Genomic DNA, 115,343 nt, shown 5'->3' on the forward strand with positions numbered 1-115,343 from the left:
CTGTACCAACTGCAGTTGCCCCCATATTTACTTCATATAAATGTTGACGCGATTGTTGAATTCGTTTCATATCACGTTCAAGTACGCGAGAGTATGCTTTAAACTCTTGTCCAAGACGAATTGGCACCGCATCTTGTAAATGTGTACGACCCATTTTAATAACATGGTCAAACTGTTCTGCTTTTAATTCAAATACATCATGCATATAACCCATCGTTTGTAATAAGCCTTCTAGTGCATTTAACGTTGCGATATGAATCGCCGTTGGGAATGCATCATTTGTTGATTGGGCCATATTTACATGGCTATTTGGACTAATATAATGATAGTCTCCCTTTTCCATTCCTAATAATTCAAGAGCACGATTGGCAATGACTTCATTTGCGTTCATATTCATTGAAGTACCTGCTCCGCCTTGGATTGGATCTACGATGAAATGATCATGCCATTTTCCATCAAGAATTTCTTGAGCAGCTTCTGCGATCGCGCCGCCCTTGTTCAATTCCAATCTTCCTACATCTGTATTCGCAAGCGCTGCTGCTTTTTTTACAATTGCGAACGCTCTAATTAAACTTTCATGAATTTTATACCCTGTAATCGGGAAATTTTCAACAGCGCGTAAAGTCTGAATTCCGTAATATGCCTCAATAGGTAATTCCTTTCCTCCCAAAAAATCATTCTCCACTCGCACGTTCTTGTTTGTCATTGCCATTTTAATTTCTCCCCCATATTAAATGTAAAACCTAAATAAATCATATGAAGTCATTACCAATCCTTATCAGATTTTATTGTTAAATCGTAGGCTAAAGGCTCTTCAATAATTTTTTTAATCTCTTCTAATTTATTAGTTTTCCCAAGCGCCCACATCAATTTTGCTATGATTGCTTCCGTATTCATATCTCCAGACAATATTACTTGATGTTGTGCCACTTTCCGTCCTACTTCATAGAGAAGTATGTCTTCTCCTTCTTCCAGGCATTGAGTAGTAATCACTACAGCAATCCCCATTTCAGTCAACTCTTGAATTTTCGAAAGCAAGTTCCTTCCTTCAAAAGGTAATCCACCGTTACCAAAACTTTCAATAATAATCCCTTTATACAAATCTTTTAAACAATCAAATATCTCTGGTTTTGTACCTGGATACAATTTCATAAGAAAAACATCCGTACATAAATTAGTATTTATTGAAAGTTCATTATGGGAGGACGTTGGCTTCCAATGATATTTCACTTCATCTTCATTTACCTCAGCAACATATGGATAATTCACACTTTCAAATGCATCATAACTTTTTGTTCGCATTTTAACTGCTCTCGTCCCAATAATCACCCTACTATCAAAAACAATAAACACACCGCCAACATCCTCACAGGCAAATCTAAGAGCATCAGCTACATTTTTCTTTGCGTCTGTCTTTTTAAAACTAATAGGTACTTGTGAACCTGTTAAAACAACTGGTTTTCTTAAACCTTGAAGCATATAAGATAACGCGGAAGATGTATAAGCTAACGTATCCGTTCCATGTGTAATCACAAACCCGTCATAGTCATCATAGTGATTAAAAACAGCATTAGCTATTTCTTTCCAGTGCTCAGGTTGCATATTGGTACTATCAATATTCATTAAGATTTTGCAATCTATTTCTAAGTTTCGAGAAGACTTCGAAAAATAATTCAATAATTCCTCAGCGGACAATCCTGGAACAAGCCCCTCATTCCCCTCCACAGATGCAATTGTCCCACCAGTTGCAAGTAATAAAATTTTCTTCATACACAACCCCTCCATAAAATAAACAACGATATATCGTTCGCGTAATGCGTATTTATATTTATCATTATAGAACTTAATTTGAATTAATCAAGATTTTGTATTCAATACGCGTACTTTTTTTCTATTCTTGATTCTTTTTCTATGTTATAATTAATTTAATAAAATTAGATGGGGTATGAGACGAATGCTGGAACGTTTATCTAAATTAAGAAAAAATCAAAAATGGTCCTTACAAGAGACAGCAGATCGACTTGGGATTGCGAAAAGCACCTATGCTGGTTATGAAAATGGTTATAGATTACCTTCATTACAATCTTTATCTAAAATAGCCGATTTATTTGATACATCTGTAGATTATATATTAGGTCGAATTGAACATTCACATCAAAACAAAGATGTAATTGATATTACAAGACTCCTAAACGATTCAGATTCAACACTTTTAATAGATGGAGAAGCACTGTCAACAGAAGAGATAATAGATTTTATTGCTTTTGTGAGAAGTAAACGAGAACTAAGTTCCAAGAGAATAGAAAATATTGAACCAACATGTAAAAGTTAATTCAATAAAAAACGAAGACACTGCACTCTTTAAACTTAGAAATACTTAGACAATTAATTTGTAAACGGTTTATATAATGAATTCTTAGCAGCTGGCCTCATTTGGGGACTTATACTTGGAAACAATCCCATTGGTTATATGATTCAATTATTTTTCATCATTTGTGTAGTGGTAGTAGCTATTTTCGGAGGTTTCACATCCAATAAATCAATTATCATGAAACAAGGACTTCTCGCTATTTTAGCGTTGCTTGCCCTTTTATCTGTCATATAGAACTAAAGCTTTTCAATAAAGGAACTCACTTTTGAAGAATACGCCATTCTTTCTGTAGATTTATAAAAAAGAATGGCGTTTTTGTATGTCTATTTCTGTATCGAAAGAATTTGAAAGTATAACAGAATTCAAACAAGACTTAGCAAAGTATATAAAGTACTATAATCATGAAAGAATCAAGGAAAAATAAAAGGAAATGAATCCAGTATTATACTAGGCTCATTCCCTAGAGGCTACTTAATAAACCGACCTTTCTAACTTTCGGGGGCACAGTCTAGTTGAAGTGCTACAAGCAACGAATTTACTACTTTAAAAGTGTTTAACCTTGAAGTACTTAATTCTTTTTTCCAGACAAAGCATACATTATATCTTGATGCTTTATTGTCCTCTTATAATTATGTGGTATCGGGAATTTGTTTCGGTGTTCTTTTATTATAATTACTGTAAGTGATAAAGCTACAGGTATAAAAAATATTAACAAAACATCTTAATGTTTATGAAATTCTTTGTTAATAGTTTCTCTTCTCCCTAATCTCCTGCGAGACTATATTTTTTATTAAAATTTCCCATATCTTATTTGATTTATTCTGTAACACCAGATTGGGTTACTTTTACATCAGCAGTTACACGAAAACGTAAATGTTTATAGGATTCTTCCCATTCTTGACTGTTCCATTTTCTTACGTGAGTTCTACCAAGCTTTCTAAGTCCTATAGGATCTGTGTCTTTTTTAATAAATCTCTTTATCAATGTAGTTGCTTTTTTTTCTATTTCTTTTCCCATAATTTTTTCTAATTTTTTTATTTCTTTAGGATTATCTAGATTTTTTGTTTTTGTAAATTCTTGAATTTCAGCTTTAACTTGAATATGAGCATTTACGAATGGATGCTTACTATTCCCCTCCATCTTATATTTTGTTCTAGCTTTTATATTCTCTATCGTGGCATAAGTGTTTGAAGAACCAGGTAGTTTGAATTGGTATGTACCTTGTTTAAAATTATCTGTCAACAATTTAAATACAAATAAATCTTTAGGGTTCACTTTATCAACCATTTTACATCTTTTAAAAAGTGCTATTCCATTTAACTCCAACACATTCCCTTTTTTAGATATCATCGGTAAATAGGAATCTCTCGCATCATCATCAAGTTGATTTAAAAACATAAAAAAGTTTGTTTTTGGTTGCGTCCCATTGTTCATATTTTGCTCCAGTAAAGAGGATAGATAAGAAGCAATTTCTTTTTCTTTAGAATAGTTCCCCTTTAATAGTGATTCCCCTTTTACATTTGTAATTGCTAAATAAATTGCATTTCCTACACTAGGATTTCGGTTCAAAGTCTCTAAAATTTCCTGCATTCCCTTTTCAATTATTTTTTCATTAAATATAATAACACGCAATTGACCCAACTCTAGAGGTCCAGAAGATTTTTCGGATGCTCTTGCAAGAACTTCTCTACCAGTCTGGCCTGATGCTGAATAGATTTTTGTTTCACCTTCCCCACCTCCTTTATAAGCTGAAATCGCAAAGGTTCCTTTTAGCTTACCTTCTGCTTCGGTATCATATGCCGCAACCTGAACTAAGTCAATGTCATCCACAATTTTCGTTTTAGCACAACCTATTAAGAAGACACTTAATATAAGGAAAAGTATCCATCGCTTCATGTTTATCTCCTTAACTTTATTTTGGCCGTTTGAATTAGCCATAGTACAGGTAGGTATACATATATATATACAAAGCCAATTTGACCTGTCCAAGTATTTAATAAGTTAATTTTATTACGGTTATTCAAGAAAAATGACAAAATAAAGATGAATAGGATGATAACTGGCAAAACATATTTTTGCTTTATTCCCAGTGCCTCTTTTATACCACGACTTACTCCCCATAATGTAAAGGAAACATTGGGTAATATAAAAAAAGCCCAAACAGAAACAATAATGTATTCAAACCGCTCTATAAAGGGAAATTGTATAATTTTAATCATGCTTAAATATGCCCATATCGCGTTCGCAAGTTGCTTTTCACTAAAAAATGCAAGAGTTAAAATCATAAGGTATGTGTAGACAATAGTCGTTACTAAATTTGCATAGTGCGCATATTTTTGAGACGTTCTTGCCTTTTTAATAAATGGATAGTACAACAATAACATTTCGAATCCAAAAAAACTAAACATATTTCCTTTCATTCCTTTCATAATTTCTAGGAATGAATGCTGTGCAATTGGAAATAAATTCCGGAAATCTGCATACTGCAAAGGATAAAAAAATGTGAAGATTAGAATGCTTGGGATAACGATTCCAAAGAAGCCGATTCCGGCAACTACACGAAATCCTCCAGTAACAATGTAATAACATAGACCCAAAAAAGCCCCCGCTATAACCCAAGATGAAATTGAAGGAAACATCCAAACATGTACTACTTCGATATAAGTATGTAGTGTTGTTGCACCTAACAATACAATATAGGATAAAAAAATGAAGTTGAGCAATCCACCAATCCATTTTCCAAGTACGTTTTGATTGATTGCAATGATGTCTCCATTACCCTGATTTAAAATCTGATATATGATCCAAATCATAACATTAACAGATATTCCAAAAAGTAGCGTGCTAATCCACGCATCATTTCCAACTAATTTTGCACTAATCCTTTCAAAACCAAGCATACCAACTCCCATCTGTATAGTAATAATTAAAAAAAATACCATATATGGAGAGACTTGATACTCAATTGGGATCTGTTTCATAATGCTCCTCCCTGTTAAATTCAATCATCGAAATCATTTCTTGATAGTATTTTATTTTTCTCTACCTCTTCTGGATTAAAGCGAAAACGCTGTTTAGACCTTGAAAAAATAGGACGTCGAAACATCGCTGAGATCGGCATACGTATAATACTGTCTTTCCAATCTGTAGGGCGTGTAGGATAAAAAGGAAACAAATAAGGACGTCTTAATGATTCTGTACGTAATAAGCGTGCTAAAAGCAAAGAGCTTGTTAAAACAATTCCTAATAAGCCCAATAGGTGTGCAGATATTATAAAAGGAAAACGAATTACTCGAATTGTATTACCAATACGATATATTGGTGCTGTAAATGAACTAAGAGCTGAAAGTGCAACAATGATAATAAGTACGTTACTTGTAAGACTTGCTTCTACCGATGCTTGTCCAATCACAATACCACCTACTATACCGACAGTTAAACCCACTTTAGTTGGTAAACGTGCCCCCGCTTCTCTCAGTAATTCAATTGTTATTTCTAAAAAAAGTGCTTCAATTAATGGAGGAAAAGGTACTTTACTTCTCGATATGATTAACGTTTCAAGAAGTTCTTTTGGGATAAGCTCGTAATGATATGTTAAGATCGAGACATATAATGGAGTCGTTAAGACAGAAAATATAAAAGCAAAAAGCCTTAATAGACGAAAAAAAGAGGCTATAATCCAAGGCATGGTGTAATCTTCTGTCGTAGAAAAAAAATCAATTAATGTTGTTGGAAGAGTGATGGCATAAGGCGAGCCATCTACAAAAAGTGCAATTTTCCCTTCTGCTAATACAGCTGCCACACGGTCCGGACGTTCTGTATTCAAAAATTGAGGGAATATAGAATTCGGGTTGTCTGCAATTAACTGCATCAAATAAGTACTATCTAAAACATGGTCTGTTTTTATTTGACTTACCCTTTTTATAATTTCTTGTAGATTTTGATCATTTACAATTCCCTCAATAAATACAATCGCAACAGTTGTGTTAGAGAGAGATCCTACTTTCAATTCTTTCATTTGTAAATACGGTGTTGGAAGCTTTCTACGTACTAAATTTAAATTCACATCTAAATCTTCGACAAATGCGATTTGCGGACCCACAATATTGTATTCAATTTCAGCTTTTGTAATATCCCTTTTTTCTTTCTTTGACACATTTACTAACAAACAATTTAATTTATCTGTATCGTACTGAATAAGTATATAGCCATTTAAAATACTATCCTGAATATCTTCAATTTGATTTGTTATTTTTGAATTCTCAAAAGGTAAGACAGAGTGAATATCTTGTAACGAATTGAAGCTCTTCTCTTTTATATAAGTCAAAACCTCTTCATGAAATATATTTACATCGATTAAGGTTCTAAAATATGAAATGACTATAGAGGAATTATTAGAAGCAATTTCCAACGTTATAAAATCTTTAGATTTTTTTAGTAATTGCATTAAATCCTGTAAAGATTTTATAGAGTTATCAGGTATTTTTCCATACGGTTTCAATTGATAATACCTTCCTTTCAGAAAGAAGTTACATATAGTTTTTAAGAAATTTCTATTTTAAAAATCAGGCATAGTGATATATAGATATATCCATCGAATTAGCAATAACCTCTTTGAAAATAACTTAACCAAAATTAGTTAAAAAATGTATTAAAAGTAAAAATAAGAATTTTTTTAAAACATAGTTACGATATTAAAAACATCCTTTCTTTTGGTTCTAAAGAAAGGATGTTTTTATAACATGCTTTTTGGAAGGTTTTAATTTAATCCTAATTATATTTTTTATAAATTCTAAAAGTACATTCTTTATTTTTGGTATAACATACAGAAATTATTTTTTGAACAGTAGACAGCTGCAGAAGCTAAGTTAAAGTGTCGATTAATTCCCTCCAAGCTTAATAAAATCCCTGTTATGATTTCTAAACTGACTTCGCAGTTAAGTAAGAGATTTGTTGATTAACCATACACACGAAGATAGAAAATGATGCCTATGATACTTGCATTTTCGTTTTATTCACCAGCTTCTATAATCAATTGATTAAGTGTATCGGGAGACGTATATGGATATAACTCTTCGACATATACAAACAATCTTGTTTTGGAAGTATTACATGATTTGTATGATATTGTAACAAGACTTGTATCGTTTCCTGCTTCTCCATGTCTTATTACGTTTGTCATTTCCTCTTGTAAACAACGATAGAAAGTTCTATTCAGTTTTTGTTTAATAGCATTACATTTTGTATGGTTTCTTAAAAAATTTCAATAAAAGAACATATTAATTTTGAAGTGTACAAATAGGGAGAGTGACTTCAACTGTAGTTCCCTTATTCACTTCACTCTCAATAAATACCTTTCCCTGATGTGTTTCAATGATTTTATAACAGATCATTAACCCTAAGCCAATCCCCTCTTCTTTAATACTATAAAAAGGTTCTCCGAGGTATGGTATACGTTCTTTTGGAATCCCACACCCTTGATCGATAAAACGAATACTTAATTGATTATTATCAAGTATATTTAATTGAATGAGAATTTCTCCTCCCATCGGCATAGATTCAATTGCATTTTTCAATATATTAACAAATACTTGCTTTAATTGATTTCCTTCACATGAAATCAATGGAATACCAGGGTTAAGATCGATTCTAATTTTTATATTATTCATCATTGCTTGAGGTTGTAGTAGCATTAAAACTTGATCCATTAGCACACTAATATCATTAGGTTTTATTTTTACCACCTGTGGTTTGGCTACCGCCATAAATTCAGTTGTAATACTCTCTATACGCTCAATCTCTGATGATACTATATTTATATAACCTTGATTATTTTCATTTTCCGTTGATTTTAGTAATTGCATGAACCCTTTCATTGCAGTTAATGGATTATTAATCTCATGAGCCATTACAGTCGCTAATTGTCCTACAACAGCAAGTTTTTCAGATTTTCGTAATAATTCTTCTGTTTTTAGCCGTTCAGTGATATCACGAGAAATACTTAGGAAAACTTTTTTCCCATTTAAGTTAAAAACACGAACACTAAACTCAGTTGTTATTACTTTTCCTGTTGGAAAAACATATTCATCTTGCAAAGTGAAGGAAGTTTGTCCCTTTTTAATTTTTTCTAATAGCCTTACGATCATTTGAGAATCTTGTGGTACTATATTTGAAAATGATAATGAGAGCAACTCTTCTCTACTATATCCAAATCTTCTACACCCAACAGGGTTTACCTCAATAAATCGACTTGGAGCATTATCTTCATTCAGCTCTACTACATATACCGCATCAGTTGCTTGTTCGATTAGTGCACGGTACTTCATTTCACTATCTCTTAATTGCTGGTGTAATCGATGTCGTTCTCTTTCTGCTTGTTTTCTTTCAGAGATGTCTCTACATATTGCTGATAAAGCTATCACATTTCCTCTTACATCTAGTATAGGAGAAACTGTCAGACTGACATCAAGAAGACTCCCATCGCTCCTTTGTCTAACAGTTTCTAATCTAGTAACCACAGATTCACCCGTTAGAATTTTCTGAATATTTTTAAGCGATTCTTCCATTAAAAAATCTGGTACACAAGGTAATCTCTTACCTATGATTTCTTGTGATGACCACCCAAATATCTTTTCATAAGCTTTATTCGCTTGTAAAATATGCCCTTCTCGATCAGAAATGGTAATAGCATCTAGATTGTGCTTTATAAATGATTCCAATAATTCTTTGGTAGCGCTTAATTCTGATTCTACCTTTTTCCTTTCGGTTATATCAACTGTAGAACCAACAACTTCAATAACTTGTCCATTTCGTTTAATCGGCCTAAGCGCAATAAGAATAATAGTTTTATCATTTGGCCAAGGTAATTCAAATATAATTTCTTTTCCTTCCCATGCCTGAAGATAGTACTTCATCAATTGTGGAACTAAATGTGGAGGAACAATAGAAGCATCAATAGTACGTAAGCTTTTTCCTACCACCTGTTCAGAATAAAATCCGTTTTGATAATAAAACTGTCCATCACATAAAGTGTGTATAAAGTGCTTACCTACTTTTTTAAATTTAAAAATTCCTCCTTGAAGCTCATGTACGGTATCTGCAAGTTCTTGCTTCGATTTTTTTAATTCTCGATTCATTTTAGATAAGTCCTGTGTTAAATAATACAATCTCTGGTAGGCTTCCATAAGAAATAGCCCAATTAAAAGTCCTAATGCTATATATAATAAGCCTCCTGTGTAAAGTAATGTAGTATTAAATAATACGCCAACTAACCACTTTATTCCAATAAAAACAGAAAAATATAACGATGCACTTTTAAAAGGATGTAGTTTTTTAAAATAAGTTTTAAAGGTAGAAAATAGAATCCCCATACCTAAATAAGCAATCACAGGAGGTTCCCAGTACCCTCCAGTGTAAAAGATACGCATTACAATTATGCTAATTAACGTAATCCAACCAGCAATACGACCAAAGTAAATAAAAGATAGAATAAGAGGAACAACTCGAAGATCGTAGGAAAATCCCATGTATGGAAAAGAAAAGAACATTAACGTAACTGCAATAATCCCTCCATAGAGCTTTTCGAAATGTCGACTAGAATTAATTGTAAACACTTGAATAAATATTGCTGCGCTAACTAATAAAGAAAAAATAGAAAGGTTGATGAAATAATCTTTAATAATCATGTAATGTCCCTCCTTGCATTAAGTGTATTCGACAAAAAAGCTAAAAATCCTACAAATTGTATAAACAGTTCAAATGCATAAATTTTAAACTAGGATAAAATCTAGAAAAATAAATAAGGGGCACAGCAGATGAGATATTTTAATGAAAAATAGTTCAAAAAAGATAATAGTAACCGTTGACTACTATTATCTTTTTTCTTTAAGTTATCGTAATATGTCTGAAACTCTAAGGGACATGGTATGTCATTTCATCAAACAATGATTATATACTGAGTCATGAATATAGAAATTTCAGCAGTCATTTTTGAAAAATAACATAAAAAACAAAACTATCTATGAAAATGGAAAAAAACTATATAAATGTCAACTAATCTATGTACAAAAACGTTCACTTAATTTTGCATAAAATCACTCCACTTAGGAAGCTAAGTAGTTCTTCAAGGTCGATAAGAACACCTGTAGATGCTTCAGGATAACTACATAATTGTATGAGTAATGTACTTGAAACCTTTCGGTAAAACCATACACATAATACAACTAACTCCTTGGATTCAATATTTACTTTTTCGCTGAACAAATTCTTTTTCTTGAGCAAAATATTCTAGGATATAAGGAGATTTTTCAATTAACTTGGTGTCTAGTTTATTCTCCAGCTCCAATTACTTCGTTACTTTCAGATTCAGTTCATTATATTTTGTACTTTGTCTTTATACACAACATATTCTTTACCATCCACTACTGCTACTACCGCAAATTCATCATTTGGATTGAATGAAAGCCAATCAGCCCACATGTTAGTATTAGCCCCTCCACTCCACATATTATGAACAGTGTTTTTAGTTAAATTCATAACTTTATAAGACGCATTTGGCGCATTTGTTCCAGTCTTTATTTCAAAAGTGTATGCGTTATGAATTTTTTTATAAAAGTAGAAAACGTTTGATGGACGAAGCTGATTCAAAAAATCCTGTTCTTTTTTCTCTGCAATTTTTATCCCTTCTTGCAAAGTGACAACATCTGTTTTTAATGTTTTCCAACTGTTTTTCGCTGCATTCAAGCTAGGGGTTAAGAATTTATATTTATTTTGATCAGCTTTTTGATCAGCTTTATCAATATGTCCCAGTACACCCGAATATTGAGAATCTAAATCCTCCCATTGCGTAGACATATAAGTAAGAGCAGTGATAGCACTATCAAGCATACTATGCATATCACTAATATTATGAAATGCAACTCCAACTACACGATTCAATGTTATTTTATAATCTACAGTCTGACGCAATTTTGCTAATTCAGGTTCTAGCCAACCTAACTTACCTCTTGCATCACCTATCATTATGCCACCAGCAATCAAGGTTGGAATAAAGGGGATTTTCACCATGTCTAACCCCTTAGATTCTATGTCTTTCTGATATTTTACTTGTCCTAAAAGGTCCTCTAGACGCTTTTGGTCAGCCTCCACATCAGCACCTTGGTTTTTTAAAATCGATTGCAATGTCTCTTTATGACTTCCAAATGTTCTAACATCTTCTCCAATAGCATTTTTTAATTGAATTAATTCTTCTATTAATGCTTTTGCAGACTTTTGATTTTGTTGAATTCCTCCCTGTAAATCTGTAATCCCTTTTTTTAAAGTATCTCCATTTCCAGTATTGATCGCCTCTACTAATGTTTCATAATAATTTTCAAATTTTGTATCGTATTCTATAATGCCTGTCAATGTATCAAAAAGCTGTTTTTTTACTTGTGTATTCCATGTAACAGCATGTGCTCTTGCATTCTTTTGATCTTGTACAATTTTACTAGGTAAATCTGCATTTCCATTAATAGTTATTCCTTCAAAACTCACATCTGGATTATTAATTAGCAAATAAGAATATTCATTCATAGCTTTTGCAAATAAACCAGCATCTTGCAAAGCTTTTTTCATCTGTTCTTCATTTGCTGAAAGAGACATATTTTCAGTGTTCGTTTGTTCAATTTCAATTGCAAAAGTTTCTAGTGGTATGACTGCATAAGTAGTTGTTATAGTTAAAAACGCTGATACAGCGAGTAGTTTATTAGGGATTTTTTTCATCATTTCGTTTTCCTCCTATATAAGGTATGGTTTCAAGTTCTAATCTTATTAAAAAGCGATGTCTTTCAAAATGAGTTCTACATCTTTTATCAGTATCGTTTGAACTTTCTTTAGCAGCCTTCAAATCATTAAGTATTAAAGAAAATGTATATAATCTGCTTCAAATTAACCGATTCTGTTGCAAATTTTAAAAAAGCAATTAAACTACAAGGTTATTTTTTATTCGAATCATACTTATATATAATTGAAAGGCGAAGTCTTTAATGAGACTCCGCCTTTCTGTTATATAAGGATTTATTAATTATTACTTTTCTGTTTAACAGTGTAATCATAGACTTTCTATGTTTTAGTTCACTTTACAACAGAATTAATATTTCCCTATTTTTGTGGAGTAACAGTTTCCACTTTTAATTCCTTTATTCCTTCTTTTAATGTAACAGCATCTGTTCGTAATGTTTTCCAACTGTCTTTCGCTGCATTTAAATTAGGTTTTAAGAATTTAAATTTATTTTGATCGGCTTTTTGAGCTGCATTCTCAATATGCCCTAGAACGCCCGAATATTGAGAATCTAAATCATGCCACTGCGTGGACATATAAGTAAGAGCGTTAATAGCATCATCAAGCGCCTTGTGCATTTCATTAATATTACTGTAAGCAACTCCAACTACACGATTTAAGGTTACTTTATAATCCACGGTCTGACGTAATTCTGCTAATAAAGGCTCTAACTTACCTAAATTATCCCTTGCTACTCCCACTATGATACCGCCAATTATTGGTAGACCCAAAATAGCGCCCTTCATTACATTAAACCCATCAGATTCTAATTGTTTATAATAGTTTACTGATCCTAATACTTCTTCTAGACGCTTTTGATCGGCATCAACATCTGCACCTTGATTTTTTAAAATTGACTGCAAGAGCTCTTTATTACTTCCAAATGCTCTAACATCGTGTCCAATAGAGTCTCTTAATTTAGTTAATTCTTCTATTAGTTGTTGTGCATACTTTTGATTTTGTTGAATTTCACCTCGTAAATCTGTAATCCCTTCTTTTAAAGTTTCTCCATCTCCTGTATTAATCGCCTCTATCATTGTTTCATAATAATTATCAAATGTTGTATCGTATTCAACAATACCATTCAATGTATCTAAAAGCTGTTTTTTTACTTTCGTATCCCAAGTAACGGCATGTGCCCTTGCATTCTTTTGATCTTGTACGATTCTACCAGGTAAATCTACATACCCATTAATGGTAATTCCCTCAAAATTCACATCAGGATTCTTAATTAACATATAAGAATAGGCATTCATAGATTTTGCAAATAATCCAGCCTTTTGCAAGGTCTCTTTCATTCTCACTTCATTTGCAGAAAGTGCTGTATCTTCATTGTTCGTTTGTTCAATTTCACTTGCAAAAGTTGTTACTGGTGAAACTACATTAGCAGTTGTAATAGTTAATAACGTCGATACAGCGAGTAATTTGTAAGGGATTTTTTTTATCATTTCATTTTCCTCCAATTTAGGTTTTAAATTTCAGTTCTACTCCTGTTTAAAAGCAATATCTTTTGAAATGAATTCTGCATCTTTATGAATATCATTCCAACTTTCTTTAGCGGCTTTTAAATCATCTGGTATTAAAGAGAATTTGTGGTCTTGCATAGAATCGATATTATCCAATAAATCTGTATAATTTGCACCCATTGTATTCCATTGCTTTTGAATATTTGTTAGAGACAATATCGCTTGATCTACAGTCTGATATAAATATGCCAATGTTTCTTTCGCGTTAGTAAGCGAAAGAACTGCTTGATTAGCACGATCTGCTTTCATACTTAATTCTCCGATTTTGTTAGAAATTTCATTATAGGAGTCCATATGCTTAGATGCTGTGACACCAGCCGCTGTTCCTAGACCGATACCAGCTGCACCAAGAGCCGAGAGTCCACCAACAACAGCCGGTGTTGCTGTACCGCCAGTTACAACAATAACTACCGCTCCTCCAATAGCTGCAATAACTAAAATAGCTGCTCCCAATCCACCACCAATTGACCATGCTAATACATCATCAAAATGTTTTTTCTGAGTAGAACGAAGTTGCTCAATTTCAGCTTGAAGTTGTGGAATCGTTGCCTGTTGACCTGCTAATATTGCAGTTAATCCACCTTTCCCATCTGGACCACCAACATTATTTTTAAAATCTGTAGAATTTTGATATAGTTTCCCTTTGAAGTCTTGTAGCATCTTAATCACATCTGTAACTTCTTTTGAATTTGTATTGATTGTAGTAATTAAATCATTTATACCCTCTTTTAGACCTGCCTTATCTTTCTTTTGTACAGTTTCTACTAATGTGTCGTAATAATTTTGAAATTGTTCATCGTAATTTACAATATTACGAGCAGTTTTTTGAATCTGTGGCTTCGCTGTATCTAACCAGTAATTCGCATTGATTCGTGACAGCTCTTGATTAAGGTGAATATTTTTGAGCAACTCTCCCCCCTCTGACCCTAAATCGATATTAGATAAATTTACATTTGGTTGCTTAATCATTGTTTTTGCATATAAATCCATTACTAGAATATGAGACCCTGTTTCAGCCAATGCTTTCTTCAGTCCTTCGGGGCCTAATGCATAATTGCCTACTTTTTGTTCTTGAGCGGTCGTTTCTTGTGCAAATGCATGAATAGTGTTACCGGTAGTAGCAGTTATAACAGTTGCTAATGTAGCTAAAGTTAGTACTTTGAATGGAAATTTTTTCATGACTATTCTCCTTCTTTCGCTAAATGCTTATAATCTTTATGAATTCCCAAAAAACGCAATATTAAAATTTATATACTTGTTCTTCAAGGTAACTTATTACATTTTTTAATTGTCTTAATGTATCTTTTTGAGACTGCTCGTTAGTTGTATCAACATTAGTAGATAATTTTGTAATGCTATTTTTTATTAGATTTAAATCTTCTTTATAGCGCTTTAGTAGATCAAGTTCTACATCTACTTGATTTGCAAACGTATGCAAATCATTTTGTGTAAGAAGAAGCATTGATTTTTGTAAATCAGCTATTGATAATTTCGTTGTTAAATCATATATTTTTTGATTTTGTTTCTCTAAATCATCTAAATATGCTCGCTGTTCTGCTGTTAATTTATTTACTTCAGCAAAAACGCCAAATGTTTTCTTAATCTTTTCGGTATCAATGGCTTTCATCAGGTCATACTCTTGTGTTTTTGCTGCGGCTGCGGCTGCTATTTCACCTTGTTTGCTTTTCTCAATTGCTTCACGAGCTGCTTTTTTTGCTGATTCAATCTCTAGAGCAGTTTTACCTTGTTCTGTCGCTTCTTGCGCCGCTTTTTTCTCCGCTTCTAGAATAGAGTTGTTAATTTCTTTTCCTTTGTTATACGCTGCCACCCCTGCTTGAGCAGCCGGTTCAATAATTTCTTTTGAAAGACTATAAACTTCTTTGAATATAGCAAATCCCTGCTCATTTAAAGCTCCTGGTATTAATGCAATTTGTTGTAAATCATTTTGAATTGCTTTTTTGGTATTTAATATTTCATTTTTTAACTGATCTATTTTTCCTGTTCCATCTGTACTTAGTATGCCTTGCGCAGTTGCCACATCAGTATCAAAATCTTTTAATTTTTTATCAAGCTGTAATTTAAGATCTGTTAATTCATTGATTTGTCGTTGCGCATTTTCTTGATTCGTCATAGCCATTTCTTGAAGTACTTCAAGTCTATCCGAAAACCCTTCTCTATCTTCTTTATTGTCTACAAACAATTTTAATGTCGGGTAATAACTATTAAATTTTGTTACAAATCCTTTACTTTTTGAATTTAATAGAATTAACTGTGGATAGAGTTCCGATGACCATTCCTTCATATCTTGTTTGATTAGGAATTGATTGGTATTTAAAGCTGGCACTTCCTCTAGCTGTACATTAGGACTCATTAAAGATTGATCAATATACGTTTGGACTAATTTAGAATGTGCACCTAATTTTCGTAATGATGAAGAAATATCCATGTTTTCTTGTTGAGTTTCTGCTTGAACGATTGGTGTTGCAAGAGTATTGATAGGAATAGTTGCTCCAGTTACAATGGATGTTATTAAAAATCCTGTCATTATTTTAGTTTTCATTCCGTACACTCCTTTACCATTGTTTTTATAACTTAATTCATATAACTTGTACGACCGCTCTCTTTGTAAACTGGATAAGAAGGAGAAATCTTTCAGATACGTTAATATCGTTGTTTTTTACTTCTAATAGGATGTAAGGATTTTATTTATCTCTCATTTCGATACTCTATTTTTTTAAATATAAATAACAAAAATTTATTAACTATATTTGAATCAGGCACCTTATGAGTAGTAAATTATTAATTCTTTCCTAAAGTTGCGGTTTAACTTACAGAATCGTGAGGATCAATAAACCAATGCTTACAGTTAATCTTGTCATAACATTGTTTAATTTCAATTTGATAATATCCCTCTTAGTTTTGTCAGCAAACTCCTTACTAGACAACAAAAGGTGAAATTATACTGTACATTGCTTATACTTTTATTGCGGAATAACTTCACTTTTGTTATGCAGAAACTTAGAACACGTTTATTACCAATTTGATTCTTGACCTCTCGTAAACAAAAAGACTATTCAGAAAAACATTTCCAACATAATGTTACTTACAACTTCACTATAATTCCTATTAGCGTAACCTTCTCCTTTCTGTCTGGTCATACCAGTTATGTTGTTCATTAAAACATTAAATTTTTAATGCGTAAATAGAAAAATTTTGTCGATTAAGCTCGATAATTCACTGTTAAATAAAAATATGTCCCGAAAAAAATTATATAAATATAGTTATTCGTAAATTTCATTTCTGTAATTGGAATGATTACAAATTAATGTGTATACGGTTAAAAATAACTATTTTAGCTCAACCAAGAAATTTTATTTTAGAAAAAATACTTATAGAATAATATAATAGGTCTTTTTATACTTTTTTACCTTTATTTACTTATGTATAATTGCATAAAATGTAGATATATTTAGTAATATATGTTATATTGTTGATTTTTCACAAAAAAATCCTAATATCATTATTAATAAATATCTAATATGAAGATATTAGTCTATAAACTTATCTTCGTTATAAACATAGGTTTTAAATTACAAAAAAGCTGCAAAGCTTCCTTGGAACACTTTGCAGCCTTCTGTATTTTTATTCCCTTTTGCAAAATAACGGTTAGTGTATTTTTTCAAATTAACAATATGGTACAAAGATTTCCATTGAGCTTTTGCTCACATATGTGTTTATAAAGTCTTCAAGAGCTATTTGTTTGAGCTGACATCAGACTAGTTTATCTGATTCAGAACTATACCGATAAAGTGCAACTTTAATCAGTGGGGGTTTTGTTCATCCCCACTGATTATTAGCCCACACCAATCGGGCTTTTACGGGCAGCCCGCCCCCCACCTAACTTCTTTGCTTTCGCTGAATTTTTAGATGGAGATCTTACTGCCCGGCAAATAGCGGGATAAATTCAGCACATGATTGTTATTAAAAAAATAGATATACTTTGTTTCTCCATTATTTTTCTAACTCCTAAAAATTGAAACTGTTCCGCTAACAAGATAATATCTGGTTAATCTTATACGTCTATTTGAATACAAGTTCTTTTTCTAGACAAATCACAAACTCTTCCTAGAGTAATAAGTCCAGTATTTTCATCTTTTGGGATACTTACACCCATGTTTAAGTCTTTACATTGGAGACAGCAAATAACAAGCTTATATTATTGTATATTTTTCACGGTACTGCCTAGGAGTCATGCTAGTGATTTTTTTGAAAACTCTTATAAAATAACTTTGGTCATTAAAGTTAAGCCAAGCACAGATATCTGATAACGAATAAGTAGTGAGGGTTAATAATTTCTTTGCTTCTTCCACTCGTTCCCTTTGAATATATTCGCTTAAAGTAATTCCCATTTCTTTTTTAAATAGTTTAGACAGATAAGTAGGCGTAATTTCTAAATGATTAGCAAGTTCATTCAGAGATATTCCATCGTAAACATTTTTATTAATATGTTTTATACATGTAGTAACCGCGTAAGAATACTTTTTTGCATTGTATTCTTTCACACGATCTGCAAAGGTACGTAAAGCGTCCCCTGATAATCGCTTTACAGATTCTACATTATCTAATTGTTCTAGGGTTTGTATATATAAAATACTATGGGCAAAAGCAATATCTGGTGGCAGATTTCCTTCTATTGCATATCGAGTGGCTAAGGTAATCGCAATAATTCCAAGGTTTTTTTGATTCCTGAGCGGATCCTCTACTAGCATAAGTTCAACATCTTCTTGCGAAACCGCATACATATACTGTATTAACTTTTTTTTATTTCCTTCTTTGATAGTCGAAAAGAAATCATTTACTAATGCCATATTGTGCGTTTTAGGTTTGTTTTGTCGACGTTTTAAAATATATAAATCAGGTTTCACATTTTTATTAGGAGTTTCCTCTAGTACTTTATTTTTTTCCAAGACAATATCTACATCTAACTTTTCATTGAAAATCATGTAATGTAATAAAATTCCCATATCAATTAATGTAGTTTTTTTAATCTCAGATAAACACTGATAATAGGCAAGTCTTTCTTGAATGTTATCATTTGATTTAAATTCTTTCTGAAATTTTATGATCATATCATCTGAATCTTTTGAATGTATAGTAGGACCGATTATAATAGTCCCTTTAATATCATCATGATTTTCTATATGAATTAGAACAAAATTTTCAAGATAGTTGTTACTTCGGAAAAGTGGCAAGTTAAAGGGATCGTTTTCTTGATAAATATCACTAAGATGTTCTTCTTTTGAAGAATAAAAAGGACTACAAACATTATCAGATGTAGAATGATATAAAATTTTTCTGTCTGTAGACAAAATATGCACAGGGGCATTAAATGCTTTATGTGCAAGATCACACAAGTGTTGTATATCGATGGAAGTATTCATTACATTCTCCTTTATAGATCCATAAAATATATTCTGTTATAAATAATTCACGACAAATAATACTATAAAATATCAAATTAGTACAATTCACAACAAAATATTACTATATCTTTTTTATAAAAATCATATATTATTTAATTGTAGTTAGCATCTAAATATCAGAGTAGATAAGTAAAGGAAATACACTAAGTTCTTTTCTTAATTCTACAAGATATATTATTGAACTTGAGAAAACAGTGAAGTACTACAAAATACAGTGGTAGTCAATGCGAGGACCAAGCTGGAAAAAGATTTAAAATAAAGCGAAAGTAAAAAGAGGTACTGTACCACCGCAAGAAACAACAGTCAAAGTTCCAATTCAATCATTTATACAAATTGAATTCAAAAAATAAATACTGCTAATTTAAATGTGAAACTGAAAAACTATTTTTCTCCAAATTTTAGAAAAAGATAATAAAGAAGTTGTGAAATTGGAAACAGATGAAAGCGATACGGCTATTTTTGAAGCACTATACTTTGAAAAGTACAAGGTGGAGGAAATTCAAGTACTCAATTAAACATTTAATTGAGAGAAAGGTCTTTTCATCAACTAAAAATAAAAAACGAATGGAATATTCAAAAAAATGACACTATATTACTGGTCGTAACAATAGTTTTACTTTCCACAAAAGAGGAAAAAATATATAGACTTTACAAATACTAAGAATAGCAAACTAGATAGTTTTATTACCGCATCACATAAAGTGAAACTTTAATCAGTGGGGGTTTTGTTCATCCCCACTGATTATTAGCCCTCACCAATCGGGCTTTTACGGGCAGCCCGCCCCCCACCTAACTTCTTTGCTTCCGCTGAATTTTGAGGTGGAGGTCTTACTGCCCACAAATAGCGGGATAAACTTATTATTAATTTCCAAATACAATAGTTGTTAATCAACAAAAAAACTTCAATAATTAAGGTGCACAGTAAATTGACCTCAAAACAGTAATTACTACAATATCAGTTTTTACTTATTCTATAAAAAAGAAATATCACTTAATAATTATTACTTTATGTCAATTTAGACATAAAACATTTTATTATATCGGCTTAAGTATTATGAAATTAAAATTACAAATAACACCAAAACTCTTTTAAAGGATCATACATCGTTCATATCAGGTTTATTATCTTTTGATACCTATGTCATTAACACAACTAAAAAAGTTTATTACAAAGGAATCTGAGAGGTTTTTTCAATTTCGAAATTTATTTTTTTGTAAATTAAAGGAAAAATAATCCATATATATATACGGATTATTTTCTTAGTGTACTCTGTATTGACCTGTTAACTGTTTTTCAGCCATTCGAACTAAGCGTTTTGTAATCTCTCCACCGATCCGAACCATTTGCAGATGATGTGATGTATCAGGTCCCAGTGTGACTCCTAGTTCAAAAGCAATTTCATACTTCATTTGCTCAATAGTACTTGTAGTAGCAGAAATAAGAATTTCATTTGTATTACTTTCGCATCTTTGAATATTTATAAATAACATGTACCTAATTATGCTATTTATACATGAGTAACCTAATTTATTCCAGTATTTTTATAGGAACCCTTTCCCTCCCCTTATTCCACCAATTAAATTTGAAACACAAATGTACATTGCATTTCAATATAACAATAAAAGCTACAAAAGCAACGAATTTACTATTTTAAAGTTAAGTGTTTAACCTTGAAGTACTTAAATTCTTTTTTCCAGATAAAGCATACATTATATCTTGATGTTTTATTGTCCTCTTATAATTATGTGGTATCGGGAATTTATTTCGGTGTTCTTTTATTATAATTAAAGTTTGAAGTTCTATGTTCAATACTTTTGCGAGGACATGATAGTTATATCCATTGTTTAACAGAGAAATTATGTCATAAAACATAGTTTTTCCACCCACTAATTTTACTAATTTATTCTTTAACTCATCCCCTTTTTCTTTAGCTTCATCAATTTCTAACAACATAGATTTTTTATTTGTCTGCTTAATGTATTGAGTATACAACTCTGGGAATTCTTTTTGTACTTCTTTGTTTAATACTGGTTTATATTTAATCATATAAGTAACTTGTAACAATGAGCGTTTTAACAAACTATCTTCAATGAGATACGCTACTTTATTAAATAAATGTACATATTCCTCAATATTGGAATAACTATTAAAATGAGCTAATACTCTACTTTTTATACTAAAAGCCTTGCCTACATAAATAATATTGTCATTATAATCTTTAATGAAATAAATACCACTGTCAGATTTTTTCAATTTATTATCTAACTCTTCTATACTCATAAAATGCAATTCACTCATACTTCTCTCTCCTTAGCAGTTTTAAATCGTAAAAAACAAGCAAGGTTTCTAAAAAAGTACTTAGCTGCCCTAGCATCTCTTATTTTATCTCTTGCTAAATGTCAAAAAACTGTTTCTATGTTCCTCAACTATCAATATGATTATTAATAAAATTTTCTATCGTTATTATCTCGCAATTTTATCATGTAATTTCGAGATCGTTTCCTCATTTAAATTACTGTGTTTTATCGAATAAAGGAAATATATTACTACCCCAATAGTAATCCAAATACTAAAGTACACCCATGTCCTTAACGGTAAATTTAGCATTAAAAACACACAGCATACAATTGCAACGCATGGTAATACAGGTACAAAAGGTACCATAAATCCACGTTTTAAATTTGGGTGTGATTTACGTAGAATAATAACTGATAGACAAACTAACGCAAACGTCACCAAACTACCGATATTAACTAAATTAACTAATTCTTTCAAATCAATAAACCCAGCTATTATAGAGCTCCCTATTCCTGCCAATCCAGTTATAAAAGTGGGTGCTCCAGTTTTCTTATTAACTTTCGCAAATGATTTCGGTAACAATCCATCACGACTCATTGCAAAGAATACTCGTGTTGTCGCATACATATTGGAAAAAATAACAGCCATAAGGCCAATTACAGCACCTGCAGCAATTGCACCAGCGACTTTTCCTTGTCCTACAACTTCCATTACATAAGCCATCGCCTCAGGAACATTTAATTCTTTATAGGAAACCATTCCTGTCATAACAAGACATACCATAACATAAATAATTGTACATATGATTAATGATGCAATAATACCGATCGGAAGATTACGTTTCGGATCTTTTACTTCTTCTGCTGAAGTTGCTAATATATCAAAACCCGTAAAAGCGAATAAAATAGCTGCTCCACCCGTAAAAACTCCACTTAAACCGTATGGTGCAATTGGTATCCAGTTCATTGGTTTTACATAGAATATACCAACCGTAATAAACAACAAAATCATTCCAATTTTAATCAATACCATTGTATTATTGATTCGTTTACTTTCCCTCGTACCACGGGATAACATCCATGCTAATATCAATGTAATGATTACTGCTGGTAGATTCACAATACCACCATGCGAAGGAATCGTTACTAGAGCTTTAGGTATCTCTAATCCAAATCCCTTTATTAAATTGTGGAAATAGCCTGTCCATCCAGCAGCGACAGCCGCTGTTGCCACGATATATATTAATAGCAATGACCAACCTACTAGATGAGCAACAAACTCACCAATTGTTGCATATGAGTATGTATATACACTACCAGACGCCGGGAGTGTAGAAGCAATTTCCGCGTAACATAATGCTATAAATCCACATATAATTGCTGCAAGTATAAATGAAAAAACAACTGCTGGGCCAGCATTTCTTGCTGCTACTAATCCAGTTAACACAAGAACGCCCGTTCCAACTATCGAGCCTACCCCTAACATAATTAAATCAAATGCTCCTAATGTTTTCGTTAAAGTCTTGCTTTGATTATGCTCTAACAATTGTGTAACGGATTTCTTTTTTAGTAAATTACTCATATTTTCTGTATCCCCTTTAAAATAAGGTTTATTCTTCTCGTTAGTGTTGTATATAAATTTACTTAGTTATTAACTAGCCTCATAATATTTCTTTTACATTAAATAGATTTAAAATATTATATAAATTCGCTTCTCACTTACTAGTTAAACTAGACATTTCCATAGATTTTTGCGTACAACGTTTCATAGCTGAAATGATAGCTGTTCTTAAACCTTTTTCTTCTAGCGTTACTACAGCCTCTATCGTCGTTCCACCTGGAGAACAAACCATATCCTTCAATTCACCTGGATGTATTCCTGTTTCCAATACCATTTTTGCAGAACCTAATACAGCCTGAGCCGCAAATTTATAAGCTTGTTTTCTCGGCATACCGCTAAGTACAGCAGCATCTGCCATGGCTTCTATAAACATATACACATATGCTGGAGAAGAACCACTAATAGATGTAACAACATCCATTAGTTTTTCATTTATGACCTCCGTCTGGCCGAAAATATTAAATATGTTCAGTACCTCTTTTATATCTTTTTCTGTAACCATTTCATTAAAACATAACGCAGACATTCCTTCTCCAACAAGTGCCGGTGTATTAGGCATTACTCTAACAACTTTTAACTTTCTACCAAATTCATTCTCAGTGCTCTTAATACTTTTTCCTGCAGCAATAGTTACAACGATTACATCATTTTTTATTTGATCTTTTATTTGGTTAATTACCGATGAGTATAAATCTGGTTTGATTGATAAAATTAAAATGTCAGCGCTGTTAGCGACTTCATTGTTGTTAGTAGTTATAGTTATGCCATATTCATTACTAGCATTTTTTAAATTAATGACATTTAAATCTGAACAAATTATTTGATCTGGAGAAACTATATTTTTTTTAATCATCCCACCTATCATAGCAATACCCATGTTTCCACATCCGATGAATCCTATCTGTTTATTCATAATAATTTGCTCTTACTCCTTCTACTCTAAATTTTATTGATTTTGAAATTATTATTCTAAATAAGGGCTATTACAATTACTTGGTTTATCAATAGAGTTTAAAAATTCTCCTTCCTATAATGAGTTATGTTTTCGTATTTCGTTTACAAGCATGCATTAAAAAAATGAAGAGACTTTCTATTCATAGAACTATTAAAAACGAGAGTAAAATGGTGATAATTTTTATGAATTAATAATCTTTAACTATTCAACATTTTAAATAGAGCTTACACATCCCTCTAATAATTACTTATTTTAACAATTTATAGTTAAGCTTAAGAAAATGTATTTAAATTCCAAATAATTATCCCCATAGATAGTATGAAACAAAGTAATGCAGGAATTGCCATTAAAATAGATTGTTTTGCTCGAAACATATGAGCATGAATAGCTCCGACCATGAGAACTGCTATTAATGTATTTGCTCCTAGCGCTAAGTATTGATTCCAAATACCACCGATTATACCTATTGCTCCAACAATTTCAACAAAACCAATTATAGACATAAACCATAATGAATATTGATATTGTTGCCAATGTTCTACCTGAAAAGATATACGGAAAATTTTTATGAATCCCCCTACTACAATAAAAATTGCTAAAACTACCTGAAGAACAATCATCTTTTAAACTCGCTCCTTTTAAAATTTTGTTAATTTTCATACTTCACAAGGAATAAATATATGCGTTTTACCAATATCAGAAAGGGAGGTATACATAATTTAACTTTTTATACGCTAAGAACTAAGTAGATAACCTTTACTACATAATATTTTCTTAAGAAAAATATTTATTTTAATATATTTGTCTCTTTTGTTAACCTGAATAGATTGTTTTTAATTTCAGACATGCTGATATTTTTTCTTGAAACACCGGTTTCTACTGCAGCACGTGCGACAGCATATGCTACATGTGGCACCACCCTAGGATCAAACGGATTTGGAATGACATAGTTGACATGAAGCTCTTCTTCTGAAATTAAATCAGCTATTGCATAAACAGCTGCTAGCTTCATTTCTTCATTAATTTCTTTTGCTTGTACATCTAAGGCTCCACGAAAAACTCCAGGGAAAGCTAATACATTATTTACTTGATTAGGAAAGTCAGAACGTCCTGTACCAACTACTAGTGCTCCTGCTATTTTTGCTTTATTAGGCATAATTTCAGGTGTAGGGTTAGCCAAGGCAAAAATAATAGGATTATGATTCATAGAACGAACCATATCCTCATCAACTACACCTGCAGCTGATACGCCAATAAATACATCAGCATCAATAAGGGCCTCTGCTAATCTTCCCCGCTTCTGTTCTATATTTGTAATACGAGCTATTTCTTCTTTAAGCGCATTCATTCCAATAGGTCGCTGTTCATATACTATCCCTTTTGTGTCACACAAAATAATATTTTTCACATGCATATGGAGTAACAACTTAACAATGGCTATCCCAGCAGCACCAGCGCCATTTACAACGATTTGAACATCTTCAATTTTTTTATTTGTTAACTTAAGTGCATTAATTAGGCCAGCAATCGTTACAATAGCTGTACCGTGTTGATCATCATGGAAAACAGGAATATCACAAGATTTTCTTAGGAGCTCCTCAATTTCAAAGCATTGAGGTGCTGCAATATCTTCTAAGTTTATCCCACCAAAATTTGGTTCTAATAATTTAACAACCTCAACAATCTTATCCGGATTATTAGTGTTTAAACAAATAGGAAAAGCATCGATCTCAGCAAATGATTTGAAAAGTAAAGCTTTTCCCTCCATCACTGGCATAGCTGCTTTAGGTCCAATATTCCCAAGACCTAATACTGCAGTTCCATCAGATATAATTCCAACTAGATTCCCTTTCATTGTATAATCATATACTTTGCTTTCATCTTTATAAATCTCTAAGCATGGCTCAGCAACACCTGGTGAGTAAGCGAGACTTAAATCTGTTGAATTTTGTACTTTAACTTTAGAATAAACACCAATCTTCCCCTGTTTTTCTTTATGCATTTTTAATGCTTCATCTCGTAAAGGTGACATATAATTTCGCTCCTATAATTAAGTTAAGAGTTCATTAACTCTATCTTAAACTTGATATTGTATGATATAAGTAAGACTTCTAATATAATCATTATTTATTTTTATAACCTTTTAACATATCTTTTGCATAACGATTGGGGTATAAAGTATTTAACATATTGTATGGACTTCCCTTCCAATATCTTCTTAATGGTGTCCATAACTTATGTTTAATTAACCATCTTTGTGTGTAAATAGATAGTAATTGCCCCTCTGTTAGTTTTTCCTTTTCTTCAATAGTCCACTTCAGCGCCTCTAATGCTTTTTTTTCAGTCCAAAATCCGGTAGGTGTGAATTTATATTCCCATTCTTTATTTTGACCAGGATATAAGTCATTGATCATGGCGTACGGACTGTTATTCCAGAATATTTGACAAGGAGAAATTAAATTATGAATAGTAAGCCATTTTACACTGTAAACTTGTAATAATTGAAAAGAAGTTAATTTTTCTTTTTCTTCAATAGTCCACCTTAATGCTACCAATGCTTTTTCTTTAGTCCAAAAATTGTTAGGAGTCATACTAAATTCCCACTCTTTAAATTTATTAGGATATAAAGAATTTATCATTGCATAAGGACTACCATTCCAATACATAACTAATGGTGCACTGAGTTTATTTTTCTCTAACCATTTTTTACTATAGAATTTGAGTAGTTCTACTTTACTTAGCTTTTCTTTTTCTTCAACAGTCCATTTTAATGCTTCAAGAGCTTTTTCTTTAGTCCAAAAATTTAATGGTGCCATACCAAACTCCCACTCTTTAAATCTATTGGGATATAAGTCTTCAATCATCTTATAGGGACTATTATCATAACTATGTTTGAGCGCGCCGAGTAATCGATATTTTATAATTAAAGGCGTATTCCATTTTTGTTTAATATCCTCTTCATTCCATTTTAAAATTGTTTCAATTAAATATTTTGTGACCCTTTTAGATAGCTCTCTATTGCTATCTTCTTTCCATGTATTCGGTGGAAACCTACTTCTTTTACCGTCTAATATTTCTTGATAGATTTCTTCTATTTGCACTGCTTTCGCTTGCACTTCAAACTCCCTCCTATTCAAGACATATAGCGATTCCTCTTTCCTAACGTTAAATAACACGCCAATAGTAACTATTGTGATTTACTTTTATAACGCAAAAGAAATGTATAGGGTAAAATCATTTCTTTAATCTATAATAAGAAGGACATAAAAAAACAAAAAGTTACAAAAATTTTCAAATTAAAACTTTTATAACTTTTTGTTTTGATGTAAATATAATTTCAATTAATGTATCTCACCGTTTTAAACTTGACGCTCCATAATCTTGTATAGTTACATTTATATGATATTTAATCGGTACTTTACTAAATGTTTGATCCCAATCTTTTTTGACTTTCTCCCATGTTCTCGGGTGTTTAATTCTTAATTCGTTGCCAAAACCCGCAATATCGACTTGGTATTCTTTTTGTATTTTTTTTGTAACATGATGTACTAAGTGCTTTACTTCTTTTTCAATAGCTTTTTCTTCCCTTTTTAAAAATTCATTTTCAAAATCTTTTCCTGATTGCATCCAATTTTCAGACAAACGCCCTTCTGATTCAATGTTTACATCAAAGGAAATATTATTTCCGTTAACATGTGGTATGATTTTGCTTTTTATTGACTTTATCTCGTATATAATGAGTTTCTTTGATTCTTTATCAAAAGTTTTTACCACACCACCATTCCTTTTTCCGTTTATCCATACTACTCCTTCCAATTCCTGTTCATTTAAAAAGCCCATCAACTTTTTTGTCTTCCCTTTAATTACAGCAGCTCCTGCAAATTTTGTTTCTCCTTTTATCGAGATTACATTTTGCAAAAGAAAACTGGACCCTGACCGCATCTTTCCTTCCAATTTAGCGAGCGATACAGGAGGTAAAATCCTTGTTGTTCTATTTCTATTATCTGCAATTCCAGACAAACGAAATGCTGGGATTTCTCCTTTTTTGTTTGATTCCAGTACCTCCTTCGCTAGACCCTTGCTAATTAAGAGCATACAGCTAAGCCGAACTTCATTGTCACGGAGATACTGTTCAAGTAATTGTTCTAAACTGAATGTACGTACAAGACTATCACTAATAACAATGTTTTTTAAATGTGGGCTGAACATTGTGCTCTCTCTTTTCAATGAAAACTCACGAACAATTTGATGAATGGAATCACCGGTCTCAGAAACATTTATATAACGTTTTTGTTGTCCATTTCCTTTACTTTGTGCTTGCGAACTAACAATTTGATAAGTAGCTGTTATAAGATTTCTTTTAGGATAACCTCCTTCCTCATCCTCTTTCTCAATTGTTGAATCCTTCCCTTTATCTAGTGCTATACCTGCAGTTAAACTCAACTCTTCTACTTCTTTACTGCTCCAACATCCTGTTAAAAATAGAAGCAAAAGCGTCCATAACAAAGCCAAATAGAACCGCATATAATTAAATTTATTTTTCACACTACTCCTCCTTTTAATCGCGTAATAATAAGAAGAAGCAGTGGCAGTAAACCAAATAAAAATAAAGCAGCATTACCGAGCATATCCCCCAATTTAAGCAAGTCATTTATATTTTTCGAAGTCATAGCAATGATGTAAATGATTGGAATCAAAGCAAAAATAAACGGATGAATTCTCTTTTTAAAGAGTTGTGCTAATCCTAATGCAGCTGCATAATAACTAATCGTATAGGTAGCAAATATTTGCATAATCCATATTACAAGCAATAAAGATTCAAAACGTTCAAATATCAATCCAGAAATTTCAAAACTGCGCATAAGATCAATTGTCGGCCATGTTCTTGTTACAACCCCATCAATTGATAATGCACCAATGACTATTACAACTGTTATTACATAAAAGATTAACGGAATTGAAATTCCAACTAAAATAGCTTTTACTGCTTTCTTTCGTTGTTCCATAAACACCAAAAGAATCAACATAATTTCAGGACCTGTATATGCGAGAGAGGTTGTTTTTATCCCATCTAACACTGGTTTAATTCCTAAACCTAATACGGGACGGAGATTATCTATCTCGAATATTCCGATACTCATAAAGGAAATGAGTAAAAAAATAAAAAAAGTAATAGGAAATATTATTTCAAACATCCGTGCAATTGAATTAATACCACTCATAATCAAATAGAGACCTATCCACATAAAAGGCATAACAATAGCCCATGTGGGGGTTCCTTCCAGCAAAAAAAAGCTTATTACTTCTGCCATTGAACGAATTTGAAAGGCTGAAGTTGTAAGAAAATACCCTATAATAAGAAAACTAAGCAACCTGCCTATCCATTTCCCTACAATATCTTGACTATATTGATAAAATGTTTTACCTGGAAACTGTTGACTTAATTTGACCATAATTACTCCTGAAACCATTGCGAGTATCCCACCTAATATCACACTTAGCCATACATCTGGTGTTTTCACTTTTTCTACAGATGCTCTGGGCAGAGTGAGAATTCCTGTCCCAAGTATGTAATTTACAATAATAACAACTGCTTGTGAAGTTGTTATTCGGTCTTTAGGTTTCGTAATCACTGAAGGCCACTTCCTTTCGTCATCAGCTACCTTTTGCGGATATTTTTTTTGGTATGCATTATTTTCGGTCTACGTCTCATTATTTTTAATGGCATGCGAACCATAAAATCTTTCCAGTCACTGAATCGATATGGAACAGCAGGGCTGGTATAAGGAACGCCAAAACTTTTCAGTTTCACTAAATGACTGCAAAGTAAAAGAAAGAAGAGAATAACTCCATACAAGCCAAATATCGCAGCACAAAACATAGCTATAAAACGAAGAATGCGTAACGTAATTCCCACACTATATTGCGGAATAGTAAAAGAAGAAATAGCTGTTACCGCAACAACGATAACCATTATTGGACTAACAATTCCTGCTTCTACGGCAGCCTGACCAATTATTAAACCGCCCACAATTCCCATTGCAGGTCCAATTGGTTTAGGCAGACGTAAACCTGCTTCCCGCAAAACTTCGATAGCTACTTCCATAATTAACGCTTCTATTAAAGCGGGAAAAGGAACTCCTTCTCGCGATCCGATAATAGAAATAGCGAGCTTAGTGGGAATTAATCCTGGATGAAATGAAATAAAAGAAATATACAGTGCTGGAGCAAATAATGAAACAAAAGCTGTCATGAAGCGTAATAAACGGAGAAGCGTACCAGGAAGCCACCTTTCATAATAATCTTCTGGTGATTGCAGCAGCATACTAAATGTAACTGGCGCAATTAAAACAAATGGTGTTCCATCTAACAAAATAGCTACTCGACCTTCCATTAAAGCACTAATAACACGATCAGGTCGTTCTGTATTTTGAATCTGCGGAAAAGGACTGAGATAATTATCTTCAATAAGTTGCTCTATATAACCAGATTCGAGTACACTGTCTATGTCAATTTTCTGAATTCTGTTTTTTATTTCATCCACCAATTCTGTACTAGCAAGATCTTTAATAAATGCGACAACTAACTCTTTCTTTGCACGTTCTCCTACTGGTAGCTTTACTAATGATAAGTTCTCATCCGCACAGTGTCGTCGCAAAAGTGAGGTATTATCACTTAATACTTCAGTAAAACCGACCCGTGGCCCTCTGACTAATGCCTCCGATACTGGTTCTTCAATATTTCGTTTATTTGCTTTTGTTGTACCAAGAATAAACACATCTGCTAAACCATCAATTAAAAGAGCTGTTGAACCTATCAATACTTTGGGTATTAAATCTTTTATGTAATGGACTTCTGCTACTTCACTAATTGTAAGAACTTTATTTTTAATATATTCTTTTGAAACAGTCCCCTCCACATAAGAAGATTCATTTTTATATTCATCAGAAAAATCATCCATTAGTAATTTCATAATATGTTTGTCAATTATCTCTTTATCTGATAGACCATCAACAAAAACGATCCCAGCCTGAATGTCTGTGCGTCCAATATTAAACTTCCGAAAGCGAACATCAGAATTATGTCCGATTTGTTGCTTTATAAGTTCTAAGTTAGAGGCAAAATCATTTGTGAAATGAACGTTTGCATTTTGAGATGGTTTATGCTCTTGTTTCGTTTTACTTTGAATATTATTTTTTTTCACTTGTTTGTCTCTTGACTTCCACCAACTCATTCTTCCCACTCTTTCTCTGACATACGAACCCAATGAAAAAATCTTGAGATAGTATACGGAATTAAAAACAAGATAAAAGCTTGTACAAAGACTTTCCAATCTGGAAGATAAGAAGTAATTATGTTCCACATTTTTATCACCCAATTTATATGCTCTGCTAGGATTGAGATTTCTAAAAAACGATATGTACTTAATAAAAAATAACGATAAGATTAAAGAGCAGAAAAGCGAGACATTATGCTTATTTAGCACCAATAACCTAGTTAGTATAAAAACATTTCTGACCTAAAATACCATTTCCAATTATAATTTGTTAAATATTATCTCCTTTTCCCTTATTTATATGCCTGCATTTGAATTTCAAATAATATAAGTATTAATGATATTTCCTCTTAAAGAAAAAAAGATGCTAGAAGATAGCATCTTTTTTTAAATTCAACTTACTATGTATTTATATTTTATTGTGGAAATACTCGTTTTTTTAAATGAATATTAATGTGTAAAAAATACATATTCTTTTGTTTTAAGTTAGTACATTTCTACCGAATCGATACGGAATTTTCTGATTTTAAAGCCAATATGAAATAAAGGAAAATCCTCTCTTAGAAAAACTATATAAAACCAATAACATGAAAACAATTATCAATCTATTAATCGAAAATAATAATTAGCAAGCATTTATCATCTTAATTCCAGGTGTATTCGTTTTGCTTCAAAATAAAGAACTTGAATAAATTTTTTCGTATCAATACGAGCAGGTAATGTTGGTTCATTATTCAATTCTGTCATCTTTCTCCTTACGGTAGTAAAATCAAAAAATCTAGAAGCATAATTTTCGAACTTCGGGTTTAAAAAATCAGTAAGTCCAAGGGATGCTAAATGGTTTAATGATTGATAAATTGCTCTCCGAATCCGTTGTTTGGAAGCTTCTATGAACCTTTTTAATTCAGCATCTTCAGCTGAATCCCCAAGTTTTTTTTGAGCCAAATTCATAAAAATCTCTTTTAGTGAGGGAAAGCCTTGTTCCAACGTGTTATCTTGTTCATATTTATATAAATAATCTAGCATATCCATTAAATCTTTACTTCCACTTTCACTGGCTATTCCTAATTCAGACAAAAGAAAATGAATGGAATTTTGAAAATGATTAAAAGTATTTAAATGTTTTTCATTACGGTATTTTTCTTGTGCACTTGAATTACTATCCAATTTTAGTACCATATTAAGCGATTCTTGAATGTTTTTTATCGATTTTTCCAAACGAATTCGTTCAATGACTTTCCGAACAACTGTTAATACTTCAATCCGGTTAATTGGCTTAATAATATAGTATTCAACACCAAGCGAATAAGCTTCAGCAATTAATTCTTTTGATTCTACTTGAGAGACCATGATGATTTTCCCTTTAAACGAAGGTTTTATTTGACGGATTGTTTTTATTCCATCTTGAATCGGCATTAACAAATCGATAAATAAAATGTCTATATTTTTAAGGATTAGCATTTGTTGCTCTAAAGATAAACCATCCTCAGCTTCTCCTATAACCTCCCCAAGATCTTCATCCTCGATAATTTGAGCCAACATTGAGCGAACCGCTTTTTCATCATCTACTATATAAAAATACATAGAATCACCCTTTCGAAATTATATGATCAATCCCTAATCTAATTATAAAAATTGATCCTTTTCCTTCGGTTCTGTCCTCAAGCGTAACATCACCTTCAAGTTGTTCGACCATTTCTTTAACATACGATAATCCGATACCTGTCGATGGGTTGCCTAAATCATCATATTTAGAAGTAAACCCAGGCTCAAAAATTGAATCTTTATATTTTGAAGAAATACCAGGACCGTTATCGCCTATTTGAAATTCAACAAAATGGTGGTCTTTATTAATGTCAATTGTGATGGTTCCCATACCTTGGATAGCTTCTACAGCGTTTGTAACGATATTATTTATAATAGATAAGATTGTGTAAATATGATAATGAGGATGCACACCATCAATTTTATACAAAAATTGGATGTCTTTCTCTAGCAAGCGTGCATATTTCGTATTTGCCCGTATAATGATATTTACTAGTTCATGTACAGACATATAATCTGTAAAACTTTCATCAGAAATTAGTTTTGAAAGTCCCGCAAAAATACGTTGGTTATCCTTTTTAACGTCATGGACCTCACCAGCAATTTGTAATGCCTGTTGCCTTAAATCCCCAAACTGAAAATCCATCTGTTTGTGCTCAAAAGAGTCTAAGGTTTTATATAAATCATAGGATTTTTTTGTTATATTCTCAGCATCTTGTAATGTTTTTTTTAAATGAACAGCATCTTCATATAAATTAGAGATAAGCATGAGCATGTGTTCATTTTGTTTCTTTATGTGTCTCTCCCTTGATTGCGCTTCATACAATTTCATCATATTGAAAAAGCTTAGAACTATAAAACTATGGGAACATGCGATAACAATGATCTCATTTATTGCCTCGGATGTGATTGATGTTTTTAATACAAAATATTGAATCATTAATTCCACACAGTCTGACAGTATTTCAATCATGCAACCAATAAAACCAATCATTAGTGGTTGATGATAAAAACGTTTGATTTTTGCTAAATGAAAGAGATACGAATAAGTAAAATAAAAGAAAAAACTAGGATAGTGAGTATGAAAAGCGGCTAGCCAATCCATATTTCCCTTTATAATGACATCCATTGAGATACGAAATACTACCACGACTATCGCTGTTAAAAAACCCGGTAAAAATGCTGGAATTCGTCGAAACAATAACAAAAAAAAGAAAAATGTTGGTGCGCCAAAGCTCATTCTAAATGTTTCATTTAAAGGAAATGACTTTATTTCACCTACTAAGGGTACTGTAAGTATCATTAAAACGAGAATATAGATGTCTTTTTTTACTAAATTACTAAGATTCAAAATAATCACTTCTCACTTTCGCCTAACAGTCAGTATACAAACCTATTTGCATTAATACAATACTTACTCTATTTTTTTCAAAAACTGATAAATAAGATATAAACGAAAGCATTATAGATTGTGAGTATTCATTACACCCTTCTACTTTAGAAAGATACTTTATAACTCAAAAATGTTCAGACACAATATAAGGTCTGAACACTTTTGGACTCGCTCTAACACCAAAATATCTGTGCTCCTTTTTAAAATATACTTAAATCCCATTCTTTTGCAATATGTTCTAACAACATAATTCCTGGTAAACTATTCCCATATTCATCAATGGCTGGTCCGTAAATACCAATACCACATCCATCTTGGAACGATAAATCCTTCCTAGATTTTGAGGGAACAAGTGTCATAATTCCACCGGATACCCCACTCTTAGCTGGTAATCCAATGAAAGCAGCAAATTTTCCAGAAGCATTGTACATTCCACAAGTTAGCATTAAAGCTTTTGTTAACCTAGCTACTTCTTTAGGGAGCACTTGTTCTTTGCGAATAGGATGATATCCATCATGTGCTAGTATAAGCCCTATTAAGGCAATATCTTCTGTATTTATTTCAATCGAACATTGTTTTAGGTAAACCTCTAGTGTCTCCTCCACATCTGATTCTAGAAAACCATTCTCCTTTAAATAGTATGCTAATGCTCTATTACGATGAGCCGTTTCCCATTCTGATTGAAATACTATTTCATTAATAACGGGACGCTTCTCTATCATTTTTTCAATTAATACGTATAGAGATTCTAATTTTTCTTGCACCGATGTCCCTGGCAAAAGTGAAGCTATCGTAATCGCTCCAGCATTAATCATAGGATTAAAAGGTTTTCCTGGTTTATGTATCTCTAAACGAATAATTGAATTAAAGGCATCTCCAGTTGGCTCTACGTCAACTCGTTCTAATACATAAGAAATACCGCGACTTAAACAAGCGGCTATAAAACCGATTACTTTTGATATACTTTGTAATGTGAAAGGTATCTCCCAATCTCCTGATTTTATCATTGTTCCATCTGGCTTTACTATACAAATACCTAACTGCGATACATTTATTTCCCCCAGAGCGGGAATATAACTGGCGCTTCGTCCCTTAGCTGCATACGCTCGATAATGAGCTACCCATTGATCTAAGCAAACTTTTTCTTGCCCCTCAACTTGAACGCTAGAATCCTTTATCATTTAATCATATTCCCCCGTACTATTAACTTTATATAGAATGATTTTTTCTTTACTATAATCAATAATATTTGCACTAGAACCAAGAAAAATATTCAGACATATTGCAGTCTGAATATCCTTCTTATTACACACTTTTCTTTTTTGAAGTTTTCTCATAACTATCCCAACATTCAATATTTTCAAGCCCTTTAATGTTTTCTTTATAAAAAATAGGATCTTTACCAGCTTTTTTCTGGTTTATATAATCTTGTAACGCCGCAAATGCTACTTTTGAAAGTAAGGTAATAGCAATTAAATTAATAATAACCATAAAGCCCATAAATAAGTCCGCTAAATCCCATACAATTTGAATCTTTGCAACAGAACCAAATACAATCATAGCCAACACACTTATTCTGTATATCATTAACCACACTTTACTTGTATGTAAAAAGCGAATATTTGTTTCACCATAATAATAGTTGCCAATTAACGCACCAAATCCAAATAAAAAAACAAAGATAGCAAGACAACCCGATGCCCAAGGACCTATGTGTTCACTTAATGCTGCTTGTGTAAGTGCAATACCATTTAACCCCGGTTGTTTATATGCATCAGACAGCAAAATAATAAAGGCAGTGCTAGTACAAATGATTAGTGTATCCGTTAATACACCAAATGCTTGAATCAGTCCTTGTTTCACCGGATGACTTGTTGTTGCTGTTGCGGCAACGTTTGGTGCACTTCCCATACCAGCTTCATTTGAGAATAAACCGCGTTTAACTCCATTCATAAGTGCTGCACCAATTGAACCGCCTGCTATTTGTTTAAAACCAAATGCGTTTTGAACAATAAGAGAAAGAACTTCCGGCATTTTTGATATGTTGGTAACTACAACAAATAATGCAACTCCAATGTATAATACTGCTAAAAATACCACCTTGTATTCAGCCATTTTTGCAATACGTTGTACACCACCAAAAATAATCGCAGCGAAAGCAATGGCCATGATTATCCCAACTGTTAGACGATCTGTACCAAATGAGTTTTGAAAAGCAATTGTAACTGTATTTGATTGTACTGAATTGAATACAAGACCAAAAGTAATTGTGATTAAAATAGAGAATAATACTCCCATCCAACGTTTATTCAACCCTTTTTCCATATAATAGGATGGACCACCGCGGAAACCAGTTTTATCTTTTACTTTATATATCTGTGCTAATGTGCTTTCGACAAAACTGGAGGCCGAGCTAATAATAGAAATAATCCACATCCAAAATACAGCTCCAGGACCACCTAATGCAATTGCAATCGCAATTCCTGTAATATTCCCTGTTCCAACGCGGGCTGCCATACCAATACAAAACGCTTGAAAAGGAGAGATTTGATCTTTAGAACCACTTTTCCCCTCCATTAATACACGGACCATCTCTTTTAACATTCGAAACTGTACAAAATTCAATTTAAATGTAAAATAAATTCCGCAAATAACAAGCATAATAATTAACAATTTAGACCATAAAAAATCATTTGTTGATCCGACTAACTCTACAAAAAACCTTTCCATATCATCACTCCATGCCAAAATTTTTATATCATAATCTATATAAAATCACCTATATTTCCTGGTATAAATACCTCTTTCATATTCAAATACAACAAGGATAAAAGTTTTCTATATTAATAGGATTGACCTGTTAAGCAAACATCACAACATGTAACTGTAAAGCTGAAATTTTGAAGAACTTAACGTTTATACACCCGTTGCTCTATTCCCTTCTGTAAAACTAATATTCTTATCCACTAATGTTGTTGTACTATTATGTTTGTTTCGTTTACCGGTGATTTACATTTAAATCCTAAAATCAATAGTGATTAACTGGTTATTTGTTAATTTTCTCAAGAACATGAAAGTATCTCCTTTCTCACTACTAATCTCAAAAATAGGCTAGATAAAAAATTTATAGAAAAACTATGAAGCGCTTTCAATCTTCAACTAAGAGAAGCTTGTCTTTAATTTATAATTAAAAGTACAGAATGTTACGAAAAAGTACAGATTTTTATAAAAACAAAAAATTTTTTAAGATTTTTCATCTAAAAAAACAGTGAGATTTTGTGAATTTTATACAGTATCCAAACGTCGCAGATGCTGTTCTACCTAACCTTTGACAAGCCTCTATTTTCTTCATATAAACATGCATACTTTTTCTCTTTTAGAAGTTCATATAAATTATTTGAAATCAAGAATCAACGGAATATTATAGGAATATTTAAAAAATAAAACATTTAATTTATTTATGGTATCATACAAAAAACATTTGTTTTCTCAATTAATCCCCCTAGTTGGATTCGTCTATATTGCACATATTTACAACATGAAAGACACTAAGAAAAAAAGGATTTTGTTGAAGGGATGAAACATTACAAAACTCTTATTTAGGACCTTATTTCATCCTCTTTTCTAGCAATATCGAGTTATCCCAAAAAACATATATTTACTAACATAAATTACAGGTGGTGTATTGTGAAAGAAATAGTATTTGTTCAAAATAAAAAAAGACTCCTTATGAAATTCGAATTTTTAAAAAAGGATTTAGTACTTACCATTTCACTTATACTAGCAATTGTCAGTTGCTTAATACATTCGCCAAAGATCGAATATATTAACTTTGAAGTGTTAATTAGTTTATTTAATCTGCTGGTAGCCATTAAGGCCTTGGAACAGCTAAAGATATTAGACAAACTTGCCGTTGTGATTTTAAATAAATGCAATAACAGCAGGTCAATATCTATTATTCTAATTTTGTTATGCTTTATTTGCTCCATGTTTGTAACAAATGATGTTGCTCTCCTCACTTTTGTACCAATAACACTTGTCATTAGTAAAAAAACACAAATGAACATGATGGATACAATCATCCTGCAGACAATTGCAGCAAACATCGGTAGTAGCTTGATGCCTATGGGAAACCCACAAAATTTATACCTATATTCTTACTATGGAATTAAGCTCATCCCATTTTTAGGTTCAATTCTGCTTTTAGCTGTACTTGGAATTAGTTTATTATTTATATTTACTCAAAAACTTCAAAAAACAGATTTGAAAATAGAACTACCTGTTATTACCGTGAAAAATCGAAAAAAAGCTACCGTCTGGATTTTGATACTTATCACTATCATTGCATCTATTTTTGGTGTCATTAATTATTACATTGCGCTAATAGTCACACTGATAGCAGCATTTACGTTAGATAGAAACTTACTATTTAAGATCGATTACTTTCTTCTAATAACCTTTGTCTGTTTTTTTATTTTTATCGGAAACATTTCCCATTCCGATGCACTGGGGACATTTGCTCGCGCTAATTTAAGAGGAGATACTTCAGTCTTCTTTAGTTCCATATTTTTGAGTCAATTGATTAGCAATTTTCCTACTTCAATTCTTCTATCAAACTTTACTTCTGATTGGAAAGCTTTATTACTAGGAGTAAATATTGGAGGACTTGGAACAATTATCGCATCTTTAGCCAGTGTAATCTCCTATAAACTATTCATTCAGGCCAACGTTAAAGAGAGTAAGGCATATTTAATTAAATTTAGCATTTACAACTTTTCATTTTTAATCATACTTACATGTATACAATACTTTATCTTTAAATTTCTAAAAATTTTTTAAAAAATTGATTCCTTTAGAAAAACCCAAATTTCTCAATTTAATGCTGAGATATTTGGGTTTTAATATAGGTATGTTTAAAGAGCTACAACAAAGTTACCATCAATTTAATATTTTGAGATGTTCTCACAGTGAAAATCTTTTAGCTTTTACGTTGTTTATTAGATTTCAGTTCATTTTTGAAGTCTTCTTCACAAAATCCTTAATGTCCCTCAATTTTTTCCCGCTAATATTATCTTTAATGGTTGAATCTATTTCAATTTCTAATTTTGCAAATGCTCCTCCTACACAATTATAGATACTTAATCCCTCTATACTCTTTCAAGCGGTAATCCATTCCGATGGAAATTACAAATGAAAAAATTTATCCGTTTTTCCTACTTTCTAAATTCAGCAAGTAAAATGTTTTTAAAAACTTCCGGGTTATTAAGGTTTAAACTGTTCGAATTGATAGCGAGTGTATGTTTACCTCCAAGTGTTCCACCAGCAAAAGTGGAAAACCCTGGAACGGCCCCCCTGTGTCCCCATACCGAGACACCGTTCGGAAGCTTAATTTCAAGTATTCCAAGACCATATCCGGTTCCCTCTCTATTTGTAGGAACTGTAGTAAGCATTTGTTTTAACTGCTGTTCCTTCAGTAATTTGCCACCTAGTAAGCAAGAGAAGAATTTGTTTAAGTCGTCAGCAGTAGAAATCACATCTCCATCCGAGCTACCTGGGTTAATATAAGTAACATCTTTTAGCTCACTCGCTCCGTCTAGTTGCAAATAGCCACGGGCATGCTTGGTGCCTGGAATCACGCTTGAATTACCAGGTAGAAATGTATTTGACAAATCAAGCGGTTCAATAATCCGATTTTCAACCTCTTCCGCATAGCTGTTTCCTGTTACTTTTTCAATAAGGATTCCTAGTATTACATATCCTGTATTTGAATAAGACCAACCCTTTCCTGGAGCAAAGTCTGGGGGAAGTGAAATCCCCATCTTTACAAATTCTTCAGCCGTATACGATTTTTTTATATCCGTAATATCAAAGTCTTTTGAATTTATATAGTCAGCAATACCACTTGTATGATTCAATATTTGCCGGATCGTAATCTGGTTACCATCATATCCGTTTCCTTGAATAACACCAGGTAACCATTTTTCAATGGAGTCGTCTAGATTCAAACGGTTCTCTCCAGATAATTGAAGTAGAACTGTTGCAATGAACGTTTTCGTCACACTGCCAATGCGAAAGCGAAAATCTGCTTTCATTGGTTTCTTAGTTTTCAGATCCGCTACCCCAGCTGTATAACTCCAAGTTTTACCCCCCTTAGAAATTTTAGCGAGTATTCCCGGGTATCCAAGTTGCAGTTCATCTCGCATTGCTTTCTTAACGGAAGTACGATCGCTTTGCGTACTTGTTTGTAACGAACTAGATACATTTTGCGTAGGTTCTGCTTTTATAATTAATGTTGGTGTTATGTATAACAGGGAACTTCCACCTATTAAAAGTGCTAGACTTGCACATGTAATTTTACTGCGTGTTTTCATAAAGAATTCCTCTCTTCTATTTAAATTGTATTGATGGCTGATAGCTGTCTCATATACTAACCACACAGCTATCAACTCTCCTAATGATAAAAGTCAACACTGAATTTACAATCAACGTACTAATCATTATTTTCACAAACACCATTGTGTTCTAACAATCTCTAAATCACTCTTTTTCCACATACATATTAACCATAGAAATTACTTCTTTTCCTTAAAACACTCTTGTTACTGATTATTTGTTTTATATGTAGGCCGTACTTGTTCCCCCCTTCATGCCTCCTTATATTTTTATCCTACACAATGAAAATCTCTTTTTTCTTACCTATTCCTTACAAATTCCTTACATACAAAATCACTTCTACAATAGGATTGAAGTAGCATCTGTGCCCGAAAGCGCAAAAAACACCGATGCTTTTCGCTTCAGTGTTTTTGCGCTTTACATATTGTAAGATTCGTTTTACTCTTAACAGGTTAAACTGCTGATTTTTTCTAATGCGATTATTCTTCTTGTTATATAAAACAAATTTCATTGTGTTATATGACACACTATGAAATTTGTCATTAAGGCACATGATTCTAAATTTATTGATGTACTTGAGATGGACTCACTTTTTGAATTTGAACAAGTATATCAAACGCTTTACCTAATGATATATCAACAGTTTTTGGTATATCAGGCCCTTCGGTAGTTATTCCAGCGAAAATTGGATGTTGTTCGTTTAACCAAGTTTTTGTCACGCCGTTCGCCTTACGTAAATCAATAAAAAATTGATCTTTTTTGACCTGTCCAAAAATGTAGTTATAACTGTTTGGATCATCCGATTTTAATGTTCCATAGGGGCCAAATTCACCATTGCTATTCTTCACATTGTATTGTCCTTCATAAACTGACGTTCCAATAGATACGTACCGTTTTCCGTAATATTCTGCTAAATGCTGCCCTGCTACTTTAGGGTATATAAAAGAAAGCATATTTGTTTTCGAAACGTGTCCATTATGTCCCCATACAATGGTTTTTCCTAAATGTTCTTCAGTCCACTTCGCATTTTCATACATTGCAATATCATGTTTCAAATAAAAATCCGCTGGTTTATCAGGAGGTGTCGCTAACATTGTAGTAAACTGTTCAATAATACGAGCATTTTGCTTTATCCATACGAACTCTTTAGATTTCCCATTTAAATGACTTTTATTTTCCTCTAATAAAGCACTAATTTGTTTAGCATCTAAAACATACTTTTCTTTTTCTTCTTTCGTAAGGCTTTCAAAAGTATTCATATCCTTTGTTACAGGAATAAGCCCTTTTATCTTCTCTTCTACTCTAGGCAACAGTTTTGAATTGTTCGCTTTAATATATTCTATTATATTATTATAAACATTTTCGTTTACTGATTGAATGTCCATCCCGATGACACGTACTTTCGATTTATGTTTTGGATTAGCATTATATTGCCGAATCCAATCAAGTAAATCTAGCATTTCTTTCGTCTTAAATACAGGTGTTAGATGTTGGCTTGGGTTTCCCTTACCAGTAAGAACATATCGATCAAGTTCCAAGGCCCTGTCCCATCCCTCTTCTAAAACTAGATTGGTAAAGCCCTTTTCAGATACTAAATACTTAACAATGCGGTGTTTCATCGTAAAAACTTCATGAGCCCCATGCGTAGCTTCACCTAAACCTACAATTGAAGCTGAACCTACCATATCCTTAAATGGTTTCAAATCATTAAGAGATGCAGTTGGATTAGTTGTTTTTAAAGGCTTTGCATGTGCTTCTAACCATTTCGCTATTTGATTTGTATTATAGGGAGCTGTAACAGAAACCTCTGTTTTCGAATCTGCATAAGTATTTCCTACAAAATGAGTCATTGTTATAGCAGAAGCAACAATTGCAATCATTATTTTCTTTTTCATAAAAAACCTCCTGAAATATTTACTTATAGCTTTTTGACATACTCTGCCAACTTCCGTTTAAAACATTCATTTTCTTATTACTGTTAAGATACATTTATTTTAGTTCCTAAAACTCACTTATTTCTTAATAGGTTCTTAAGAAATTCTTAATTCACTTATACGAATATAAAACTAAATAAGCTTCAATTCATTGTATTGTAAATTCCTCATTGCATAACATTATAATGTACAGATATTCGTTATAAATGATGTTATCTAAAGTATTCAATTTCAGTATGTATTATTAACGTAGTTAATATATGGTTAATATGAAGTTCCAAATTTTGATTGTTTGTAGTCTCTTTATCATAGAGTTAATTTAGGGGTTATTTTTTGTTCACTTCATTTTTTTCGGCACTCTGCATCTAGACGGTATACCCATTGGCCACAGTTAGACTATTTCAAATCAAAAAAATAGATTACCTGCACACGAAAAAGTACAGTGCACAGGTAATCTATTTGTTTTTGAGATTAATAAAAACCTAATTTATCTTTTGAATTCTTCCATCAATAATAGACTGAATTGGTTCTTTTGATTTTTTTATATAATCTACTAATGCTTCAAAATCAGTTGGTCCTGTTTCAGCATCTTTACCGTTTTTAAAGGATATAAATCCATCTCCCCCTGAAGCTAGAAATGCGTTAGCGACGACGCTGTAAGTTTTAGAAGGAATAATTTCTTCTCCATTCGTTAAGCGAATACTTGTTACTTTTTCTCCATTGGGCTTGTTCGCATCCCAAGTGTATTGGATTCCTGAAATTTGAAGCATTCTTGTTATGTCTTTTTGCCATTGTTGATTTAAAATATCACGAATGTCTTGACCTGTTAAATTTACTTTTATTAATTGATTTCCGAATGGTTGAATACCATATATCTCTCCCCATGTAATATCACCAGCATCTAAGTCATTACGAATACCACCAGGATTCATAAGTGCAATTTGGGATTGCATTGTTGTACGCTGGGCATCAGCAACTAAATTTCCAAGAGTAGATTCACCAGCCGTATTGAGTTTGCGATCTAGTGGCGCAATAGACTTACCTACAACTTCATTAACAAGAGGTGCGATTTTTGCTTGATATTTCTCCATCTTCTTCTTTATTTTTTTATCAGGCTCTATGCCTTCATGATAAGTTGTAACAATTTCTGCTTTTTTCTCAACAATATCTTGTGTTTTACGATCAATCTTTACATCAACATCAGCAAAAGCCATACCATATGAATTTGCTTGTACGACAAGTTTATTATTAACAGTTCCATTTACATAAGTGTGGCTATGGCCACCAAAAATAACATCGACTTCTGGATCAGTCTCATTTGCTAATCGGACGATATCACCATTTGTTACGCCGTCCCCATCTGTTATACCTCCGTTATGTGCAAGAACAACGATAGATTTAACGCCTAGTTTTTTTAATTGCTTTACGGATTTGTTAATAGCTTCAACTTCATCTGTAATTTCTACATTCTTTAGCATAGTAGGCATAACAAGGTTAGGAACATCCGTTGTTACGACTCCGATAAATCCAACAGGAACTCCTTGTACCTTTTTTATAGTGAATGGTGGTAAAAATAAACGACCGGTGGATTTATTATAGAAATTTGCAGCAACATATGGGAATTTTGCTCCTTTAAAATTTCCTGTTTTCTCATGGTATCCACCATAAATAAGGCGGTTCATTTCTTCAACACCTTCATCAAATTCATGATTTCCTATCGTTCCAACATCGAATTTCAAATCATTTAGAAATTCAATCGTAGGTTCGTCTTGTAATAATGCTGAAACAGGAGTACTTGCTCCAACAACATCTCCAGCATGTACCTTTAATGTATTCGGATTTTGTTTTTCACGATCACGTAAATAAGCCCCTAAGTACTCAATTCCCCCTGCATCTTTATTGTTAATTTTTTTTACAGTGTCTAGTTGCCCATGAAAATCGTTAATACCGAGCATTTGTACATCTATGTAGCGGTTTGGTTCTGTACTTGCTTGGGCTGAAGGCATAGCAAATACACTAGTAAAAGTAACTGTACTTAATGCTAAAGCAACTGGAATGATTTTTTTCAACATAAAATTTCTCTCCCCTAATTAAAATCTGACATAATACGATGTTATTTTAATATATTAAGAGAATTATTTCCACAAAAATTCTACCAATTATAAAAATTAATAAGATTTTATTGTTTTCTGACAAGATATTTCTTCCTCAAAAAAATGTATATTTCTTTGTTTTGAGGATTATTCAAAATATTATCTTGATAGTAATATAACAATACTTCTAAGAAATCTAAAAAACTCTAATCAATATATTTTAGCTGTTAAGAAGAGTATTCAATCCAAAATTAATGGAGATTTATCAACCTAACATCTCAATATCACCATTTAAAAAATGCTCCTGGATTTATCCAAGAGCATCTTTTTTTAGATTTATTTTTACTTGTTTATAATTTATCAATTAACAATTATATAGTTGTAATTAGTCCTTTAAAAATGATAGGAGTGCTTCATTAAATTCTTTGGCATGCGTTGCATTTAGCCCATGTGGACCACCCTTTATTAACGTTACTTTAGAATTAGGAATTGCTTCATGTGTTAATTTCCCACTATATTCAAATGGTACAGTTGCATCTGAATCACCATGAATAATAAGAGTAGGTATATTAAACTTCTCCAAGTCTTTTCTAAAATCTGTCTTACTAAAGGCAGTAATACAATCAAGCGTTCCTTTAGGTGATGCACTGGCTGCAATATTCCAATTATATAAACGGAATGGCTCACTAACTAAATCTGTTCGATTACCAGCCGCGAAAAATCCCTTAGTAAATTCATCAAGAAATGCAAGTCGGTCATTAATCACACCACTTTTGAATGCTTCAATTGTTGCATCATCTAATGCCCCTTCAGGATGATCCTCTGATTTGTATAAATATGGAGGAACTGCTCCAGCAAAAACAGCCTTTTCAATACGATTTGTTCCATACGTACTAATATACCGGGCTACTTCGCCTCCACCCATAGAAAAACCAACAAGTGTGACATTTTGAAGCTCTAAATGTTCTAATAGTTGATGTAAATCAGAAGTAAAGGTATCATATTCATACCCTTCCCATGGCTGAGATGATTTTCCAAATCCTCGACGATCATATGTTATAACTCTGTATCCAGCCTCAACAAGAGCTGGAACTTGGTATTCCCAAGATCGACCACTTAACGGCCAACCATGAATGAGTACAACTGGTTTTCCTGTGCCATGATCCTCATAATATATCTCAATTGGTTCTTGATTTTCAGTTCCTACAGTAATTTTAGCCATGCTTCTACCTCCAAAAAATATTCTAATATATATCCTTTTCTTCAATAATCCAGATGAATCTCATAACCTATTCATGCACGTTTATGTTGTGAACTCTAAGTTATGAAACTCTATTATTCCAAAGAATTCATTTTCTCCTTTTGGACAATTCCCCCTCTAATACCTTTTTCATCATAAGATAATTTCTGAACATTCCTCATATTCAATTATAATAACAAAAATAGGTGACTATCAATATTGTTCTATCTATAGGATGTATAGGTAAAACCAATCTATTTTATAGTGAAAACAACTATAGTTACGACCTATACAAATTATAGATATTTTAGAATTGATTAACGAATCAATTTTCAAATACTATAAATTTGTATAGCACTTCATGTTCTGTGAATGCTGCTATAACCAATATTATTGGTCAGCTTAGTTATAAACGAAGAAACTTATAATAAAACTTTCTTCGATTACTTAATTTTTAGGAGGAATACATAATGACTGATCTCTATTCTCGTATTAACAAAGATGATGCTGTCGTGCTTTTAGTAGATCATCAAACTGGTCTTATGTCTGGACTAGTACGTGACTATGGTGTTGATGAATTCAAGAACAATGTTTTAGCTCTTGCTCATACTGCTAAGTTTTTTGATTTACCAGTTATTTTAACAACAAGTTTTGAAAACGGGCCTAATGGACCTTTAATGCAAGAATTGGTTGATCTCTTTCCTCATGCACCAAAAATAGCTCGACCTGGACAAATTAACGCATGGGATAATGATGATTTTGTAAAAACAATCGAAGACACTGGAAAAAAACAACTTATCATCGCAGGCGTAGTTACGGACGTTTGTGTTGCTTTCCCGGCACTTTCCGCTATAAAAGCTGGATATGAAGTATTTGCTGTTACTGATGCTTCAGGAACTTTCAGTAAACAAGTTGCAGATGCTGCCAATACTCGTATGGCACATAGTGGTGTGCAACTTATGAACTGGTTTAGCGTAGCTTGCGAATTACAACGCGATTGGCGCAACGATGTCGAAGGTTTTGGCAATTTGCTTGCTAGCAATCTTCCAGGCTATCAAAATATAATTGGAAGCTATATGGGAGCTCAGCGCGATCTTAGTAAACAAAATGCATAAATGTATTTCAAAGAAATAGCTTTAAATGGCGGTATTGCCATCCAAGACCGCATGGCTTTTCAAGGTGAATACTTTGTTAATTTATACGGAAAGGAAGCTGCAAAGCGTACTCCTCCGATTTATCGTATGTTAGACCTTGGTATACCTGTTGGCGCCGGTAGTGATGCAACCAGGGTTTCCAGCTATAACCCTTGGGTTGCTCTTTACTGGATGGTTGCTGGAAAAACCATTGGTGGGCTTTCCATATACGATGAAAAAAATAAACTTGATAGAAAAGTAGCCCTGGAATTATATTCAAAAGGAAGTGCGTGGTTCTCTGGTGATGAAGGTAAAAAAGGAACCCTGGCAGTAGGTCAGTTTGCTGATATTGCTGTATTGTCTGCTGACTACTTTACTGTGCCAGAAGAAGAAATCAAAAACCTTGAATCATTACTCACCATTATGGGTGGACAGGTTGCTTATGGAAATGATGAATTTAAAAATTTATCACCTGAATTTCCGCCAGCATCACCTGATTGGTCACCGACGGGCATTTACGGTTATGGTGGTGCTAACCTAGCCAACACTATACTTTCCCACGATTCCCATGATAACAAGTTACATAGTTGCAGTAACCCTCTCCATCAACACACTCATACCGTAATAGGAAAAGATGGAACTACATGGGGTATCGGTTGTACTTGCTTTGCTTTCTAAGTCAAAACCACCGGTATAATGCCGGTGGTTTTCTTTCTGCAATAAGGGTATGTAGATTCGAAATAACATTGTATATCCCTACATGGAATCTGTTACTATGCGATAAGACCGAAGAATTGATTGATTAACTTAACTTGTTTTTGATAGCCTTCTCTCCTTGCAAAGTCTGTCCTTTTTTCCTTAATTAAAAGTCAATGGTATCCCCCTCTTGATCGACTACACCACACATATAAATCCACTGCCCTTTGACTTTAATATAGATCTTAATTTTTCAATTGTTACACTAGAATCATTATTATTTCTATTACACTGATACTTTTTGCGAATCATTTAATTTCTGCATAAAGATACGTGCTGCAAAACTTAAAAATTTATCATCAAAGTGAATAAGATTAATATCTTGGCTTGGTGTTGGGTCAGTAATACGAACTATGCTCAAAGTATCATTATTAACAAAGTTAACCAGTGAAAGAGGTATTATGGCAACCCCATGTCCACTGTATACAAGGCTCAATAGAGAAATAGAAGATTTTGTTTCTATATTTGCTTCAGATAAAGATAACCCTAAACTCTCACAATATATCTTAATAGATTCACGACAACTACATGAAACCATTATTCTACTCAGCCCTACTAATTCTCGAAAAGAAACAAATGATTTTTCATGCAAAGGATGATTTTTTGGAATGACAAGGACGAGCTCTTCACTATACAAAAGGGTGTTTGTTAATGTGTCTGGAATTTGAGCACTACGTGTAATCCCGAAATCAATATTTTTGTCAACGATTTGATTTACAGCAACTTCAGATTCTATAATCTTTACTACGATGTTGGGATAATGTTGTTGAAACTTCATAATATAAGGTGTTAAATAAGTGAGATCCTCTAATAAACCTCCTACAGTAATTACACCTCTTTTTACACCCTTTAATTCAAAAATTTCATTATAAACGTCATCAAATTGTTGCATGATAAATTTTCCTTTATCAAATAGCAGCTTACCCGCTTCTGTCATTTTGATACCTCTTCCAACTCGATGAAACAAGGGTGTATCAAGTTCACCTTCTAACACACGGATTTGTTGACTTAAAGTCGGCTGTGAAATACCTAGAACTTCCGCAGCTTTAGTAAAACTATTATTATTACAAACTTGAATAAAATACTCTAAATGACGTAATTCCATTCTTGATACCCACTCTCCGCTTTATGAAAGATTTATAATTTAAAGGACGATATGTATACGTTAACATAACAACCATCTTTTCTACTATACCACTTGAAATTACATGTTTTATTCATTTTGTATTATAATAAATTTACTACCATTTATTAATTTTTCCTCCTATTCATTTAACTTATATTTAATTAGGACATTACTAATTCGAGATATATTTCTAAAAATTTATAATTCTAGTGCATAATAACCTAACTTTTTCAACTTTTCGATTATCATTTTTTTCTCAATATAGTCCAAACCACCAAATATATGCCGAATCGCCTCTTTATGCTGAGGAAAAATACTATCCATTAACTGAATACCATCTGAAGTAATTGACGCATACGTGACACGGTGGTCTTTTGGACATGGTTTTCGTATTAAGAACCTCTTCTTTTCCAACTTATCCACTACATACGTGATACTACTACTTGCAAGTAATATTTTCCCTTCAATTTTTTGTATAGGCTGATCGCCTTTACTATATAGTAGCTCAAGCACTGCAAATTCAGTTGGATTAAGTCCATAACTTTTTATATCCTCTTCAATACACTTAGTAATTGCCTGTGCTGTCCTTGATAATGTAACAAATAACTTTAAAGATAAGCTCTCATCATTAATCACACTCATAATTACCAATCCTTTACAAGTTATCTTGAATTCGAGATTTATTATATTATCGTCGAAATATTATGTCAATAATTCGTTTTAGTTTTATTAAGCCCCTTATCATTTATTTCTCAACATAAGACATATGGAATTAGAAGAAAAAAATTGTTACTATATAAGTATCTCAATTACGTTATTTCTTTTAAAGAGAGCTTGTATTCTAACGCAAGTTCTCTTTTTTTATATTCTAAATTGAATCCGGACAAAGTTCACATATTGAGTCTGCCCATGTATATGATATAGTTTTTAAACAAAGATTAGAGCCCTCCTACAAGAAGGAGAGCTCTAATCTTTCATATGAATTTTCACCTTTTTTATTATTGCGGAGACATCAAAACTTTAACTTGATGGGGATATGGCACTACCTCTATTAATAAATATTACTAACCATATATCTATGGTTCATATCTATCATATTTTTTATAAACAGGATCAATTAGATTTAAAAAAAGATTTCTTTTTCTTTACTCGTAATAAATCACCTGTCCACCCTTTGAATCGCATATACATATACATACCCCCTGTTGTGAAAATAATAAATAAGAGAGCGATTAAATAGCTATATTTCCATTCAAGTTCAGGCATGTATTTAAAATTCATACCCCATAATGCTCCTAAGGCTGTCAAAGGCGTACTTACAGCAGTTAATACAGTAAGAGCTTTCATAATTTCATTCCCACGATGAGAAGAAACAACTTCTTGTAAATGAATCATCGTGTCTAATTCTTCTTGGTACTCTTTAACGAGTTGTAATCCACGCTCTAATTTTACGTGCGTTTGTTTATAACAAAGGGTGTTTGTTAGTTTTTCTAACCAAGCTTCCTCCAAGCCTTGTAACACTTCTTGTATTAAGCGAAACACATGTGTGTTCATAAATAATTCATGACGAATATGATAAATTCTTTCTAAAACTGCTATGTTATTATGATGATAAAAATCCCATAACACATTTCTGAAATTGTTTTCAAAATAGTCAACCTTTCGTAAATAGTGAGATATAAATATTGATAAGATAGCACACATTCCTTCAGCAGAACTATTACAATTTTTTATACCCATAGAGAAATTATGTATTAATTTTTGAAAATCCTCTTCCTCTTTTTCTTGAACCGTTATCAGTATTCCATGAGCTACAAAATAATGAAGAAATTTTTGGATTTTGGCGTCCTTTTTATCTTGATCATATAAAAACGAACCATATACACAAGTTTGACTTGGTGATAACGTATAAACATATAATCCATTTTCACAAGGAGAACTTATTTTCTTTACAAATTGAGAGAAATAAGATGTTACATCACGGGAGATTATAGAAGAAATTTCTTCAAGCTCACTAGTTTTCACATGATACCAACTCCATTTCGTCATTTTTATGCATTCCATATTATTCTTCCTTTCTAAATAGTTTTATGTTTAATCGAATCATATCCGTAATATGAAATTTGCATGTAGGTATCCATATCTTGGAGGAAAAGTTTTTAAATCATCTAAATTACAAAATAAATGGCATAGGAGGTCTTATTCTTTTAAAAGGAAGACCCCCTATTTATTAGTTATTTTTATTCTCAATTTTAAACATTTCCTCTATACAAGCACTTTTTATCTTTTCTTATTTATATTTGGAAAAGAAGCCACACAATTTGGCACGTCTATTCAACGAACTCCATTTCGGTCGTCATTATAATTTGGATTTATATGCAGATTGATTGGTGATGTCCTCAAATACTTGACTTCCAATAATATAGTATCCATGAAGCGCGGCCTCTTTTGAAGCGTCTACCATACGGAAAGAAACAATTTCACCTTGCATTTTTTCAATTTGTTTTTTGTGGAGATCTACTATTCCTCCTGTCCAAATAATAGTATCATACTGGTCTAACTTAAATTGTTCTTGTAATACACGCATGATGTCTTGGAAGTGTGTATCCAACTCTTTTTGAATTAAAATATCCACCTGACTTGTCTCATAATTTTCTTCTTTATCTCCATATCCTTTTTCTAATATTTTTGGCATGTCATTAATATGCAATTGATTACTTTCACCCGCATGATTCTGCAGGATATTCTTAATATTTTTCAAAGGCTTGCTACATCCTAGTTCCGTCTCATAATGATTTAAAATGAGATTCTGTTTCATATCTGTCATTTCTAATGTACGAAATCCACCATCAATAATTAAGATGCGATCTTGTTCCTGAATGATTCCCTCTTTTAAGAAATAGGCATGTAAAGCGATCGGTTGCTGAAGAATCAAAGCATTTTCAACCGTAATATTAATAAATTTCCCATCAATTTGTACGGAAGTTTCTTTTTTTAGTGCACATTGTAATTGCTCATGCTGACTACCAAAACAAGTGACTGGAAGCCCGGTAACAACTAAAGGTAACACGACATTTTCTTTATAATCCTTTGCAATGCAACCAAATATTTGTTGTTTAAACTCTTCGCTTTCATAATAATTTTCTATTTCTTCTTCAAATGGAGGAAGAAATGAAGCGTCAGATTGATGTGCTTCATTTCCCATGTAGTATGCAAAGTCTAAGTCTATAAAACTTACCTTTGTTAAATCTTCACTTTCAGCATGATTAGGTACAGGAGCTAGTGTGGCAGCTTCACTCTTAATCGTCACCTCAGAATCTACATCCTGTCGATATGCCCGCTTAGTAAAACCAATTCCTACATCAATTGCATACAGAGATTTCATACTTTTTTCCTCACTTTCTCTTTTTAGAATTAAATCTAAGCACTCTCTTCTTTCCCTTCTTTCACATATTTCTTTTCATTTTCCGTTTTTTCTCCGTCTATGTCCTTACTATTTTGATTTATTTCATTATCCTTTTCATCTTTTTTCTTTTTGTTATTTTCGTTTTCTGTTAAATCTTTAATAGTAGAAATGACAACTGGTGTGGCTGTAAGCAGTTGTGGTAATGTTTGTTTTGCAACATTAGCTGCAGTTACAGAGAATTGTTTACTTGTCTCGGTTACCTTCTCTAATGTTTCCTTTATGTTTCCTTCTTGTAGTTTGTCTTTTACGCTTTTTCCTTTTGTTTGTATAGCTTTCCGATTTTCTTTTTTTAACAGAGATACCATGACTCCGGTCGTAATCCCAATCACAGCATATTTAAATATTGTATGTTTCATTTTTCTCACCCTTCTCTACTTTTATTTTCTTCCATGCTACAACCTAAAATAATTAACTTATCTATTTATTAGATATTGCAATCTATTAGAGAGAATGATAGTTTTGTGGCTGCCTATCACTCGCCGTTAGTGTTTCAGCTGTTACTAGAAGTAAAATTCTCCCTTGATCTAGTTTTTCTTCATATAAGTTAGCTTCCTCTTTCGACAACCCCATTTCCTCCATTTGATTTCGGAGCTCGTCCCCTTTTTTGGAGAAAAAGTTGATAATACTTGTGCCCAATCCTTGTTCTTTTACTCCAATCGTATTTGTGTTTGTATCATCCGCAATCTTTTTTGTTATATGTTTTTCATGTGTTAAGACGTAAATGTCATCTTGGTGAATCCCTTTCAATTCTAGCTCTTTTATTTTCATAACTACTTCCTGTTCATTATCATATTCATGAACCACCGGTTTTCTTTCATTCTTATGCATCGTATTTTTCCTCCCTTAGATTTTTTATTTTCTTATTTAGTTGTTATGTAATATGTAATACACCTATTTTAAAGATGTTAAACCTAAATTTTCAAAAAACTTCACATAATAGGTTATTAATGTTTTTGAATATCAAGGAAATGTCACGAGCACTTTGCTTTGATAACAGTGTTACAAATAACGCTTTGTTTGGAAGACAAGTCCATTATTTTATAGAAAATTTCTATTTAAAAAGTTACAAAAGGAGTACAAGATATTTTTTTCGTTAATTAAATCAAAGGAAAATAAAAAAACACTCTTTTTAAAAGAGTGCTAAAAAACATATAACCTACTAATGTTTCTAGTTTGATTACAGAAAGAAAGTCTTTATTAAAACATATAGTTGCTAATTTAATTGTGATCTTCCTTGCACCCAAGCAGCAATATCATTTATAACATACTCAGGAATATTAGCAGGACTATAATATTCATCCGGTTTACTTATTTCTCCATCCCCTTCTGTAAAGAAATGATTTAACTTTGGATATAGCTGGTAATCAACGTTATCTCGTTCTTTTAATTGTTCTTTCCAAAGAGGAATTTCGATTTTTGATTGAACTTGATAGTCTCTTTCCCCTTGAATAATAAGAAGCGGTGTCTTTTGTTCTTTTGACATTTCTGCTGCTTTAATTTTCCGAATAGAATCCCAAAATACTGCTGATCCTAAGTAAAAATCTTTTGGAGGATTCTGACCAGAGAAATTTGGATCATTTAATACTTCAAATTGCGATTTGTAGAATTTATATTGCTCCTGGTTCATTGCTCCAATAGAAAAAAGATACTCAAATTGATCTAAAACAACGTCTTGAATCGTACGAGCTGGCCCACCCATTACAATTGCCCCAGCAATATTTTGATTTTGGTCTTTTTCAATCATTTTCGGAAGCATCATTCCACCTTGACTATGACCAAGAATATATATTTGATTCTTATTTATTAGAGGCTCATTTTTAAGAAATTGAGTTACAAGAAGAGCATCATCTGTTGTCTCTTTATCAACTGTATAGAAGGGACTGAATTGTGTTTTCAGCCCATGTTCATACGTTCGTTTATTATAGCGAAGGACAGCAATTCCCTTCGATGCAAGACCTTCAGCTAAATCGCGAAATGGTTTTAAAGCAAACGCTGTTTCATCCTGATCAGTTGCTCCTGATCCTTGAACAAGAATAACCGCTGGAAAAGGACCCTTTCCTTTTGGAACCGACAATGTTCCTGGTAATGGAAATGCACCACTTCCAACTACTACTTCTTTATCAACAAATGATTCAGGCTTACTATATGATGGACGCTCAGCAACAGGACTAAACGACATGCTTAGTTGAAAATCGTCTATTTTTCCAGATGGATCTAGTTTAATTAGTAAAGGTACAGTCATTTTTTCAAAAACTAATTGAATCTCCACATTTGTATGAACAGGATTTGTCTCTTTTTGTGTAACCTCTCCAATTTCTATAAAAGAACCTGCTTGTAATTGAACTGGAAGTCCCTCCCAATAGCTCTTCAACCATTCTTCGGATATTATTTTCTGTAATGACCTTGAGGTTAAATCAAATGCAGATTTATAATCTTCACTATTCATATGGCGAATAAATGAAAGAGTAGTAGATATAATAGGATTTTCATCATCACTATTGTCTATTTTTTTTATATTTGTGTTTACTTCCTTTAATTTTGAAATAAATTGGTGGTTAAATGGATTATTATATGTATTAGGATATAAATTTGTTTTCAAAATTTCCGTATTCCGTGCCTTATACAAACTTGAAGAACTCGTAAACTTTTCAGGTGAAATTACTTCCTCCGCATATGAGACTGAGGGAATTGCTATTGTAAAAATTGCACTGATAAGTAATAACTTATTACTTATTCTTCTTTTCTTACCCATACTTATTGATTCTCCCTTCAAAATTTAAAATTTCTAATACAATATGCCAACTATAAGGAAAATAAAAATTACCAAAGAGATTAATAATCTATTTTACGATCCCCCTCTCAAGTTAAAAATCTATCATTAACAAACTTCAATAAAAAACGCCTTCCCCCTCTTTTTTTATTGTTGGATTTTCCAATGACCTAGAAGCACAGCACGAAATTACATGTAACCTACCCATGAGATTCTCTGTTTCAAAAGAAAAAAGCACCCCACTAGATGCTTTCTTTAATTGTTCTCACTATCATTTATTTAGGTAATTCTCTTATTACTGTAAGATAAATTCATGCTATTTCCTAAATCTCACTTATTTCTTAATTCACTCATACCAATATAAAACCTAATAACCTACCATCAAAAAATAAAGAAAACAGGTTATTTTGCTATTCATTTCGTAAACTTAATGCTCAAATTAGTTTTTTCACAAAGTTAAACTTTATTAAGAAAAACTTAAAGAATTTCCCTCTATATTCATAAGAACTTTTTTCTATACTCAAAAATGTAAATAGACAAAAGGAGAAACGATCATGAAGAAATTTGTAATTTGCATACTAGGAATAGGCCTCCCTATATACTTACTACCTTTCATATTACGCGGAGATTTAGACAGATTTAATCCGATTGCTGAAGAAAAAAATGTATATGCCGTTGCGAAAGGATATGGTGTTCCAGATTATCATCATAAAGGAAGAGCTATGTACTCACTAAAAGGTGTTGATGAATTAAGCAATGAAAAAGAATATAAAGTTGGAACGAACACGCCTAATGATTTTAGAAGAAAAACTTACTTGAAAATTCATGTGAAAGGAAAGTATGTCTATTCTTACGACGTTATTTCTGAAAAGGACATTCCAGAGAAAATAAGGGGACAATTGGAGATAGCAAATAAATAAAAGAGCCAATTCGTACGAGTTGGCTCTTTATTATCGCTCCTATCTATCGTTTGGAGAATTCTTTCGGTAGATTTATTACATTCATTATCATTGTTTTAACAACCATTCTTCAATTACTTTCACTGTTTCATCTCGTTGTGCTTTTGGCGCAATTAAACTCGCATTATCACCTTTTTGCTCACCATACATGCCAAAATGAGCATGATTGCCCCCTTTTATCATGTGCATAGTTGTATTTTTCGACATTAACTTTTTATTGTTCTCTATTTTTTCTACAGTTGCTAAAGCATCTACTTCTCCATAAATTGATAACATCGGAATTGATTTCGTAGAAAAGTCATCTGCAGGATACGAACCTAAGAAAATGATCCCGTCTACCTTATCTTCATGTTGAAAGGCATACTTAGAAATCATAGCTCCTCCCATTGAATGCCCTGCAACATACCATTTTTGAACTTCCGGATACTTTTCAATTACACTATCTACCTCATTTATTCCAAGTATCGCTAAATTTAATGGTAACTTAGGCATTACTACAAATTGCCCATTTTTTGCAAGAGCTTCTCCTAAATAACTATAAGCCTCAGCTTCTACTTTAGCACCTTGATAAAAAATAACCCCTACTTTCGCATCTTTCGCTCCAAAAACGATATTATCTTCATCTTTTTTATCATCTACTAACGACAAAGCCTCTTTCGTCGGTTTATAAGTAAACTGAGACCAAGTCAAAAAAGTAATACTTCCTATAATTAAAATAGCTAGTAAAGAGTACAGCATAATTTTTATCCATTTCTTCACAAAGATGACCTCCCTAAGATGTATATATTCCATATTTCGGATTATCATTAACACACATAAAAACTCGAGCATTTTTATTATGCTCAAGTTTTTAGTTCCGTCTTTAATTTATACTATAAATTGTCCAAGATAAATATGTAGCAAATGCAGACCATAAAAAATACGGAATTAGCAACCATGTCGATACTTTAGATAATTTGGAAGAAACTGCTATGAGAAGTAACGTAGTAATAGCGACAAGTAAACAATCTACTGTTGCTAAAAACAAATTTTTTTGACTGAATTGAAAATAGCTGAAAGCTTGATTGCACATATAATTTAAAAGGAATATAAACCAAAATGTTTTTGGCTTAAATCCATATTTGTTATAAATAATTGCAACTGATAATGCAATGAGTCCATATAATACAGCCCAAACTATGCCGATTGTCATACCAGGAGGTGTCCAAGACGGCTTTTCTAACGCATCATACCAAGCACGATCAATAGGAAATAAAATACTAGAAACATAAAACAAGCCATATGTTAGTAAAAATACTATAATACTAGATTTTTTCATAAACATTCTCCTTTTTTAATAGAAAGTTTTAGAAACTCTATTTGATTCGTGTGCTCTTTCAATGAATAAAATTTTAATGTGTAAATGGACATTCCTATACTTTACATTATAATCTTTACATATGAAATTCATATTGATTCATTTATTTTATACAAGTTCTTTCATACTTTTATATGCACAAAGCGCTCTCTCTCGTGCTGCCTTATGTTCAACAACTGGCAAAGGATATGTATGACCAAGCTTAATATTGGCCTTTTGTAAAATATGCTCAGGTGCTTCCCAAGGTTTATGTATATACTTATTCGGTATATCTCTTAATTCTGGTACCCATTTTCTTATATACTCTCCATTTTTATCAAACTTTTCTCCTTGTGTGATAGGATTAAAAATACGAAAGTACGGTGATGCATCTGCTCCACTTCCAGCAACCCATTGCCATCCCATTGTATTATTTGCAATATCAGCATCTAGTAGTGTATCCATAAACCATTTTGCACCTTCTTGCCACGGAATTAACAAATGCTTTACAAGAAAAGAGGCTACAGCCATTCTTGCCCGATTATGCATAAAACCAGTTTGCCATAGTTCTCGCATTCCCGCATCAATAAACGGATAACCAGTTTCACCCTTCTGCCATACTCTTAATAACTCCTCTTCCTTATTCCATGGAAAATGTTCAAAGTTTTTATTAAGAGGTTTATATACTGTAAACGGATAGTGATATAGCAAATAATAAGAAAACTCTCTCCAAATTAATTGGCGTATAAAACTAATCACTTGTTTTTCAAAAAAACTACATTGTCTTTCGGTACTTTTATTTATTAAGTAGTGATACATTAACTTCACTGATATTTGGCCAAATGAAAGATATGGTGCCAACATCGAATGAGCATTTTGATTTGGAAAATCTCTTCCTTCACTATAAGAGGCTAATTTACTAGAGAAAAATTTCTTAAATGTTTTGTATGCCCCTTCCTCTGTAGGCTCCCATATTGCTTCCATATGAGATGTCCACGGTATAGTCGGCAACAAGTGTAATTCTGAAACAGATAAGCTTGCTGGTAAAGAGCTTCCCCACTTTATACTCTGTACTCTGCTAATAGGTTTAGGTATTACCTGCTTTTGAAATGCATTGTAAAAAGGCGTAAACACCTTATATTCAGTGTTATCCTTCTTTTTTATAATCCACGGTTCTAATAATAAATGCGAATTAAATTCCTTACAAATAATACCTTTATCTTCTAACATCATTTTCATTTTTTGATTAGATTTTAACCTGTCTGGATCATAACAACTATTCCAATATACAGCTGTTATATCTAATTGTTTTATAAGAGAAAGTATTTCTTCTTGTGTATTTCCTTTGCGGATTATTAAAGTAGAGCCCAATGCCTCAAGTTGCTTTTGGACATCTATTATAGCATGGTGTAACCACCACTTTGCTGCACTTCCTATTGAAAAAGTTTCATCTTGTACATATACCGGAAGAACCTCCCCGGACTGAACAGCCTCAAATAGAGCTGGGTTATCATATAAACGAAAATCTTTTTGAAACATAACGATAATTTTATTTTGCATGGCTACCTCTTCTGATTCTTAAAACATAATAAAATTTATTATACAACAACAATTTATACATAAGAATTTATTTGTCTTTCATAGATTAATTAACTTTTTCAACTATTTTATTAGTAGCAATTTTAACAACCGTTTCTTTTTCACCTGTTCTATCAATCATGAAACCATGAACTTTAATATCAGAAGGTACTAACGGATGATGACGAATCATATCTATACTCTTTTCAATATTTTCACTAACATTTTTTTGTCCACTCAGCCATTGATTAAGGCTACCACTTGAAAATTCAGGCATGCAATTTTTAAAGAGATAGTCTATTTCTCTGTTATTTTTTATGGAATCACGTTGAATTTGTAGATTAACTACATCAGTTTCTTTATCCTCTATTCCGACAACAAAAATTTCTTCCACATTTTCTTCATAAATAGCAATAATAATAGATCTCATTATATCTCCATAAGGATGTACAATTACAGAATCATAGCTGTGAATAGTCAACATGTTTTCTTGTTGAATGTTAGTTACTTGTTGGATACTAGGCTCTATTCCGTGTTCAATGTCTGTTAATAATAAAACTTTTTTATTCTTTGAATTCATATGGAGCACTCCTTCTTCATTATTGTATTTATGAAACTTTTAAGCTAGTAACAATAATAATTGTTACCAGTTTTTCCAGCGTCCCTCTGGATCAACACTTGCAAGTCTAACCCATCCATTTTGAACTTTTTCTCGAAATGTGAAATCATTATTTAACAAACGTTCTATATATTCAATAGGTGCTTGAATGACAATTAGTAAACGAAGTGGTGAATGATACGTCTCACTATCTGACTGCATAACAGATTGCCAAGGTAAGCCTGGCAACAGGTCACTAGCATTCCCTTGCATAACACCGAGACCCGCCGTTACGGTTTGGGTTGTTTTATTTCCACTACCATAATAATGAGGAGCTACAGTTGATGCGTAATATTGTAGATTTATCCACTGCGCAACTGTTCCTGGTCCTGCAATAATATTAGCTAATATATCTCCACTTTCATCCTGTTTCCAATCATAATTATGAAGGAAAGCCCTGCCTTCTAAGTCACAATCTTGAGTTAATTCACGCTGTCCGATAATAAAAGATGCATTACGCGCTAATCCCCATTCTGGACGTATTTCACTCCAATCTTCTGCAAATCGATGTGCCTCTATACTCGGATTTTTTATTTTCGTTTTAAAATTAGGTAATTGCGTTAAACGTTCTCTATTTGCATGTTGGCTCACATTTGGCATAATCGTCTCGATACAATCAAACGCTTCTTGCGCAGTTTTCGAAAGTTCTGGGACGTAAATCCATTCCAATTCATCCACTGTTGTTTTATGTTCAGCTGCTGCAAAAATGGTGTCCTCAGGAATTTCAATACCTTCAGCAAACAAGGCTTCTCTCACTTCTGGAAGATTACATAAAGTAGCAAAAACTCTTGCATTGAATCCCCCTGCTGCTCCGCCACAAGCACCACACTCAAGTGCTGCAGCATAAGGATTGTTCGTACTTTGACTACTGTGTCCACACATTACAACTAAAGGAGCAAATTTTTCTGTCAGTCCCACCATTTTTAAAGCTTGACGCACATAGTTCACTTTTTCTTCTTTCGTAAAACCGATAGGTATCTCACCTTTTGTTTCATGAACATGATTAAGCGAGAATGTTGTATCAGGTTTTTGTAACATAGTTTTACGAAGGTTACGAATGAAACCACCAACTCCTCTTGGGACAAAGCTTCTTGTCACCATCTGTAGACCAAGTAAAGGACCACTTAACTCAGGTAGCGCCATACTTGTCAGTACGTTCTGTTTCATCGTTTTAAATGTATAACGCACCGAACTACCTATCCTCTTACGTTGCTCATAAGATTTAAGTTCATTTTCATTTGTGAGCTCTTTTATTTGATGTTTCGGTTTGAGTATAACTGGCAAAGAAGGATGGTTGTTATTACTACCTAGTTCACTAGTTGCAATTGGTAATCCAAAGAAACCAGCTATTCCAAATGTTTCAAACGGACCTAATTTTTCAAGGTGGCGACGAAACGGTTCTGAACGTACATCAATACAAAATGCTAATTGAGCTAATACACGCTTTTTATCATTAGTTGCACATTGTTTAGAAGCAATCTTCTCCCTTAATTGCTCTGCATGCGTTTGTTCCCAAGCTTCCAGCCAAAGTTTCCTGCGAATATTTTCATCAAAACGATAAGCAAATGCTAGTAATTGGCTTTGTTCAGCTGCAGACATTTGGGACCATTCCATTGTTGAAATATTCCCCCAGTAGATCCAAGAAGCTATAAGTGGGACAATCGCAACTTTTTTCTCAGCCTTTTGATTTTTTATAGGTAAATAAGGTTTTACAATGGCCAGCTCCATAGAAATTCGAACTGCTAAATATTCTATTAAGAGCCCCTGTTCCTGAATTGATTGTTTTGAGCGCCATCGTATCATTCCTGCCCACCCAGGTAAAGAAAGTAAGTGCCCTTCAAGATAAGCTTGCATGTTAGATTTAGAAATTCCTAGTTCAGATAATGCACTTGTTAAAGCTACCTCGGCATCTTCTGGCCAATCTTTTAAAATGCTACGCTCATTTTTACTGAGCGCTGGATCAAATTTAATAAGGTGATGCCATGCACGATACAAACCTTTCTCTCGATTTGGCATCGTCCAACTTGACCCGGAATCATCCAAATATAATTTACACCATTTAATGATGTGATAATTAAGAATATCAGATAGGTTGTCACCCTTTTGATTCTCTATAAGCGAACTTATTGGTTGCATAACAGAGGCTTTCATACTCCCTGTATTTATATAACTCATTTCGTCTGCCAGTTTATTTAATTCTGGCGATGATAATAGACTAGAAGGTAATTTCTCTAATTTTAAAGCTGCTTGGCAAAACTGCTCCGCTTTCTTTCGCGGGATATGAAAAGATTGTGAATCAAGCCAACGAGACAAGCAACTTTGTAAAAATGATTCCTCAATCTCACCTTTCGCCTTTGCCGAATGAATCATAGAAGCACTAGGATATATATCCACATTACGAATTTCTTTTAACCAATCTGCAACTTGTTCAAATGATTGTTTTTCAAGTCCCATCCAAGGGTGATGAGCTGCAAATGTAGCAATCGGCCAAAGTGGTGCAATTACTCGGCTAGCAGATGCAACTAAATCATTTATATTATTTTTTTGTATATCAATGTTTGTATCTTTCTTTAATATTGACGGTATGCTCATCACGAATTACCTCCCTTTGATACATAATGTTTCAGATAGCTTGGATGACTTTCTACTGACTTTTGTCTCGCCTCACCTACTCGAACGAACCAAAGATACATTACAGCAAATATTGTAGAGGATTGATTACGAGTAACGAGAGTACTAATAACACTACCAAATAATAAGAGACATACAACAAAAATAACGACTGGAGCTGAAGGTTGAACATTTTGATACATGTCAGTATGCAACCATTTATAAAGAGAGTTATGAACGGTAAAGTAAATGACAGAAAATCCAGCTAAAATAAATACGCCAACAATTCGTCCCATTCTTCCCTCTCCAAAAACAACAAGCTGTTTCCATGAAACGTATAATGACCAACCTAAGATGAACGCACTAACGAATTGATACCCTTCTCCAGAAGTCGTAAGCCAAAAAGCAATCGCTATAAATAATCCGAAAACACGTCCGACCATAGTCCATAAATTAGACATCTTTTCATTAGACTGCTTCACTGCCCCAAAACGTTGTACGGAAGAACCAGCTTGTAAAAACAGCGTAGCTTTAAACAAGCCATGTAAAATTAAATGAATAACAGCCGCTAAATAGGCGCCTAATGCACATTGAATAAGCATAAATCCCATTTGTGCAATAGTTGAACCTACTAGCTGACGTTTATAATCAACTTGGACTAAACTAATTCCTGTACCTATTAAGACAGAAATACTAGAGAAAATTAGTAAAATTATTTGTGCCATATCATCATGAAAAAGAGATGAAAATCTAGTTAACATGATACCGCCAGCATTTACTAAACCCGCATGCATAATAGCAGAAACAGGAGTTGGAGCAACAGCAGACTCAATTAACCATCTTTGAAAAGGCCATTGTGCTGCTGGAATCATCACCGCTAATATAATTAATAAGTTAATTCCTGTTCTCTCCAATGTTCCATGTAGCGCTACATTTTCATTCGTTAAAACTGATGTTAACTGCCACTGTCCAGTTACTTGAAACAGCCAAATGATAGCTGATAGTAAGGCACTCCAACTTATTGTAAATAAATAGCCAGAGATTTTAGTTGCTTCACTAACTACTTTCCAACCTTTATTTAGCCCTATGAGTAGAACCAATCCTATAAGCGTTGCTCCCCAACAAATGAGCATTAAGCGAAGATCGTCACTTAACCATGCAACCGAAGATACACCTGTAGTAAATGTAAAAAGTGCAAAGTATTTTCGATATGAGTGATCCCCCATTAAGTAACGTACAGAAAAGCGCTGAATAATTAAGCCAATTGTAAGAACAAAGAAAGCCATTAACCAAGCTAAAGTATCTAGATGCCAAGGCCCCACAACTCTATCTCCATTGTTATTTACAAGTGCGAGTAAAGAAACCAATGAAGGTAAAGCAGCAATACCAATATGGATATGAACAAAACGTAAAGGCATCCTTGCATGTAAAAACAATAATCCACTTAGCCAAGAAGCACTAAGCGCCATAAAAAATAATGTTAACAGTGTTGATGAACTCAGCGAAATTAACATGTTAAATACTCCCTTCTAAGCGAAAATAACCTATAAAAATTCCTTTTAATTAAGATGATTTTTTAAATTTCAATTTTCATTCACTCTTTTTATTGCATCGTTTTTTCCCATAAAAAAAACCGACAACTTCCATAATTCAATGATTTTATATCATCATTGAATTATGGAGATTGTCGGTTTCCCTTCAACTAACTTCAATAAAGTTTTTTGAAGAGCTCCCATTTTATAGAGGATAATAATGTATGTATTACTCCTGTTAAAAAGAAATGTATATTTCTGATCTCCTAGATTATGCAATCAATATATCAATTTATGTTATACGCTATCTTTTAATTAAGAAACTTTTTCATTTAGTCAATATTACATATTAAAAAAATGCTAAAGCCTTAATTATAGCAAGCTGTTAAAATGAGCATCTATCAATTTTTTAAAACAATTATAAGATAAACCATATTAAGCAGTTTGTCAATTTCTTTATCCGTTTTTTAAGAGTTATTAGAATTAAGATTTATTATACCTAAATAACTTCAAGTTTTTAATTATTAGCCTGTTAATAAAGTGCAAAACTTGTAGGTTTCTTAATCCTTCCACTAACCTTAAGGTATTTTTAAAATTTCTCCTCAAGATTATGAAGCAATTTAAAAATCATTACTCGTTCGCCTGTACGGGAGCTTATATCCGTATGAAAGCTTTTCACTTTCTCTCCAGTTAATTCTAGTATAATATCTTTCAGATCATCAATTCCAGATTCAACTAGCTCCGAACGATTCTTCTTTATCGTTAGCATCCCGTCTTTTGTTTCGCAAACACTATATTCAGCCGGCGTTAAAACACCTTGTAAATTTACGATAATCATATCCCGTAATATATCTGTCTTAACGGATATAGACCCGCGTCCTAGGTAGTCCTTTTCCCAGTGAGTAATTGCTTTGCTTATCTCTGATTCAATAGAGCCTTTTGAGCTTTTCATCTATGTATCCTCCTTCAATAAAATAAATTTACAATAACAATATAATAATCCGGATTGATTTTATTTTCAATTATTGAGAAGAATTTATTGGGATTGTTGTATGGTATCCTTTCATATCATAGCGATTTTTTATATTACAATATAGATTTTTTTGATCATTCCCAACAAGATACTCTTACTATAAAGGCTCTGTTGCATAGATTTCTAAAAAGGACATTCCGGAGAAAATAAGGAAACTCTTGTGACATAATACATAAACGAAAGAGTCGATTTCTTTATAAAATAGGAAATCGACTTTTGCTTAATTATTGATTTAGTAATAAAAACACCTTTTAAAATAACTATGTTTATACTATAGACGTTGATCTTTTTGGAAATTTAGTCGAAAATGATCTGCATCATTGTAAACACCAAATTCATATCCATTTTCCTTATAGAATTTAATGATTTCCGGAAGTGCTTGTAATGTTTGCGCCTTTTCATGCATTAAAACAACTTCTACTTCTTCTGTTGTTTGTTTCTTTACATTTTCGATAATCTGAGTTGGATTATCTTTTAATTTCCAATCATTTGAGTCTATTGTCCAATCCCAAACTTTTATTGCTGCTTCTACAATTTGATTACGAATTTCCTCACCCTTTAATCCTGGTGCAGATCCATATGGTGGACGGACTAGTTTAGGAGTTGTACCCGTAATATTATGGATAAGAGCTAACGTTTCTTTCATTTCCGGTACAAATTGTCCCTTTTTGTATAGTTTATCACTATTATGTGTCATACTATGTGCACCAATATAATGTCCTTCTTTTACCGCTCGTTTTACGTTTTCCTGAAAACCTGTATTTTGTAAATTACTACCTTGCATAAAAAATGTCGAAGCAACATTTTGCTCTTTTAGTACATCTAAAAATTTTCCAGTTAATTCGCTAGGACCGTCATCGAATGTTAAATACACAACCTTTCCTACCGGTTTTCCATCAGGTCTTTTCTGTTTTGCCGGTGGTGTTTCTTTTTTCTTTTCTTGTTGTTGCGTATTAACTTGTTTAATACTTTCATTAGCTACTCCCTTCGCTGGGGTAGAGTTCCATTTCCCAATTAAAAAGAATGTGAAAAAGGTCGTTGCTAAAACAACTCCTAAAGATATGATTGCCTTCGTTACTACACTTGTTTTTTTCTTACTTTTCGATTCTTTCATGATTTTCCGATCCTTTCCCTATTAATTTTCATTATTTATAAGGCTGAGCCTTTATTCGACTGAATCATTCGTTTCAACCGGTGTTTACAATAAATAGATTAATAGAGAGAGGTAAAGATAAAATGCAGATAGTGTCGAAATCAGTTAAAGAATAAGGTTAAGTTAATTCTTAAATTTGAAAACTGGATATACACCCAAAATAAAAAATACTATTCTTTCTAATTAAGATTTAGAAAGAATAGTATTTTTCTATTTACCTATTTTATTACATCGTAAAATAATTAATAATGCCATCCACAATACCTTGTTGCGATTTTGCTTGGAATTCTTCTGAATTCATTCTTTTTTCATCACTCGCATTAGATGTAAACCCTAATTCAATTAAGATAGCCGGAGAAGGATTTTCTCGTAAGACAAGAAAATCACTTCCATGAATGCCTCTATCACGGCTGTCTATATTTTGATCAAAAATAGCTTCTTGTACGGTCTTAGCTAACTTTTTATCTTTCCTTTTATTAGATCCAAAATGAGTTGTTATTCCTTTTACATTTGTATCCTCAAAAGCATCATGATGAATGCTAATATAAAGATCCGCCGCATGGTCTTTCGCTACTTTGACACGTGCTTGTAATTCTTCCTTTTGCTTTGTTTCTGGAAGTAAGCTCGTATCTTTTTCACGTGTTAATATAACTTTTGCATCCGTTCTTTCTTCTAATTCTTTCTTTATATTTTGTGCTACTTTTAAATTAAGCTCTTTTTCAATCGTTCCTAATTCCTTTCCTTTCGTCCCTCTATCTCCTCCACCATGCCCTGGATCAATTACAATAGTTTTTCCTTTTAATCGTAAATCCTCTTTTGATATGTTTTTGTGCCCTTTAGCATGTATGAAACTAACGCCTGTACCCATTATTATTATAATAAGCAAAAGCAATATCGCTCTTTTTTTCATTTTAACAATCTCCTTATCAACTTTTCATTCTCTTTCTAATGAAAATAGTAATGAATGCTGATAAAGATAAAATGCAGATAATGTCGATTTTGTTTAAAAATAATAAAAACGTGTAGAAAAAATTCTACACGTTTTTATTTAAATAGAAATAAAATAATACTCCATCTTCTGTATTTGAAACACCATATTCCGCATCATGTAGCTCTAATATATTTTTTGAAATAGCAAGTCCCAATCCTGTTCCACCTTTTGAACGTTGACGAGACGTATCCCCTCGATAGAAACGATCCCATATTTTCTCTAAATGTTCTGGCGCGATATGAGCCCCTTTATTTTCTACACATACTTTTACACGTTCATTCTCTTCTATTGTAGAAATAATAATATTCTCCTGTTCTGGTGTGTAACGAATCGCATTTGTAATAAAGTTCGTTATAACTTGTTCTATGCGATGCTGGTTTGCAACAACTTCAATTTTAGAAAGTTGTTTATGAACATGTAATTGCTTAGCTGTTATATCCGAGGTTAATTGCTCACATATGTAATCGATCATTTCATCAATATGGAAAACATCCATTTCCATTTTATATGTACCAGATTCGAATTTCGCTAACTCCAGCATATCAATAATGAGCATATCCATTTTATCTACTTCTTTTGACATTGCTTTAAAGTAATACTCCTTTTTATTACTAGCAACACCATCCTCTAAAATTGAAATACAGCTCTTCATAATACTTAAAGGTGTTTTTAACTCATGTGAAACACCAGCGATAAATTCTTTACGTGTATTCTCTAATTGCTTTTCTTTTTCTATATCTTGCTGCAATTGATGAATATACGAATGCAAAGCTTTAGAAAGTGTATTAATATTTTGTGATAAATCACCTATTTCATCCTTTGTAGTAATAGGTATCGTCTCAGAGAAATCTAAACCCGCGATTTTTTTTGTAGTATCATTTATTTGTAATAATGGCTTGGCGATTTTTTTTGAGTAATAGAACGATATCAAAACAATTAAAATCAATACAAAGATAATTAAATATACATAATAATCCTTTATCATTTGTACCGCTTCATCAACTGGTTGCAATGATGTCATAGCAAATATATAGTTTGTCTTACCCCCCGCGTCTTTTGTTGGCTTGATTAAAACTTTATATTTAATATCATTTTCTTCGTAATCCATTATTTCTGTAGAAGTAACATCATTAGATTTTTGATTCAATAATAAATCAACCTGAAATTGTTTTATTCTATCTATAAGCACTCGATTTCCATATATAAAGTTCGTTCCTACAGTCCCCTCCGGTAATTGCACGTTTTGAATGCTTCCCGCTAAATATAATTGTGAACTTTCTTTTGAAGATACGGCTTTTGGCCCATACAACCTTTCTGACAGTTGCTTGTTCTCTAGCCCAACATTCTTCTCTTTTATTGTTAACATCGCAGGGACTACTATATCCCCCTTCTGTACTCCGTCGATAATAATATGACTCCCTTGTTCTAAACTATATTTCATCCTTTGTATATCTTCTAAATTGATAAAACTATACAACGGTATGTGAATGGAACGTTCAGAAAATATCTTATTTTCGTTTGGGTCTAATTGAATTTCTATAGAAAAATCATTTGCATATTTTATATTACCTACACTATCTAACGTTGTAATCCATGTCGCATTCTCTTGATAGAAATTTTGTTCTAATTCTTGAATTACTTTCGCATCATCTCCAGCTTTTATATATGCTTTTTCAAAGGATTGAATATTTGTTTTAATATCATTAACTTTTCGATTTGCGTAGTATTGCTTAAAAAATATAGTTTGTCCAATAAAAATAGTTACTAAAATAAGTGTGCATAATGCTGTTGTTAACATAAATAACTTTAATACAATTCCTTTTTTCATACTTGTCCCTCAAATTTATAACCAGCTCGTACAACCGTTACAATACAAGCTGCTTTTTGTCCTAATTTATGACGCAAATTACGAATATGACTATTAACAGTGCGATCATCCCCAGCGAATTCATAACCCCAAATTTTATTGATTAGTTGTTCTCTCGAAATTACAATTCCTTGATTTCGCATGAGATACGTTACTATTTCAAATTCTGTATGCGTCAAATTTATGTCTTCCCCATCTATAGTTACTGTACGAGAAGGAAAATGTACATGGATACCACTACTCGTTAATGTGTCTTCAGCTGGTACATTAGCAGCGGAAGAATATCGGCTTTCCATTAATCGTTTTGCTCTTGCTAATAAAATAGGAGGACTATATGGCTTTGTAACATAATCATCTGCTCCTAGTTCAAATCCAAGTAAAGTATCATGTTCATCCACCCGAGCCGTTAGCATAATAATAGGTACATTAGATTTCTTCCGAATTCGCCGACAAACCGTCCAACCATCTAATTCCGGTAACATAATATCTAAAATAATTAAATGCACCTCATACTCTTCAAATATAGATAACGCTTCTTTCCCATCAATCGCCTCTAAGACGTTATACCCTTCGTTTAATAAGTAATCTTTCATAATTTCACGTAAAATATCTTCATCTTCTACAATTAATATTGTTCTTTTCATCTTTTATCTTCTCCACGATTTATTTTATTGTAAGGAAGAAATAGTTCATTTTATATGTTAACCAATTAGAAATCTTTCACTATTTCCGTCACTACTACATTCAACATAATTATATCAAGATAATAGCATGACGGTATAAAGATAAAATGCAGAGATAGCCTTACTATTGAAATGCTATTATAATTTTGTAATTGGAATCAATTTGAATCAAATAAAAAACCAAAAGAAATACTATGATATCGCGACTTAAACTAAATAATATAGCGTATATCAAAAATGAGTTTCCTGAATACTTTCGAAATGGAACAGTAAAAAAACAGTCTCAGTACATCAAAGTTGATTTAGAACACATTATGAATACCTTAAAACCTGGACAGGTGTGAATTTAGGGTAATATCATATTTTCCATTCAAATATGATAGAATAGAAGTATATCCAAAACGGAGGAATAACAAATGAACTCAAACACAAAACAGTTTATTTATGATATCCAGCAACGAAAGAACAATTATATAGAAAATGCTTTAATAGCAATACAACACCCTAAAAAAGAGCAATCTGAACAGGTCATTCAAAATATAGTAGAGAAGATGGATATGATGATTAGTCTAGTTACTACGTACATGAGGATTGAATCTGGATCTACGGAAGAATTAAAAGAACTTCAGAAAGAAATTATCCATGCTCAAGCATATATTCAAAAACGAAAATTTGAAGAAACACAGAGATAAAACCCTGTGTTTTCATTTGATTTATAACGCTAATCTGTTATAAATCAAATTACATGTAATTTGATTATTGTTTTGGCATAATCCATACAATTTGTTGAATGCGTACAATATATGGCACCGTATCTTCAATGAGCAAATGATCTGGTTTCACATCCTTTAATTTCCCTCTTATATTTCCTCTTACAGTTTCAATAACCACATGTTTACCAATTACTGATTGTAATGTCTGATATACATAGGGATTAGGCACACTTACCATATTTTGTTTACTAAAGTCATTTCCCTCCAAATAACTCATTCTATAAGACTCCTTTCTAACTTGCATTCTTTCTACTAATATATGATATAAATCTTATAAATATGCTAGAAGGATAATTCATTATATGGACGGAAATAACATTTTAATAGGGTACGGTTTCTATTTCTACATTGCTAAAAAATTATTTATATAAAGTTACTTTTACTAGTTAATAGGAGATGATAAAGGGATATTTTGAATATACATCTAGGTTGTTCCTTTCTGGTTATGTATCATTTTAAATACGCCCTTTATTAGAATAGTGCTCATACTTTTTTTGAGATTCTTTCGTAATACGTGCGTTAAGTAAAATTGCTAACAATAAAAATACTCCATATTTTCCCCCTGTAGCTCCTATGATAATCACACTACTACAAACAAGTACAATTAATAGGATAAACGAAACTAAATAAATACGATCATAATTCTTTGACATCTTCTCGTATTTTATGCGTTTTTTCCTTGCATCCATTTTAATTCCTCCTTTAGATGATCCATTTCACTCTCAGATAAATCTCGCCCTAAAAAAAGAAACAATCTATCGTTTTAAATAATTAGTTTGTTTTTTTATCAACTAATTTATATAACGTAAAAAGAAATCCTACCAATATTAAGCTTTCCACCATGATAATTTCCATCCTCTCCTTCCTTTTAACCCCAACACATCAGATAAAAGTTATTTATATCCCATATTGGCTGCAACAAACAAAAAGGATCCCCCTTCTCTTAAAGGCCGATCCTTTTCTCCTTGTATGCAACTATTTTTACCTATTCTTGATTAATTAGAATAATAGCTGGTCCATCTACACGAATTCCACCAACTTCGATTTTTTCATAAGACTCAACTGTAATAGAGATGATCCCTTCTCGCTTCTTTAATTCATTACTTAATTCTTTTGTTAACATTTTTTTCATGTGTGTACTCCTCCTTACTGCTTAATTTACTATTGGTATGTAAATAAAATTTAAATTGGTTTCCTGGTCTGGAAACCAATTTTTTGTAGTTGACCATATGGTGTTACCAGTTCGTTTATCAATTTTACGTAAAGAAGATAAACAATTACTATTCACCGTCTCAGTAGATATAAGGCACTCTTACAGATAGTGGTGAGATTGATTGTTTTTTCTTCTAGAAATAATGACTTAGATAGTATATTACCTAAAACAATGAAAGCCCTACCTCTCTTTCATCCTTACGGCTCCTTGTCCGTGCCAGTGTGAATCAGGATTGTAAAAATCAAGTGACTATTTAATCGAGTTATTTGATGAAACTTCAAACATTCGTAAAAGAAATTTAAAAATAAAAATGGATTAGATTGAAGTAATAACAAAAGAGGTATCTACTCTAAAAGTGAGTTGAAGAAATTGAATATCTTTGAAATACTTTCCTTTTAATAATCAACATATACCCAGAAAATTCAGGATATTTCCGAGGGATGTTATACAGTATTTATAATAAATCTTAACAGAAACTTTTTATTTGTTTTTCAGTGATTCCTTTAATTAATTCTAGCTCACTGACCAAAAATTTATATGCATCATCCAACAATTTTTTTTCGCTTGTATTCAGTGCTTTTTCTTTCTTCATACGCATTAAATCACGTACAACTTCAGCACCTTCTTGTATTTCACCCGTTTTTATTTTGTCCGTGTTCACTTTATGCCTTTGTTTCCACGGCAGTAATTTACATGATTCTTCATGCTGAAAAATGTGTATAATGTGTTTTAATGCAAGTATATCAGTAACTGGCCGTATATTCGAATTCAATATTTTACCCGTAGGAATCATGACTTGCATCTTACTGATTGACATTTTTATTACATAATACTGTTGTTTTTCCCCTGAGAATTCTTTTTCTTCTATGGCTTCAATTATACCTGCTCCGTGCATTGGATAAACAATGTTATCGCCAATTTGAAACATATAACCCACCTCCATATGTGGTAACCTTCTCAAGCTTAACACATACGTTATTTTTTATCAAATATTTAATAATATCATGAGTTTATTTTTGGTGTCAATTACTTTTTCTTCAGAAGTTAAATTAAGGAAAACAGCCTCAAAATAATAGAGAGCGTTCTAGATTTCAAATAAAAGAAAAGGGAATTCCCACGCGTATATTCTGAAATCTCTACTCATTAACGTAGATCAGTTTTTCCTTGAAAACGGCCAAATCGATCCCGTATTTTTTTCAATCTTATATGATACTCCAAAATCTCAATTCTTGCTTTTTCTGCTAGAGGGGCAATTGGTCGTAAGTCTTTTAACCCCCAATACTCAACCACTACATCAAGTACTTGATCAAAATATTGTAGTGGCCCATAGTTTGCTTCTTTTGCAATCACAGCCATTCTATTTTCAAAATCAGGCATGACGGCACCTGGCATTTTAAAATTCCTAATCACATTGGCAATATAGTAGCAATAATTTGGTTCCAATTCTAAATGTGTTCGAATAACGTCTCGATAAAACGCATAATGAAGTGTTTCATCTTTTGCAAGACGGCGTAATAATGTAGCAAGATCTGGATCATGCTTACTTGCCACCTTAGCTACATTATTGTAAAACACCATTGTTGCAAGTTCTTGTAGCGTCGTATATGTCATGGCTTCGATTGGTGTATGAAAATCAGGCTCAAATCCACACTCAACGACTGATTTTCTTAATTCATGTATACGTTTAGGGTTTACACTTCGAGTGAGTAGTAAATATGTCTCTAATAAATTCGAATGTTGATCCTCTTCTGAGGTCCAAGTATGAATAAAGTCTGTAATAACAGAAAGGGAACCTTTAAAAGTCGCAGATAAATACGTTGTAAACCATGGTAAATTCACTTCTGTTAATAAAGCTGTTTCAATGGCCGTAATTACACCAGAAGGGAGAGTAACTTGACTTTCATCCCAAGGAACTCTTTTAAAGTCCATTCCCTTATCCCATGGTAAAAACTCATGATAACCCCAGTCTATCTTCTGCGCTCTTATTTTATGTTGTTCATACAGTTCTTTTAAACGTGGTTCTAATCGGAAATCTAAATCATTTGTTAGCATATAAGTGCCCCCTTTTCTTATCATGAATATTCAGCTTATTTTTATCCTTAAAAATTTTCTACAAATAAATATTACTTTCCTTTTTTTAAATCAAACATAACAAACTTGTAACAAAACTCTTTAAGAGCGCTATATTTTCATAAAATTTTTTTATCAAAAGAGGGAACGTTATAGCTATTTTCTTTTTTATAAAATAGATAATGAGGCATACAATATGTCAGTTAGTCAAAATAAAAAACTAACCTCAGTAAATACAGAATAACATTCATGGATAAAGATACTCGTCATGTTGTAAATTTTGGTGAGTGTAAAAAAGTGCATGCCTATAAAGAATCGTTTTATAATAAAGATTGATAGTGTTTTATGTACACTATCAATTTATTTAGACGTAAGATTATAATCCAATATATTAGATTAAGCGCTTGAAAAAAATACAGTTGATGAGATAGCCTTAAACGACAATTCCCAACAAGCTTAATGTACATTGGCTATGATGAGTTAGACCAAATTTTGTGAAACAGTATACAACAAAAAGGGAAGAGGCGATAAACATACAGTCAACAGAAGCGCATATGAAGGAAAAACAACGTAGAGAAAAAATAGAAATTATATTTAGTCACAGGGTAAAAGGAGAGAATTTTTTTCACGGTTCTTCCTATCAATGGAAAAACATTGTATATCAAAATTATAATAGGATACAACAAAAAGAGTTGGAAATTGAACAACTCATTTCGAAAATGGAAAAAGAAGGGATCCGTTTTACGCAGCACCGTTCACTCATACACTATCCCGTCATTGATTTCGTAAAATATATAGCTAAGATTTATAAGGAGCCCCTCGAAATAAAATAATCCTATTTATAAAAGGTTTATTTCCAGGGATTTTTTTAACTTAAAACCAGAGGTACCGCCACATCGCCAGCAACCTAAGAAAAGCAAATACCCTAAACATTTTTTGTTTAGGGTATTTGTATATACTTCCAAATATTAAATCGATAAGCATGGATGATGTCCCCAGATATGAGTATCTAAAGTATTTGAATAAGAAACTTTAATCCGTTCGTTATAGTTATTTACATCACGATATAATTATATTTATCTTATTAAAAATGAGTCTATCTTAAGAACTGAAAATAGCTACTAAAAAATATGGTTGCTAATTTTATTTCGATCTTCCTTGCACCCAATTAGCAATATCATTTATAACATACTCAGGAATATTAGCAGGACTATAATATTCATCCGGTTTACTTAATTCCCCATCTCCTTCTGTAAAGAAGTGATTTAATTTTGGATATAGTCGATAATCAATGTTATCTCGCTCTTTTAATTGTTCTTTCCAAAGAGGAATTTCGATTTTGGATTGAACTTGATAGTCTCTTTCTCCTTGCATAATCAATAACGGTGTCTGTTGTTTTTTTGACATTTCTGCTGCTTTAATTTTGCGAATAGAATCCCAAAATACTGGTGATCCTAAATAAAAATCTTTTGGAGGATTCTGACTAGAGAAATTAGGGTTGTTTAATAATTCAAATTGCGATTTGTAAAATTGATATTCTTCTAGGTTTATTGCTCCAATAGACAAACGATACTTCAATTGGTCTAAAGCAGCATCTTGAATTGTACGGGCCGCTCCTCCCATCACAATTGCCCCCGCAATATTTTGATTTTGATCTTTTTCAATTATCCTTGGAATCACCATCCCACCTTGACTATGACCAAGAATATAAATTTGTTTTTTATCTATCATAGGTTCATTTTGAAGAAAATGAGTCACAAGAAGAGCATCATCTGTTGTCTCTTTATCAACTGTATAAAAAGGACTAAGTTCTGTTTTCAATCCATGTTCATAGGTTCGTTTATTATAGCGAAGGACAGCAATTCCTTTCGAGGCAAGACCTTCAGCTAAATCACGAAATGGTTTTAAAGCATACGCAGTTGAATCCTGATCGGCTGCTCCACCTCCGTGAACAAGAATAACCGCTGGGAAAGGACCCTTTCCTTTTGGAACAGACAATGTTCCTGGTAATGGAAATGCACCACTTCCAACTACTACTTCTTTATCAACAAATGATTCAGGCTTACTATACGATGGCCGATTTACAACAGGACTAAACGGCATACTGAGTTGAAAATCATCTATTTTACCAGATGGATCCAGTTTCATTAGTAAAGGTACAGTAATTTGTTCAAAAACTAATTGAATCTCTACATTTGTATGGACGGAATTTATCTCTTTTTGTGAAACCTTCCCGATTTCTATAAAAGAACCCGCTTGTAATTGCGTAGGGATTTCTTTCCAATAGTTCTTCAGCCATTTTTCGGATATTACTTTCTGTAATGACCGAGAAGTTAAATCAAATGCAGATTTATAATCTTCATTATGCATATAACGGATAAATGAAAGAGCATTAGGTATAAATGGATTTTTATCGTCAATATTGTCTATTTTTCTTATATTTGTGTTTGTTTCCTTTAATGTCGATTTAAATTGGTGGCTGAACGGATTTTTATATGTATTGGGATATAGATTTGATTTCAATACATCCTTATTCTGCCCCTCAAACATGCTTGGAGTACCCTCGAAATTTTTAGGTGAAATTCCTTCCTCCGCATAGGAAACTGAAGGAATTGTTGTTGCACAAAGTGCACTAACAAGTAATAACTTCTTCCCTATTTTTTTCTTCGTGCTCATATTTATTAATTCTCCTTTTAAGATTAATAATTTCTAATTAATCGAAAATAAGTGCCCCAACAAATACAAGTATGCTCATTATAGTGACGAATGGAATACTGGTGTATTTTTGAGAAACTCAATATGTTTATAAAAAAATGATGGATTGGATAATAAATAGTATAGAAAGGTCCTACCATTCTCATAGGATAGTAGGGCTTTTGTATACATAGAGACACCCAAAGGTGTCTCTATGCTATTTAAACCATCATATTGTACTAATTATTGAATTGCATTAACACCTTACTATTTATGAACAAATTTAATGGTTTTTGGATTTACCTTTGCGTTTATAACCTTGACCTTTACGGAATAACTACCTTCTTCTAAATATTTTATAGGAACTGAGAATTTTTGAAGATTCGAGTGATGAAGAATATTGGCACTTGCTACATGTGATAAATCACCTCGTAAATTATAAAACTCAAATACTACATAGCTTCTTTTTCCTTCGTTAGATGAGCTTAAATCAGCACTCCCAATAATAGTGTTGTAATATGGGGAATATTTTATTGGATTTCCATTACTAAGCCAAAACTCACTTTCATTAACGGATAATTTTTCAGTGTTAATTTGGGCAGAAACTGTATTCTGATCAGGACTATAAAATGCACCAAAGGCTAGAAAAACTATACTCATTACAGGAATAAGAATTCTTTTTTTCATTTTAACTACTCCTTTAATTATATTTTTAACAAACAAATAATACAAATTAATTACTTAAATGTAAATATATAGAATACAATTGGAATATTAATCTATAAAATTTTATTTTTCTTTCCCCAAGCCTTTTTGGTTAGAGCGCTAGAGCGTCGTTCGGAAACACAATCCCTCATATTAAACATTTTAAATTTACGAACAAAAAGAAATACCCATTAATATTAAGCTAAGAATTTAAGAGTAATATCATTCGTGGAATTTCTCTTTGTAAAGGAAATGCTTAAAATACAAATAAAACATCGTTTCCATGTCGTATTGTTTTATTGAAGTCTATCCTGAATTGTATCTAGTTCAATGTGATAGTAAATTCTGAGTTCGGTGCGCCAGCAAATACAACCGTTCCCTTCTCCGGTAGTTTCACTATGTTATTGCCGCTCACAACGGTAAAATTGATGCATACTTCATTCTCATCATACACCGAGAATGAACTCCCTGATGGCAAATCCACCGTCATTGTTTTCCCTGCTGCCTCTTGCGGGATCGTAAACCATTTCGCATGCCCATTTGCTTGCAGTGTAACCTTTGATAATTGACCTGCATCAAGCGATTTCACGTTGGATTCACTGACGTATAAAAAACTGGCCATCTTCATGTATTCATTACCGTCCTCTTTATAGAAATGTGCTTCCTTCGTATCACGCCCATTCATCACGGGAATCTGAATTTGATGCGTCGCCGTATTGGGACCTGTAATTTTTTTGCCGTCCCAATATCCATCTTTGAGCGTAATTTGTGTGTTAAGAGGTATTAGTTGTCCTAGATAGTTCATAGAATTAAATTTTTCGTTAACGAGGTAGAATTTGCCGCCCTCGCGCTTCGCCCATGCAGCAGCTGTTTTCTTCGGTAACACATTGTTTTCTAATTTCTGAGCTAAATAGTGAGTCAGCACATTTTGCCCCAATCCCGGTGATAATTCATATGTGCTCTCTCTTAAATAAACTTTTCCATTCTTCTCAGTGACGAAGTTAAGCTTGGAAGTACCCTTTTCATTTATAAAGCTTCCATCCGCCGTATATACATATTTTTCTTCTGGTTTAGTTGGTAAAAACAGTTCTCCCTTCTTCGTAATTTCTATTTTGAAATGGCTGTAGCTATTTCCATAAAATCCTGCTTTTTTTACCACGTCTTGAGGCACTTTAGCCTTGATTGGCTTGCCGAAAGATTTATCTGGTTTTATATCCTTAATTGTCCCTTTCTCTTTAAGCCTGGCTAGCAGTAATTTGTTTGCCAACAGTTGATTAGTCATGCTGGAGCCGCCGGAGGACAATACAGCTGCTGCCAGCTTCTGTTCTGGAAGCACGACCAATGACGCATGTTGCAGGACCGTGTCGCCACCCTTAGACAAAGCTTTTATCCCATATCTATCAAATGGGTATAGTTTCACACTATCCCAGCCAAGGCCATAGTTGAACACATTATCTCCATCCTCTGGCCACATTCCTTTTTTATATTCCTCTTGTTCCATCTCCTTGATTGCTTTATTAGAAAGGATTTCTTTTCCCTGTCCCATAAATAATTGCGAGAATCGCACCACATCTTCTGCAGTAGAAGAGATTCCTCCCGTACCAATCACATTCACCATTTCAATGGGAAGCTGTCCTTGGTACTTCGGAGAATAAAGTCCAGCCCGCTTTTCGTCCCTCCATTTGTCCTGAGGTGTTTGCGTATGCTCTAGTTTTAATGGCTTTGTAAACTTTTGATGTAGAAATTCAGTCAAACTCATCCTACTTACTTTTTCTACCAAAATCTCAGCCAGTGTAAAGCCGTCGTTACAATATACCGAGAATGCGCCAGGGTCCGCCTTCAAGCTTTGACTGGATAGTTGCCGCAACAACATATCATGGGCATAAGTATCATTATCTTTAAATAAAAATGCATTATTGAACGTCATACCTTGCAAACCCGAAGAGTGATTCAATAGCATACGTGGTGTAATGCGCTTGTATCGATTATCTTTCATTTTGAACTCAGGAATATAGCGGGCAACAGGAGCATCCAAATCAACTTTTCCTTCGTCTACTAGTTTCATAACAGCCGCAGCTGTATATACTTTACTAGTTGAACCAATCCCGTATAGAGTATCTTTGGTTAATGGTTGTTTCCCTTCTATATCGTTCTTTCCTGTCTGACCCGACAAAATCAGTTTACCATTATCAATTACCGCATACTGCACGCTAGTCGTCTCATAGGACTTCGTAAGCAGTGCAGCGTTCTCTGCAGCAATCTTTTCTAATTCTTTACTAGCAACTTCTTGGCTAGCTACAATCGGATCCTTACTGCTAGAAAACGCTATCGCTCCTGTTGGTAGGGTCATCGTTAGAGCCAAGGTAGCGGCTAACATCCCAAATTGTTTATTTTCCATAAGAGAACTACCTCCTTAGATAAATGATTGATTTCATTCCTTATTTGTTCAACTACAAACATCTCATAAATTACCATTTTATCTTTCTATCTACTTGCTAAATTCAGCAAGTAAAATACTTTTAAAAAGACCAGGACTCTCAGTTCTACCCATACTGTTCAAATTGACGGCCAACATATGCCTACCTCCATGTGTCCCTCCAACAAAAGTATCAAACCCTGGAATGCCACCTGTATGTCCCCATATCGGGACACCGTTAGGAAGTTTAATTTCAAAAATTCCTAGACCATATCCATTGATTCCTCCCCTTCCTGCGGGAACTGTAGTAAACATTTGATTTAGTTGCTTTTCTTTCAGTAATTTGCCACCAAGCAAATAAGAAAAAAATTTATTTAAGTCGTCTGCAGTAGAAATCATATCACCAGCTGAGCTAGCTATACTTGGATTAAAATAAGTAACGTCTTTTAGCTCGCTTCCCTCTTCTTGTTGGACATAGCCACGGGCGTGCTTGTTGCCTGGAATGATACTTGAATTTCCAGGTAAGAATGTATTTGACAATTCAAGTGGTTCAATAATTCGATTTTCAATCTCTTCTGCATAGTTATTTCCAGTTACTTTTTCAATAAGCATACCCAGTAATACGTATCCTGTATTTGAATAAGACCAGCCCTTTCCTGGAGCAAAATCTGGAGGTGCTGAGATTCCAATCTTCACTAGCTCCTCAGCGGTATACAATCTTTTGGTATTCGTAAAATCAGCTTCTTTTGATCTTGAGTACTCAGCGATACCACTTGTATGGTTCAACATTTGACGGATAGTAATCTGTTTAGCATCATATCCATTTCCTTGTATAACATCCGGTAACCAATTTTCAATTGAATCATCTAGGTTTAATCGATTTTCTCCGGCCAATTGAAGGATAACTGTTGCCGTGAACGTCTTCGTCACGCTTCCAATGCGAAAACGAAAATCCGTTTTCATTGGTTTCTTAGTTCTTAAATCCGCTACACCAGCGGCATACCCCCACGTTTTTCTACCCTGAGAAGTTTTAGCGAGTATTCCTGGGTATCCAAGTTGCAATGTATCTTGCATTGCTTGTTTGACAAAGGTACGATTTCGTTGAGTACTTGTTTGTAATGAACCAACTATATTTTGAGTGGGCTCTGCTTTTACAATTGAAGTTGGTGTTGTGTATAATAGAGAGCTTCCAGCTATTAAAAGGGCCAGACTTGCACATGTAATTTGACTACGTATTTTCAAAAGGCATTCCTCTCCTCTATTCGTATTGTAAGTGTAGTTGCTTGCTTGTTCGTATTAACTACTTAGCTCTATTATCTCCACCAATGTTAAAAGGGTAACATCAAATTCGTAATCATCTTCATAATGATTATTTTTACAAGCATCACTCTGTCTTAACAAACGGTAATCCTACTCTTTTCACATGTATTTTAAACCTAGAAATTACTTCTTTTCCTTAGAACACTCTTGTTACTATTTTTTCATTTTGATTTAAGTTGAAGTCTTCCTTAAAATTCAATAGACTGAAAATTCCGACTCATACACCCACACAAGGACAAACTGTTCCAAAATATCCTTTTTATATTTGTATATTTAATAAATCCTCACTCCTTTCTTGAATGTTCAGTACTATTCATTAAACAGTACTGAACATTATTTGATACATATTATGTAATAACTTACCATATGCTACTGTTCATTGCAAGGTACCGAAAAATTTATTTAAAAACATCCCACCAATATTAAACTAAGATTTTGCACTATTTATAAAGCAAAAAAGACATTATCTTTTCTGTTGAATTAAATGTGAATATTTTAGATCTCTATATTTAGATTGCAAATAGATAAAGGACATTAAATTTTGTTCAATGTCTATAAATTCAGCCAAAAATCGTTTAGTTACAAATAAAATAAGAATCCAAAAGCTATATATGATGAAATGATTAACATAATGTCTCTATAAAAGACAAAAGGTAACAGCCTAACTTTATTTGATATGGGGTAAAAATTATAAAACAGACTCATCAAAACTCAAAGCAGTCAACAACTAAAATAAAGCCTATGTTTCCATCACTCGCAGAAAATATGAATTTTATTGAAAATAGGCTATCTCATTCGGACGATATAAAAAAACTCGACGTTCCTTTTCCGATCAAAAAAGAACGATAATATATTGATTTAAAATCATGATTTGTAATAAAATGGATTACACCAGTACTTTCCCTACTCCCCTACTACTAATAGCTATTTAAAACAAACCAGCTAATTTAACACTTAAATATTTAGGAAGAAGGCTCAGAATGAAATTAAATAATGAAAAAGATGGCATTGTGTTTGCAGTACTTTCTTATATTATGTGGGGTATTACTCCAATTTACTGGAAGCTTATTCAACACGTATCTTCAGGAGAAATTCTAGCACAACGAGTTTTTTGGTCCTTTATTTTTATGCTTGTACTTTTATTTTTCATGAAGAAATGGTCTACATATGTTGAATTCATGAAAGAAATTGTTAAAAATCCAAAATTAGTTTGGTCACTTTTTATTGCTTCAGTACTGATTAGTTCAAACTGGGGCATCTTTATGTGGGCAGTGCTCAATGGGAAAATATTAGAAGCAAGTCTTGGTCAATACATTAATCCTTTAACAAGTATGTTAATCGGTGTAATTGCATTAAAAGAAAAGTTAAGTGGTTCTCAAATTCTTGCGTTTATATTAGCAGGCATTGGTGTATTAACACTAACGTTCCATTATGGTGTGATTCCTTGGATTTCTCTTAGTTTGGCGCTTACCTTTGGATTCTATGGTTTAGCCAAAAAAATGATTAAAACAGATTCAGTCATTGGATTAACACTTGAAACGATGGTAATTTCGCCTATTGCGTTAGTATATTTGGCTTATTTGATGTTTCAATCTCAAATACAATTTTTCAATTCTGTTTCAACCAGTTTATTATTAATAGGGAGTGGCGTAGTAACAGCTCTACCACTTTTATTATTTACAAAGAGTGCTAAAAAAGTTTCATTATCTATGCTTGGTATTCTCCAATATATTTCACCAACTCTGTCACTAATAGCCGGTGTTTTTCTTTATAACGAAACGTTAACAAAAGCTCATTTTATAGCTTTTACCTTTATTTGGTTAGCTCTTATAATTTATACTTTTTCTTCTATAACAACGTCAAGTAAAGAGAGCAAAAAATAAATGAGTTTAACTTATAAATAATGAACTACCTGTAACGAAAATTATGTAAATAAGCTGTCCATATGGGCAGCTTATTGTATTTTTTGCTTAGCGTTTTTTTGATGCATGTTGAATTGATGTTATTTTTGTACCAAGTTCAAGTATGAATGCAACAAGTGCTAATCCTGTACATAGAAGAAATAGATAATGGAATGAAAATGATTTTATTAACCAAAGACCTAATACTGGTCCTAAAACCATGCCATACCATTGCTTCTCCACGACGAGATCGTGGAATACATCAATCACAACCTTTTCTATCGAACTTGTAGCAACTGCCCAGCTGATTCCATGGAGAATACGTAAAATCACTAAACATATAACCCCTGTTACCCAAATATAAAAATACATTGTCTTTACAAATAATACTCAAACATTTTTGCAACCCTTTCTTTTATTTTTTCTTTTATAGATAATTGATTGACGTCAGAGGATGTTACTTGCTTTGAATTTTGTAAGTCTGCATTAATCACTGGTTTTATTCTCGAAATATAGATAGGGTCATGAATATAACAGTTCATTTCTTCATTTAAATGAAACGAGCGTGAATCAAAATTCACGGTCCCAACCATCAATACTTTTTCATCAATCAAAAATACTTTACCGTGTAACACCCCTTTTTTATAACCATATACTTCCATCCCCTGTTTTAATGCTTTTCGGATATATGGATATGCTGCTTCTTTAACTAATAGTGCATCCGAATGAGGTGAGAATAGAATTTTGACACGGACTCCCCTCTTTCTTGCATCTACTAATGCGTTCCAAATAGTTTTGTCTTTTGGTATAAAATAAGGTGTTAATATAATAATGGATTCCTTTGCTTGTTCAAACAGCATTTTATAATCTTGCCCAAGTTTTTTTCCACTATAATATGCAGTAAATCGTTGCGAGGTTGCTCCCTTTTCCTTTATCGCAATGTGTATCGGAATCGGTTTCTCTGAGTTTCTCTTCCAATCTAATACAAATTGGCGTTCTAAATCTTGAACTCCTTCTCCTCGTATTTGAAGATGATAATCTCTCCAATAACCAAGTTTTTCCTTCCCCCCCAAATACTTATTCCCGATGTTGAATCCACCAATGTAACCAACCTTTCCATCAATAACTGAAATACGACGATGATTCCGATGATCCAAAGAAGAAAAAAGATAAGGGAAAGCAGGTTTATTGTAATATGTAAAATGAACTCCTTTTTTAACTAATAATTCTCTTTCCTTTTTCTTTAGTAAAATTCCACCTAACCTGTCCAAAGCATAGTATACTTCTACACCTTCTTGACTTTTTTTCCGCAATAACTCTAGAAACTGATGGCTTACTTTATCATCAGCAATAGAAAAAAAGTTAATATGCACGTAATGCTTTGCTTTCTCTATATCTGAGAATAGTTGATTGTTTAACTGTTTCCCATCTGTATACATAGCAATATCACTTTGGCGCATAGGATATTGGCTAGAATTCTGGCTAAATACCCCATTTTTTTCGGCTATCCTTCTGTCAATTTCACCCCAAACAAACAGAACTAAACATCCACCGATAAATAAAAAGAGGAATACTCGGAAAATTCTTCCTATCTTTTTCAGCATATTTAATCTCCTTTATATATTATCGTTTTATTTCTGTTAGTTTTTGTTATTGGGACAAAACTATTCCATGCATTCCTTCTTTGAATGATTAACTATAAAATTTCTCATTCGCATAACCCTAACATTGTAAATGTACTTCAAAATAGGCACTCTATATTTTGAAATACATTTACAAGGAGGAATACTACATGACAGTAAGTACTAAACTTAAACAAATATAAAAATCATTCCTCTAACCATCCTGACCTTTATCTCAACTAAACTATTAAATAGTGTAGATTTATAAAAGAGTTTAATCATTATTAAAGAAATACAAAAATAAAAACCCCAATCTCTCTATATTAAAATTGAGAAACTGGGGTTAAGTTATTTAACCATATTTTTTATTTAAAACAAATAACTAATTAATAATCCTGCTGATAATAAGAAGCCAAAAATCGTATTTGTCATCGCTGTTGATTTCATTGCGATGCGCATATAACCAGGATCCTTTGCCCCTTTTTGGAAACTTTGAATCGCAGAAATTGGCTTTCTCAAACCTAGGAACATAACTAATGCCCAAGGGCTTATATAACCCATTAATACAATTACGGCAATCCATAAATACGCAATGAAAAAGGCTACCGCTAGTGTTACCACAGCTTTCTCTCTCCCAAGGAGGATTACTAATGTCTTTCTTCCACCTTTAATATCTTCTTCGATATCTCTGATGTTATTCGACATATTGATTGCACCGACTAAAATTCCAATTGGAATGGAAATCAATACACTTTCAATCGTTATCGTATTCGTTTGAATAAAGAAAGCAATGAGTACAAAACATGTCCCCATTAACAATCCGGAAACTAATTCTCCAAACGGGGTGTACGCAATTGGTAATGGACCGCCTGTATATAAATAGCCAACTGCCATCCCAATTAAACCAATGACAACTAACCACCAGCTGCTATTCATACAAATATAAATGCCAATAAAAGCTGCTACGACATATAATAAAAGCGCAACTGTTAACACATTTTTTGGCTTCAATCCATGACGGACAATTCCGCCACCGATGCCAACGGATTCAGCGGTATCTAATCCACGTTTAAAATCATAGTACTCATTAAATAAGTTCGTTGCTATTTGCAATGCTAAACACGCAACCATCATCGCAATAAATAACAGCCAATCAATTTTGGCAATATAAAGTGATGCCACTGTTCCTAAAATTACAGGAGAAAACGTCGCCGTTAATGTATGTGGGCGCGTCATCTTCCATATTAATTTAGCGGAACTAATTTCTTTTTCTGTCCCCATAACTCTGTTCAATCTCCCTACATTTTAAGTATAAATTACTAGCAGTATCTTTCTATCTATTTCCTGCCACGCATCCATTCATTATATCAATAAATGATTATCCTTTCTAACAAATCTACTTTTAATAAGGTGAAAAATTATAAAATGAAACTTTAATCAGTAGGAGTTTTGTCACCCCCACTGATTATTAGTACATATGAATTGGGCTTTTATGGGCAGCTCCCCCTCCCATTTAAAATAGGATAAAAAAGAAAGCAAATTACTTCCAAACAACACCTCGCCTCTCATATTCCATTCTGTATTCAACAGCAGCCGCAATTTTAGGGCTTGCGAATCTTTCCGTGATCCAAAGTCCCAAATCAACTCCTGAAGTGACTCCTCTTGCAGTGATAACATCCCCTTGATCCGCAATTCTGTAATGAAGAAGCTCTGCCCCGTATTCACTCATTTCATCCTGTGCCAAATAGTGCATCGTTGCCTTTCGACCGTTCAATATACCAGAGGCAGCTAATAGCATACCTCCTGTACACACACCAGCAACGATTGTTCCTGCATTGTGCATCTCGCTAATCATTTTAGTCAAAGTTCCAAGCTCTGCTTGCTTTCGTGCCCCATGCTCTGCTTTATGATTCCAGCCACCACCAGGTACAATTAACAAAATGGTTTCTTATTTGAGTCCCAGACTAGGAGAATACATGTTATGTACAAGTTAATAATGAAGATAGTCTTTCTCCCCTCACTCTATAAACTTCCAAATGTTCTTCTAATTCCCTCTCATCACTTATTACACCTAGCGTTTTCTTCACAAAATTCCAATTCAAACTACCGGATAACCATAACAAGGAAGAAAATCTCTTATAATCATTTGGTGTTAAAATATTATGGGCCTTATACCCTACTAAAAATGAACTAGCAACCTTCGAACACACCTCATGAGACTGTACTCCTTCTGTTCGAGAATACCATTTTATTAAAAAGGCTAGTCCTTCAATGCGGTCAACATAACTAATAGATTCAAAATCCACAATTCCTTTTACCTTTTGACTTGAGTCCCATAAAACATTCAAAGGATTTAAATCTGTTTGTACGATAAATTCTAGTTCACTCGTATATGCGCACTCTATATGATATTTAGCAAGATCTATATACTCCCGCAATTCCTTACATGCGCTTGCCCTACTTTCTAACATATTAATAAACTCAACATACCCATCCAAATGAGATATTTTTTGAAAAATCGAGCTTTGAAATTCGCAAGAAATATCATGAATCTTTCTTGCTTCCTTTCCGAAGGCTTCTACAATATTTTCTGTGCAATGCATAATATGTTCTCCCTCAATCCAATTAGACAATACAAATCGGTATTGTTCATCATTCCAAGCGACAAGTGTAAATGGCTCTCCTGCCCTATTCTTGTTTATCTGCATAAAAGGAATTTCATGTTCGCGTAAATAATAGGTAAACCGTACTTGCTCTATCAGTTGTTCGTTTGATAACGCCCCAAAGGCTGGATTGATTGTTCGCTTGCTATTTATAAATCTTGCGGAATATCGCTTTCCATTTACCATTATTTTATAATGCAGATCCGTATTCCAACTATCCTTATGCAATTCTTCTTCCACTGCTAGTGAATGAATTTCTTTAAAATAATTTATTAATATGTCTTTTATTATGTGTTTCATTCTATTCTCCTTTCATGCAAAAATTACAGTAGCCTTCTATCTATGTAGATGAAAGAAGGCTACTAAATCTTTTTTTAAAATTTAGATATTTCATAGTGAATGTATTATTGATTAAATAATACATTTGTTTAATACAAGTACTCCGTAAGAAAAATTAACCGTCATAATGTAATTAACAAAGTGAGGATTTTCATTTAAATTTTATAAAACTCAAATGTATTCTTTTCTAAACATATTGTTTCATCAGAAGTTTTGATAATGATATCAAAACGCTGACTATACGAATGCATAAATACTTCATATTGAATCCGTCGTTCTTCATGAGACTGCCTTAAATAACTTATATCCGCTCCCCTTTCAGCTATATCCCGGCTTGATCTTCTCATTAGTTCCGTTTCGCCATCTGTATAAAAATAAATTTTCAAATCAAATAAATCAGGGTTAATAAATGCGGCACTCATTCCCTCCACAATCGTTACTTTATTTTTCGAAGAAATCAACTTACTTTTCATATAATGCGTATCTATCGTATAAAAATCTAGCCCAGCTCTAACCATCTGAATATCTCTTTCTAAAGCTGCCAAATGGTGTGCCGCTGGATGACAAGCTGTCATTTTATAACGATGATTTTCATTTTGATATGTATAGTGAATCACTGCATGCTTACGGATATCCGAACTGACAATGTAAGGATCTGTATTAATATAATTTACTTCATTTTGATTTAGTAGATTTACGAGTCTATTAGCAAACGTTGTTTTTCCAGCTGCACCATGTCCTGAAATACCAATAACAATTTTTTCATCGCTCATCCTTAACCAATTTATTATTTCTTGTAACAACTTATCCATCATTCTCCCCCTTGCGCTAATATAATACCCATTATTTCAATATCTAAAAATCCCCTTATTAAATTATACATAAAACAAGGAAGATATTGTAATTATTCATCATACCATCTCTAATTCTAAGCAACTATATTATCTTTTAAATGAATTTATTATTTGTGAACACCTACATGATTAAATAGATTTCTAATTTTATCAATTCAATAGAATACCCTCTATTTTCCGGTAATTTATGCGAACCAATACAGTCATGACTATGTACAATAAAAAAAGAGCCAATCCCCTATAAGATAGAAGATTGGCTCTTTCCTTTATTTACTCCCCTGTTTCAGAAAATCTCTTTATACGTTCTCCAATTTCATCGCGAACACGTTGAAATTCAGACCACTCTTTTCCTGCTGGATCATCAAATCCCCAATGAACACGATTTACGTGCGGAGGTGTCGAAGGACAAACAGAATCTGCATGACTACACAGCGTAACGACTAAATCAGCGTTGTTTAAAATATTTGAATCGATTATATCTGATGTTTGATTCGTTATATCAATATTTACTTCATTCATCGCTTTAATAGCATTTGGATTTACTCCATGTGCTTCAATTCCTGCAGAATATACATTCCATTTATCACCTAAATATTGTTTACCCCATGCTTCTGCCATTTGGCTTCGGCATGAATTTCCTGTGCATAAGAAATAGATTGTCTTTTTGTTTTCCATGTTGTTTTCCGCCTTTGTTTTTAAATTATGCTGGTTGATCATTAAAATATTTACGCTTAAACCAAAAAGCGACGTTTACAAGTGCAATCATTACAGGTACTTCCACTAACGGCCCAATAACAGCTGCAAATGCTGCACCCGAATGAATACCAAACACACCAACTGCTACAGCAATTGCTAACTCAAAATTATTACTACCTGCTGTAAATGCTAACGTTGTTGTCACCGGATAGTTTGCACCAATTTTTCTTCCCATAAAGAAAGAAACAAAAAACATCACAATAAAATAAATGAGTAATGGAATTGCTATTCTTACTACATCTAATGGTACGCTAACAATCATTTCCCCTTTTAAAGAGAACATAATGATGATTGTAAATAATAATGCAAGTAATGTAAGTGGACTAATCTTCGGTATAAACACCTTTTCATACCATTCTCTTCCTTTTAACTTAATGAGTACAAAACGTGTTAACATGCCTGCTATAAAAGGAATTCCCAAATAGATAAATACGGATTTCGCTACTTCTCCCATTGTAATATCGACAATAGCCCCTTCAATCCCTAACCATTCTGGAATGACTGTTACAAACACGTATGCATAAACGGAGAAGAATAACATTTGAAATACTGAGTTAAAAGCCACTAAACCTGCTGCATACTCTTTATCCCCATCTGCAAGATCGTTCCAAACGATTACCATGGCAATACACCGTGCTAACCCAATCATAATGAGTCCGACCATGTATTCTGGTTTATCAGGAAGAAAAATAATTGCTAAAACAAACATAAGTACAGGTCCAATAATCCAGTTTTGTACTAAAGATAAAACCAATACTTTTACATCTTTAAATACGCGGCCCATTTCCTCGTAACGAACTTTCGCTAACGGTGGATACATCATTATAATTAAACCAACAGCAAGCGGGATAGACGTTGTTCCAACTTGTAATGTATTCAGTCCATCTACTACACTAGGAAATACAAACCCTAAACCAATCCCAACAGCCATAGCTAGAAAAATCCATAGTGTTAAATATCGATCTAGAAAAGATAAACGTTTCATTTTATTTTCCATCTCCTATTAACAACAAGAATTTTTTTCTACTACGTTAGAAGTCGTGCAACAAGATGCCTCTTCTATTTTATGAACATCACTCTGTGCTTTTGTATAAAAGAATTCCCACTCGTTCCCATCGGGATCCGTTACCCAAAACTTATCTTGTACTGCATAGCAACAAGTCGTATCCATCTCATCACGCGCGAAGAAACCTTCTTTTTCTAATCGTTCTTTATGCAATGTAATTTCTTCAGCTGTATCCACTTGGAAACCAAAATGATTTACTTGATTTCCATTCACCTCATCTCGCACGTTCAGCGTGAAATTAAGTCCTGGCGTCTCTAATAAAAATTTTGCATAATCTGTTTTCACTTTAACTGGTGATACACCAAATACCTTTTCGTAAAATTCAATAGACTTCTCTAAATTCGTAACGTTTATACCGACGTGAATATATCTCATACCTTATTCCTCCTCTTTATATATTATTAATCAATTTTTTTTGATTAATTACTCAAAATTTTAACAGCAGCTACCTTTACCTGTTTTTCTAAAGATACAGCATAATTCTTCTGATAATAAATTATTTACTTCCGCATCATTTAAATCATAATAACTCCACGTACCTTTTGTTTCTTTTACAATTAAACCTGCGTCTAATAAAATCTTTAAATGATAGGACAACTTAGATTGCGTCATTTCAAAAATCTCTGTTAAATCACATACACAAGTCTGGCCTCGCTGGCAAAGTTCATACATAATCTCTAAACGCTTCTGATCAGCCAACGCTTTAAACTTTTTCTCATATAACTTAAAATCTTGTGCCACTGTAGTTTCCTCTCCCTTCATCAATTTTTTTTGATATTTATAGTATATACGCAGATGGGTTCTATATGCAACTAATTAATCAAGTTTTTTTGATTTATCAAAAAAACTTCCTCGCATCCTATCTTTGTTACAGTAAAAAAGACCATAGCTTTTTCAACAATGAAAAACTACGGTTCTTTTTACAACTTAATAGTTATAATATTTCCCAGCGATGGAGTCTCTATAACTGTTTTAAATTTTAATTTGACCATTATAGAGTAGTGCCCCATCAAGCTAAGAAAAACAAATACCCCAAAATGAGAAAAATCGATATAACTCTTGTTTTTGGTGCATATTCATAAAAATAGTTTAAATCCTTAAGTTGATGGTTGTGGGGCGGGCCCCAATAAGAACGGTATCTAAGTGTTAGTTCCATTCAAAAGGCCTCAGCCGACGATTAACTCAAGTACCGATTTCGGATGACCCCCATGTGATGAAGTTCGTGTCCTGCGATGCCGTACGCGAGGGCGCGCGCCGTAATGCTTAGGTTGTTGGCTGTACCCTTACGATTCCACGCCTCAGCCGGTAGCCCGCGCAGCAATGTGATCGTTGATTGCCGGACGGCCTGGTAGTCTTCGGCCAGTTGCGCGATTGTCCAGCTTCCAAAAGGAGGCATGAACAATTCCTGATCGAAACCGGTCAGCGGAGTCTGGTCCCCTCTTGCGAACCGGAGCAGGCGGTAGGTCATGACGCGTTCCGCGTCTGTAATGTGGCCCACAACTTCTTTCAGTGTCCATTTTCCTTCCGCATACCGATATGCGGCCTGGCTTTCGGTCAACGATGCCAGGAGCTCGGTCATTTGCTTTTCCTGAGCGAGCAAAATGTCGATGATGTTACCGTCTGGCACCAAACGGATATATTCGCCGGAGCTCCCAGCGTATTCTTCTTCTGACGGTCTTTGATTCATGCGTAGTCACCTCTTTATGTAGATATAGAAAATTATAGCACTCGTCTATGTCTAATAAATTCGCGAAATGATAGAACTTCCCTTCTAATAATTGAGGCTAAGCAACTATTTAGTCGGTCGCCACACTATCCTGATTCGTTAGCACAATAAGCAATTCTAATCAATAATGCATAAAAATTAGAAGTTATACAATATTTCAAAGTTATTAATATATATTAGATTATTCCGAAACACACATAAATATATTTTGTCGAAACTATTAAAAAGGGAGAATTTCTCTAGCTGAAGAATTAATAATTGTGTTACCAATATGTAAAAATCTCAATTTAAAACTAAAGGAGAACAAAATGGGACAAATAATTGTATCGATGTACCTCTCACTAGATGGTGTCATGGAGGAACCAGCTTGGACTGCTCCATATTTCAATGAAGAAGTAGCAAAGTTTCAATCCGATTTACTGTTTGAAAGTGAAGCTCTTCTACTAGGGCGAGTAACCTATCAAGGTTTTGCAGCTGCTTGGCCTTCTATGACTGATGAAGAGGGTTTTGCTGATAAGATGAACAGCATGCCTAAATTTGTTGCTTCAACAACTTTGGAAAAAACCGAATGGAATGCAAATCTTATCAAGGGTAATATTGTAGAAGAAATATCGAAACTGAAGGAACAGCCTGGTCAGAACCTTTTAATCTATGGCAGCAGTGATCTTACACAAACATTAATGCAACATGACCTCATTGATGAATATCACTTTATAGTCAATCCCGTTATCGTAGGGAGCGGAAAGCGTCTCTTTAAAGACCAGAACAATACAAAAGCATTAAAACTTATAGAAACAAGAACGACCAGTTCAGGTGTCGTTATTCTTTCCTATCAGCCGGAGAAAAAAGAATAATTATTGATAAATTATCTTATGGAAAACTCTATTTATTCCATAGGAGTTGCTATTATTTTATTAATTATCTGTGCAATGTTTAGGGGCATTATACGTATAATTCGTCATACTAACAATCGTAAAAAGCAAGATTCAGTCGCACAAAATTAGATAAGGTTATTCAACTGTTAGAAGAACAAAACAAAGATTGACTCTTTCGGATCAGGAAAAGTTAAAATAACTTCCAATAACGAGAATAATGTAAATAAGCTGTCCATGTGGGCAGCTTATTGTTTTTTTGCTTAGCGTGCAAAATTCGCGTCTTGTTCGCGAGACCCCACACAGTACGATTTTATTTCAAAGACACAACGATCTTACTACACACTTTTTATTTATCCCACACTCTCATCTGCTAGTATTACTATTTTTTATTACTAATGTTGCCGTTTCACTCGGATGGCTAAGAGGAAAATGATGGCCATATGGAACAAAATCAACTTTACCAAGATGCGATGGAGCAGAATAGGCTCTGTCATACTCCCCCCAAATAATGTGAAGATTATACTTTGTTACTTCATTGAAATCATCTTGATCGTTTTTCAGTAGTAAACTGTTAAGCTGAACCGTTGTATTTAAAATTCTAGGAGAAGTAAAACTTTTACTTATTTTTTCAATATAATGTTCAGGGATACTCTCCATACTTTCAAACAAACCATTACTTAATAAATAACGCCCTATCAAATTAGTAGTTGCCAATTTTAATGTCCATTTGTTTATAAATTGAGGAACATTTAGCGATTTAGCATTTTTTTTAGCAACAGGTGGCTGAAGTAAAGTGATTGTATACTTCTCATCTATGTACTCTTGTACCAATGCTTCCAGAAGAATAAACGCACCGAATGAATGGCCAATTAGATGTGCACCATTCGTAGCTTTCTCCAATAACTTTTTCACTACATTCAAATAGATAGCTAGAAGATTTTTCTCTCGTTTAAAAGGAGAACGTCCCAAACCTGGAAGATCCAAGATCCATACAGGTTGACCAGTTTTTTCATGAAGCTCTTGTGCCAAAGGAAATAAATCCTCTCCATCACTCAATAAACCATGTAATAAAATAAACGGTTTACCCTCTCCTTGTAATTGGTAAAGGGTAGTGCTATCGCATAATGTTCGTTTAAATACATGATTATGCTGGCCATTTTGATACATCATTCGATAATCCAAATCAGCTACTACGGCAGGGAAAAATTTCATTACACTCGCCTTCTTAAACCAATCTCCTCCCATAATTTTTTTCGCTGAAACATTTGAAAATTTTCGTTTTGTAATAAAATTCAGTCCATCAGAAGGAATTTTTGTTATTTTACCTACTCCACTATTCATAATTGCTTTCATAAGTGGCATTGGGACCGAGATTTTTGGTGCCCTCATATTCATACTTTCCGACATAATACTTAATAATTCAGCCATGTTCTGATCGTGCGGTTTGTCTTCAACAAGTGTATATGTTTGAATAGTCGATTGCTCCAATCTGAAAACCTGCACAATAAACTTCGCAAGCCCATCGTTTGAAATAAGTGGTAACCTATATCCCTTACCTCCAGGAATCATTGGCATGAGCCCTCTTCGCATACTCTTCACAAGCAAACCTAATCCTGCTATCTGCTCTGTACTCCCTGTTTTACTACTACCGACTACAGTTGGCGGATTAATTACAGAAAGCGGATAACCTACTGCTGATGCCTGCTGACGGATATAAAGATCTGCTAAAAATTTTGTTCTCTCATATGGATTTTTTATTTTCAAATAATTGTTTCCTTCTTGAAACACATCAATTGCAATCTTGCTATTTTTATCATCAAAGGGACTCATATAACCTACAACATGAATAAATTGTTGCAAGCCCTTCAATTGATGAATACTTTTAGCTAATTCACTAATATGTTTCGCGCCATTTAAAAATACGGAAGCTGCCTCTTTACTTGTCGCTTGAATATCCATGGGGCCTCCTGCGTGAATAATCACATCCGTTTTCAATACCCTCTCCTTATCTTCAGCACTTAGACCTAAATCTATTTTCGTCAAATCACCTTCAATAAAGTGCATAACTTCCTTTTTTAAGATGCCTCTTTCTTGAAAAAGGCGTATTGCTTTACTTTTCGACCTGACTAAAAGAAGAATTTTCACATCCTCTTTGGCTAATTCTTTCACTAATTGCTTTCCAATAAAGCCTGTTCCACCAGTTAAAAATACTGTTCTCATATAAAATCCCCCTTTTTAGTACTACTCAGTACTAATTTGATGTAAAAAAAATGCTTCTTTTATCGAAGCAATTTAAAAAAATGATCTGCTGTTTTCGTGATTACAGTTGCATCCTTCAATGTTTCTGAAATAAATAACGCTCCTTCAAGATTTGTAATAAAAAGTGATGCAACCTCATCAATATGAATCGTATTTCTGAATTCTCCATTCTCTACCCCTTGTTTAAGTAATAGAGAAACTTTCTTTTGTAATCCTGTAAAAAAAAGACCTATTTTTTCTTTTATTTGCGTGGCCTGTTTAGGACTTTGAATATAAAGAGTAATAAATGGACAGCTCCCCTTATACTCTCTCGACTGAACTCCTTGTGATAATTGCTTTAAAAACAGTTGGATACGATCTTCAACTAAAAATTGGTTCTGAGAAAGTACGTCATCAATTGCAGATTGATACATTTCAATCCAATAATCAACGACCCCTTCTAATAATACTTCCTTATTAGAAAAGTGATAATACACATTAGACTTTGAAACTTTGCTTACACGTACTAATTCATCCATACTTGTATAAGCAAACCCTTTTTCTAAAAATAATGTTGCAGCTACTTCAATCACACGTCTTTGATTCATTAATTTTACCTTTGTCATAACTAGAACTATATAGTACTAATTTAAATATTGCAAGTATTTATGTTCATTTAGAAAAAAGTTTGATTAAAAAAATTCTACTAATATTGATTTTACTGCAAAAAAATCTTAGCATCAGTGTTACGCAAAAAAGAAAGGGAGTGGATCCCCCACTCCCTTTAACCATCTACCCCTGATTCTTCTGCGCTTCTCTAAACTCCTCCTTCACCTTCTCTAACAACCCTTCTTCCGTAATTAATCGATATGCCGTATTCGCTAGTGCTTTTGCCGATGTAATTAATGCTTTATCTCCAAGTTCTGAACGTGCTGCTTCTCTAAATTCATTCGTATGTGCAATTAAATCATCTGGTCCGATTTTAATGTACGGATGAATTGTCGGTACGACTTGACTTACGTTTCCTGCGTCGGTTGAACCAATCCCTACTCTTTCTTTACGATTTACATCTTCACCTAATAGTTCTAGTTCTTCCGCTACGATATCGTTATATGTTTTTGTTACGAGTAATTCATCGATTTCATTTTGGAATTGATGGATTTTTACTTTTGCACCTGTTGCTAACGCTGCTCCCTGTGCAATGTTTCTTACTTTTTCTGTTACTTCCGCGCATCTTTTTCGCGTTGCTGCACGGATGAAGAATCTTGCTGCAGCGTAGTCAGGAATAATATTAGGTGCTTTTCCGCCCTCTGTAATGACCCCATGAATTCTCACGTCTGACGGAAGTTGTTGGCGAAGTGCGTTAATACCGTTATAGAGCTGAATAACCGCATCTAATGCATTAATCCCTTCTTCTGGCGAAGCTGCAGCATGAGCTGTTTTTCCATAAAAATGAAAATCAAGTGGATCGACTGCTAATGAAGGACTCGTTGTCGCTGTCTTTCCGCTCGGATGAATCATAAGCGCCGCATCAATGTCTTTAAATAAACCTGCCTTTACATAACTTGATTTCGCGCTACCATTTGGCCCGCCTTCTTCTGCTGGCGTACCAAACACGACAACTTCCCCGCCAATTTCTTCAAGCGTTGCTGATAATGCGATTGCTGCTGCAACGCTAATTGTGCCAATTAAATTGTGACCACACGCATGACCTAGTCCTGGTAAAGCGTCGTACTCCGCTAAAAATGCGATTGCAGGTCCTTGTTTTCCAGAGCTTTTTCGCGCGATAAATCCCGTTTCATGTCCAGCTATATTGTGCTGCAACTGAAATCCTGCACTGCCTAGCAATAAACTTAACGTTCTAGATGCATAAAACTCTTGGTTACCAATTTCCGGATTCGCATGAATATCATGACTTGTTTCTATGTACTTTTCCTTATTTCTTTCGATACTCTCTTCAATTGTTTTTCTTTGTGACGCTACTCCTGTCGCTCCCATTTTTCTTCCTCCTTTTATTTTCACATAAAAAAGCCTCTTTCTAAAAGATAGAAAGAGGCTTCTGTATATACAGTCAAAATGAGCTTCTTTCTTATCTTTCAAGTTACCTTGCTGGAATTGGCACAGTATTCATAACGAATCCGCTGCCGAGGTATCATAGGGCCAGTCCCTCCACCTCTCGTGATAAGAATTTTCATAAAATTATATTAAATTATTTTTTATTCTAAGTTCATTCCAAGTAAAAGTCAAGGAATTCCTATCCGAATTTACCGAATATCTAAAAATCCTTTTAATACACCAATTGTCTCAGGTGCTTGCAGTCTTGCACATACGTACGGAAATTCCGTACTACCTTCAAACATCATTTGGGATGTAAGCGGTGCGCCTGCCCAGAAGATTTCATCATCAATTACGATAAACGGGAATGCTTTATTTTGTCTTTGTAACTTTACATTTTTCAGTGGAACTGGTCCATCACTATACACTGTTATTTGCGCATTTGTACGCATTAACGCTTGCCATACTCGTTTATCCACTTGTTTTGTACTTGGAAGTGAAATAATAATTTTTCGTTTTGCGACTAAAATATCTTTCAATAACCCTTTCGTTTCCTCAAGATTCATTTCCATAAACCAGCGTAAACGTTTCGAAATTTTCCGTTCCCACAATTGTCTTGATGTCGTACGATCATACACATCTCCGTGACGTTCTATATGAGCTGTTAATTGCGATAACGCTTGTTTTCTTGAAAGGTTTTTACGCATATAATGGCAATCTGATAATTGAATGAACTTCCCTCTCGCCCTTGTCACTGCTACATTGACGAGGCGATGGTTTTTGTGATCAAAGAATAATACGCCAGGTCGTTCTTGCGGATAACTGTCAACCGTATCAAAGATCATCATATCTCTTTCAGAACCTTGGAACTTATGAACTGTCGCCGCTAAAACTGGTATGTTTTGATATTTCGTTCTCTGCAACATTTCTCTAATACACGTTGATAAAAAGCGTGACTGCGCCCTGTAAGGTGTCACAATACCGATTGATTGCACACCGTCTAACAATCCGATTAACATCATTTGCATTGCTACTAAACCAGACATAATGTTAAAACGTGAACCAGAAGCAGCATCTTTTAACGAAAAAGCTCCCATTTGGCTCGTATCAAATAAAACACTCGCTTCATTTGCGAACGGCTGCAATTGCGCAAGTTCTTTACGCTCTGAAACAGACGGATGATCGTATACTCTATTTTTATAAATAAACGAATTCGTAAACTTCGATATATCCGCATGCATACGTCTTTGTTCCTGCAACATAAATAGGTTTGGGTGTGCTTCTGATTTATTAACAGACTCAACAATCCCAGCATGGTAAAACATATCTTCCCCAAGCCATTTGCGAACGAGTTCATGATTTGCCATCGCAATTGGAGGTAACTGTAAAAAGTCACCGCAAACGACGATACGTTTTCCAAGTGAAGCAGCTAATGCAATTTGCGGAACATATGCCATACTTACTTCATCTACAACAACTAAATCAAATGTGCGCTCATAAATAAGTGAATCAATGGCACATTTCGATAAAGTTGCGCCGATTACTTTCGCATTTTCAATATATTCTTTTTCTACTTCTTTAATTTTAGCCTTTTGCTTTCGAAGATCACTTTCAATCTCTTGTATACGCTTCTTATCAGCAGATGTTGCTTTATACGATAAGATTTTTTCACGAAGCTCTTGTCGCGTCTCTTCTAAATAGAGTCTTTCCTCACCCCAAGATCCGTTCGTTGTTTCAACTAACTTCGACGCAAGTAACGTTTCATGATTTCGTATATGTTCATGTTGACTATAACCGTAACGAACAATTTCGCCAGGCGTCCATTTCTTTTTCTTCTCAATTTGCTTCGTTACTTCACTCATTAATACGTCTACTGCCGCATTACTATGAGCCAACACAAGTACCGATTTTCCTTTTTGATAATGAGCCGAAATAATACGTGATAAATTGTAAGACTTCCCTGTTCCTGGTGGTCCCCATACGTAAGTTGTCGGATTATAAAACGCACGATATGCCAATTCATTTTTCGGATTTTTCATCTTCTCAATATGTTTCGGACTGCTCGTCCCATCAACAAGACGCTTTATACGATTACGTTTTAGCTTATCTTTACGTGCTTCCTTCAACCTCTCTTGTAGTTGCTCTAACAATTGCCACGGTTCACTATATAAAACAGCTTCTCGTATTTCACCTTGTATATAATCATTTAATTTCAGTTCTATTTCTAATCCATGTACAGACAATACTTCTCCTGTCGCTTCCTCACCATCAAACTCAATTCGAATGGGTGAACCTTCAGGTAAGCTTACTTCCGAAATAAGCTGAAATACGTATACTGTACTTTCATAATCTGTATATAAAAAACGACCATTCATGATAGAAATTTTACTACCACCTATCGTTTTCCAATGTTTAATTTCATATGCTAATGCATAATGCCACTCTTTCATCGTTTCCGATAATGAAGGAGTTTGAGTAGTTGTATTCATCGTATAATCTCCTTCCTTCTCCCCAAACATACTTTCTCACTATACCATATAAAACGCTAAAATTTGTAAGGTTTTTATCTTGCTTATTTTCTTAATTTTCAATAACATATTGTATATAATTTTCAGAAAGAAGGAATCTACATGCCAGTTAGAAGAATTGAACACGTCGGACTTATGGTTGCAAACTTAGAAACATCTATTTCATTTTATGAAGAAGTAGTCGGCTTACAACTCATGAAACGTATGGGACACCCGAATCCAGACTTAAAACTCGCTTTTTTAGGTGTGGAAGAATCAAAAGAAACGATACTAGAACTCATTGAAGGCTACAACTCTTCTCTTCCGGCAGAAGGAAAAGTACATCACATTTGCTTTAAAGTGGATTCATTAGAGGATGAGATCGAAAGACTGAAGAAACAAAAAGTAACCTTTTTACTAGGAGAAGAAATTGAAACATTACCAGATGGAACACGTTACATATTCTTCGCTGGTCCTGATGGAGAATGGATTGAGTTTTTTGAGACGGAGAGATAAAATGAAGCTTTAGGATAGAAAAGGAGCCGGAATTCCGGCCCTTGTTTTTAATGAAACATATTTTATTATAGGAATAAAAATCTTTCTAATAGCTCTAACTTGCACAATGCTTCCCGTTAATATAATACGCTGATTCTGTGAAAACTGTAAATACAACCTCTACTTCTGGAAGTCCAAAATCCATTACATATGTAGTAATGGCCTTGGCAAATCGATCACGAATTTCCTGTCCACGCTCGAACCATTTCACTTCAATAAGAGGAAACGCTTCTATTTCTTCTCCATTGAATACAAACGTAGAACTTGGTAGTTCCAAGGTGAAATTATCCGTACCACACTCACAGATATCTGCGAGTTCTTCTACTAATGGCTTGCTTATGCTTTTTAATTGTTCAGTAGTAATTCCACGAAACACAACATGCGGCATGTTATTCCCTCCGTTACATAGCTTTATATTTCCTCATATCATAACACAATTTATTTTGCTGCACTAACATCTATTCGTACATTTCAATGATATTCTTAAGAATGATCATATGTTATTGAAGCTAATATAATCAGGAGTTAAGGAAAAGCAGACTGATAGAATTAAAGGTGAAGAGGTAATACTTGACCTCAATTCTAATCGTCATATAATCAATGCCATGCACAAAATGACTCATCAAAAAGTATTATCTCATGAAAAGCAAGGATTTATTAAAATGACTCCAGAAAACATCGAAGCAGTACGTTGAGTAATTGATGAAAATAATAGTGGAACCTTACAACATAAAGAATAGTACCTCAAGATTTTGATTGGTTGGTATGAAGGCGATTTCTCCCTTATCGTTTTATGATATGCTAATAACATTTGATAAAATATGGTATCTATAGACAGTCAAACACCTTTAAAGATACCTCATCCAGTTCTTGCTGTTGCAAGATAAACAGCATGTAATCAGTTAACCACCCACATTAGTAACGAAAACATAAAGAAAAGGCATTCCAAATATGAAACACCTTCTTTCGTTTTATAAAACCATCCAACACGCTGAACTTTTCAATTTAATATAATGACTCGTTTAACTAAAGAAATTGATTACGTGCATAACGCTCTTCTCACTTTTCTTGCAAAATTTAGTGGATCATCAACGTCTTCGATATTAACGTAAATTAAATTTGGATCATCACATAACCACTCATTGTGTATAGACGAAACGATTATTCCTTGTTTAATAATTGTCGCCACAAATTCAGTGACTTCTTTTTGTAAGAGTGCTACTCGGCCTAGGCATAATGCCCGTCCGGTTTTATTGTCTCGTGATTCGAATGAAAAGGAAGTTGTTACTCTAAAACGTTTTCCCAAGATTGTTGCTCGTATTTCATCTCGGTTTATTGTTGCCACGCATTTCCCACCGGCGAATCCTTCTTGACCGCCAATGATTCTTGCAAACTGTTGACAAATTGATTCCTCATTAACCGCCATACCTTTAATCATTCCTCCTTTTACTATTAGATTATGAATTCATACATAGGTCTGAAACGGCAATGAATCTAATCTATTATAAAAAAATGATGGCAATCTACCGAAAGCTATTAACTCAATTATTCTTGATTGTATGAATTGTTATCAGAGTTTAAATGGTGCAGAATTTTTATTCTATGCTTAATGGGCATCGGAGACTGAAAGCAAAACTCAGCTATTATATGGTAAGACATTTTTAAAAAGCATAAAAAAGACACCCTAAGGTGCTATCCTCCGACTTGAGAATCGTATCTATGTATGGAGAAATTTAGAAAAAACAAATACAAAAGAGAAGATTCTAACTATAATTTATAGAACTCTTATGCCATGACTTACTTACATATTTCCTTATTTACCAGAAGAAGAATCTCAGTTACATTATTTTCTGAACAGTCTCGTTAAAGCCATACCAAGAAATCCAGCGCCCATTCCTATTAGCCATCCAGTTTGGGCATTACCTAACATAGATCCCACTCCTCCACCAAGAAACATACAGCCAACGAATACTAATCCTCCAATTCCCCAATTCGGCCGTTCCATAATTCAATCACATCCTTTCAATAAAACATATGCGATTGGCTAACTCAACTTTCTTCCTTAAGATAGTTCATTACTTTGCTTAGGTTTAGCACTTCAGGGAATTCATAAGATGCGAAGCTTGAGTCATTTATATAGATTGTAGAAATACGGGTATCAATCGTTATTAAAAATAACTGACGCATTTTAAACATCATCGATTTTATCATTTTGGACAACCTATTCTGTTAAATTGATATACATGCGAAAAAACTATCAAAATAAAACCCCAGAAATCCAATGGTCTCTGGGGCTTCCTTATATATTTAGCTCTTTTTGCTTTTTGTTTTGTTTATATCTATACAGCAATTTTCGGCTTATTAGAGAAATCACTAATAAGGTCAGAATTAATAAGATAAGTTGCATAAATGATAAATCAAAATATTTAGCACCTGTAACGATTAAAAGTGTAGAAATCGTGCCTTTTACAACGAAAAAAATAATAACCCATAATCCGCCTTTTTTCCAGTTCATTTTATATTACCCTTTCCTACGTTTAAATTCTTAAAATATTTAATGATAGTTCTTAAATGTGACAACTTAATAGAAATCTATTATATTAACAAAAAATTCATGTCTAATTAAATGCAACGATTCTATATTAAGTGAAAATGATATTCATTGTCAATTTTATTGACTATTTGAATACTTATTATTTCTTTCTACTTTGTTTCTTATAAGCAATAAGCTCTTGTATTCAAACAAAAACACCTCCATTGCATTTGCACACTTAGTATGCGAATGCAAGAGGTGTTTTTTCATATACCATCAGGTAAGATTTCCTGCTTTGTTTATTTCTTGATACGTAGCTATTTTTTAATACACAATAACTGGATCATACGTGTTCAAACTATCATATACAGTTTTTGCAACATTAGGAAGAAGGTTCACACACCCACCTGATCCTCCTGTTAAATAAGCATTATTTCCCCAGTCTTTTCGCCAGCCGGCATCGTGGAATCCTTGACCACTATTTGTGAATGGAACCCAGTAATCTACTTTAACCGCATAATCAGCTTTTCCTACTGCGTTACCTCTTAGCGTATATGGTGTTCGTTTATATAGGACGTACCACACACCTGGTGATGTATCTTCACCAGTACTATGTTTACCAGTTACTACATTTGTTGTAACGACTAATTTTCCATCTTTGTAAATCCAAATTTGTTGCTCTGCAATTGAAACTTCTGCATACGTGTCTCCGATGCCATTATTCGATGTTGTTTTATAACCGATACCTTCCTTCTCCCAACCATTCCCTTGAATATTAGAAGCAGAAAGCGATTTGTCGCCTTTCTCAAAGGCTTGTTGAACTTGTTTAGTTTCTTTTTCAACATCTAGTGCCCAGCCGTATCCTTGTCCTTTTACTGATATGACTGAACCGGAATGAGTTTTAAATGAGAAATCTTTATTTAATGTTGATTTGGCATTATTAATTTCAGTAATTTTCTTCTTAATGTCACTCGCATCAATTGTAACTTTCATATCCTTTGACATAGAGGCATTTTGAATTAAATCTTTCGCTTTTAAAGGATAAACTTCATCCTGCACTTTATACTCAACAGACTGCCCAAGAAGATTCTGTAGTGCTTTCTCCTCTTTTTTGACAATCGGATCGTCTTCTTTAATAGGTTTTATGTATGCAGACTTCAGATGAATTTCGCTTTTATATTTTTGTTTATCATAATCTTTCAGTAGACTAGTAACATCATACTGTTTTCCTTCAACACTTTTCGAAATAACAATTTTCCCTTGTTCTAGCTTCGCCATAGCATCTTGAGGCGCTTTTAATTTCTCATTCATAGAGATGAGCTTTTCTTCTACAAGTTTTTTCATCGTTTCACTACGATACTGATCTGCCTTCTCTGGTAGCAATGAATAATTTTCTCCCTTTGAGGAAGGGAAAAATGTCCACTGGTTTTTTAATAGTTTCTTAACTTGAGGCAAATCTTTTTCCGTAAGTTCCGTTTTTGTATCTTTTTCATCTAAAATTTGTTGTTGATCAACATAGACTTTGTTTGCTAGTCCAGATGTCTTTAATTTCTGTATTGCCTGATCAGCACTCAGACCACCAACTTTTGTGTCATTAATTGTAACATTCGAATTGAAGTGAGTTGCCTGATAATAACTCATTCCCCCAATAAGAAGTGCAAATACACCAATACCCGCTGCAATAAACTTCCAATTTGTATAACGTTTTTTTGATCTTACTCGTTTTTGATCAATTTCTTCAACTGATTCATTTGTTGTATTGTTGTTCATCAATCTTTCCCCCGTATGCATTAACGTCAAACGATTTTCAACTAAAATCATAAACTAGTGTACCTTATTTTTCCTAAAATTTCATTATTTCCGACCACATTTTATCGCAATTTAATGATTAAATTTAGATTTTTTAATAGTACGATGCATTGAACAGTCACTTACAAGTAATAAATCATTCAAAAGTGTTCCTTCCTTATATCTATAAATCTAACAGAATAAGTTGCTCCCAAAACGCTGCAAACGAACTAAATTCTCATAAATAACAGTTTGATTCATATAAAACTTTCATATTGGGTCACTTCAACATATTTACTTGCTGAACATGAAAATTCCCCTTTAAGAAAAAAATAAAAAATCAGACAGTATACTTGAATTTCTCTTCGCATGAGAATATACTAATAAAGCAGGCTATGACGTTCCTTCCTTCTAACTTCTTTGGCCAAATAGGGATGTTACTTTCCTGCTAAACACATAGGCTATGACAATTCTTCCTTCTTTGTAGAAATTTCAAATTGTTTTAGAGTTGTCAATTCCCTATGAAAAATAATTAGACTATAAAACCTCTTTCTTCTTTGGGATTGCATAAACTTTAGTTTATCAACCATTGATGTAGAGGTTTTCTTTTCTTAATTAACAAATTACCACTTAACAACTAAATGTTATACCCCTAATTTTTCACTAAAAAATAGCTATGTACCCTCTGTGCATTTTTCTACAATTATTGTGTTTATACATATAAAAATAAAAATCTACCACTGAAAGGAGGACAGTCAGACTATTCCCCTCTTTTATAAGGCGTGAATAGATGGCGTTCTCATGAAAAATTCTATTTATATAAGAAGAAGTTTGAAAGTAATTATAAAAAGAGAAGAAAATAAACTACCGAACATTTATTTAGCCACTGTTTTAAAAAACTTGGAAAGTTTAGGATTTACTTTTTCCGAGCCTTTAATAGAAGAGTTGCAAACACTTTCGGTTGATGCATTCACATCGTTTTACAAAGAGTTGGTAAAACATTTAAAAGAAATGGTTGGTGCACATATTCAGTTTACTCCTATGTATCCAAACTTTCCGCAACAAATGATGCATTTAAGTGACGCTGATTTATATATCAATGCCGTTATTCATTATGTGACGTTGCGCCTACCTGTATCAAAAGTAGAAGAACGACTCCCTCTTTTAGATAGAGTTGATTTGAAAGTTATTGACTTAGGAAGTGAAGAAGATTTCAATCAAATGATTTCTCAATTGATTAGTGCAAACAGCTCTATTTCCTCAACTGATAAGACGGATGTAGAATGGGCTATTACACACACTGAAGATGTTTCCTGTTTTCTACCTAATGTAATTCCTCATAAGGAAAATATGTCTTTTATAATTGGGGTTTTATTAATAAACAGAAAAATATCAGCCGATGCTGCTGCAAAGTATTTTAAAACAGCAACTGATGTTCTTCGCCTTGCAGTTGCTTTATCTGAAGGGGATGTGAGTTTAGCATCCTCCGTCCGATTCAAGAAGTTTAACCGAGCAGAAAGACGCTTCCTTTTAGGATTGTCAGAGCAATGCGGAAACATTACCGAAGATATGCTTCGATACAAAAAACGTTGGATTCGTTTAGGTGAAATTCTTCATCCAGCAGAATATCATACTCGTTTCCCAAAAACTCACCGAGCATTTGAGATTCTTCGCAACAACATTAAAGTTGAAACATTTAATGGAAAAATAGAAGCAGCTTTGTTGAATCGTGATATCATGACAGCAAAAAATCTTTTAAAAACTCGCCCGGGGGAATTTGCCAGACGCTTGGATCATTTAATCCGTTTATGTAGTGATAAGTCAACAGATGTTTTCAATATTCTCGAAGATTTTCTAAGTATAATAGGAAACGTTTCTACTCCTGTATTACTTCAACTCACAGCTCATTTTAAGCATCGAAATGATAAAAATGAATTTCGCACCTTTTTTCCAAAGGGAAATGTAGCAAAAGCTATAGGTATTGAAAATACACTTCCATTTATCTCAGAGGATATTTGTTTAATGATTGTAAAAATGTGTGAAGATACTTTAAAAAATCGCTTCGCAGAACTTCCAAGTCTCGGAAAAGTATTTTTGGATGAACAGTTAAAAAATCACTTAGTTCCCTTCTCTCAACGTTCAGCCAGCAAAGCGCTTCGCACATTATCTCGAGGAAGTAAAGTAGATTTGCCAGAAGGAGATACGATTCGTTTTTTCCTATGGTGGAAAGAAGGCTATGTGAATGGACAACATACAGGACGTGTTGACATTGATTTATCTGCTGCAATGTACGACGAAGATTGGCAATACAAAGAACATGTATCCTTCACGAACTTACGTTCAAAAAATTTCAAAGCCTACCATAGCGGAGATATTACTTCTGCACCAAAGGGGGCATCTGAATTCATTGATTTCGATATTCCGTCTGTGCTGAAATATGGTGCACGCTATGTAGTCATGACTTTGCTTTCTTACACAGACCAACCGTATAAAGATTTACCAGAATGCTTTACTGGTTGGATGGTTCGTCAATATCCTGGTTCAGGTGAAATATTTGAACCTTCTACTGTTCAAGATAAAGTGGATATTACTGCCGACACCCAAATCTCTATTCCAGTTATTTTAGACTTAAAGGAACGAAAATTGATTTGGACAGATTTGTCTCTTACAAGAGATCTAACTTATGATAATACCATCGAGGCTAATCAAAAAGGTATGATACTAGTCGGAAAGGCTTTAACTAATTTAGTTAAACCGAATTTATATGACTTGTTCCGATTACATATTGAAGCTAGAGGTGAACTCGTTCAAGACATCGAAGAAGCAGAAAGCATTTTTTCTTTGGATAAAGGGATTACTCCTTTCGATATTGAAAAAATAATATCTGATTTTATAGCTGACTCAAAAGGCTAACTACATTACAAACATTAATAATGCGTGGAAAATATCGATGTATAATGTCTATGTGAAACAGGGCCCGATAGATGCATATCAGGTCCTGTTTTTTATTTAGTAGATACTAAATAGTCCGGTTAATCACTATTCATCTAAATACACTATACTAATAAAGTGAAATTTATTCGAAAGAAGTTCATTAGTTAATATGTATCTAATTAAGAAACAGTCATATACCAGCCCAAACATCTTTTCCATATCGCCCTTCATCTTGCACACGATCCAACCAATTTCTTGCTTCTTGTTCACTGACTTCATGAATTTCTTGATATGCTTGACAAAGGGTATCTTCTACATCCGGAGCCATTTTACTTCCATCACCACATATATAAAGATGAGCTCCATTATCTAATAACGAAATTAAATTGATTCTATCTTGTTTTATTAAATGCTGTACATATGTTTTTGGATGTCCCTCTAGACGAGAAAAAGCTGTGTGTAAAGAGATTAATCCATCTCTTTCATCATTTTCTAGTTCTGTACGATAAAGATAATCTTTTTCAGGATGACGACAACCAAAATATAGATGTGCTTGTCCTAAGTTAATACCTTTTTGCTTTTGAACACGACGCGCTTGCAAGAATCCACGGAATGGTGCAATTCCAGTACCTGGACCAACCATAATAATTGGTGTTTCTGGATCTTTAGGTAATTCAAAGTTTGATTGTGGCGTTCGAATGAAACAGATAATCTCATCTTTATTATGACGCTGAGCTAAGTAATTAGAAGCGACTCCTTCATATGTCCCTTCCCCACTCCATGCAGGCGCATTAACAACACCGACCGTAATGCTCAGACGATTCTGTGCAACGAGTGGAGAGCTTGAAATAGAATAGTAACGCGGTTTGAGCGCAGGAAGAAGTTCTAAAAAGCGTTCAAATCGGATTTCACAAGCCTCATACTTTTCAAGAAGGTCCAACATTGAAATCCGTTTCTTTAATATTTGTTCATGGTAAACTCCTTCTTCTAATAATGCTTCCAATTCTTTTTTATGAGGAGGACATGCTGTGAATGTTACCATTTCTCGTATTTGTGCACGAGTGGCTGCTTCTTGAACTTCGACACTATAACTAAGAAGGTCCAATAAACTAACAGGACTGTCTAAAGGTATGTGATTTATACTTCGTCCACTTGCACTCAGTATAACTTGATCCTTCCCATTTAATCCAAAACGTTTTAAAATTCGGTTGATATTTTTCTCGCTATTAACTGGCAGCACTCCAAGGTGGTCTCCTTCTTTATATGTAGCGCCTTCTGGCAAGGATACCTCGATATGTCGTGTACTTCTATCACTACTGGATGATTGGAGTTCACGATTTTCTAGTATAGATGCATAAACTGCTTCATATGTTCGTGCAAGAGGAGATCCTCCAAGACGACTGACAAATTGCAAACTCAAAGTACTGCGCTCTTTTTCCATATTTTTGTTGAGCTCCAATCCAAATGCCTTCATTGCATCAGACCACATACTTTGTTTCCATTGCTCGAGCTGTTCCTCGAAATCACCACTTGCATCTGCTTCTCCGCGTTTAGAAAATCTTGTTGCTCCTTTTTGAGCCATCTGCTCATCAATGTATCTTGGAATCCGTTGATAGGTACTAGCCCAATTATGATCTCCACAACCAAAAACTGCGTATTGAACCCCTTTTAGCTCATCCGGTTTTAGTTCCTCCAACCATTGCACAAACTGCCCTGCATTACTTGGCGGTTTTCCATTATAAGAAGAAGTCACAATAAGTACCGCTCCTTCTTTTGGCAAACTTCCAATTCGATCGTTAAGAGCTACCACTTCCGTTTGAACTCCTTCTAAACTAGCTGTATCCGCTAATTCTCTTGCAATACCTTCTGCTACACCTGTATCCGAGCCGTACAGAACAAGAAGTGAAAGATTATCGGCCCCAATAATAGAAGGTGTCTTCTGAACGTGCTGCTTAATTTCATCGTTTTTCAGCTTGTCCTCTGTAGGTGCAAGAACAGTAGGATGGCTAATAGTTTGTTTTCGGGGTAGAATCCTAATCTTAAAATCGCCGGGCTTTAGCGTTAATGTTTGTTTTACTTCCAGCTGATAGTTTTGATAATCGATTAATTCAAAATGTTGAAGAAGCATTCCCATTACAAGAGTGGCTTCATGAAGTGCAAATTGCATACCGATACATGCTCTCTGGCCATTTCCAAATGGCTTATAAGCATGATTAGGAACCTTATCCAGCTCTTCAAATCGTTCAGGTTGGAATTCTTCCACATTGTCTCCCCATGCATCTTTATCCCTATGTAGCTGTGGAATAAGAACAGAAATACGATCTTCTCCTTTCTTAATTGGGTATTTCCCGCCAATCACTGTATCTTCTTTTGCATAGAGACTGAATGCTGGAGCGGTAGGCCATAGACGCAGTGATTCATTTAAAATCATCCGTATATACTTCAGTTTCATAACTTGTTGGTATGTTGGAGTAGCATCTGTCAAAACACGGTCTACTTCTTCATAGGCTTTTTTCAATTTATCCGGATTCTTTAATAAAAAGTAAATTGCAAAAGATAACAATCCACTTGTTGTCTCATGCCCAGCTATTAAAAAAGTGATAATTTGGAAACGAATGTTTTCATCATCTAATTTTTCACCAGTTTCCGGATCTGGCACATTTAACATACGGGAAAGTAAATCATTTTCTTCCTGATTTCCACTACTTTTACGTTCAGCAATAATATTATCTACTAAAGAAAACATAGATTGGATATCATGCTGAAATTGACGTTTCGTTCTCCACATAAGTTTGTCTTCTATATCCAGCCGCTGCAATTGGTGCATCGCCTCATCTAGAGCACGGGTCATGCTAGTAATAAAAGGATGAGGTGTCTCACGATAAAAGCTATTAAATCGGTAATTAAAACCACATAGACCAATTGTATCTAACGTAAGGCGAGTCATATCCTCTGGAACATCTACGTTTTCATTCGGATTCAGTCTTGCCCATTTTTGAACGAGTTGTACAGCAATATCGACCATCATGGCATGGTAATCTTTCATTGCCCGTTGGCTAAATGTAGGCATCAAAATATTATGAGCTTTTTTCCAGTTAGGCTCGTGAGTCTCGCTTGTAAATAATCCGTCTCCAGCAAAGGCACGAACTTTTGCTAAAGCACCATCTATACTTTTATCGAACCGTGTTTCGTCACAGACTTCTGCTACCAGTTCATGTCCGGAAACGACAATTATGGCATCACTTAAAGTTTGAATTCGAAAAATGGGACCATACTCTTCCGCCAGCTTAATAAACGATAGAGTCGGTTTATCTTTATCGATTAATGGGAGATTACCCAGCGGTCCATATGTTTTCGGCTGAGGAATGGCAGATACTTTTTTTTCCATTTAAAACACCCTTTCAAAAAAGCATGAAATAACATATCCCATTTAATAAAGAGGAAATAGCAACTAATCGCCTGGGATAAAGATATGTAATTGATTACCTTATTTTATCTTTTCCCTAACTATTCATGATTATGATATTACGTATAAGCTTGGCAATTAGATTTATAACTTGTAGAAAAATACTAAATTAAAATGAAGCGAATAAATATAGTTGGAGCCTTTTAATGTTGAGGTTAAAAGATAATCTAAACTTGTAATGTTTATGAGAAATTGCAAATGGATCTCATCTCTTGTATTTGTTTATAAAAACGATTATTTTGATTCATTTTCTTCTAAAACACCCCAAAACAAAGAAGTTGACGCTCTTAAGATTGTAGTATTCGAAAAATCAGTAGTTTAGTTAAAGCAATACGATAAGCAAATATACCGTGTTACTAGTGAAAGAGGACCTGATATGAACATCAGGTCCTCTTTCACTACATAATTATGTCACTGCTTCTTTCAGTTCTTTTCCCATTTTAAATACTGGCGCCTTAGCAGTAAAAAACTTGTAGGAATCATTATCTAAGGTTTTATTCTTCTCTACCGATTTAACTTCTCGACAGCTTCCGCACTTGTATCTACACGTTTAACGAAAAAAACTAGTAGTAGTGCAACAACATTCATGCCAAGCGCTACATAAAATGAATATTGAATTCCAGATAATAAAGCTTTCTGAGTTACTATTGCCTTCGTAGTTTCTGTGAAGGTTGTTGGATCTATATGAGACATTAAACTTTCAGCTTTCGTTTTTGTTACAGAATTCATAATCGTAACAAGAATAGCAGTACCAATCGAACCGGACACTTGTTGAGCTGTATTATTAACAGCTGTACCGTGCGGATTTAAGCGAGTTGGCAATTGATTAAGACCATTTGTCATAAGTGGCATCATAACCATCGCCATCCCAAACATCCGCAGTGTGTAGATAAGAATAATATGTGTGTGACTAGAGTCAATTTGCAGACTTGCCAACATATACGTTGAAACAGCTGTAATGGAAAGCCCCACTATGCCAAGAATCCGAGGACCATATTTATCAAATAGTTTACCTGTAATTGGTGACATAATCCCCATTATTACCGCACCTGGAAGCATCATCAGCCCAGAGCTCAGCGGCGAAATACCACGGACGTTTTGTACATAAGCTGGTGTTAAAATCATACCCGAAAACATGGCCACCGCGTTGACAATTGCAATTACAGACGCAAGTGCAAACATTGGGTACTTGTAAACACGTAAATCCAATAACGGCTCATCCATTTTTAATTGACGAATAATGAAAGCAATTAGGGCAATAGCGCCTATGATTAAGGTTGTTAAGACAACTTTATTCGTCCAGCCATCGGAGCTTGCAGAACTGAATCCATATAACAAACCGCCAAAACCGACAGAAGATAATAGTAATGAGAGATAATCAAGTTTTGCATTTTTGTTTTGTTTCATGACATTCTCAGATTTCCAAATCCCTAACAGTAAGCTAATGATTGCTAACGGTAAAATCATTTCAAAAAGCAAACGCCAGTCATAATACTCTACAATATAACCTGATAGTGTCGGCCCAATTGCTGGAGCTGTAATCATAACTAGTCCAAAAATCCCCATTGCTGTTCCCCTTTTTTCTCTTGGAAAGCTTACTAGCATAATATTCATTAACAAAGGTCCCATAACTGAAGAGCCTGCCGCTTGAACCATCCGACCAGTAAGTAATAAACCAAAGTTAGGTGCTACAGCCGCTAAGGCAGTACCAAGAATAAAAATCACCATAGATGTAATAAATAGGCTCCTATTCGAGAAACGCGTTATTAAAAATGCTGAGGCCGGAATTAATATACCACTTACAAGCATATACCCTGTAGAAAGCCACTGGATCGTTGAATAATCTTGAATGTTTAAATCTTTCATTATTGATGGCAAGGCTACATTTAAAAGGGAGTTATTTAGAAATGAAACAAATGCCCCAATAAAAAGGATTACAAGCATTACATATGGTGGTTTTCTTTTATGTAATGTTTCACTCATATATTTAATTGCCCCTTCATTATAAATTTCATTGATTCGTTTAAATCGTTTACATATTTGCACAAGAAAATATTACCCTTGCAGTATTTTGCCAAACTCTTCGAATGGATATTCTCTTTTTAGCAATTCCACTTGCTCAACATACCATTTTAAAATCTTTTTGTTGATTAAACCTTTATAAAAATGTTTGTTAACGGAATTTAAATTAGGCTGAAATACACAAAATAAGCAACTGAAAATCCCCTTCTAAAATAAAGTGAAGCTTTAAATCAATGGGAATTTTACAGGCAGCGAGAAAAACCAAAAAGACCACGCACCCATTCCTTTAAATACAGGCTTGTAGATCTAGTTATGTAACCATCCATAAAAAGGAATATTACATAGGCTAAGTCTAACATTACATTTTTAAAGTGAGGAGAATAAGCGTATGGACCAATATTGGTATTTGAATTCACAGGGAAATGGGCAACAATATAATAACCAAATTTCATTATATTCACAGTCCGAAATAACTACATCTGAGGTAATGAATGATTTGAAGATTCCTGAGAATTGGAGTTACCGAGTCTATCCAGTTAGTTGGGATTCATCAGCCAATTATACGGGGTTCAATCCCCACCCTCCTCTCTTCTCTTGGGGGCAGCCAATTAATTATGCAGGGATAATGCCCCAAGGTCATCCTGCTAATTGGACTCCATTACCAAGTCATGCAGGTTTTAATTTTCAAAAACCTCCCTTCCCCTGGGCACAACCATTCAATCATACAGGGATGTTCGCACAAGGTCATCTTGCAGCTTTACTATCGCCGCCAGCCAAGCCTTTTCATTTCAATACCAATAACTCGGGTGTTTTTGGAAACCCTTCAGGATGGGGTGGTCCGTGGGCCCCAATGGGATGGGGAAATAACGGAGGTAACGGTCAGCTAGGAATGCTTGGAAACTTACTTACAGCAGGAAAAGGCACCATGAGTGGAATAGGAATGATCAGTAGTCTAATCGGGATGGGGAAGTTCTTCTTTTAGTTAATTAGAACAGGAGAATGTGGCTGTAGCTTTAATCAACCACATTTAAGGACAGTAATCTCCCGCCTAACTTCCTAGCATAGCATTCGCGGAAATTTTAGGTAGATATGTATTGTTACAAGTTACCGTTTTACTTTGAGTGCTCCTTTACTTTCTTATCAAGTGCCTTACTATAAGCATCTTTGTTTTCCTGTGATAACTCATAAATTGCTTTTTTCCAATGCTCTCCGTCTACACCTGATAAAAATTCAGTACCTTTCATTGTAGCTTCTTGAATCTTCTGTTTATCTTCTTTACCAGCATCCTTAATTAACTTCGTTGCTTTTCTTGCCTCTGTTACCCCTTCTTGTATGGATTTGTGAATGTCTTTGTATGTATCAGGTACTTTTATGTGTTCCATATTGTCTAAAATTTTATCTATCTCGTTTGATGTTTTTAAAACAGCTTTTGCTTTTTCTTTGTCCTTTAAGGATTCTCCTAAGTTTAGTAATAGTTCATCCTTCTTAAATTGGAACTCTACCACTTGCTCACATATGTAGTACGGATACTGTTGTTCAGAAATTACTGTTTTCGTTATTGCTTTACTAGTTTGCTCAGTCTTATGAGTAGAATCTTTATCTCCTACCTCGCATCCGACTAACAGCATAAATGGAACTGCTAACGTTACTAGTTTCTTTGCTCTCATTATGTATTCTCCTTGTAGAAATTATTGTAAGTAATTAACATATCAAACTATAACATACATTACATTATGGTTCACTTCCATTACGTTTTAAAATGTAAAATAAGAATACACCCCATAAGCCACAAATAAGATTAATAGAATAGAAATGCCGAGTACCATATATATGATCCATTTTAAATTTGAGTTCATATAATCCTCCCACCTCTAGATAATTCCAGTATATAACAAAAAAGCATTGGATACCCAATGCTTTTTACACTTACGCAAATAAAGAAGTATTCGCATATAAAGCTGGTGAACCACCTGAATGTACGAATAAAATATTGTCTTCCTTATTAAATTTACCTTTTCTAATTAAGTCGATTAATCCCGCTACCGCCTTACCTGTATACACTGGATCAAGTAAAATACCTTCTGTTTTCGCAAGTAACTGAACTGCCTCTACCATTTCCGGCGTTGGTAACGCATAGCCTGGCCCTACATATTCATCAAAGCACGTAACAGCGTCGCGCGGGATAAAGTTTGGAATACCAACGTGTGCTGAAGTTTCATCTACAAGTTTTGCTACTTTCTCTTCTTGCTCAGCTTTTCCTCTACTTACGTTAATCCCGATTACAGGAATATGGCTTTGTGTTCCAGAAAAACCAGTAATTAACCCAGCATGCATACCGCCGCTACCACTTACACAAACAACTGAACTGAAATCAATTCCTTGCTCAAATGATTGCGCCATAATTTCTTGCGCACAAGCAACGTATCCCATAGCGCCCGTAGGGTTTGATCCACCAACTGGAATTACATATGGTGTATTCCCTTTTTCACTTACTTCTTTTGCTACTTTATGCATTTCTTCCATCAGGTCTGCTCCGTTCGGTACAACAATTACATTTTCAGCACCTAATAAGTGATATAAGAAATAGTTTCCGTTAAAGTCTCTCTTCTCTTCTGGCTCAAGCCCTTCCTCTAATACAAGGATACATTTCATT

The 115,343-nt window shown here is 33.5% G+C and carries 91 protein-coding genes, 10 pseudogenes and 1 riboswitch (1 of these 102 running past the window's edge); of the genes and pseudogenes, 18 read left to right on the forward strand and 83 right to left on the reverse strand.

Annotation, left to right across the window (positions count from 1 at the left end):
* The coding region (locus EBQ15_RS10585; protein WP_241228010.1) for a lyase family protein at nucleotides 1–712 on the reverse strand (712 nt) is incomplete at its 3' end.
* 53 nt (nucleotides 713–765) lie between these two features.
* Complete coding sequence (gene ansA, locus EBQ15_RS10590; RefSeq protein WP_000722299.1) at nucleotides 766–1,770, reverse strand: asparaginase; 1,005 nt, start codon at nucleotides 1,768–1,770, stop codon at nucleotides 766–768.
* 184 nt (nucleotides 1,771–1,954) lie between these two features.
* Between ansA and ansR the strand changes: the two genes are divergently transcribed.
* From ansR to EBQ15_RS32010, 3 genes and pseudogenes are all read left to right on the forward strand, one after another.
* Nucleotides 1,955–2,332 carry an HTH-type transcriptional regulator AnsR gene (ansR, locus tag EBQ15_RS10595; protein ID WP_000893572.1) on the forward strand — a complete coding sequence of 126 codons (378 nt, stop codon included), beginning with the start codon at nucleotides 1,955–1,957 and terminating at the stop codon, nucleotides 2,330–2,332.
* A gap of 66 nt (nucleotides 2,333–2,398) precedes the next feature.
* Nucleotides 2,399–2,605: pseudogene (locus EBQ15_RS10600) on the forward strand (DUF1304 domain-containing protein); the annotation flags it as partial.
* 103 nt (nucleotides 2,606–2,708) lie between these two features.
* Nucleotides 2,709–2,795: pseudogene (locus tag EBQ15_RS32010) on the forward strand (IS3 family transposase); the annotation flags it as partial.
* A 64-nt stretch (nucleotides 2,796–2,859) separates the two neighbouring features.
* Here the strand turns inward: EBQ15_RS32010 and EBQ15_RS10610 are convergent.
* The 11 genes and pseudogenes from EBQ15_RS10610 to EBQ15_RS10655 all read right to left on the reverse strand — a co-directional run.
* Nucleotides 2,860–3,050: pseudogene (locus EBQ15_RS10610) on the reverse strand (hypothetical protein); the annotation flags it as partial.
* A 137-nt stretch (nucleotides 3,051–3,187) separates the two neighbouring features.
* The gene (locus tag EBQ15_RS10615) at nucleotides 3,188–4,267 is read right to left on the reverse strand and encodes a Ger(x)C family spore germination protein (RefSeq protein WP_000832864.1); all 1,080 of its coding nucleotides are present in this window, start codon (nucleotides 4,265–4,267) and stop codon (nucleotides 3,188–3,190) included.
* 2 nt (nucleotides 4,268–4,269) lie between these two features.
* Nucleotides 4,270–5,352, reverse strand: a complete 1,083-nt coding sequence (locus EBQ15_RS10620; protein ID WP_000809707.1) for a GerAB/ArcD/ProY family transporter — start codon at nucleotides 5,350–5,352, stop codon at nucleotides 4,270–4,272.
* Between the two features lie 20 nt (nucleotides 5,353–5,372).
* Nucleotides 5,373–6,818 carry a spore germination protein gene (locus EBQ15_RS10625; protein WP_372474159.1) on the reverse strand — a complete coding sequence of 482 codons (1,446 nt, stop codon included), beginning with the start codon at nucleotides 6,816–6,818 and terminating at the stop codon, nucleotides 5,373–5,375.
* Nucleotides 6,819–7,382: 564 nt separating this feature from the next.
* The gene (locus EBQ15_RS32015; RefSeq protein ID WP_002000131.1) at nucleotides 7,383–7,553 is read right to left on the reverse strand and encodes a hypothetical protein; all 171 of its coding nucleotides are present in this window, start codon (nucleotides 7,551–7,553) and stop codon (nucleotides 7,383–7,385) included.
* 97 nt (nucleotides 7,554–7,650) lie between these two features.
* A complete protein-coding gene (locus tag EBQ15_RS10630) occupies nucleotides 7,651–10,056 on the reverse strand; it encodes a PAS domain S-box protein (RefSeq protein WP_000584278.1) in 2,406 nt (801 codons plus the stop codon).
* 679 nt (nucleotides 10,057–10,735) lie between these two features.
* Entirely contained in the window at nucleotides 10,736–12,136 is a 1,401-nt protein-coding gene (gene hblB / locus EBQ15_RS10635) for a hemolysin BL regulatory component HblB (RefSeq protein WP_000976163.1), read from the reverse strand.
* Nucleotides 12,137–12,511: 375 nt separating this feature from the next.
* Complete coding sequence (gene hblA / locus EBQ15_RS10640) at nucleotides 12,512–13,639, reverse strand: hemolysin BL binding component B (protein ID WP_000591968.1); 1,128 nt, start codon at nucleotides 13,637–13,639, stop codon at nucleotides 12,512–12,514.
* Between the two features lie 36 nt (nucleotides 13,640–13,675).
* Nucleotides 13,676–14,896, reverse strand: a complete 1,221-nt coding sequence (gene hblD / locus EBQ15_RS10645; protein ID WP_000714435.1) for a hemolytic enterotoxin HBL lytic component L1 — start codon at nucleotides 14,894–14,896, stop codon at nucleotides 13,676–13,678.
* A gap of 61 nt (nucleotides 14,897–14,957) precedes the next feature.
* Nucleotides 14,958–16,277 carry a hemolytic enterotoxin HBL lytic component L2 gene (gene hblC, locus EBQ15_RS10650; protein ID WP_000850224.1) on the reverse strand — a complete coding sequence of 440 codons (1,320 nt, stop codon included), beginning with the start codon at nucleotides 16,275–16,277 and terminating at the stop codon, nucleotides 14,958–14,960.
* Nucleotides 16,278–17,928: 1,651 nt separating this feature from the next.
* Complete coding sequence (locus tag EBQ15_RS10655; protein WP_001097929.1) at nucleotides 17,929–19,158, reverse strand: helix-turn-helix domain-containing protein; 1,230 nt, start codon at nucleotides 19,156–19,158, stop codon at nucleotides 17,929–17,931.
* Nucleotides 19,159–19,583: 425 nt separating this feature from the next.
* On the opposite strand from EBQ15_RS10655, the gene EBQ15_RS10665 reads away from it, so the two are divergent.
* The gene (locus tag EBQ15_RS10665) at nucleotides 19,584–19,715 is read left to right on the forward strand and encodes a peptidase (RefSeq protein ID WP_082186597.1); all 132 of its coding nucleotides are present in this window, start codon (nucleotides 19,584–19,586) and stop codon (nucleotides 19,713–19,715) included.
* A 745-nt stretch (nucleotides 19,716–20,460) separates the two neighbouring features.
* On the opposite strand, the gene EBQ15_RS10670 is transcribed toward EBQ15_RS10665, so the two are convergent.
* The 14 genes from EBQ15_RS10670 to EBQ15_RS10740 form a co-directional block, all read right to left on the reverse strand.
* Complete coding sequence (locus tag EBQ15_RS10670; protein WP_000897397.1) at nucleotides 20,461–20,691, reverse strand: alpha/beta-type small acid-soluble spore protein; 231 nt, start codon at nucleotides 20,689–20,691, stop codon at nucleotides 20,461–20,463.
* 166 nt (nucleotides 20,692–20,857) lie between these two features.
* Nucleotides 20,858–21,499 (reverse strand): GIY-YIG nuclease family protein, encoded by a 642-nt coding sequence (locus tag EBQ15_RS10675; RefSeq protein ID WP_001292158.1) that lies wholly within the window; start codon nucleotides 21,497–21,499, stop codon nucleotides 20,858–20,860.
* Between the two features lie 165 nt (nucleotides 21,500–21,664).
* Nucleotides 21,665–23,080: an amino acid permease gene (locus EBQ15_RS10680; RefSeq protein ID WP_000067458.1), complete on the reverse strand. Its 1,416-nt coding sequence runs from the start codon at nucleotides 23,078–23,080 to the stop codon at nucleotides 21,665–21,667.
* A 133-nt stretch (nucleotides 23,081–23,213) separates the two neighbouring features.
* Entirely contained in the window at nucleotides 23,214–24,032 is an 819-nt protein-coding gene (gene proC, locus EBQ15_RS10685; protein WP_001041294.1) for a pyrroline-5-carboxylate reductase, read from the reverse strand.
* Nucleotides 24,033–24,346: 314 nt separating this feature from the next.
* On the reverse strand, nucleotides 24,347–24,694 hold the full coding sequence (locus EBQ15_RS10690; protein WP_000636507.1) for a DoxX family protein: 348 nt from the start codon (nucleotides 24,692–24,694) through the stop codon (nucleotides 24,347–24,349).
* Nucleotides 24,695–24,861: 167 nt separating this feature from the next.
* Nucleotides 24,862–26,106, reverse strand: a complete 1,245-nt coding sequence (locus EBQ15_RS10695) for an NAD(P)-dependent malic enzyme (RefSeq protein WP_000074776.1) — start codon at nucleotides 26,104–26,106, stop codon at nucleotides 24,862–24,864.
* A gap of 91 nt (nucleotides 26,107–26,197) precedes the next feature.
* Nucleotides 26,198–27,190: a DUF4046 domain-containing protein gene (locus EBQ15_RS10700; protein ID WP_001148034.1), complete on the reverse strand. Its 993-nt coding sequence runs from the start codon at nucleotides 27,188–27,190 to the stop codon at nucleotides 26,198–26,200.
* Nucleotides 27,191–27,425: 235 nt separating this feature from the next.
* The gene (locus EBQ15_RS10705; RefSeq protein WP_000790798.1) at nucleotides 27,426–28,619 is read right to left on the reverse strand and encodes a Ger(x)C family spore germination protein; all 1,194 of its coding nucleotides are present in this window, start codon (nucleotides 28,617–28,619) and stop codon (nucleotides 27,426–27,428) included.
* Nucleotides 28,616–29,707, reverse strand: a complete 1,092-nt coding sequence (locus EBQ15_RS10710) for a spore germination protein (protein WP_000628986.1) — start codon at nucleotides 29,705–29,707, stop codon at nucleotides 28,616–28,618. Before EBQ15_RS10710 ends, EBQ15_RS10705 begins: the two co-directional genes overlap by 4 nt.
* Before the next feature lie 26 nt (nucleotides 29,708–29,733).
* The gene (locus EBQ15_RS10715) at nucleotides 29,734–31,308 is read right to left on the reverse strand and encodes a spore germination protein (RefSeq protein WP_000119228.1); all 1,575 of its coding nucleotides are present in this window, start codon (nucleotides 31,306–31,308) and stop codon (nucleotides 29,734–29,736) included.
* Nucleotides 31,309–31,989: 681 nt separating this feature from the next.
* A complete protein-coding gene (locus EBQ15_RS10725) occupies nucleotides 31,990–32,934 on the reverse strand; it encodes a response regulator (protein ID WP_000274074.1) in 945 nt (314 codons plus the stop codon).
* A gap of 4 nt (nucleotides 32,935–32,938) precedes the next feature.
* Nucleotides 32,939–34,255 (reverse strand): sensor histidine kinase, encoded by a 1,317-nt coding sequence (locus EBQ15_RS10730; protein ID WP_000584792.1) that lies wholly within the window; start codon nucleotides 34,253–34,255, stop codon nucleotides 32,939–32,941.
* 233 nt (nucleotides 34,256–34,488) lie between these two features.
* A complete protein-coding gene (glsA, locus tag EBQ15_RS10735) occupies nucleotides 34,489–35,469 on the reverse strand; it encodes a glutaminase GlsA (RefSeq protein ID WP_000588650.1) in 981 nt (326 codons plus the stop codon).
* A gap of 124 nt (nucleotides 35,470–35,593) precedes the next feature.
* Nucleotides 35,594–37,018, reverse strand: a complete 1,425-nt coding sequence (locus tag EBQ15_RS10740; RefSeq protein WP_000439283.1) for an alanine/glycine:cation symporter family protein — start codon at nucleotides 37,016–37,018, stop codon at nucleotides 35,594–35,596.
* 957 nt (nucleotides 37,019–37,975) lie between these two features.
* On the opposite strand from EBQ15_RS10740, the gene EBQ15_RS10745 reads away from it, so the two are divergent.
* A complete protein-coding gene (locus tag EBQ15_RS10745) occupies nucleotides 37,976–39,127 on the forward strand; it encodes an anion transporter (protein WP_000659272.1) in 1,152 nt (383 codons plus the stop codon).
* 165 nt (nucleotides 39,128–39,292) lie between these two features.
* Here EBQ15_RS10745 and EBQ15_RS10750 read toward each other — a convergent pair.
* The 5 genes and pseudogenes from EBQ15_RS10750 to EBQ15_RS10770 all read right to left on the reverse strand — a co-directional run.
* Nucleotides 39,293–39,391: pseudogene (locus tag EBQ15_RS10750) on the reverse strand (cytochrome P450); the annotation flags it as partial.
* Nucleotides 39,392–39,501: 110 nt separating this feature from the next.
* Entirely contained in the window at nucleotides 39,502–40,659 is a 1,158-nt protein-coding gene (locus tag EBQ15_RS10755) for a serine hydrolase domain-containing protein (RefSeq protein ID WP_000857797.1), read from the reverse strand.
* Nucleotides 40,660–41,244: 585 nt separating this feature from the next.
* Nucleotides 41,245–42,576 (reverse strand): erythromycin esterase family protein, encoded by a 1,332-nt coding sequence (locus EBQ15_RS10760; RefSeq protein ID WP_000727167.1) that lies wholly within the window; start codon nucleotides 42,574–42,576, stop codon nucleotides 41,245–41,247.
* 521 nt (nucleotides 42,577–43,097) lie between these two features.
* On the reverse strand, nucleotides 43,098–44,687 hold the full coding sequence (locus EBQ15_RS10765; RefSeq protein WP_000913786.1) for a bifunctional metallophosphatase/5'-nucleotidase: 1,590 nt from the start codon (nucleotides 44,685–44,687) through the stop codon (nucleotides 43,098–43,100).
* Nucleotides 44,688–45,093: 406 nt separating this feature from the next.
* Entirely contained in the window at nucleotides 45,094–45,930 is an 837-nt protein-coding gene (locus tag EBQ15_RS10770; RefSeq protein ID WP_001074326.1) for a bromoperoxidase, read from the reverse strand.
* A gap of 488 nt (nucleotides 45,931–46,418) precedes the next feature.
* On the opposite strand from EBQ15_RS10770, the gene ycaC reads away from it, so the two are divergent.
* Nucleotides 46,419–47,063 carry an isochorismate family cysteine hydrolase YcaC gene (gene ycaC, locus EBQ15_RS10775; protein WP_125653113.1) on the forward strand — a complete coding sequence of 215 codons (645 nt, stop codon included), beginning with the start codon at nucleotides 46,419–46,421 and terminating at the stop codon, nucleotides 47,061–47,063.
* Nucleotides 47,064–47,081: 18 nt separating this feature from the next.
* Nucleotides 47,082–47,759, forward strand: a pseudogene (locus tag EBQ15_RS10780) (amidohydrolase family protein); the annotation flags it as partial.
* Nucleotides 47,760–48,063: 304 nt separating this feature from the next.
* On the opposite strand, the gene EBQ15_RS10785 reads toward EBQ15_RS10780, so the two are convergent.
* From EBQ15_RS10785 to EBQ15_RS10810, 6 genes are all read right to left on the reverse strand, one after another.
* On the reverse strand, nucleotides 48,064–48,942 hold the full coding sequence (locus EBQ15_RS10785) for a LysR family transcriptional regulator (protein ID WP_000423207.1): 879 nt from the start codon (nucleotides 48,940–48,942) through the stop codon (nucleotides 48,064–48,066).
* A gap of 219 nt (nucleotides 48,943–49,161) precedes the next feature.
* Nucleotides 49,162–49,605 (reverse strand): MarR family winged helix-turn-helix transcriptional regulator, encoded by a 444-nt coding sequence (locus tag EBQ15_RS10790; protein ID WP_000111434.1) that lies wholly within the window; start codon nucleotides 49,603–49,605, stop codon nucleotides 49,162–49,164.
* A 471-nt stretch (nucleotides 49,606–50,076) separates the two neighbouring features.
* Nucleotides 50,077–51,027: a magnesium transporter CorA family protein gene (locus EBQ15_RS10795; protein ID WP_000388918.1), complete on the reverse strand. Its 951-nt coding sequence runs from the start codon at nucleotides 51,025–51,027 to the stop codon at nucleotides 50,077–50,079.
* A gap of 295 nt (nucleotides 51,028–51,322) precedes the next feature.
* On the reverse strand, nucleotides 51,323–52,348 hold the full coding sequence (locus tag EBQ15_RS10800; protein ID WP_000839456.1) for a ParM/StbA family protein: 1,026 nt from the start codon (nucleotides 52,346–52,348) through the stop codon (nucleotides 51,323–51,325).
* A 35-nt stretch (nucleotides 52,349–52,383) separates the two neighbouring features.
* Entirely contained in the window at nucleotides 52,384–52,785 is a 402-nt protein-coding gene (locus EBQ15_RS10805; protein ID WP_000683227.1) for a hypothetical protein, read from the reverse strand.
* Between the two features lie 85 nt (nucleotides 52,786–52,870).
* Nucleotides 52,871–53,257 carry a YflT domain-containing protein gene (locus EBQ15_RS10810; protein ID WP_000549421.1) on the reverse strand — a complete coding sequence of 129 codons (387 nt, stop codon included), beginning with the start codon at nucleotides 53,255–53,257 and terminating at the stop codon, nucleotides 52,871–52,873.
* Between the two features lie 119 nt (nucleotides 53,258–53,376).
* On the opposite strand from EBQ15_RS10810, the pseudogene EBQ15_RS31590 reads away from it, so the two are divergent.
* Nucleotides 53,377–53,530, forward strand: a pseudogene (locus EBQ15_RS31590) (acyl dehydratase).
* A gap of 112 nt (nucleotides 53,531–53,642) precedes the next feature.
* On the opposite strand, the gene EBQ15_RS10820 reads toward EBQ15_RS31590, so the two are convergent.
* Nucleotides 53,643–55,181, reverse strand: coding sequence for an alpha/beta hydrolase (locus EBQ15_RS10820; RefSeq protein ID WP_000516848.1), 1,539 nt, complete (start codon nucleotides 55,179–55,181; stop codon nucleotides 53,643–53,645).
* A gap of 572 nt (nucleotides 55,182–55,753) precedes the next feature.
* Between EBQ15_RS10820 and EBQ15_RS10825 the strand changes: the two genes are divergently transcribed.
* The gene (locus EBQ15_RS10825) at nucleotides 55,754–56,119 is read left to right on the forward strand and encodes a YxeA family protein (RefSeq protein WP_000714888.1); all 366 of its coding nucleotides are present in this window, start codon (nucleotides 55,754–55,756) and stop codon (nucleotides 56,117–56,119) included.
* Between the two features lie 87 nt (nucleotides 56,120–56,206).
* Here the strand turns inward: EBQ15_RS10825 and EBQ15_RS10830 are convergent, their stop codons facing one another.
* The 11 genes from EBQ15_RS10830 to EBQ15_RS10880 all read right to left on the reverse strand — a co-directional run bounded on the left by EBQ15_RS10830 (nucleotide 56,207) and on the right by EBQ15_RS10880 (nucleotide 69,560).
* The gene (locus tag EBQ15_RS10830; RefSeq protein WP_000758815.1) at nucleotides 56,207–56,917 is read right to left on the reverse strand and encodes an alpha/beta hydrolase; all 711 of its coding nucleotides are present in this window, start codon (nucleotides 56,915–56,917) and stop codon (nucleotides 56,207–56,209) included.
* A 103-nt stretch (nucleotides 56,918–57,020) separates the two neighbouring features.
* Nucleotides 57,021–57,476: a TspO/MBR family protein gene (locus EBQ15_RS10835; protein WP_000749728.1), complete on the reverse strand. Its 456-nt coding sequence runs from the start codon at nucleotides 57,474–57,476 to the stop codon at nucleotides 57,021–57,023.
* A gap of 147 nt (nucleotides 57,477–57,623) precedes the next feature.
* Nucleotides 57,624–59,054, reverse strand: a complete 1,431-nt coding sequence (locus tag EBQ15_RS10840) for a cryptochrome/photolyase family protein (protein WP_001179978.1) — start codon at nucleotides 59,052–59,054, stop codon at nucleotides 57,624–57,626.
* A gap of 85 nt (nucleotides 59,055–59,139) precedes the next feature.
* Nucleotides 59,140–59,652, reverse strand: a complete 513-nt coding sequence (locus tag EBQ15_RS10845; RefSeq protein WP_001086243.1) for a carbonic anhydrase — start codon at nucleotides 59,650–59,652, stop codon at nucleotides 59,140–59,142.
* Nucleotides 59,653–59,715: 63 nt separating this feature from the next.
* Entirely contained in the window at nucleotides 59,716–62,322 is a 2,607-nt protein-coding gene (locus EBQ15_RS10850; protein WP_000026960.1) for a DUF2309 domain-containing protein, read from the reverse strand.
* Entirely contained in the window at nucleotides 62,322–63,854 is a 1,533-nt protein-coding gene (locus EBQ15_RS10855; protein WP_000908932.1) for an NADH dehydrogenase subunit 5, read from the reverse strand. Before EBQ15_RS10855 ends, EBQ15_RS10850 begins: the two co-directional genes overlap by 1 nt.
* A 607-nt stretch (nucleotides 63,855–64,461) precedes the next feature.
* Entirely contained in the window at nucleotides 64,462–64,824 is a 363-nt protein-coding gene (locus EBQ15_RS10860; RefSeq protein WP_000842546.1) for a Na-translocating system protein MpsC family protein, read from the reverse strand.
* Nucleotides 64,825–65,176: 352 nt separating this feature from the next.
* Nucleotides 65,177–66,019 carry a polysaccharide deacetylase family protein gene (locus EBQ15_RS10865; protein ID WP_000665062.1) on the reverse strand — a complete coding sequence of 281 codons (843 nt, stop codon included), beginning with the start codon at nucleotides 66,017–66,019 and terminating at the stop codon, nucleotides 65,177–65,179.
* A gap of 265 nt (nucleotides 66,020–66,284) precedes the next feature.
* The gene (locus tag EBQ15_RS10870; protein WP_000745356.1) at nucleotides 66,285–66,968 is read right to left on the reverse strand and encodes an N-acetylmuramoyl-L-alanine amidase family protein; all 684 of its coding nucleotides are present in this window, start codon (nucleotides 66,966–66,968) and stop codon (nucleotides 66,285–66,287) included.
* A gap of 124 nt (nucleotides 66,969–67,092) precedes the next feature.
* A complete protein-coding gene (locus EBQ15_RS10875; RefSeq protein WP_000715393.1) occupies nucleotides 67,093–68,877 on the reverse strand; it encodes a sensor histidine kinase in 1,785 nt (594 codons plus the stop codon).
* Nucleotides 68,874–69,560: a response regulator transcription factor gene (locus tag EBQ15_RS10880; RefSeq protein ID WP_000831425.1), complete on the reverse strand. Its 687-nt coding sequence runs from the start codon at nucleotides 69,558–69,560 to the stop codon at nucleotides 68,874–68,876. The genes EBQ15_RS10875 and EBQ15_RS10880 overlap by 4 nt, the downstream gene beginning before the upstream one ends.
* Nucleotides 69,561–70,015: 455 nt before the next feature.
* Between EBQ15_RS10880 and EBQ15_RS10885 the strand changes: the two genes are divergently transcribed.
* On the forward strand, nucleotides 70,016–70,291 hold the full coding sequence (locus EBQ15_RS10885) for a hypothetical protein (RefSeq protein ID WP_001087712.1): 276 nt from the start codon (nucleotides 70,016–70,018) through the stop codon (nucleotides 70,289–70,291).
* Between the two features lie 64 nt (nucleotides 70,292–70,355).
* Here EBQ15_RS10885 and EBQ15_RS10890 read toward each other — a convergent pair whose 3' ends face one another.
* The 5 genes from EBQ15_RS10890 to EBQ15_RS10910 form a co-directional block, all read right to left on the reverse strand.
* Nucleotides 70,356–70,589: a YuzF family protein gene (locus EBQ15_RS10890; protein WP_000120818.1), complete on the reverse strand. Its 234-nt coding sequence runs from the start codon at nucleotides 70,587–70,589 to the stop codon at nucleotides 70,356–70,358.
* Between the two features lie 238 nt (nucleotides 70,590–70,827).
* Nucleotides 70,828–71,061, reverse strand: coding sequence for a hypothetical protein (locus EBQ15_RS10895; protein ID WP_000340044.1), 234 nt, complete (start codon nucleotides 71,059–71,061; stop codon nucleotides 70,828–70,830).
* Nucleotides 71,062–71,357: 296 nt separating this feature from the next.
* A complete protein-coding gene (locus tag EBQ15_RS10900) occupies nucleotides 71,358–71,504 on the reverse strand; it encodes a BC1881 family protein (RefSeq protein ID WP_000738548.1) in 147 nt (48 codons plus the stop codon).
* Nucleotides 71,505–72,051: 547 nt separating this feature from the next.
* Entirely contained in the window at nucleotides 72,052–72,513 is a 462-nt protein-coding gene (locus EBQ15_RS10905; protein WP_000486292.1) for a CarD family transcriptional regulator, read from the reverse strand.
* A 215-nt stretch (nucleotides 72,514–72,728) separates the two neighbouring features.
* Nucleotides 72,729–73,637: an acyl-ACP desaturase gene (locus tag EBQ15_RS10910; protein WP_000957102.1), complete on the reverse strand. Its 909-nt coding sequence runs from the start codon at nucleotides 73,635–73,637 to the stop codon at nucleotides 72,729–72,731.
* A 551-nt stretch (nucleotides 73,638–74,188) separates the two neighbouring features.
* Here EBQ15_RS10910 and EBQ15_RS10915 point away from each other — a divergent pair.
* A complete protein-coding gene (locus EBQ15_RS10915) occupies nucleotides 74,189–74,488 on the forward strand; it encodes a hypothetical protein (RefSeq protein WP_001191994.1) in 300 nt (99 codons plus the stop codon).
* A gap of 310 nt (nucleotides 74,489–74,798) precedes the next feature.
* On the opposite strand, the gene EBQ15_RS10920 is transcribed toward EBQ15_RS10915, so the two are convergent.
* The 4 genes from EBQ15_RS10920 to EBQ15_RS10935 form a co-directional block, all read right to left on the reverse strand.
* Nucleotides 74,799–76,331, reverse strand: coding sequence for an alpha/beta hydrolase (locus EBQ15_RS10920; protein ID WP_000104852.1), 1,533 nt, complete (start codon nucleotides 76,329–76,331; stop codon nucleotides 74,799–74,801).
* 285 nt (nucleotides 76,332–76,616) lie between these two features.
* On the reverse strand, nucleotides 76,617–77,036 hold the full coding sequence (locus tag EBQ15_RS10925; protein WP_000746041.1) for a hypothetical protein: 420 nt from the start codon (nucleotides 77,034–77,036) through the stop codon (nucleotides 76,617–76,619).
* Between the two features lie 340 nt (nucleotides 77,037–77,376).
* Entirely contained in the window at nucleotides 77,377–79,452 is a 2,076-nt protein-coding gene (locus tag EBQ15_RS10930; protein ID WP_000428635.1) for a serine hydrolase domain-containing protein, read from the reverse strand.
* Nucleotides 79,453–79,542: 90 nt separating this feature from the next.
* Nucleotides 79,543–80,712, reverse strand: coding sequence for a serine hydrolase domain-containing protein (locus tag EBQ15_RS10935; protein WP_000702499.1), 1,170 nt, complete (start codon nucleotides 80,710–80,712; stop codon nucleotides 79,543–79,545).
* 1,058 nt (nucleotides 80,713–81,770) lie between these two features.
* Between EBQ15_RS10935 and rarD the strand changes: the two genes are divergently transcribed.
* Complete coding sequence (rarD, locus tag EBQ15_RS10940; protein ID WP_000773902.1) at nucleotides 81,771–82,673, forward strand: EamA family transporter RarD; 903 nt, start codon at nucleotides 81,771–81,773, stop codon at nucleotides 82,671–82,673.
* Between the two features lie 93 nt (nucleotides 82,674–82,766).
* Here rarD and EBQ15_RS10945 read toward each other — a convergent pair.
* The 11 genes and pseudogenes from EBQ15_RS10945 to EBQ15_RS10995 all read right to left on the reverse strand — a co-directional run.
* Nucleotides 82,767–83,081: pseudogene (locus EBQ15_RS10945) on the reverse strand (MFS transporter); the annotation flags it as partial.
* Nucleotides 83,069–84,295 (reverse strand): phospholipase D-like domain-containing protein, encoded by a 1,227-nt coding sequence (locus EBQ15_RS10950; protein ID WP_000913731.1) that lies wholly within the window; start codon nucleotides 84,293–84,295, stop codon nucleotides 83,069–83,071. The gene EBQ15_RS10950 and the pseudogene EBQ15_RS10945, both read right to left, overlap by 13 nt.
* A 387-nt stretch (nucleotides 84,296–84,682) precedes the next feature.
* The gene (gene menA, locus EBQ15_RS10955; RefSeq protein ID WP_000536354.1) at nucleotides 84,683–85,594 is read right to left on the reverse strand and encodes a 1,4-dihydroxy-2-naphthoate polyprenyltransferase; all 912 of its coding nucleotides are present in this window, start codon (nucleotides 85,592–85,594) and stop codon (nucleotides 84,683–84,685) included.
* 259 nt (nucleotides 85,595–85,853) lie between these two features.
* Nucleotides 85,854–86,252: pseudogene (locus EBQ15_RS10960) on the reverse strand (DJ-1/PfpI family protein); the annotation flags it as partial.
* Between the two features lie 40 nt (nucleotides 86,253–86,292).
* The gene (locus EBQ15_RS10965; RefSeq protein ID WP_000680468.1) at nucleotides 86,293–87,276 is read right to left on the reverse strand and encodes a phosphotransferase; all 984 of its coding nucleotides are present in this window, start codon (nucleotides 87,274–87,276) and stop codon (nucleotides 86,293–86,295) included.
* Between the two features lie 194 nt (nucleotides 87,277–87,470).
* Nucleotides 87,471–88,127 carry a uridine kinase family protein gene (locus EBQ15_RS10970; RefSeq protein WP_000359535.1) on the reverse strand — a complete coding sequence of 219 codons (657 nt, stop codon included), beginning with the start codon at nucleotides 88,125–88,127 and terminating at the stop codon, nucleotides 87,471–87,473.
* 312 nt (nucleotides 88,128–88,439) lie between these two features.
* The gene (arsC, locus tag EBQ15_RS10975) at nucleotides 88,440–88,844 is read right to left on the reverse strand and encodes an arsenate reductase (thioredoxin) (protein ID WP_000428357.1); all 405 of its coding nucleotides are present in this window, start codon (nucleotides 88,842–88,844) and stop codon (nucleotides 88,440–88,442) included.
* 25 nt (nucleotides 88,845–88,869) lie between these two features.
* Nucleotides 88,870–89,910: an ACR3 family arsenite efflux transporter gene (gene arsB, locus EBQ15_RS10980; RefSeq protein ID WP_000826548.1), complete on the reverse strand. Its 1,041-nt coding sequence runs from the start codon at nucleotides 89,908–89,910 to the stop codon at nucleotides 88,870–88,872.
* Nucleotides 89,911–89,928: 18 nt separating this feature from the next.
* The gene (locus EBQ15_RS10985; protein ID WP_001269068.1) at nucleotides 89,929–90,366 is read right to left on the reverse strand and encodes an ArsI/CadI family heavy metal resistance metalloenzyme; all 438 of its coding nucleotides are present in this window, start codon (nucleotides 90,364–90,366) and stop codon (nucleotides 89,929–89,931) included.
* Between the two features lie 60 nt (nucleotides 90,367–90,426).
* The gene (arsR, locus tag EBQ15_RS10990) at nucleotides 90,427–90,753 is read right to left on the reverse strand and encodes an arsenical resistance operon transcriptional regulator ArsR (protein WP_002000155.1); all 327 of its coding nucleotides are present in this window, start codon (nucleotides 90,751–90,753) and stop codon (nucleotides 90,427–90,429) included.
* A gap of 415 nt (nucleotides 90,754–91,168) precedes the next feature.
* Nucleotides 91,169–91,678, reverse strand: a complete 510-nt coding sequence (locus tag EBQ15_RS10995; protein ID WP_001076316.1) for a DinB family protein — start codon at nucleotides 91,676–91,678, stop codon at nucleotides 91,169–91,171.
* A 347-nt stretch (nucleotides 91,679–92,025) separates the two neighbouring features.
* Between EBQ15_RS10995 and EBQ15_RS11000 the strand changes: the two genes are divergently transcribed.
* Nucleotides 92,026–92,571 carry a dihydrofolate reductase family protein gene (locus EBQ15_RS11000; protein WP_000529757.1) on the forward strand — a complete coding sequence of 182 codons (546 nt, stop codon included), beginning with the start codon at nucleotides 92,026–92,028 and terminating at the stop codon, nucleotides 92,569–92,571.
* Nucleotides 92,572–92,589: 18 nt separating this feature from the next.
* Nucleotides 92,590–92,762 (forward strand): annotated as a pseudogene (locus EBQ15_RS11005) (DUF4083 family protein).
* A gap of 193 nt (nucleotides 92,763–92,955) precedes the next feature.
* On the opposite strand, the gene EBQ15_RS11010 reads toward EBQ15_RS11005, so the two are convergent.
* From EBQ15_RS11010 to EBQ15_RS11025, 4 genes are all read right to left on the reverse strand, one after another.
* Complete coding sequence (locus EBQ15_RS11010; protein WP_001261147.1) at nucleotides 92,956–94,812, reverse strand: alpha/beta fold hydrolase; 1,857 nt, start codon at nucleotides 94,810–94,812, stop codon at nucleotides 92,956–92,958.
* A 59-nt stretch (nucleotides 94,813–94,871) separates the two neighbouring features.
* A complete protein-coding gene (locus EBQ15_RS11015; RefSeq protein WP_001076336.1) occupies nucleotides 94,872–95,438 on the reverse strand; it encodes a TetR/AcrR family transcriptional regulator in 567 nt (188 codons plus the stop codon).
* A 184-nt stretch (nucleotides 95,439–95,622) separates the two neighbouring features.
* Nucleotides 95,623–96,828, reverse strand: coding sequence for a M20 family metallopeptidase (locus tag EBQ15_RS11020; RefSeq protein ID WP_000501337.1), 1,206 nt, complete (start codon nucleotides 96,826–96,828; stop codon nucleotides 95,623–95,625).
* An 88-nt stretch (nucleotides 96,829–96,916) separates the two neighbouring features.
* Nucleotides 96,917–97,018: riboswitch (SAM riboswitch) on the reverse strand.
* Nucleotides 97,019–97,094: 76 nt separating this feature from the next.
* Nucleotides 97,095–99,404 (reverse strand): AAA domain-containing protein, encoded by a 2,310-nt coding sequence (locus tag EBQ15_RS11025; RefSeq protein ID WP_002000162.1) that lies wholly within the window; start codon nucleotides 99,402–99,404, stop codon nucleotides 97,095–97,097.
* A 111-nt stretch (nucleotides 99,405–99,515) separates the two neighbouring features.
* Between EBQ15_RS11025 and EBQ15_RS11030 the strand changes: the two genes are divergently transcribed.
* Nucleotides 99,516–99,908, forward strand: a complete 393-nt coding sequence (locus EBQ15_RS11030; protein WP_001145286.1) for a VOC family protein — start codon at nucleotides 99,516–99,518, stop codon at nucleotides 99,906–99,908.
* A 94-nt stretch (nucleotides 99,909–100,002) separates the two neighbouring features.
* On the opposite strand, the gene EBQ15_RS11035 is transcribed toward EBQ15_RS11030, so the two are convergent.
* The gene (locus EBQ15_RS11035) at nucleotides 100,003–100,335 is read right to left on the reverse strand and encodes a DUF1904 family protein (RefSeq protein ID WP_001120970.1); all 333 of its coding nucleotides are present in this window, start codon (nucleotides 100,333–100,335) and stop codon (nucleotides 100,003–100,005) included.
* Between the two features lie 130 nt (nucleotides 100,336–100,465).
* Here EBQ15_RS11035 and EBQ15_RS11040 point away from each other — a divergent pair.
* Nucleotides 100,466–100,684: pseudogene (locus tag EBQ15_RS11040) on the forward strand (DUF6241 domain-containing protein); the annotation flags it as partial.
* 302 nt (nucleotides 100,685–100,986) lie between these two features.
* Here the strand turns inward: EBQ15_RS11040 and EBQ15_RS11045 are convergent.
* The 4 genes from EBQ15_RS11045 to EBQ15_RS11055 all read right to left on the reverse strand — a co-directional run bounded on the left by EBQ15_RS11045 (nucleotide 100,987) and on the right by EBQ15_RS11055 (nucleotide 104,250).
* Nucleotides 100,987–101,373, reverse strand: coding sequence for a DUF1259 domain-containing protein (locus EBQ15_RS11045; RefSeq protein WP_001986336.1), 387 nt, complete (start codon nucleotides 101,371–101,373; stop codon nucleotides 100,987–100,989).
* A gap of 417 nt (nucleotides 101,374–101,790) precedes the next feature.
* Nucleotides 101,791–101,952 (reverse strand): hypothetical protein, encoded by a 162-nt coding sequence (locus tag EBQ15_RS31125; RefSeq protein WP_000441008.1) that lies wholly within the window; start codon nucleotides 101,950–101,952, stop codon nucleotides 101,791–101,793.
* Nucleotides 101,953–102,246: 294 nt separating this feature from the next.
* Entirely contained in the window at nucleotides 102,247–102,462 is a 216-nt protein-coding gene (locus EBQ15_RS11050; protein ID WP_001104105.1) for a hypothetical protein, read from the reverse strand.
* A 342-nt stretch (nucleotides 102,463–102,804) separates the two neighbouring features.
* The gene (locus EBQ15_RS11055; RefSeq protein ID WP_001064056.1) at nucleotides 102,805–104,250 is read right to left on the reverse strand and encodes a L,D-transpeptidase family protein; all 1,446 of its coding nucleotides are present in this window, start codon (nucleotides 104,248–104,250) and stop codon (nucleotides 102,805–102,807) included.
* A gap of 819 nt (nucleotides 104,251–105,069) precedes the next feature.
* On the opposite strand from EBQ15_RS11055, the gene EBQ15_RS11060 reads away from it, so the two are divergent.
* Nucleotides 105,070–107,181 carry a TerD family protein gene (locus EBQ15_RS11060; protein ID WP_000798029.1) on the forward strand — a complete coding sequence of 704 codons (2,112 nt, stop codon included), beginning with the start codon at nucleotides 105,070–105,072 and terminating at the stop codon, nucleotides 107,179–107,181.
* A 211-nt stretch (nucleotides 107,182–107,392) separates the two neighbouring features.
* Here EBQ15_RS11060 and cypD read toward each other — a convergent pair whose 3' ends face one another.
* Together cypD and EBQ15_RS11070 are read right to left on the reverse strand one after the other, a co-directional pair.
* Nucleotides 107,393–110,590: a bifunctional P-450/NADPH--P450 reductase gene (cypD, locus tag EBQ15_RS11065; protein WP_000412777.1), complete on the reverse strand. Its 3,198-nt coding sequence runs from the start codon at nucleotides 110,588–110,590 to the stop codon at nucleotides 107,393–107,395.
* A 582-nt stretch (nucleotides 110,591–111,172) separates the two neighbouring features.
* Nucleotides 111,173–112,651, reverse strand: a complete 1,479-nt coding sequence (locus tag EBQ15_RS11070) for a DHA2 family efflux MFS transporter permease subunit (RefSeq protein WP_000005138.1) — start codon at nucleotides 112,649–112,651, stop codon at nucleotides 111,173–111,175.
* 427 nt (nucleotides 112,652–113,078) lie between these two features.
* Here EBQ15_RS11070 and EBQ15_RS11075 point away from each other — a divergent pair, with 427 nt between their 5' ends.
* On the forward strand, nucleotides 113,079–113,672 hold the full coding sequence (locus tag EBQ15_RS11075) for a hypothetical protein (RefSeq protein WP_000373144.1): 594 nt from the start codon (nucleotides 113,079–113,081) through the stop codon (nucleotides 113,670–113,672).
* A gap of 130 nt (nucleotides 113,673–113,802) precedes the next feature.
* On the opposite strand, the gene EBQ15_RS11080 is transcribed toward EBQ15_RS11075, so the two are convergent.
* Both EBQ15_RS11080 and cuyA read right to left on the reverse strand, forming a co-directional pair.
* Nucleotides 113,803–114,357 carry a hypothetical protein gene (locus tag EBQ15_RS11080; protein ID WP_001201801.1) on the reverse strand — a complete coding sequence of 185 codons (555 nt, stop codon included), beginning with the start codon at nucleotides 114,355–114,357 and terminating at the stop codon, nucleotides 113,803–113,805.
* Nucleotides 114,358–114,616: 259 nt separating this feature from the next.
* Nucleotides 114,617–115,343 carry the 3' portion of a D-cysteate sulfo-lyase gene (gene cuyA / locus EBQ15_RS11085; protein ID WP_001046613.1) on the reverse strand. 269 nt of this gene lie beyond the right edge of the window, so only the last 727 of its 996 coding nucleotides appear in the window; its start codon lies beyond the right edge, outside the window — the gene reads right to left on this strand; the stop codon is at nucleotides 114,617–114,619.

The organism is Bacillus sp. 2D03 (assembly GCF_003946765.1).
GTDB lineage: Bacteria > Bacillota > Bacilli > Bacillales > Bacillaceae_G > Bacillus_A > Bacillus_A cereus.

What these genes read in the sequence shown, in the direction of transcription:
- EBQ15_RS10760 (WP_000727167.1), bottom strand. Translation starts at nt 42,576, where the DNA reads ATGAAAAAGAAAATAATGATTGCAATTGTTGCTTCTGCTATAACAATG.
- proC (WP_001041294.1), bottom strand. Translation starts at nt 24,032, where the DNA reads ATGAATAAACAGATAGGATTCATCGGATGTGGAAACATGGGTATTGCT.
- ycaC (WP_125653113.1), top strand. Translation starts at nt 46,419, where the DNA reads ATGACTGATCTCTATTCTCGTATTAACAAAGATGATGCTGTCGTGCTT.
- EBQ15_RS10895 (WP_000340044.1), bottom strand. Translation starts at nt 71,061, where the DNA reads ATGGATGCAAGGAAAAAACGCATAAAATACGAGAAGATGTCAAAGAAT.
- EBQ15_RS10875 (WP_000715393.1), bottom strand. Translation starts at nt 68,877, where the DNA reads ATGAAAAAAGGAATTGTATTAAAGTTATTTATGTTAACAACAGCATTA.
- EBQ15_RS11030 (WP_001145286.1), top strand. Translation starts at nt 99,516, where the DNA reads ATGCCAGTTAGAAGAATTGAACACGTCGGACTTATGGTTGCAAACTTA.
- EBQ15_RS10950 (WP_000913731.1), bottom strand. Translation starts at nt 84,295, where the DNA reads ATGCTGAAAAAGATAGGAAGAATTTTCCGAGTATTCCTCTTTTTATTT.
- EBQ15_RS10880 (WP_000831425.1), bottom strand. Translation starts at nt 69,560, where the DNA reads ATGAAAAGAACAATATTAATTGTAGAAGATGAAGATATTTTACGTGAA.
- EBQ15_RS10755 (WP_000857797.1), bottom strand. Translation starts at nt 40,659, where the DNA reads ATGAAAACACGCAGTAAAATTACATGTGCAAGTCTAGCACTTTTAATA.
- EBQ15_RS10885 (WP_001087712.1), top strand. Translation starts at nt 70,016, where the DNA reads ATGAACTCAAACACAAAACAGTTTATTTATGATATCCAGCAACGAAAG.
- hblA (WP_000591968.1), bottom strand. Translation starts at nt 13,639, where the DNA reads ATGATAAAAAAAATCCCTTACAAATTACTCGCTGTATCGACGTTATTA.
- EBQ15_RS10670 (WP_000897397.1), bottom strand. Translation starts at nt 20,691, where the DNA reads ATGTTATTTATAAATATTCAAAGATGCGAAAGTAATACAAATGAAATT.
- EBQ15_RS10920 (WP_000104852.1), bottom strand. Translation starts at nt 76,331, where the DNA reads ATGAGCACGAAGAAAAAAATAGGGAAGAAGTTATTACTTGTTAGTGCA.
- EBQ15_RS10995 (WP_001076316.1), bottom strand. Translation starts at nt 91,678, where the DNA reads ATGAATCAAAGACCGTCAGAAGAAGAATACGCTGGGAGCTCCGGCGAA.
- EBQ15_RS10905 (WP_000486292.1), bottom strand. Translation starts at nt 72,513, where the DNA reads ATGTTTCAAATTGGCGATAACATTGTTTATCCAATGCACGGAGCAGGT.
- EBQ15_RS32015 (WP_002000131.1), bottom strand. Translation starts at nt 7,553, where the DNA reads ATGACAAACGTAATAAGACATGGAGAAGCAGGAAACGATACAAGTCTT.
- EBQ15_RS10615 (WP_000832864.1), bottom strand. Translation starts at nt 4,267, where the DNA reads ATGAAGCGATGGATACTTTTCCTTATATTAAGTGTCTTCTTAATAGGT.
- EBQ15_RS10900 (WP_000738548.1), bottom strand. Translation starts at nt 71,504, where the DNA reads ATGAAAAAAATGTTAACAAAAGAATTAAGTAATGAATTAAAGAAGCGA.
- EBQ15_RS10620 (WP_000809707.1), bottom strand. Translation starts at nt 5,352, where the DNA reads ATGAAACAGATCCCAATTGAGTATCAAGTCTCTCCATATATGGTATTT.
- hblC (WP_000850224.1), bottom strand. Translation starts at nt 16,277, where the DNA reads ATGAAAACTAAAATAATGACAGGATTTTTAATAACATCCATTGTAACT.
- EBQ15_RS11070 (WP_000005138.1), bottom strand. Translation starts at nt 112,651, where the DNA reads ATGAGTGAAACATTACATAAAAGAAAACCACCATATGTAATGCTTGTA.
- EBQ15_RS10865 (WP_000665062.1), bottom strand. Translation starts at nt 66,019, where the DNA reads ATGAAAGAATCGAAAAGTAAGAAAAAAACAAGTGTAGTAACGAAGGCA.
- EBQ15_RS10910 (WP_000957102.1), bottom strand. Translation starts at nt 73,637, where the DNA reads ATGCTAACAAATGATTTAGATTTCCGATTAGAACCACGTTTAAAAGAA.
- EBQ15_RS10795 (WP_000388918.1), bottom strand. Translation starts at nt 51,027, where the DNA reads ATGGAATGCATAAAAATGACGAAATGGAGTTGGTATCATGTGAAAACT.
- arsC (WP_000428357.1), bottom strand. Translation starts at nt 88,844, where the DNA reads ATGGAAAACAAAAAGACAATCTATTTCTTATGCACAGGAAATTCATGC.
- hblB (WP_000976163.1), bottom strand. Translation starts at nt 12,136, where the DNA reads ATGATGAAAAAAATCCCTAATAAACTACTCGCTGTATCAGCGTTTTTA.
- EBQ15_RS11010 (WP_001261147.1), bottom strand. Translation starts at nt 94,812, where the DNA reads ATGAGAACAGTATTTTTAACTGGTGGAACAGGCTTTATTGGAAAGCAA.
- EBQ15_RS11080 (WP_001201801.1), bottom strand. Translation starts at nt 114,357, where the DNA reads ATGAGAGCAAAGAAACTAGTAACGTTAGCAGTTCCATTTATGCTGTTA.
- EBQ15_RS11075 (WP_000373144.1), top strand. Translation starts at nt 113,079, where the DNA reads ATGGACCAATATTGGTATTTGAATTCACAGGGAAATGGGCAACAATAT.
- EBQ15_RS10680 (WP_000067458.1), bottom strand. Translation starts at nt 23,080, where the DNA reads ATGAGTAATTTACTAAAAAAGAAATCCGTTACACAATTGTTAGAGCAT.
- menA (WP_000536354.1), bottom strand. Translation starts at nt 85,594, where the DNA reads ATGGGGACAGAAAAAGAAATTAGTTCCGCTAAATTAATATGGAAGATG.
- EBQ15_RS10840 (WP_001179978.1), bottom strand. Translation starts at nt 59,054, where the DNA reads ATGCAAAATAAAATTATCGTTATGTTTCAAAAAGATTTTCGTTTATAT.
- EBQ15_RS10965 (WP_000680468.1), bottom strand. Translation starts at nt 87,276, where the DNA reads ATGAAACACATAATAAAAGACATATTAATAAATTATTTTAAAGAAATT.
- EBQ15_RS10790 (WP_000111434.1), bottom strand. Translation starts at nt 49,605, where the DNA reads ATGAGTGTGATTAATGATGAGAGCTTATCTTTAAAGTTATTTGTTACA.
- EBQ15_RS10850 (WP_000026960.1), bottom strand. Translation starts at nt 62,322, where the DNA reads ATGAGCATACCGTCAATATTAAAGAAAGATACAAACATTGATATACAA.
- EBQ15_RS11055 (WP_001064056.1), bottom strand. Translation starts at nt 104,250, where the DNA reads ATGAACAACAATACAACAAATGAATCAGTTGAAGAAATTGATCAAAAA.
- EBQ15_RS10835 (WP_000749728.1), bottom strand. Translation starts at nt 57,476, where the DNA reads ATGAAAAAATCTAGTATTATAGTATTTTTACTAACATATGGCTTGTTT.
- EBQ15_RS10845 (WP_001086243.1), bottom strand. Translation starts at nt 59,652, where the DNA reads ATGAATTCAAAGAATAAAAAAGTTTTATTATTAACAGACATTGAACAC.
- EBQ15_RS10820 (WP_000516848.1), bottom strand. Translation starts at nt 55,181, where the DNA reads ATGGGTAAGAAAAGAAGAATAAGTAATAAGTTATTACTTATCAGTGCA.
- EBQ15_RS11035 (WP_001120970.1), bottom strand. Translation starts at nt 100,335, where the DNA reads ATGCCGCATGTTGTGTTTCGTGGAATTACTACTGAACAATTAAAAAGC.
- EBQ15_RS10695 (WP_000074776.1), bottom strand. Translation starts at nt 26,106, where the DNA reads ATGTCACCTTTACGAGATGAAGCATTAAAAATGCATAAAGAAAAACAG.
- EBQ15_RS10985 (WP_001269068.1), bottom strand. Translation starts at nt 90,366, where the DNA reads ATGAGATATATTCACGTCGGTATAAACGTTACGAATTTAGAGAAGTCT.
- EBQ15_RS11060 (WP_000798029.1), top strand. Translation starts at nt 105,070, where the DNA reads ATGAAAAATTCTATTTATATAAGAAGAAGTTTGAAAGTAATTATAAAA.
- cypD (WP_000412777.1), bottom strand. Translation starts at nt 110,590, where the DNA reads ATGGAAAAAAAAGTATCTGCCATTCCTCAGCCGAAAACATATGGACCG.
- EBQ15_RS11050 (WP_001104105.1), bottom strand. Translation starts at nt 102,462, where the DNA reads ATGAACTGGAAAAAAGGCGGATTATGGGTTATTATTTTTTTCGTTGTA.
- ansA (WP_000722299.1), bottom strand. Translation starts at nt 1,770, where the DNA reads ATGAAGAAAATTTTATTACTTGCAACTGGTGGGACAATTGCATCTGTG.
- EBQ15_RS10675 (WP_001292158.1), bottom strand. Translation starts at nt 21,499, where the DNA reads ATGAGTGAATTGCATTTTATGAGTATAGAAGAGTTAGATAATAAATTG.
- EBQ15_RS10770 (WP_001074326.1), bottom strand. Translation starts at nt 45,930, where the DNA reads ATGGCTAAAATTACTGTAGGAACTGAAAATCAAGAACCAATTGAGATA.
- EBQ15_RS10630 (WP_000584278.1), bottom strand. Translation starts at nt 10,056, where the DNA reads ATGATTATTAAAGATTATTTCATCAACCTTTCTATTTTTTCTTTATTA.
- EBQ15_RS10930 (WP_000428635.1), bottom strand. Translation starts at nt 79,452, where the DNA reads ATGGAAAATAAACAATTTGGGATGTTAGCCGCTACCTTGGCTCTAACG.
- ansR (WP_000893572.1), top strand. Translation starts at nt 1,955, where the DNA reads ATGCTGGAACGTTTATCTAAATTAAGAAAAAATCAAAAATGGTCCTTA.
- EBQ15_RS11000 (WP_000529757.1), top strand. Translation starts at nt 92,026, where the DNA reads ATGGGACAAATAATTGTATCGATGTACCTCTCACTAGATGGTGTCATG.
- EBQ15_RS10925 (WP_000746041.1), bottom strand. Translation starts at nt 77,036, where the DNA reads ATGAAAAAAAGAATTCTTATTCCTGTAATGAGTATAGTTTTTCTAGCC.
- EBQ15_RS10725 (WP_000274074.1), bottom strand. Translation starts at nt 32,934, where the DNA reads ATGTATTTTTATATAGTAGATGATGAAAAAGCGGTTCGCTCAATGTTG.
- EBQ15_RS11025 (WP_002000162.1), bottom strand. Translation starts at nt 99,404, where the DNA reads ATGTTTGGGGAGAAGGAAGGAGATTATACGATGAATACAACTACTCAA.
- hblD (WP_000714435.1), bottom strand. Translation starts at nt 14,896, where the DNA reads ATGAAAAAATTTCCATTCAAAGTACTAACTTTAGCTACATTAGCAACT.
- EBQ15_RS10810 (WP_000549421.1), bottom strand. Translation starts at nt 53,257, where the DNA reads ATGCATAAGAATGAAAGAAAACCGGTGGTTCATGAATATGATAATGAA.
- EBQ15_RS10855 (WP_000908932.1), bottom strand. Translation starts at nt 63,854, where the DNA reads ATGTTAATTTCGCTGAGTTCATCAACACTGTTAACATTATTTTTTATG.
- EBQ15_RS10805 (WP_000683227.1), bottom strand. Translation starts at nt 52,785, where the DNA reads ATGAAACATACAATATTTAAATATGCTGTGATTGGGATTACGACCGGA.
- EBQ15_RS10860 (WP_000842546.1), bottom strand. Translation starts at nt 64,824, where the DNA reads ATGAAAAGCTCAAAAGGCTCTATTGAATCAGAGATAAGCAAAGCAATT.
- EBQ15_RS10690 (WP_000636507.1), bottom strand. Translation starts at nt 24,694, where the DNA reads ATGATTGTTCTTCAGGTAGTTTTAGCAATTTTTATTGTAGTAGGGGGA.
- EBQ15_RS10625 (WP_372474159.1), bottom strand. Translation starts at nt 6,818, where the DNA reads ATGCAATTACTAAAAAAATCTAAAGATTTTATAACGTTGGAAATTGCT.
- glsA (WP_000588650.1), bottom strand. Translation starts at nt 35,469, where the DNA reads ATGATAAAGGATTCTAGCGTTCAAGTTGAGGGGCAAGAAAAAGTTTGC.
- EBQ15_RS10890 (WP_000120818.1), bottom strand. Translation starts at nt 70,589, where the DNA reads ATGAGTTATTTGGAGGGAAATGACTTTAGTAAACAAAATATGGTAAGT.
- EBQ15_RS10655 (WP_001097929.1), bottom strand. Translation starts at nt 19,158, where the DNA reads ATGAATACTTCCATCGATATACAACACTTGTGTGATCTTGCACATAAA.
- EBQ15_RS11015 (WP_001076336.1), bottom strand. Translation starts at nt 95,438, where the DNA reads ATGAATCAAAGACGTGTGATTGAAGTAGCTGCAACATTATTTTTAGAA.
- arsR (WP_002000155.1), bottom strand. Translation starts at nt 90,753, where the DNA reads ATGAAGGGAGAGGAAACTACAGTGGCACAAGATTTTAAGTTATATGAG.
- EBQ15_RS11045 (WP_001986336.1), bottom strand. Translation starts at nt 101,373, where the DNA reads ATGGCGGTTAATGAGGAATCAATTTGTCAACAGTTTGCAAGAATCATT.
- EBQ15_RS10870 (WP_000745356.1), bottom strand. Translation starts at nt 66,968, where the DNA reads ATGAAAAAAAGAGCGATATTGCTTTTGCTTATTATAATAATAATGGGT.
- EBQ15_RS11020 (WP_000501337.1), bottom strand. Translation starts at nt 96,828, where the DNA reads ATGGGAGCGACAGGAGTAGCGTCACAAAGAAAAACAATTGAAGAGAGT.
- EBQ15_RS10825 (WP_000714888.1), top strand. Translation starts at nt 55,754, where the DNA reads ATGAAGAAATTTGTAATTTGCATACTAGGAATAGGCCTCCCTATATAC.
- EBQ15_RS10715 (WP_000119228.1), bottom strand. Translation starts at nt 31,308, where the DNA reads ATGAGTTGGTGGAAGTCAAGAGACAAACAAGTGAAAAAAAATAATATT.
- EBQ15_RS10785 (WP_000423207.1), bottom strand. Translation starts at nt 48,942, where the DNA reads ATGGAATTACGTCATTTAGAGTATTTTATTCAAGTTTGTAATAATAAT.
- arsB (WP_000826548.1), bottom strand. Translation starts at nt 89,910, where the DNA reads ATGAAACGTTTATCTTTTCTAGATCGATATTTAACACTATGGATTTTT.
- EBQ15_RS10800 (WP_000839456.1), bottom strand. Translation starts at nt 52,348, where the DNA reads ATGAAATCTCTGTATGCAATTGATGTAGGAATTGGTTTTACTAAGCGG.
- EBQ15_RS31125 (WP_000441008.1), bottom strand. Translation starts at nt 101,952, where the DNA reads ATGGAACGGCCGAATTGGGGAATTGGAGGATTAGTATTCGTTGGCTGT.
- rarD (WP_000773902.1), top strand. Translation starts at nt 81,771, where the DNA reads ATGAAATTAAATAATGAAAAAGATGGCATTGTGTTTGCAGTACTTTCT.
- EBQ15_RS10970 (WP_000359535.1), bottom strand. Translation starts at nt 88,127, where the DNA reads ATGGATAAGTTGTTACAAGAAATAATAAATTGGTTAAGGATGAGCGAT.
- EBQ15_RS10765 (WP_000913786.1), bottom strand. Translation starts at nt 44,687, where the DNA reads ATGTTGAAAAAAATCATTCCAGTTGCTTTAGCATTAAGTACAGTTACT.
- EBQ15_RS10740 (WP_000439283.1), bottom strand. Translation starts at nt 37,018, where the DNA reads ATGGAAAGGTTTTTTGTAGAGTTAGTCGGATCAACAAATGATTTTTTA.